Source organism: Tatumella sp. JGM94, assembly GCF_018257595.1.
Taxonomy (GTDB): domain Bacteria; phylum Pseudomonadota; class Gammaproteobacteria; order Enterobacterales; family Enterobacteriaceae; genus Tatumella; species Tatumella punctata.
Map to the genome: position 1 here is coordinate 1 of NZ_JAERJN010000011.1, position 114,270 is coordinate 114,270.

The following is a 114,270-nucleotide window of genomic DNA, read 5'->3' on the forward strand; positions in this document are numbered from 1 at the left end:
CGGACCGAATCGCTTCAGTCCCTGTCACGCCGCTGCGCATCGCGCTTTGCCGTGTCAGTGGTTGCGCATTATAGGGAATGTTTCCGGAAGCGCAACCCCAAATAATCATTTATTTTCTGTTCGCTGAAACTTCACACAAATTGAACTATTAACCAGCTACACCGCAGACTTTTTAATCAGTTCCGGCAGTTCTGCAAGGCTATTCAACACCCGGTCAGCAGCAGATTCGCTCTCAGCGGTTAAAGGCTGGCCACTGCGTACCAGAATGTTATGCCCCACCCCTGCAGCCTGACCCGCCAGCATATCTTCGCGCTTATCTCCCACCATATAGGATGCTGCCATATCTATATTCAATTGCTGCTGACCGGATAACAACATCCCTGGCAGGGGCTTACGACACTCACACACTTGCTTATACTCAGCAACAGCGCCTTCTGGATGATGAGGACAATAATAGATACCATCTAAGTCCACACCGCGATCAGCCAGTGACCAGTCCATCCATTCAGTCAGCTGCATAAACTGATTTTCTGTATATTTACCACGTGCAATACCTGACTGGTTTGTGACCACCACCAGCGCATAACCCATCGCTTTCAGTTCCTGCATCGCTTCAATGACACCATCGATAAACTGAAAATCATCGACCTGATGTACAAATCCATGATCAATATTAATTGTGCCATCACGATCCAGAAAAATTGCCGGTATTTTGTTCGCCACTCATTTACTCCTCTGTTTAACTGTACTCAGTATCGCATGTTCATCTGCCGGAGTGTATTAAAAGCCGGAAAGATGCCCTGACGACAACAGGGGCCTTTGCCTCTGTATAAATACCGGGCCATCCCTGATGCTGTTTTTCTTCATCTATATGGGGAAGCCGGTACTGGTTTACTGCTCCCCTCTCTGCGCCTGATGATTTCTTTTCATCAGTACATCACCGGCACCGTCACTTCGCACCATCCGCCAGCCCTGTGAATAGCGGCACGGAGTAAACTGCTACACAGAACAGGAGCAGGTTTGCTTATACGGCCGGGTCTATGGGATGGGATGGAACAGCCTGACAGAGTGTGATTACGGTAGCAGTCAGCTTACTGCTGTTTCCGGATAGCTATCAGTTATGCAAAATGGCACTAAGACTTTCATTGATTTAGACGTCTGGATGCCTTAACATCCTTTTCAATCACAGACATTGTCTCTGTATTCATGTCTGATAACGACGGTAAAATCTTACAAAATAACGATTACTTAGATGATTAAATTAGAAAACATCAGCAAAGTCTTCAGCCAGGGGACACAGACCATCACGGCATTGTCCGATGTCAGTCTGCATGTGCCTGCCGGCCAGATTTATGGCGTGATCGGTGCTTCAGGTGCCGGAAAAAGTACCCTTATTCGCTGCGTAAACTTACTGGAACGCCCGACCTCTGGCCGGGTTGTGGTCGATGGCCAGGAGCTGACCGCCTTTTCTGAGAAACAACTGACCCTTGCCCGCCGCCAGATAGGCATGATTTTTCAGCATTTTAATTTGCTGAATTCCCGTACAGTATTTGGCAATGTTGCTCTGCCACTGGAACTTGAAAATCGCCCACGCGCCGAAATTCACCGGAAAGTGACAGATTTACTGGAGCTGGTCGGACTGGGAGATAAACATAATTCGCGTCCGGGTAACCTGTCTGGCGGCCAGAAACAGCGCGTCGCTATTGCCCGCGCACTGGCCAGTGACCCGAAAGTGTTACTCTGTGACGAAGCAACCAGTGCCCTGGACCCTGCAACCACCCGCTCTATCCTTGAACTCCTGAAAGATATTAACCGCCGTCTGGGGCTGACCATTATGCTGATCACTCATGAGATGGATGTGGTGAAACGTATCTGTGATCAGGTTGCGATTATCAGTCAGGGAAAACTGATAGAGAAAGATCAGGTCAGTGAAGTGTTTTCACATCCTAAAACGCCTCTTGCCCAGCAGTTTATTCAGTCCACCCTGCATCTTGATATTCCGGATGATTATCAGCAACGCCTGAGTGACCGCGCATCCGAAGGTAAAATTCCGCTGCTGCGTCTTGAATTTACCGGTGAGTCAGTCGATGCCCCGCTGCTTTCCGAGGTTGCCAGACGGTTTGCGGTTGACTGCAACATTATCAGTGCCCAGATGGATTATGCCGGAGGGGTTAAATTTGGCATCATGCTGACAGAAGTCAGTGGTGATCAGCAAAACAGTCAGGCAGCCATTGACTGGCTGCGCGAGCAACATGTAAAAGCAGAGGTATTAGGCTATGTCTGAGGCCATGATTTGGTTACTGGCCGGCGGGGTCTGGGAAACGCTGATAATGACCTTTGTGTCGGGATTCTTCGGTTTCGTGATTGGACTGCCGGTCGGTGTATTACTGTACATTACCCGTCCCGGTCAGATTATCGAGAATAAAACCCTGTACCGGACCATTTCAGCTATCGTTAATATTTTCCGGTCAATCCCGTTTATTATTTTGCTGGTCTGGATGATCCCGTTCACCCGGATACTGGTCGGTACTTCTATCGGATTGCAGGCTGCTATTGTGCCTCTGACAATAGGCGCAGCGCCTTTTATTGCGCGTATGGTCGAAAATACATTACTGGAATTGCCTGCCGGGCTGATCGAAGCCTCACGGGCGATGGGAGCCACTCCGCTGCAAATTATCCGTAAAGTGCTGCTGCCGGAAGCCTTACCCGGCCTGATCAATGCGGCTACCATTACCCTGATCACTCTGGTCGGCTACTCCGCCATGGGGGGAGCTGTCGGTGCTGGCGGGCTGGGACAAATCGGTATTCAATATGGTTATATCGGTTACAACGCTCTGGTAATGAATACGGTATTAGTATTATTAGTTATTCTGGTGTATTTAATTCAGTTTGGTGGTGACCGCATCGTTCGTGCTGTCACTCATAAATAAGTCAGTCAGAAAAATGTTAATTAAGGACAACCTATGACTTTTACCTTTAAGAAAATGGCCGCACTGGGTGCGCTGATCGGTGTGATGGCACTGACAGGCTGCGACCAGAAAAGCAAAGAAGATCCCAACCATATTAAAGTCGGCGTGATTGCCGGTGCCGAACAGCAGGTTGCTGAGGTCGCACAAAAAGTGGCTAAAGAAAAATATGGCCTGGACGTAGAGCTGGTGACGTTTAATGACTATGTACTGCCAAATGAAGCTCTGAGCAAAGGCGATATTGATGTTAATGCCTTCCAGCATAAGCCTTACCTTGACCAGCAGATCAAAGATCGTGGCTATAAGCTGGTACCGGTTGGTAATACTTTTGTGTATCCGATTGCCGGTTACTCGAAAAAAATCAAATCCCTGAGCGAATTGCAGGACGGCGCACAGATTGCTATACCCAATGATCCGACGAACCTCGGACGTTCACTGCTGCTGCTGCAAAAAGTGGGGCTGATTAAACTGAAAGACAACAGTGGTCTGCTGCCTACAACACTGGATATCACCGAAAATCCAAAACACCTGAAAATTATTGAACTGGAAGCGCCGCAATTACCGCGTTCTCTGGATGACGATAAAATTACTCTGGCAATTATTAACACGACCTATGCCAGCCAGATTGGCTTTACTCCGCAAAAAGACGGTATTTTTGTCGAAGATAAAGACTCACCTTACGTTAACCTGATCGTTGCCCGTGAAGATAATAAAGACGCAGAAAACGTGAAAAATTTCGTTAAGGCTTATCAGTCTGATGAAGTGGCTGCAGCGGCTCAGAAAATTTTCAACGGCGGTGCGGTGAAAGGCTGGTAAACCAATCCGTAACCTAAAACAGGGGCGACAGTGATGTCGCCCTTTTTATTTATCCGCGCCAGTGGCTTGTTATTTTTTCCCGCTCTTGATTCAATAGCCGCAATTCTATTCTATGAGGGTAATTCCATGCGTCTGTTCCCGCTTTGCGTGTTTGCGTTAATGCTGACAGGCTGTTCTGTTCATCATGAAACACCTGCGCAACATCAGCCGCTAAATTCCGGCCGGCATGCTGAACCTGAACGTAGCAAACCGGTTCGCCGGGCCGCTCCGGTAGACGTTTATACCTCTCCGACAGATTTGCTGAGTAAACCTTTCCGTGACTTAGGCGAAGTTTCAGGCGAAGACTGCCAGTCAGGCCCGCAAAGCTCTCCGGCGAATATCAACACCGCCCGGAAACGTATGCAGATCAAGGCTTCAGAGATCAAAGCAAATGCAGTGCTACTGCACCAGTGTACGGTAGTCACTACCGTGGCAGGATGCTACCGTCAGGCCGTCTGTCAGGGTTCTGCCCTGAAAGTCACCCGTCAATGACCAGCTTTACCTTTCAGCAAATCGGGGTAATACATTCCCCGTGGAAAGAGAAGTTTGCGGTGCCCCGTCAGCCGGGGCTGGTCACCCATGGCGGCGGTGAGTTACACCTGCTGCCTCCTTATAATCAGAGCGATACCGTGCGCGGACTGGAAGCGTTCAGTCATCTGTGGGTAACTTTCGTTTTTCATCAGACAATGGAACAAGGGTGGCATCCGACCGTCCGTCCTCCCCGGCTGGGCGGGAATCAGAGGATAGGCGTATTCGCGACCCGATCGACCTTTCGTCCTAACCCGCTGGGAATGTCTCTGGTTCAGCTTAAAGGGATCCGCACCGGCCGGCAGCAGGTGGTTCTGGAACTGGGCAGTCTGGATTTAGTCGACGGTACACCCGTCATTGATATTAAACCGTATCTTCCGTTTGTTGAATCGGTTCCTGAGGCTAGTGCAGGCTATGCCGGACAGGCACCGGAAGGGAATATGCCGGTGATTTTCACACCGGATGTCTGCCACCAATTACAGCAGCTGGGCGGTGATTATCCGCACCTGCAACAGTTTCTGTCAGAGGTTCTGGCCCAGGATCCCCGCCCGGCATATCGTAAAAACAACGAAGACAACCGGGAGTATGCGGTACGGGTACTCAATTTTAATGTGCGCTGGCGAATAATCGCCGGACGTAACGAGGTTTTTGCCATTGAGCCCGGCTAAATCGCACTTTTTGGCAGCGCGACTGACTGATACACTATCAGGTAACTAAAAACAGTTTTTTTCCGATTTTCCGTTTAACTGGAATATTAATTAATGCGTACTTCTCAATACTTACTCTCCACCCTTAAGGAGACTCCGTCTGATGCTGAGGTTATCAGCCATCAGTTAATGCTGCGTGCCGGCATGATCCGTAAACTGGCCTCGGGTTTATATACCTGGTTACCGACCGGTATCCGTGTCCTCAGAAAAGTCGAGAATATCGTACGTGAGGAAATGAACAGTGCCGGGGCCATCGAAATCAGTATGCCGGTGGTTCAGCCCGCTGACCTGTGGGAGGAAAGTGGCCGCTGGGAACAATATGGCCCGGAGCTGTTACGTATTAATGATCGTAATGAGCGTCCTTTTGTTCTGGGACCGACCCATGAAGAAGTGGTGACCGATCTAATCCGTAATGAACTCAGTTCTTACAAACAGCTGCCTCTCAACCTGTATCAAATCCAGACCAAATTCCGCGATGAAGTACGCCCGCGTTTCGGAGTAATGCGTTCCCGTGAATTTATTATGAAAGATGCTTATTCTTTCCATACATCACAGGAATCGCTGCAGGAAACGTACGACACTATGTATCGTGCGTACAGTCAGTCATTCAGCCGGATGGGGCTGGATTTCCGTGCCGTACAGGCTGATACCGGCTCAATCGGTGGCAGTGCTTCGCATGAATTCCAGGTACTGGCGAAAAATGGTGAAGACGATGTGATCTTCTCCAGCGACTCTGATTACGCAGCGAATATCGAACTGGCCGAAGCTGTTGCTCCGGCCGGTGAACGTCCGGCACCGGCGGAGGCCATGGTTCAGGTTGATACTCCCGATGCAAAAACTATCGCTGAGCTGGTTGAACAGTTTAAGGTTCCGGTAGAGAAAACGGTGAAGACGCTAGTGGTCAAGGCCGCCGAAGAGAGCGGTCACCGTCTGGTGGCATTGCTGGTTCGTGGTGATCATCAGCTGAACGAAGTCAAAGCGGAGAAACTGTCGCAGGTTGCCGTCCCTCTGAGCTTCGCTACCGAAGAAGAACTCCGCAGTGAACTGGGCGCCGGAGCTGGTTCTCTGGGGCCTGTCGGTCTGACAATTCCGGTCATTGCTGATCGTACTGTCGCTAAAATGAGTGATTTCAGTGCCGGTGCCAATATCGACGGTAAACACTGGTTTGGTATTAACTGGGTGCGTGACTTACCGGAAGCACAGGTTGCTGATATCCGTAATGTTATCGAAGGTGATATCAGCCCGGATGGAAAAGGCGTACTGCAGATTAAACGTGGTATCGAAGTGGGCCATATATTCCAGCTGGGTACCAAATACTCTGAAGCGATGAAAGCCACAGTTCAGGGTGAAGATGGCCGTAACCAGACACTGGCCATGGGTTGCTACGGTATCGGGATCACCCGAATTGTTGCCGCCGCCATTGAGCAAAACCATGACGAGCGCGGTATTCTCTGGCCTGATGCGCTGGCCCCTTTCCAGGTTGCCATCCTGCCGATGAATATGCATAAATCTTTCCGCGTCCGGCAGCTGGCCGAAGAGCTGTATCAGCAGTTCCAGGCCCTTGGCATTGATGTCATTCTCGATGATCGTAAAGAACGTCCGGGTGTGATGTTTGCGGATATGGAACTGATCGGTGTTCCTCATACTGTTGTTATCGGTGATCGTAATCTGGATAACGAAGAAATTGAGTACAAAAACCGTCGTCAGGCTGAGAAGCAGATGATTAAGACCAGCGATATTGTTAATTATCTGACATCGCGTATTCGCGGGTAACCGGCCTGCGGGGCTTTTGGCCCGGCAGAAACAAAAAACACATAACGCGGGTTATGTGTTTTTTTTTACTCTTCAGTCATGCTGTAGCCGCGGAGGCAGTACGGCAGTTACCCCTGATCGCGGACTTTACCACGCAGACTTTTGGTTGCCGATTGACGAGCCTTTGACTGTAACCGTCTGACTTTTGAAGCACGCGTCGGGCGGGTTGCTTTGCGGGGGGCATCTTCATAAGTCAGTTCACGGATCACATCCACCAGCCGCTGAACCGCAGCAGCCCTGTTTTTATCCTGACTACGGAAAGACTGCGATTTTATCACTACAACCCCGTCTGCGGTTATCAGGTGATGGTTCACATTCAGGAGTTTTTGCTGAATTTCAGCAGGCAGCCGGGAAGCACGGATATCGAAACGCAGATGCACCGCCGTTGACGCTTTATTCACATGTTGCCCGCCCGCCCCCTGAGCACGGATCGCCGTGAACTGGATATCCTCCGGGTCGAGAGTTATCTGACGGGTGACGTCAATCATGTGCTCGCCTGCCAGGGTGTTAATTGCAATTCAACATGCCGTTCACCGTCAGACAGCCAAATCATCCCTTCCTGCAGGGTCACCTGGAGATTCATATTGCGACTGGCAAGGTCGCTCAGCAGCCCGAGCTGTTGATCATCCATGTACCAGATGCTGAGATTTTTTAGGGTGCTCAGTTTCTCGCGGTTTTGCTGCCACCATACCTGCACGGCCCGCTCACTATAAGCAAACAGCACGACCTGCTCTGCCAGTCCGGACGCTTTCTTCAGCCTGCGCTCTTCCGGCAGACCCAGTTCGATCCATAGTTTTACCGTACCATAATCATGATGTAACCAGAGTTCCGGCTGGTCATCTGCGGACAGCCCTTTAGTAAACTGTAATTTATCATCTGCATTCAGGATCCATGCCAGTAAACGCAGCATCATTCTTTCCTGAGTTTCTGAAGGATGCCTGGCCAGTGTCAGCTGTGTATCCGAAAAATATTGCCGGTCGAGATCGGCAATATTAACTGCCGCTTTGTAAATAGTTGCTTTTAAGGCCATGGCCCCTCCGATAACTGAATCCGGTTATTGTAACGGAAAGCGGCTAAAGACAGAAAAAACGATTATCTTTTCCGTTACGGAACAGTCCGACTGCCAGCATCTTGCTATCGCCGGACCAACGGCATAGGCTGTTAAAGACAAGGCCGGATCGATGATAACTGACTGATGTCAGATTTTGTCGATAAATATTGTGAATCAGTACAAGCGCGCTATGCTGACATTATCAGGGACCTTCGGCCGGTCCGGAAGCGTCAGGCGCCTGGCTCAGAAACGGTACGAGCGAGGATATAGCGGATTTTTCAGGGATTATGCGGCAATGACCGCTAAGAACTCACGGTGAGCGACTATGTCAATGAATGATACTTATCAACCCATTAATTGTGATGATTATGACTATCTTGAACTCGCCTGCCAGCATCAACTGATGCTGATGATTGCACTGAAAAATGGTGAAACGTTTGAGGCAACAGCCCGCGATTTACTGCTACGAAAGAAAGTTGAGTATCTGATAGTTGATCAGGCGGGATCGCAACGTGAATTGCGGCTGGACAGCATAAACAGCTTCAGTCATCCGGAAATCGGGACTGTGGTGATCAGCGAAAGCTGACCCTGTGTTCAGGGCTGCAGACACGGCCCTGAACACACGACTTAATCTTTACTTTGTTCTTCCTGCTGCCATTGCAGGAACCAGCACTGGCTGTCAGCTGACTCAGCAGGCTGAGCATGCTGACAGACGAAGACCCCCGGTGCACATACCGGCTCATCGTCATAAAACAAAACAGGGGTATTTTCCCTGAGCCAGGGAGGTACCCCGCACTCCTGCCATATTTTCTTCAGTGATCGTCCGCGGTCTCGTCCGACAATATATAAACGGCCGGCGGCACTGAACCTTACGGATACCTGTGTTGCTCTGTCCGGTAACCTTAAACGAATGCCCTGCGGGGCAGAGATCAGTTGCCCCAGATTATCCGGTAATATCAGGGGAACCTGCAGATCAGGCCAGTCCAGCCGGGTATCGCGCTGTCCCTGAAAACACCTGACCCACCAGAGATGACCGGCATAACGCCGGATTTCACCGCCGGAAATAACCAGTCTGGGATTGGCATCCTCACGACTGCAGGCAACTTCCTGCCATATACGGGCTAACTGGCTGCGTGATGGCATTAATGCTCCGCAACAGGCAAGCCAGCGCCGCAGTATGGCTGCCCGTTTCAATGGGCTGATATCCGTCAGCGGAGCTACCGGTATCGCCTGTTGCGGGGTAATCAGCCCGGCCAGTTCATCCTGTAACAGTTCATCCAGTAAGGCTTCCTGCTCACCACATAACCCGGCACTGCGGGATACTGCTGACGGGAAGTGCGGCCAGCGCCGGGTCAGTAACGGTAAAATTTCCAGCCGCAGGAAGTTACGGTCATAAGCCGGGTCGTCATTACTGTCATCCTCAATCCACCGCAGATCGTGCTGCTCTGCATAACCGGCAAGTTGTCGGCGGCTGCAGGAGAGTAACGGCCGCAGTATCGACCCGCAGGAAAATGGCATTACTGCCGGCATCGCGGCCAGTCCTGCCGGACCGCTGCCCCTTTTCAAGGCCAGCAGCAACGTTTCACACTGGTCATCCTGGTGATGCGCCGTCAGCAGGGCTTCTCCCGGATTCAGCAAACGAGAGAAAACACCATAGCGTGCCTGTCTGGCACTGGCTTCCGTCCCCAGCGCTCTGGTATCCAGCTGCACATATTCCACTCTCAGGGGAATATCCAGTGACCGGCAAAACTGCCGGCAATGGGTCACCCAGTCATCGGCGTAATGGCTTAACCCATGATGAATATGGACAGCCCGTACCCTGATATTCTGCTGATGCCGCAGCCCGGCGACCGCATGGAGCAGTACCGCAGAATCCAGCCCGCCGCTAAATGCGACCAGTAAATCTTTAAAGCCGAAAAGCGGAATATCTCCGGAAAACACAGTGCTCTGATTCATTGTTCTGCCAGTGATGGATAAGACTACAGGGCACGTTACCGGGAAAGCTTTCGTCATTCAAGCCAGACTTCTGGCAATGCCGCCCTGTCCCCAAAACAATGATGCCGCAGCAAAGCGGCATCCGGTGATCTGCTGAGGTTATCAGTGCGTTTTTTTCAGGACCTTAACCGTGTAACGCCCGTCCTCCTGCCGGTAAGCCCCGTGAATATCTGTTTCAAACCCCGGGAAACGGGCACCTATTTCACATAGCATCTGCAGGAATTCCAGTACCGGCAGACTCTGTTGTGTGATCATTTCTCCGGGCATCACCAGCGGTACTCCGGGCGGATATGGCAGGATCATATTGGCATTTACCCTGCCGGCGACCTCTTCGAGATAGACTTCTTCCGTCTCCCCTTTCAGTGCCTGATGAAAAGCCTGATAAGGAGTGATTACCATTTCCGGCAGAACATCGAAGGCGCGGTACATTAAATCAGGCAAGTTATGATGCATTACACATTGGTGAATATTTTCAGCCAGCGTCTGAATTCTCATCTCTTTATAGAACTCAGGCGCTTCACTGTACAGCGAAGGCAGCATATTTTTAACTTTCAGGTTCAGGTCAAAGGCGCGTTTAAACTCCGTCAGCGCCCGTAATAAACTCAGCGCCCGGGTTTTATCTATACCGATACTGAACAGGAATAACAGATTATAGGGACCTGTTTTTTCGACAATAATATCGTGTTCATCCAGGTATCTTGCAACAATGCTGGCCGGAATACCAAAAGGCGTCATTGCCCCCTGATGGTCCATTCCGGGGGTAAGTAAGGTGATTTTTACCGGATCAAGGTACATATGCCGGTGATCAATATCCTTAAAGCCATGCCAGGTACTGCCGGGGGTTAATTCCCAGCATTCAGTCCGGGAAATATCTTCCGGCTGCCAGACGTCAAAAAACCAGCTGTCAGATTCTTTATAGAGCCGCTTAATCTCTTTACGGAACTTAATGGCTCTCCGGATCGAACTCTCTATCAGGTGTTTCCCTGAATTACCTTTCATCATCGCGGCCGCCGTTTCAGCAGAGGCGACTATCCCATAGTGCGGAGAGGTGGTGGTATGCATCATGTAAGATTCATTGAAAGTATGCTCATCAATGTCCCCTTTCACATGGATCATTGATGCCTGAGAAAACGCAGCCAGCAGTTTATGGGTCGACTGGGTTTCATAGATGGTTTTTCCGGCTGTCCTTTCACCACTCATTCCGCATTTTCCCTGATAAATCGGATGAAAATTAGTATAGGGAACCCAGGCTGAATCAAAATGAATCGAGCTGACATCAAGGGTATCTTTAATAAAATCAGTATTATACAGCAGACCGTCATAAGTAGAGTTAGTGATCACCGCATGTACCGGCCAGCTGGCTCCGGGAGTACTGTCGACCCGATGGCTGATCGTTTCATGACTAAACTCAGCGCAGGGGATTCCGCCTAAAATGCCATAAGAGTTACGGGTTGGGCGGAAATAAACCGGAATAACATCACTCATCATCATTAAATGGGTCAGCGATTTATGGCAGTTCCGGTCAATAAGCAGAGTACTGCCTGCCGGGGCCGCGTACATCCCCACAATTTTATTCGCGGTCGAAGTACCATTGGTCACGATATAACTGCGGTCAGCATTAAATATACGTGCAATATAATCTTCTGCCTCTTTATGGGGACCGCTGTGATCCAGTAAAGATCCCAGTTCAGAAACAGAGATCGAGATATCCGACTTCATGGTGTTACCACCAAAGAAATCATAGAATAATGCCCCCGCCGGACTTTTTAAAAATGCAGTTCCGCCCATATGTCCGGGAGTACAAAAAGTATACTTACCCTCACGTGCATATTTAAATAACTCGCGGGTTAACGGGGGTAATATCTTATTCACATAATCGCGGGTATTTTGCTCGATTTTAAGAGCAATATCATCTGCCGCGCCCAGTGCATACTCAAAAAAACGGATTTGCATTCGCAGTTCATTCAGGCTGACATCGAGTGACGAATAGTTATTGGCAAAAGCATACAGGGGCAGATAATCATTAATTTTACTGATATCCTCACACAGGCTAAGATTATAAGAGTCCCAGTCAAAGATAACACCGCAAATCCTGGCATTATTTTCCAGCAGGCGTAATAAGTCATCACGGTTATTTGGATAAACCACAGAAAAACCTTTCTCCTCCAGAGCATTATGCAACTGCCGGACAGGTTCCTCTTTAAAATACACACCAAGATGATTCATAACAGCAATGATATTCATAACTCAGTCCTTTTTATATTCTGGTTAACAGTTCAGAAAAAGCGTGACACTCCCCATACCGGTGAAGAGTGTTATTTATTTAATGGCGTTACCGTCGGGTCGGCGGGATGTATTTTTTTCGCGTAGAACATCAGGATTATCAGGCTGACAATAAATGTCCCGGAGATTTCAAATGAGCTGGCACCTGAAATAGCAATAAAGCAGAAAATACATCCCAGTACAGCGCAGATAAGACTGATAATATTTTTAATATTAATCCCTTCAAACCTGATTAAATCGATACAGGAATAGAAATAGGGCAACATTGTCAGTAAAACAGCGATTCCTGTAAGCTCACCAAATAAATCTGAGGCCTTCCCTCCCTGAGAATTCATCAGGGTGATTAATATCATTAATGCCGTCATTTTACAGGAAGCCAGCAATAACCCTTTTTTAGGTACCCCGTCAGCATTCATTTCTCCGTAGATCTTCGGAAAATTACCATCATTTGCTGCCCTGACGCCGGCCTGTCCCACCAGCATCATCCAGGATCCCAGTGATGTCAGGCAGGCAAATGCTGTAAAGGCTGATACCAGCGGTGCGGCCCAGCGACCAACAATCGCTGAAGTACTTACGGCAAAAGGTGCTCCTGAGGCTGCCATCTGCGCGGCCGGGAACATACCGGAGATCACCTGAGTCGCGGCAATATAGATAAAACCGGCAATGGCCGTACCCAGCATGGTGGCTAAAGGGACCGTCCGTTTCGGATTACTGACCATTCCACTACTGACAGCCGCAGATTCAACCCCGACAAAAGCCCACAGACAGAGCAAAATACTGTTAATTACAGCATGAGAGTCACTGACAGATGAAGTATTCCAGTTGGCATGATAAGTTGCTATCGAGAACCAGTGCCAGCCGGCAACAGCGGTGATAATCACCGGAATCAGCACCAGAATTAATCCGAGGGTGGTCAGACGGCTGACCCAGGTTCCGCCCAGCATATTAATAAACGTGAAAATCCATACTGCAACAATACAGGCAATACCGGCCGGGATCGGCTGAGACAAGATGGGAAAAAAAGTTGACAGGTAGGATATCGCCGTAATACCGATGGCAAGGTTACCAATCCAGTTTGCATGGTAATACAGCACTCCGGTCTGAAAACCAAATGCCGGAGAGAGTTCACCTGCATAAGCAATCGGCCCTCCTTGCTGCGGATTTTTCGTCGCCAGCCGGGCATAGACATAAGCCAGAGACATGGCGCCAATCAGTGATATTACCCAGCCCCAGAGGGATATTCCGCCGATGGCCGCCAGATTGGCAGGGAGTAATGCAATACCACTGCCCATCATATTTCCGGCCACCACGCCGGTACAGGCAATAAGACCTATTTTACGGGTTTGAGACATAATAGTTTCTCCTGGTTTTTATTACAGAAATCAGCCGCTGAATACTGCCGGTTCCTGTCGTATGCCAGAGAGACTATGCAAACCCTAAGATAAATACATACGGTTACTATTTATTAATTATGAATTATAAAAAACTGACTTCTGAGTTATTCCGGAGAACGCCGGTACTCAATAAATAGCTCAGGATTTTATCAACACCATGAGATATAACGTTTTTTCTGAGAGTTACTCTGCCCCTCCCACGGATCTTATAATTCCCCTGTTATCTGAGGTCAGAAAACTTTTCCAGATACGGAACCACTTTCCCCAGCGGGGTCTGGAAAACACCATTTTCAATCCAGTAAAGGGTTTGTTTTGTTGGCTGAAGATTAAAAGAGGTTATATAACTGTCAGCCGCCAGCTGATTATCGCCTTTCAGTTCATAAACTTTTCCCTGCAAAATAAAATTCAGCCATGAATATTCATTTATGATGCCATTATGAATCATGGTATCCGCCTTCTGTACATCACCCTCACCTAACGCATTTATCGTCATTATCTGATAATAAATACCGCGGGTTTCCTTATCATTGATATTTTCCAGACTGTTCACTTCCTGAATAAAGGCCAGCTGCCGGGATCCGCTAAAAGGCTGTTCAGAATTATGTAAGGTATCTGCCAGTATTTTTTCAACTACAGCAACCTTAAAATCGGGCTGCTGCCGGATAACATCACTCAGTAATGCACTGGCCTGATTCAGTGAATCTATATCGCCTTTCATCAGTAACTGCCGGGCACGATAATATTGTTGCATCACACTGCTGTTACCCGGAGTATACTGGCGTAACAATGTCGCCAGTGGTACAGGCCATTGCTGTTTCAGTACCAGCGATAGATTACGGATAAGATCATTCTGGATCGCCAGCGCATTATCTCTGGTGATAAAATAACGCTGCTCCAGCATCACGGTTCGCGAGGCATGATCCGTCAGTTGTACCGACATAAAACATTGTTGTGCCCGGTAATGACGCTGATTTATAAACGCAATCGACAGCGTTTTCCCCGGATAACCGGCCAGAGTATTTTCTCCGCTACTTTTGTCTCTGATACGCCATCCTGAGTAAGTATTAAACAGCCTGCTAATGACATCACTCAGCCCTGAAACGTATACATACTGGGACTGCCACTGATTACAGGAATTGCCCGGCATCAGCCGGATATCAATATCACGGGGATTAATCATTTCCGGTGGCATATTGGCCGGGCGGGAAAAAGTACGGGCAGAGTTGTACGCCAGCACGATCAGGGCAATGCATACGGCCAGCGTAAGCAGGAAGCACAGCAAAGTCCCCCGTGACCTAAAGGCCGCAGACGGCAGCAGTACCCTGTGGTGGCGGAGACTGGCCTGTCTCTGAGGATTTTCATGGCATAATGAACTTGCGTCAGGCTGACATACTTCACCACTGACAGCGGCAACCAGTTTATATCCTCGTTTCGGGACCGTAATAATATACTCCGGGCTGCCGGCCTGATTATCTTTCAAAGACTTACGTAACTCAGAAATGGACTGGGTGACAACATGTGGTGTGACAAAGGTGCGTGTCCATATCTGTGCTATCAGTTCATCACGACTGAGCACGACCTCCGGATGACGGGAAAAAAAGACTAACAGATCAATCAGTCTTGGTTCCAGATTCACCACCCGTCCGGGGCGGGAAATCTGATTCAAGGCAGGAGAAACTAACCATTCACCGATACGAATTTCGGCGTGTTCCATAGAAAACTCATCTGACCGCACAAGGTAAGCGAGATTCTAACCAAAATTATTCCCTCTTCTTTGCGCAGGCCCTTATCTCTGGCAGATCTCCAGCGGTAAACCATCAGGATCGCAAAAAAAGGTAAAAGGCTTACCGGTCAGAGAATCAATACGTACTGGCTCACACTCCACCCCGCGCTGCCGTAATACGGCAACCGACTCATCGATATCATCAACACTGAATGCCAAATGGCGTAAGCCCGTCGCCTCAGGAAAGCTCAGTCGCGGTGGTGCATCAGGAAAGGAAAAGAGTTCAATAAGATAACTACCGTTCAGCGCCAGATCACCTTTCCAGGAATCCCTTGCTTCACGGTAGGTTTCCTGCAACAAGGTAAAACCGAGAGTATCACAATAAAAGGCACGGCTTTGCTGATAGTCAGACGCAATAATGGCAATATGATTAATACTTTTTAGTCCGGGCATACACGGGGCTCCTGTGAGTTCTGACCCTCAGCATACGCTAAAATCCTCTGCCAGCAGAGAGTGATTAGCCGATAACATGCTGTATTACGCCCATAAAAAAGGCCGCATTACGCGGCCTCAGAACATCAGAATAATCAGGCGTAGCCGTAATTCATCAGACGCTGATAACGGCGATCCAGTAACTCATCTTTACTCAGTACATCAAGTTCAGCTAAATCAGCCAGTAATTGCTTTCTCAGAGATTCGGCAATCACTTCCGGATGACGATGGGCGCCACCTAATGGTTCCGGAATCACCGTATCAATCAGATCCAGTTCCTGCAGGCGGTTAGCAGTAATCCCCATCGCCTCAGCCGCCAGTGGTGCTTTATCTGCACTTTTCCACAATATAGACGCACAGCCTTCCGGGGAGATGACAGAATAGGTACTGTATTGCAGCATATTCACTTTATCACCCACACCGATAGCCAATGCACCACCGGAACCGCCTTCACCAATCACAGTACAAATGACCGGCACTTTCAGGCCGGACATTTCACGTAAATTACGTGCAATGGCTTCAGACTGACCGCGCTCTTCCGCACCAACCCCAGGGTAAGCCCCCGGAGTATCAATAAAGGTAATCACCGGCATGTTAAAACGTTCAGCCATTTCCATCAGGCGCAGTGCTTTACGGTACCCTTCAGGCGCTGGCATACCAAAGTTACGACGAATCTTTTCTTTGGTTTCACGACCTTTCTGATGACCAATAATCATCACCGGACGGCCTTCTAACCGCGCAATACCGCCAACGATAGCTTTATCATCGGCATAAGCACGGTCGCCTGCCAGTTCATCAAAATCATCGAATGCGTGACGAATATAATCCAGGGTATAAGGACGCATAGGATGACGCGCAAGCTGCGCTACCTGCCATGCTCCAAGATCTGAGAATATTTTACGTGTCAGTTCTACGCTTTTTTCACGCAGACGCTGCACTTCCTCATCCAGATTAATATCGTGTTTTTCATCCTGACGACCAATTGACGTCAGCGAATCAATTTTCGCTTCAAGTTCTGCAATTGGTTGTTCAAAATCCAGGTAATTAAGACTCATAATGTTCCTGTTTTAGTCAAACTCCAGTTCCACCTGCTCCGATCCTATCAAAGAACGTAAATCGTTAAGCAGACGATCACTGGGCGAGATTCGCCACGATGCACCAAAGCGCAACCTTGCCCGAGCATCCTCTCTCTGATAGTAGAGATGTACCGGAATGGTCCCCGAACGATACGGCTCCAGGGACTGACGGAGACGGTTTAAAAGCTGGTCATCAATTTGCCTGTCCGTCAGCGAGATAGCAAGACCACGGGCATATTTTTCCCGGGCTTCGTCAATATCCATCACTTCTCTGGCGGTCATTTTCAGCCCGCCACTGAAGTCATCAAAGCTGACTTGTCCGCTAACGATCAGAATACGATCTTTTTCCAGCAGATGCTGGTATTTATCAAGCGCATCAGTGAAAAGCATTATCTCCAGACGACCTGAACGATCATCCAGAGTACAGATGCCAATACGATTTCCTCGTTTGGTCACCATAACACGCGCTGCCAAGACTAAACCGGCAGCAACTGTTATCTTACCACGTTCTGTCGGGTGCATATCTTTCAGACGCGCTCCGCCGACATACCGCTCAATTTCTTTCAGGTACTGGGTGATAGGGTGCCCGGTCAGATACAACCCGAGGGTCTCCCTTTCACCGTCCAGCTGAACCTGTTCCGGCCACGGCATAACACTGGCATACGACTGTTCAACCTGCTCCGGCTTTTCGGCCAGTACGCCAAACATATCTGCCTGACCGATTGCTTCCGCTTTTGCATGCTGATCTGCAGCTTTCAGCGCCGCATTCAGAGAGCTCATTAATGCTGCACGATGAGGCCCTAACCTGTCAAAGGCTCCGGACATTATCAGTTTTTCCATCACCCGGCGATTAATTTTTTTAATATCTGTTCTGGCGCACAGATCAAACAGCTCTTTAAAGTATCCGCCTTGATGACGAGCGTCGAGAATCGCTTCAATCGGGCCTTCACCCACGCCCTTGATCGCACCTATACCGTAGACAATTTCACCGTCATCATTGACATGAAAGGGGTAGAGTCCGGAGTTAATATCCGGTGGCAGTACCTTCAGACCCATACGCCAGCATTCATCAACCAGACCGACCACTTTTTCAGTGTTATCCATATCCGCAGTCATAACTGCGGCCATAAATTCTGCCGGATAGTGGGCTTTTAACCACAGTGTCTGGTAGGAGACTAAGGCATAAGCTGCTGAGTGTGATTTGTTAAATCCATAGCCGGCAAATTTTTCCACCAGGTCAAAAATTTTCATCGACAGTTCGCCGTCGATACCCATCGACTCGGCACCGTCACGGAAGACTGAGCGCTGCTTAGCCATTTCTTCCGGTTTCTTTTTACCCATGGCACGGCGCAACATATCTGCCCCGCCCAGAGTATAGCCTGCCAAAACCTGGGCTATCTGCATTACCTGTTCCTGATACAGGATAATGCCATAGGTCGGTTCCAGCACCGGTTGCAGTGATTCATGCTGCCACTGAATATCCGGATAAGAGAGCTCTTCACGGCCATGCTTACGGTCAATAAAGTTATCAACCATCCCCGACTGTAAGGGACCGGGGCGGAACAGTGCCACCAGCGCGATCATATCTTCGAAACAGTCAGGTTTCAGACGTTTAATCAGGTCTTTCATCCCCCGGGATTCAAGCTGGAAAACCGCAGTAGTTTCCGAACGCTGCAGCATATCGAAGCTTTTTTTATCATCCAGCGGGATGGCGGCAATATCAATCGGCTCCAGACCCTGCTTTTCACGACGCGGGTTGATCATCTTCAGCGCCCAGTCGATGATGGTCAGCGTACGCAGCCCCAGGAAGTCAAATTTGACCAGCCCTGCATATTCCACATCGTTTTTATCAAACTGGGTGACCGGATGCTCACCATGTTCATCACAATACAGGGGGGCAAAGTCTGTAATTCTGGTTGGCGCAATCACCACACCGCCGGCGTGCTTACCGGCATTACGGGTTACTCCTTCCAGTTTACGCGCCATATCGATCAGCGCCCTGACCTCTTCGTCAGCATCGTAGATTTCAGGCAGCTGTGGCTCTGCCTCAAAGGCTTTCGCCAGGGTCATACCGGGGTCAGGCGGCACCAGCTTGGAAATCCGGTCGACAAAACCATACGGGTGGCCCAGTACCCTGCCGACATCACGGATAACCGCTTTCGCGGCCATGGTACCGAACGTAATAATCTGTGAAACCGCATCACGCCCGTACATTTCGGCCACATGATCGATCACCTGGTCGCGTTTCTCCATACAGAAATCGACGTCGAAGTCTGGCATAGAGACACGTTCGGGGTTAAGAAAGCGTTCGAACAGCAGGTCGAATTCCAGCGGGTCCAGATCGGTAATTTTCAGGGCATAAGCCACCAGAGAACCGGCACCGGATCCCCTGCCCGGCCCGACAGGTACGCCATTGTCTTTCGACCACTGGATAAATTCCATGACGATCAGAAAGTAGCCGGGGAAGCCCATCTGGTTAATCACACCCAGTTCAATATCCAGACGCTCATCATAGGCTGGTCGTTTTTCAGCACGGACCGCAGGATCAGGAAACAGAAACTCAAGACGTTCTTCCAGCCCTTTCCGGGAACTGGCCACCAGGAAGTCCTCGGTACTCATCTCCCCGGTCGGAAATTGTGGCAGAAAATATTCGCCCAGCCGGACAGTCACATTACAGCGGCGGGCTATTTCGACACTGTTCTCCAGCGCCTCAGGAATATCTGCAAACAATTCGCACATTTCTTCTTCAGTGCGCAGATATTGCTGAGGGCTGTACAACCGCGGACGTTTAGGATCGTCGAGGGTATAGCCATCATGTATCGCGACACGGATTTCATGAGCATCAAAATCGGTGCTCTGCAGAAAACAGACGTCATTAGTAGCTACCACCGGCAGGTGATGTCTGATTGCCAGTTCAACGGCCTGATGCAGGTATTCTTCCTCATCAGGACGCCCGGTACGATGCAATTCCAGATAGAAACGATCAGCAAAATGTTGCTGATAAAAAGACAGACACTGTTCTGTCAGGTTGTCATTACCGCGTAATAAACTCCGGCCGATATCCCCTTTCCGGCCGCCGGATAGCAGGATAAGTCCTTCACTCAGTTCTGCCAGCCAGTCACGATCAATCACCGGGCCCTGAGGGCCATAGCCCCGTTGGTAAGCTTTCGATATCAGTAATGTCAGGTTCTGGTAACCGGTATTATTTGCCGCCAGTACCGTCAGTGCACTTAATTCATCCCCCGTCAGCTCACTGGCTACCAGGAAGTCGGCACCGATAATCGGTTTAATCCCGGCCCCGTGGGCTGCACCATAGAATTTCACCAGCCCGCACAGATTAGTAAAATCGGTGATCGCAATGGCCGGCATATTCAGGGAGGCGGCGGCTTTTACCAGAGCACCCGTTTTTGCCAGTCCATCGATCATGGAATAGTCGCTGTGTACATGCAGGTGTATAAAACGGGGTTCAGCCATCAGAGTATCCGGTATGCGGTTCAGGGTAGATAAAGCGTTATTTGCCGGCGGCAGCCAGTACATTTCGTACCGGAGCAAAGCTGCGTCGATGCTGCGGTGTTGCGCCGAGTAAGCTCAGTTTTTCCAGGTGATAAGGGGTCGGATACCCTTTATGTCTGGCAAAGCCATACCCCGGATAGGCCGCATCCAGTGCCGCCATTTCAAGATCCCGCGTCACCTTAGCAATAATAGAGGCTGCGCTGATTTCCGCTACCAGGCTATCACCTTTCACCACCGCCTGTGACTTCATAGGCAATGCCGGACAGCGATTACCATCAATCAGAACAAAATCCGGTACCACTGTCAGCCCGGCAACAGCCCGCTGCATTGCCAGCATAGTGGCATGCAGGATATTCAGCTGATCAATTTCTTCCGGCTCTGCACGACCGAGGCTCCAGCACAATGCTTTCTGTTTGATTTCGTCAAATAACGCCAGCCGGCGTTTTTCTGTCAATTTTTTTGAATCAGCCAGACCGTCGATCGGGTTTTCCGGGTCGAGGATCACTGCCGCGGTCACCACCGCACCGACTAACGGGCCTCGCCCGACTTCATCGACGCCGGCAATACAGGTTGCCTGCGGATAAATAAAACGACTCATGAGATTAACTCCAGCACAGCCTGTGCTGCCTGTTGATCCGCATTCCAGCGGATTTGTTGATGCAACTCGCTAAATACCTGCAACAGAGCAGTTCTTTCTGGCCCCTGATGCAGTAAAGGTTCGAGAGCCGTCGCTAAGAGCTCCGGCCGGCACGCTTCCTGGAGAAGTTCTTTGACCACTTCCCGTCCGGCGAGTAAGTTCGGTAACGAGACCCATTCGGTTTTTACCAGCTTTTTAGCCAGCCAGAAAGTGAAGGGTTTCATACGATAACCGACAACCATCGGACATTTTGCCAGCATGCATTCCAGAGCGGCGGTACCTGACGCCAGAATAGCAGCATCACTGGCAATCATCACATCGCGGGCCTGGCCATCCGTCAGATGCAGAACCAGTTCCGGTGCAACCCTGGCTTTTATTTCTTCAAACTGTTCGCGGCGTTTTGCATTCACCATTGGCACCACAATTTCCAGTGCCGGATAGCGCTGACGCAGCAGTTGTGCCGCCTTCAGAAAGTCGGCGCTCAGCATTTCGACTTCAGCACTGCGGCTGCCTGGTAGTAATGCAAGGCATAATGCATCAGGTTCTATCGATAATCTGGCGCGGGCAGCAGATTTGTCCGGCTGCAGGGGCAGACTGTCGGCCATGGTATGACCAATAAACCGGCAGGGGACATCATATTTATCATAGAACGCTTTTTCAAACGGCAGAAACGCCAGTACCAGGTCAGTATTGCGGCCTATTCTGAAAACCCGCTTCTGTCGCCATGCCCAGACCGAAGGGCTGACATAATGAATGGTGCGGATGCCGGCTCGTTTCAGCCTGCCTTCCAGAGGAATATTAAAATCTGGCGCATCAATACCGACAAAGACATCCGGTTTCAGGGCCGTCAGGCGTTTAGTCAGGTCACGACGGATATGTAATAACCGGGGAAGTCGTTCAAGCACTTCCACAATGCCCATAACGGCCAGCTCTTCCATGTCGTACCATGCTTCACAGCCTTCCGCCTGCATCAGCGGGCCGGCAACACCAACGAAACGAATATCAGGATGTTTTGCTTTTAAGGCCCGGATCAGGCCTGCACCAAGAATATCGCCGGAGGTTTCTCCGGCGATCAGTGCTACTGTCAGAGGACGCATCGCCATTCGTTACCGAATGATGCCGCGGGTTGAACGGTCAAAAAAGTCATAGAATGGCTGAACTTCACTGTGCTGTTTAGCCAGCGCTTCTATTTCCGGTTTTACTTCGTCCAGAGTTTTCCCGCTGCGGTACAGGAGTTTATAAGCATTACGAATAGCGTGTAATGCCTCTTTACTGAAGCCCCGGCGTTTCAGACCTTCAATATTAATACCATACGGTGTGGCGTGGTTACCTTGCGCAATAACATACGGCGGAACATCCTGCGCCACTCCGGAACAACCGCCAACCATGACATGAGCACCGATAGTGCACCACTGATGCACGGCAGTCATACCACCGATAATCGCATAATCATCTACCGTCACATGGCCGGCAAGTGTCGCATTATTGGCAAAAATACAGTGATTACCCACCTGGCAGTCATGAGCAATATGGGTATTGATCATTAACAGATTATCACTGCCAACGACGGTGACTCCACCGCCCTGCGTTGTTCCGCGATGAATCGAGACACTTTCGCGAATACGGTTACGATCACCGATCTCTACACGGGTTTCTTCTCTGGCGTATTTGAGATCCTGGTTTACTTCACCAATCGAAGCAAACTGATAGATTTCGTTCTCTTTACCAATTCGTGTATGGCCGTTGATAACGACATGAGACTTTACTACCGTCCCTTCGCCGATCTCAACATGTGGTCCGATAACACAAAACGGGCCAATCTGAACGCCAGGTCCGATAATGGCACCGTCTTCGATAACAGAGCTGGGATGAATGCTGGCGGTTTTATCAATCACGTTTATGCCTCCCGGCTACGTGCACACATCATTGTTGCTTCACAGACAACTTTGCCATCAACAGTAGCAACGCCACTGAAACGCGTCAGACCGCGACGGGTTTTCTCAAAAGTGACTTCCATCACCATTTGATCTCCCGGCACTACCGGACGCTTGAAACGTGCGTTATCAATACCGGCAAAGTAGTAAAGCTCGCCTGGTTCCAGTTTACCTACGCTTTTAAATGCCAGAATACCGGTTGCCTGAGCCATTGCTTCCAGAATTAACACACCAGGCAGAATAGGTTTGCCCGGGAAATGCCCCTGGAAAAATGGCTCATTGACAGTTACGTTTTTAACGGCACGCAGGTACTTATGGGGTTCGAACTCCACAACACGGTCAACCAGCAAAAACGGGTAGCGGTGAGGCAGCAGTTCCAGAATCTCTTCAATTTTCAGAGTATGTATTTCAGTAGTCAAAATACTCTTCCTGTCCTAAAAATCTGTTAGCAATAGTAACACGACCCGCATGCCCGGATGATGCACCGCAGGTCGCAAATATAAAAATATCGAATCAGCCCGCTTAACCGCGCAGATTTACTGAGAAATCCCGGTCATATCCGCGGAGCGGGCCTGTAAATTATGGTTAGTTCTCTTTACCGACTTTACGCTCAATAGCTTTGAGTCGTTTACTCATCTCATCGATATTCATCACCAGCGCAGCTGTTTTACGCCAGGCTTTATTCGCCTGAAGAGGTATACCGGAAGAATAAACCCCCGGTTCGGTGATAGGCCGCATCACCATACCCATACCAGTTACCGTCACTTTATCGCAGATTTCCATATGACCGTTGATCACACTGGCACCGCCAATCATACAGTAACGACCGATTTTCAGACTTCCGGCCATAATAACACCACCGGCTACGGCAGTATTGTCACCAATTATAACATTGTGTGCAATCTGACACTGGTTATCTATGATAACACCATTACCAATCCGGGTGTTATCCAAAGCACCACGGTCAATCGTTGTACAGGCTCCGATTTCGACACGGTCCCCGATAATCACCGACCCGAGTTGCGGTATTTTGACCCAGTTACCGCGATCATTTGCGTAACCAAAGCCATCAGCACCGATAACTGTCCCTGACTGGATCAGGCACTGTTCACCAATTTCAATCTCATGGTAAACAGAGACATTCGCCCACAAGCGTGTACCGGCACCAATACGGGTATTTTTACCGATAAAGCATCCGGCACCGATAACCACATTATCGCCCAGTTCAACCCCGGACTCGATAACCGCATTCGCCCCGATAGCCACGTTAGCACCCAGCGTTGCTTGCGGGGAGATCACCGCACCCGGCGCAATATTTTCTGCCGGTGCAGGGGTACTGTCGAGGATTTGTGCCATTCTGGCGTAAGTCAGATAAGGATCTTTCACGACCAATGCTGCGCTATGGCACCATGCCAGATCTGCTTCCGTCAGCACCACAGCATCTGCTTTGCAGTGCGCAAGTTGCTCGCGGTAGCGACTGTTTGCCAGGAACGTGATTTTCCCGCCTGTTGCGGATTGCATAGAAGCAATGCCGGAGATGGCGATATCGCCATCTCCGTGCAATTCTGCATCTAACTGCTGAGCTAAATCAGCCAGTCGAATAGATGACATCAAATTATTTAACCTGTTTCAGTACGTCAGCAGTGATATCTTTCGCGCTGGTTGCATAAGCAACAGCATTGGAATCAATAACAACATCATAGCCTTCGCTGTCCGCAACTTTCTTCACTGCGTCCTGGATACGGCTCAGCAGTTTGTTACGTTCTTCGGTCTGACGACGACGGTTATCATCTTCAAACGCCTGTGCTTTTTCTGAGAAGCTTTCACGTTTCGCCATGATATCTTTCTCTGTGCGAGTACGATCACTTGCTTTCATCGTTGAAGCATTACGCTGGAAGTTCTGCATCTGAGCCTGAAGTGCACGCTCCTGAGTCTGGAGATCAGTTGCACGACCCTTGAACTCGTTCTCCAGCTGACGGGCAACCGCAGCACGCTGTGGTAACTGCTGGAAAATACTGGACACGTTGACTACTGCAATTTTGTCAGCGGCCTGTGCTGCTACCGAAGAAGCAGCCAGAGCGAGACCAAGACCTGCGGCACATAACAACTTTTTCACTATAAACTCCTTACCATCACCGTTTGTGTCAGAGACACTATTTTTGCAAAACAAAACAGCATGAATGCTGTTTTGTTGCAATGCTCTTCAGGAAGTCGCAGCCCGGTAATTACCAGGTGTTACCGATATTAAACTGGAACTGCTCCGCTTTATCGCCATCATATTTCTTGATGGGCTGCGCGTAAGAGAACACCAGCGGACCTAACGGCGACATCCATTGTAATGCAATACCACTGGATACCCGAACGTTACCGGGTTTACTGTAATCCGGAATACCTAACGCTTCGGTTTCTGCAGTGTTCTGCCAGTTAGTATCCCATACCGTACCGGCATCAACAAATACCGACGTACGCAGTGAGCTACTGTATTTTTCACTGACAAACGGCGTCGGGGTGATCAACTCAAGGCTGGTCACTGCCATAGCATTACCACCGACCGCATCATCCGACTTACAGATGCTGCCACTGTTAGTACCACAGTTCGAATCCGTTCCGTACTTATAATAGACCGCTTTCGGCCCTACCGTATTCGACTGGAAACCACGTACCGTGCTGGAACCACCGGCGTAGAAGTTTTCATAGAACGGCATCTCTTTACCGCCCAGACCGTCACCGTATCCCAGACGGCTGCGGCTTAATAATACCCAGGTCCGGTCCTGATTCAGCGGTACATACTGCTGAGAATCCAGAGAGACTTTATAGTAACTGTTGTCTGAGCCCGGGATAGTGACCTTACCGTTCAGATTAGTACGGTTACCGGAGGTCGGGAAGAAACCACGGTCCAGCGTATTGTAGGTCCAGCCATAGTTAAAGGTGAAATCATCACTGGAATAAGAGCTGTCGTCATTATCCGTAGACAAATTTTTATCCAGAGACTTAAAGTAACGCCACATGGCGATCTGTGGTTGCATATTCGACAGATCATTATGCACATAGCCTAAGCCAACCCGTAACGAGTTATTCTCGTTCACCGGGAAGCCCAGTGTCCCGTCCAGACCATAACTGCGGTTGGTATAGTCAGACAGATCAGCATCATCGGCTTTAAAGTCATTATAGAACAGACGTCCGCCGAGGCTTACACCATCCACAGTGAAATACGGGTCTGTCATCGACAGTTCGGCGTAGGTCTGGTAATCATTTTTGGTACCACTGATACCTACCGTATTACCGGTACCCATCCAGTTTTCCTGGGTAACCCCGACCTGGAAGCTGACACCACTTTCAGTACCGTAACCGACACCAATATTAAAGGTGCCGGTATTACGCTCTTTCACTTTGTAGATGACATCAACCTGATCCGGAGACCCGGGAACCCGCTGGGTATCGACGTCAACAGTTTCGAAGTAACCGGTACGGTTCAGACGCTCTTTGCCCTGCTCGACCAGGTTGCTGCCCAGCCATGCACCTTCCATCTGACGCATTTCACGGCGTAATACAGAATCTTTGGAGGTATCGTTACCTTCAAAGATAACCTTACGCACATAATAACGGTTACCCGCATTGACACTGATGTGTAATTTTACGGTTTTGTCTTTGTCATTAATTTCCGGCTGAGTCATGACCTGCGGATAGGCATATCCGTAGTTACCCAATAACTTCTTGATGCTGTCTTCAATCCGGGTAACTTTCGTTCCGTTATACAACTCTCCTGGCGGAATCTTTGCCAGTTGTTCTATTTCGGCAGAATGCCCTGCCATATCGCCATTAACTTCAACACCGGCAATCTTATACTGAGCACCTTCGGTAATATTAACGGTGATATAGATTCCTTTTTTGTCCGGCGTCAGACTGACCTGAGTCGAATCAATATTGAATCTTGCATAACCACGCTCCAGATAGAAACTGCGCAGGTTTTCCAAATCGCCCGCCAGTTTCTGCTTCTGATACTTACGGTCAGCCACCAGGTTCCACCACGGAACATCGTCACGCAGCTGGAAACGGGAAATCAATTCATCAGAACTGAACGCTTTGTTACCGACAATATTAATCTGCTGAATTTTAGCAGAAACACCTTCGGTAAAGACCAGTTTCAGATCGACACGGTTACGTGGCAACGGAGTGACGATTGCTTTTACATTGGCTGAGTATTTACCCACGCTGTAATAGAAATCTTCCAGTCCTTTTTCGATCGAAGAAATGGTCGTACGGTCCAGAGCTTCACCGACCCGCACACCCGAAGCTTCGAGATTCTGCTTCAGTTGATCATCTTTTACCGCTTTGTTTCCGGAAAAGGTGATACTGGCAATCGTCGGACGTTCTTTGACCTGAACGATCAGGTTATTACCGTCACGCAGAACCTGAACATCTTCGAAATTACCGGTTGCGAAAAGTGAACGAATAGTGTTTCTGATGTCATCATCATTAACTGAATCACCAACACGAACAGGCATGCTGAGCAATGCCGCCCCGACGGCGACTCGCTGCAACCCTTCGAAATGAATATCTTTCACTACGAAATCGTCTGCACCGTACACGGTGGCGCTGCTGAACAGCAGCGACGCTATGAGCAACTTTTTCATCGCCATCGTTATTATGCGTGTTCCTAACACATCCCCGTTTGCAGAATTCCGATCTCTACAAACGTGAGAAATCATTGAAAAGTGCAAGCCCCATTAACAACACCAGCGCAACAGAGCCAATGCGATAACTAAAGTCCTGAACTCGCTCAGACACCGGCCCGCCTTTGATCTTTTCGACCAGCAGGAAAAGCAGATGCCCACCATCTAACACCGGTAACGGGACAAGGTTAAAAATCCCCAGATTGACACTAATCAACGCCAGAAACATCAAGTAGTATATCATTCCGTATTCAGCTGAAGCCCCTGCTCCCTGGGCGATAGATATCGGCCCGCTCAGGTTATTCAGCTTAACATCACCGGTCACTAATTTTTCCAGCATCGACGCTGTCAGCTTCACAAGTTGCCAGGTTTTTACCCCGGCCTCACCTATTGCCTCGACAGGCCCATACTGCCGCAATATTTTGTACTGTTCAGGTAACGGCTGAACCCGCGGGATAACTCCCGCGAACCCCTGGTTACCCCTGCCTGCAGACTTCACTGCAGGTGTCATCGTTAAGTCACGGATTTCACCATTACGTTCAGCCTGTAGCTGCAACGGGACTCCCGGATTATCTCTGACCTCAGTAGCAAAAGATTGCCAGTTTTCTATTACTTTACCTTCGACTTTAACGATCCTGTCTCCGGCTTGCAAACCCGCGATTGCCGCAGGTGAATTTTTTTGCACCTGATCGAGGGTCGTTTCAATCACCGGCCCCTTCGGAATAATGCCCAGCGAAGTCACAGGATCCTGTTTTTCGGGATCAAATGCCCACTGCCGGAGGTCCAGGTGTTTTGTCACCACTCCAGACTGGCCGAAAGGCGCTAAGGTGATAACGGCCTGGCTGTCACCAATTTTGCCGATCAGCGCCATTCTTACAGCATCCCAGTCAGGCGTTTCGATACCATCTATCGCTTTAAGTTCCATTCCCGGCTGAATTTGGGCTTGCTGAGCAATAGAGTTGCTGGTTATTTCGCCGGTAACCGGTCTTATTCCCGGAACACCATGCATAAAAACCAGCCAGTAGGCAAATACAGCGAAGATAAAGTTAGCCAGCGGGCCGGCCGCAATAATAGCGGCGCGCTGCCCGACCGTTTTACGGGTATAAGCCTGATGCAGACGCTCTTCAGGGACTTCGCCGGCACGTTCATCCAGCATTTTGACATAACCGCCCAGCGGGATGGCGGCTATCACATATTCGGTGCCTTGTTTGTCTGTTCTGCGCCAGAGAGCGGGCCCGAAACCGATAGAGAAGCGTTCGACCCAGACGCCACAGCGCCGGGCAACCCAGAAATGGCCGAATTCATGGACAGTAATCAGGATACCTAAGCCAACAATAAAGGCACCAATATTCCACAGTATGCTTCCCATCACGACACACCTTTAAGCTATATGGAATACCAAAAGTAACAGACAGGCAAACACCGGCACCGCAGCCGTCAGGCTATCAATACGATCCAATATCCCGCCATGGCCGGGGATCAGATTACCGCTGTCTTTAATCCCTGCTTCACGCTTAAACATACTTTCGGTGAGATCACCTAATACTGAGGCAAGGGTCGCAATGATTGCGCAGATGATCAGTGTTCCGCTGTCGACCGATAACGGCGCCAGCTGTGAAAAAGCCCAGGCAATCACCGCCGAGGTAAACAGGCCACCAAGAAAGCCTTCCAGGGTTTTTCCGGGGGAAACTTTAGGCGCAAGTTTATGTTTGCCAAACAGTTTACCAAACATATAGGCACCGGAGTCCGCCCCCCAGACCAGCAACATTACAAACAGTAACCACCATGCACCGGCAAAATGATCACTTTCATAGTGGTACTGGCGTAAGGCTATCATTCCCCAGAAGAAAGGAATCAGTGTCAGGCCACCAAAGGCCAGCCGTAAAAAGCGGGAATGTCGCCACAGAGTGGCAGACTTCGGATAAGACAATACCAGCACCAGTGCTACACACCACCAGCTAAGGGAAGTGAATAATGATAATGATACCGGCGGCTGATGAATATCATGCTGGTAAGGAGGTAATGGCAACATCATTAGTGCCAGTAACAATCCAAACAATACAGCCAGCCAGATGCGTTGCTGAGTACGCATCAGTCCGGCAAACTGCCCCCATTCCCATGCTGCAAGCATACAAATTATCAGGACAATAATATTAAATCCGATCGGCGGTAACCAAAATAATGCAATGATTACCAACGGAATCAGGATCATCGCGGTAATCAAACGAGACTTTAACAAAGGTTACCCCCGGTCCATTTATGCGCCATCCGGTGCAGCACCGCCAAAACGACGTTCCCGTAAAGAGAAAGCATCCAGTGCACCCTGAAAAACATGTTCATCGAAATCGGGCCAGAGAACATCGCTGAAATAAAACTCTGCATAGGCAACCTGCCATAACAGAAAATTACTGATTCGATGCTCTCCCCCTGTCCTTATCACTAAATCAACCGGTGACAGCGTGCACAGGCACAGCTGTTCTTCCAGCATTTGTTCCGAGATATCATCAGGCTGCAGGCTGCCAGCCTGTACCTGATGTGCAAGTCTGCGCACCCCGTCAATGATATCCCAGCGTCCGCCATAGTTCGCGGCAATATTCAGTGTCAGCCCGCTGTTCTCCGCCGTCAGCGATTCGGCCTGACGGATACGTTGCTGAATTCGCGGACTGAAGCGCGTAACATCGCCAATAACTTTCAGACGAACATTATGCTTATGTAAACTTTTGACTTCACTGTCCAGCGCCCAGATGAAAAGCTCCATCAATGCAGAGACTTCCTGCTCAGGACGATTCCAGTTTTCACTGCTAAACGCATACAGTGTCAGCGCTTCCATTTCCTGCGAAACCGCAAATCTGACAGCACGTCTGACCGCTTTTGCGCCGGCACGGTGCCCCGATATACGTAACTTTCCCTGGTTTTTCGCCCAGCGTCCATTACCATCCATAATGATAGCAACATGCCTCGGCAGAGCCCTGTATGTGTCAGGGAGGTGTTCTTGGTATAGGGACGACATAATGCGTATTAAATTCCTTTCATCAGAGAGCCAGATATCTCTGAATACTTTCTGCTCGCAAACGCTTTTCCACCGTTAATCCCGGAAAAAAGCCCCCCGCGTATATCTGAAATACCAGCACGGGACTATACCATTTCCGCCTGATTCGGACAAATGGACGCTAATCAAACCTGTTATGTCAGTTTAGCCAGTACTTCTGCGGTACGAAGACGTGTCTGCTGGTCAATATCCATTACCGCCTCCACACTCTCTGGTTCCTGTAATACTGCGCTGTCCAGCATCTGCTGGTTAATTGCCGCAATATCGGTAAACCGGATACGGTGGTTAAGAAAGGCATCAACAACCATTTCATTTGCTGCATTCAGTACGGTAGTCGCTGCCTGGCCGGCAGCACAGGCATCTATTGCCAGCTTCAGACAAGGATAACGATGATAATCAGGTTCAGTAAACGTTAATGCTCCCACCCGGGTGAAGTCCAGAGGCTTCACCCCTGCCGGGATCCTCTCCGGCCACGCCATCGAATGGGCAATCGGGGTACACATATCAGGTGATCCTAACTGGGCTATCACACTGCCATCACAGTAACGCACCATCGAATGGATCACCGACTGCGGGTGGATTACCACTTCCATCTGTGCATCCGTGGCATTGAATAGCCAGCGAGCTTCTATGTATTCAAGACCTTTATTCATCATAGTGGCAGAGTCTACAGAGATCTTTTTACCCATCGTCCAGTTGGGATGGGCACAAGCCTGCGCAGGCGTCATCAGGGGCAGTTCCGTCAGCGGAATCTCACGGAAAGGTCCGCCTGAACCGGTCAGAATAACCGAGTCAACGCCACTATCACCGAGCTGAGCATACCCTAACTGCTGCTGTATCGCCGCAGGTAAACTCTGAAAAATGGCATTATGTTCGCTATCTACCGGCATCAGACAGGCGCCGGAATGATGTACCGCGTCCATAAACAATCGCCCACAGGTCACCAGCGCTTCTTTGTTGGCCAGCAGTACCCTTTTCCCTGCGCGGATTGCAGCCAGGGTAGGCAACAATCCGGAAGCACCCACAATAGCAGCCATGACCTGGTCGACTTCCGGTAATGCCGCTAATTCACACATCGCCTGAACGCCGGAGAGCACTTCAGTATTCACCTTCAATGCTTTCAGTCGCTCACGCAAATCATTCGCCGCAGCCTCATCAGCCATCGCCGCATACGCAGGACGGAATTCACAGCACTGGTCAGTCATCAGCTGTGTATTTTTACCTGCCACTAACGCAGTTATCTGATATTTATCAGGATTTTCACGAACTACCGCAAGAGTGCTGGTACCAATCGATCCGGTAGAACCCAGCAATGTCAGACGCTTCATCAATATTTCCACTCATCATCAATCGGCAGATGACCCGCCTGCAGGCCGTGGTTATCTGCAATGTAAAACGCCGCGGCAGACAGCCATCAATATGACTTTCTGCGCGGCGTTTTCGGTCTGGCAACGCGGGATTAAAACTCCATTAACTCCGCTTCTTTCTCTGCCAGGTTTGCATCAACTTTTTTGATCGCGAGATCAGTCATTTTCTGGATATCATCCTGAGCACGACGCTCGTCATCTTCACTGATTTCTTTATCTTTCAGCAAAGCTTTAACTTTATCATTGCTGTCACGACGTACGTTACGCACAGAAACACGTCCCTGCTCTGCTTCACCACGGACAATTTTGATCAGGTCTTTACGGCGTTCTTCGGTCAGCGCTGGTAGCGGGACACGAATGTCTGAACCGGCAGAGCTCGGGTTCAGGCCCAGATCAGAAGACATGATCGCTTTTTCAATTGCCGGGCTTAACGAACGATCAAACACATTGATCTTCAGTGTACGGGAGTCTTCTACAGTCACACTCGCCAGCTGACGCAGGGGCGTTGGCGCACCGTAGTACTCGACAACAATGCCATCCAGCAGAGAAGGAGAGGCACGCCCGGTACGCACTTTAGAAATGCTATTTTTAAACGCTTCTACGCATTTTTCCATGCGTACTTCAGCATCTTTTTTAATATCGTTAATCACATTAAAACCCTTGGATTCGTTTGACCTGATGTTTCTGCCTCAGGTGTAAGCAGAACGGGGTCTGTCATCATCAGTTATTCTGCACAGCACCGATGATAAATAACCAGTGTTGTCCGGAATATACCTTATTTTAATTTATGCCGACAGGGGTTACTGCCCAATCAGGGTGCCTTCTTTTTCGCCCATAACCACCCTGCGTAATGCACCGGGCTTATTCATATTGAATACCCGGATAGGCAGATTATGGTCACGTGCTAAGGTAAATGCCGCCAGGTCCATCACCTTCAGTTCACGCTCAAGAACATCCTGATAGCTTAATTTATCATGCAGTTCAGCATCCGGGGTCGTCATAGGATCCGCGGAATAAACACCGTCGACTTTAGTGGCTTTCAGTACCACGTCGGCTTCAATTTCAATACCGCGCAGACAGGCAGCAGAATCCGTCGTAAAGAACGGATTTCCGGTTCCTGCAGCAAAAATCACTACCCGGTTATTTCTCAGCTGGCTGATAGCTTCTGCCCAGCTGTAGTTATCACACACACCATTCAACGGAATTGCCGACATCAGGCGGGCATTAACATAAGCACGGTGTAACGCATCACGCATTGCCAGGCCATTCATGACGGTCGCCAGCATCCCCATATGATCACCGACTACGCGGTTCATTCCCGCTTTTGCCAGTCCGGCGCCGCGGAACAGGTTGCCCCCGCCAATCACCACTCCGACCTGTATGCCTAATTCAACCAGCTCTTTAATTTCCTGAGCCATACGGTCAAGAATGCTGGCATCAATACCAAAACCTTCGGCGCCCTGCAGGGCCTCACCGCTCAGCTTCAGAAGGATACGTTGATATACCGGTTTTGCGTTGGTCGCCATGATCATTAATTCCTGGAACATGAGTGAATAAAGAAGAGTAAATCTGGTCTGTCATCCGCTCGTTTTTATCAAAAGACTGCAGGGATGAAACTGAAAACAGTCTGTGGCGATAACACCACAGACAAAAAAGAACCGCCCTTCTGGCGGTTCTTTCAGAGCATTAAGACTGCTTGGACATCGCTGCAACTTCAGCAGCAAAATCAGACTCAACTTTCTCGATACCTTCACCCACTTCGAAACGGATAAAGTTAACAACGTCAGCACCTTTTTCTTTCAGCAGCTGACCAACAGTTTTAGACGGATCCATAACAAAATGCTGACCGGTCAGTGAAACTTCACCGGTGAATTTGTTCATACGGCCGGAAACCATTTTTTCTGCGATTTCGCGTGGCTTACCAGACTGCATCGCGATATCCAGCTGGATCTGATGCTCACGGGCAACAACATCCGCAGGAACATCTTCAGGTTTCACGTACTCAGGCTTGCTGGCAGCAATGTGCATTGCAACGTGCTTAACCAGTTCTTCGTCAGCACCGGTCGCAGCAACCAGAACACCGATACGTGCACCGTGCAGGTAAGAACCGACAACATCACCTTCCAGACGTGCGATACGACGGATGTTGATGTTTTCACCGATTTTAGCTACCAGCGCAGTACGCTGTTCTTCGAATTTCGCTTTCAGAGCTTCGATATCAGTGATTTTGTCTGCAACCGCAGCAGCCAGAACTTCTTTACCAAATGCCAGGAAGCCTGCATCTTTAGCAACGAAGTCAGTTTCACAGTTCAGCTCGATGATTACACCAGCGTTACCTTCAACGCTAGTCAGGATCACACCTTCAGCAGCAACGCGACCAGATTTCTTCGCAGCTTTTGCCTGGCCAGACTTACGCATGTTGTCGATAGCCAGTTCGATATCGCCGTTAGCTTCAACCAGCGCTTTTTTACATTCCATCATGCCAGCGCCAGTACGCTCGCGCAGTTCTTTTACCAGAGCAGCGGTAATGTCAGCCATTCTTCAAGTCCTCGGTTAACTGTGGTCTGTTTGTACTACCCATGAATAATAACAAACAGCATCATTTCGCAGGAGATTTACTTCGTCCAGCGGAACAGATTCACGCTCAACGAATTTTAAATAATGAAAGGGGCCTGAAGCGGCCCCTTGCAGATCACATCTGACGTTAAGGGCTCTTATGCAGAGCGAACCTTATTAGACGTTTTCTAAAGTTGTTTCTTCAGCTTGCTCAACCAGGTCCTGAGAACGACCTTCACGAACAGCAGTAGCAACAGCAGTCAGGTACAGGTTTACAGCACGGATCGCATCATCGTTACCAGGGATAACGTAATCGACGCCATCCGGATCAGAGTTAGTATCAACGATAGCAAATACCGGGATACCCAGGTTGTTTGCTTCTTTGATTGCGATGTGCTCGTGGTCAGCATCGATAACGAACAGAGCATCCGGCAGGCCGCCCATGTCTTTGATACCGCCAAGGCTGTTTTCCAGCTTAGCCAGTTCACGACCACGCATCAGCGCTTCTTTCTTGGTCAGTTTCTCGAAAGTACCGTCCTGAGACTGTGCTTCCAGATCTTTCAGACGCTTGATTGACTGACGAACGGTTTTCCAGTTAGTCAGCATACCACCTAACCAGCGGTGGTTAACGAAGTACTGATCGCAGTTACGCGCAGACTCTTTAACCGCTTCGCTTGCAGCACGCTTAGTACCAACAAACAGAATTTTACCTTTACGGGCAGAAATTTTGGTCAACTCAGCCAGAGCGTCGTTGAACATTGGTACAGTCTGCTCAAGGTTAATGATGTGAACTTTGTTACGAGCGCCGAAGATGAAAGGTTTCATTTTCGGGTTCCAGTAACGGGTCTGGTGACCAAAGTGTACACCGGCCTTAAGCATATCGCGCATGGAAACAGTAGCCATGATTACCTCTAAAAATAGATATTGGGGTTGAGCCTCCATGTATCCCATACCACCGACCTGTGAAGGCACCCCGGAGTATGTGTCGATACATGTGTGTTTTGGTCAGTCTGCATCACCGGGATATAACGCCCTGAGATACCCTGCCTTTTCACATAATGAGAATTAAACGTTCCGGGCGGGCAGAAGCCTGACCACAGATTCGTCGGCGCGTTTTATACCACAAACCGCCGGTTGACGGCAATCATTGTTGCCGTTTCTGGTCAAATTATCTTCAGACTGAAAGACCTGAGACAGTGATTAACATTGGCAGCGGTTTTGCTGGCTGTTAACATACAGGGTAATAAACTCCCTCTTTTGCCGGCCGCGGGCTGGCTGCAATCGGACTATATTCCATGGCTATTTCAATTAAGACCCCTGAAGAAATCGAAAAAATGCGTGTTGCCGGCCGTCTGGCTGCTGAAGTTCTGGAAATGATTGCTGATCATGTTAAGCCGGGCATCTCGACCGGAGAGCTGGATCGTATTTGCGACGATTATATTACTCAGCACCAGAAAGCCATCTCAGCCTGCCTCGGCTATCATGGTTTTCCGAAATCAGTCTGTATTTCGATTAATGAAGTGGTATGTCACGGTATCCCCAGTGATGAGCGGCTGCTGAAAGACGGCGATATTGTCAATATCGACGTGACCGTCATCAAAGACGAGTATCATGGCGACACCTCAAAAATGTTTATTGTCGGAAATCCGACGATTCTCGGTGAGCGTCTGTGCCGCGTGACTCAGGAAAGCCTCTATCTGGCCCTCAAAATGGTAAAACCCGGCATCCGCTTACGTACCCTCGGCCGTGAAATTCAGAAATTTGTCGAAGCTCAGGATTTTTCTGTAGTACGTGAATACTGCGGTCATGGTATTGGTAAAGGGTTCCATGAAGAACCGCAGGTACTGCACTATGATGCTGATGATGGCGGTGTGGTCCTGCAACAGGGGATGACCTTCACCATCGAACCGATGGTGAATGCCGGTGATTTCCGCATCAGAAGTATGAAAGACGGCTGGACAGTGAAAACCAAAGATCGCAGCTTGTCTGCACAATATGAACATACTATTGTGGTTACTGAAAATGGCTGTGAGATTTTAACCCTCCGTAAGGAAGAAACGCTTCCTGCCATCCTGGTGAACGAAGGTTAAACCTGACAATGAATTTCTGAAAGCCGGCGATTGCCGGCTTTTTCATCTGATGAGAAGCGACAATGCCTAGCCGCCTGCCAGACGTCCCAGAAGTAATTGATAAAAATATTATTAATGCCCCGCTTCACTGGTCTGATGACATGCTGAATCGGGACAGGCTTAAACCCCGGCTGGATAACTTTCAGCGCTGGCTGGGAGAGGCCTTTGATGCCGGACAACCGGTTCACCGCTTAATTGATGCCAGAACCCGGTTTATCGACAATCTTCTGTGCCGGCTGTGGCGTTTTTTTCATTTTGATGGTGTAAACCACCTGGCACTGGTTGCCGTCGGTGGCTACGGTCGTCAGGAATTGCACCCGTTATCAGATATTGATGTACTGATCCTTAGCCGGCAGAGTCTGGATGAACAAAATGCTCACCGTGCCAGTGAACTCCTGACACTGTTATGGGATTTAAAGCTGGAGGTGGGTCACAGCGTACGTACTCTCGAAGAGTGCCTGCTGGAAGGTTTATCGGATCTGACAGTGGCGACTAATCTTATCGAATCACGGATGCTGACCGGGGATGTCACCCTGTTTCTCGAACTGCAGAAAAATATTTTCAGTGACGGTTTCTGGCCCTCTGCTGAGTTTTTTGCAGCAAAAATCGAGGAGCAGAAAGAACGTCACAAACGCTATCACGGTACCAGTTACAATCTGGAGCCGGATATTAAAAGCAGCCCGGGCGGCCTGCGGGATATCCATATGCTGCAGTGGGTTGCCCGTCGCCATTTCGGCGCAACCTCATTGCCGGAAATGGCCGGTTTCGGCTTTCTGACCCGCGATGAACGGGATGAGCTCCATCAGTGCCAGAGTTTTTTATGGCGGATCCGTTTTGCCTTACACCTTACCCTGACCCGCTACGATAACCGGTTGCTGTTTGACAGACAGCTGTCCGTCGCACAACGGCTGAATTATCAGGGCGAAGGTAACGAGCCGGTAGAACGTATGATGAAAGATTTTTATCGCGTGACCCGTGATGTCGGCGAATTAAATGAAATGCTGTTACAGTTATTTGACGAGGCGATTCTGGCCCTGCCAGCCTCAGACAAACCACAGCCTCTGGATGATGACTTTCAGCTGCGCGGTACGCTGATCGATCTGCGGGATGAACAATTGTTTATCCGTCAGCCGGAATCAATTATCCGCATGTTTAATGTTATCGTCCGAAATAAGAATATTTCCGGCATATACTCTACTACCCTGCGGTTACTACGCTACGCGATACGTACTCTCGATTACTCCCTGTGCGAAATTCCCCGCGCGCGGGTATTATTTATGGATATTCTGCGTCACCCGGGGGCTGTCAGCCGTGCTCTGGTCCCGATGCACCACCACAGTGTACTGGCGGCCTACCTGCCCCAGTGGAACAAAATTGTCGGCCAGATGCAGTTCGACCTGTTCCACGCCTACACGGTTGATGAACACACCATTCGTGTCCTGCAAAAACTGGAGAGTTTCGGCAGTGAAGACTCGCGGGCACAGCATCCGCTGTGTGTGGATATCTGGCAACGCCTGATTCAGCCGGAAATATTGCTGATTGCCGCACTGTTCCACGATATCGCCAAAGGCCGCGGCGGCGATCACTCAATACTGGGGGCTGAAGACGTTATTGAATTCGCCCGGTTACATGCACTCTCCTCCCGCGATGCACAACTGATCGCCTGGCTGGTAAGACACCATCTGCTGATGTCGGTCACCGCACAACGCCGCGATATTCAGGATCCAAATGTTATCCAGCAATTCGCCGAAATTATGCAAAATGAACGGCAGTTGCGGCTGCTGATTTGTCTGACTGTCGCTGATATCAGTGCTACCAACGAAAGTTTGTGGAATAGCTGGAAGCAAAGCTTATTGCGCGAACTTTACTTCGCCACCGAAAAACAGCTGCGACGCGGTATGGACAGCAGCCCCGACCTGCGGGAAAGAGTGCGCCACAACCGGCTTCAGGCACTGGCGTTGCTGCGAATGGATAATATTGATGAGACAAAGCTACATAAAATCTGGAACCGCTGTCGGGCAGATTATTTCCTGCGTCATACAGCCAGCCAGCTGGCATGGCATGCCCGTCATCTGTTGCAGCATCCGCTCAGTAAGCCGCTGGTATTAATCAGCCCGCAGGCGTCGCGCGGCGGTACCGAGATTTTTATCTGGAGCCCTGACCGCCCATACCTGTTTGCCACGGTTGCAGGCGAACTGGACCGCCGCAACCTCAGTGTTCACGATGCACAGATATTCACTAACCGTGATGGTATGGCAATGGATACCTTCATTGTGCTTGAACCGGACGGCAGCCCGTTAGCCCCTGACCGGCACGAGGCGATTATCCACGGGCTGACACAAGCCTTATCACAACCGGAGTGGGTTCCGCCACGGCCCCGCCGACAGTCACCACGGCTGCGCCATTTTAACGTTGATACGGAAATACGTTTTCTGCCTGCCCACACCAATCAGCGTACCTATCTGGAAATGGTCGCCCTTGATCAGCCGGGATTATTAGCACGTATCGGTACCGTTTTTGCTGAATCAGGAATATCACTGCATGGCGCAAGGATCAGTACCATCGGCGAAAGGGTCGAAGACTTGTTTATTCTGGCGGACAGTGACCGCCGAGCCCTGAGCGATAAAAAACGTGATAGTTTACAACAACGGTTGACAGAGGCACTGAATCCAAACGATAAAGTGTAATCCGGCTGGAAATCAAAACAAGTTTCCGGGACTGCAAACTTACTTTGGGGGGCTGAGTCTCAGCTCCCCGGTTGTCAGTTTTTTACCAAACCATTGATGCAGGAAATAAACAATGCAACAGTTACAAAACATCATCGAAGCCGCATTCGAACGCCGTGCCGACATTACACCAGACAATGTTGATACTGAAACCCGCGAGGCAATTACTAAAGTCGTCCTGTTAATTGACCGTGGTGAACTGCGTGTTGCGGAAAAAATTAACGGTGAATGGATCACCCATCAATGGCTGAAGAAAGCAGTATTATTATCTTTCCGTATTCATGACAACCAGGTGATAGAAGGCTCTGAAACCCGTTTCTACGACAAAGTACCGATGAAGTTTGCTGACTATGATGAAGCCCGCTTTAAAAAAGAAGGCTTCCGCGTGGTTCCTCCGGCAGCAGTACGCCAGGGGGCTTTTATTGCCCGTAATACCGTTCTGATGCCTTCCTATGTCAACATTGGTGCTTATGTCGATGAAGGGACCATGGTCGATACCTGGGCTACTGTAGGTTCCTGTGCACAGATTGGTAAGAATGTACACCTGTCAGGCGGCGTAGGTATCGGTGGTGTACTTGAGCCACTACAGGCCAACCCGACCATCATTGAAGACAACTGTTTTATCGGTGCACGTTCTGAAATCGTAGAAGGTGTTATTGTTGAAGAAGGTTCTGTTATTTCGATGGGTGTCTATATCGGCCAGAGCACTAAGATTTATGATCGTGAAACGGGTGAAGTCCATTACGGCCGTGTCCCGGCGGGTTCAGTCGTGGTTTCCGGGAATCTGCCATCTAAAGACGGCAGCTACAGCCTGTACTGCGCCGTTATCGTTAAAAAAGTGGATGCGAAAACCCTGGGTAAAGTCGGTATCAATGAACTGCTGCGTTCAATCGACTAACTGATCCGCGGTTAACCGCCTGCGTTCCCTGTCCGGGTAACTGCCTGACATATACAGGGTAGCAGGCGGATTTATTCTGCTCTGGCTCCGGCCACCCCGCAACCTGCGGTGATGACTTTACGGCTCTGGTGTATCAACCGGTGAGCACTGATTGCATCACTCATTCTGAATGTTGTTCTCTGAAAAGGTGATTGTTCATGTACGATAACTTAAAAAGTTTAGGTATTACCCACCCTGAAGAAGTTGACCGTTACAGCCTGCGTCAGGAAGCCAATAACGATATTCTGAAGATCTATTTCCGTAAGGATAAAGGGGAGTTTTTCGCGAAAAGCGTGAAGTTTAAATACCCTCGCCAGCGTAAGACCGTGGTTTCTGATCAATCCGGGCAGGGTTTTAAAGAGATTCAGGAAATAAGCCCCAACCTCAGATACCTGATCGATGAACTGGATCAGCTGTGTCAGCAGGAACAAGCTGAAGTTGACCTGAAAGTTAAGATCCTTGATGACCTTCGTCACCTTGAACTGGTCGTTTCGAATAAGATTTCGGAAATTGAGGCAGATCTGGAAAAACTCACCCGCAAATAAGCGACGTTTTTACAGACAAAAAGCCGGTCAGTGCATGATACTGACCGGCTTTTTTACTGACGACGGTTACTGTGCCAGCAGGTACAGGTTACTGTCACCACGTTTAATGTTCAGGGCCAGTACTGAAGGTTTGCTGTCGAGCACTTTACGTAACTCACCCAGATTCGCTACATTCTGCTGGTTCACCCCGAGAATAACATCCCCTTTTTTCAGACCAATGGCATCGGCACGGCTGCCGGGCTTAATGCTGTCAACTTTAACACCTTTGTCACCTTTGACATCATAATTACTCAGCTCAGCCCCTTCGATACCGGTATAAATAGTCGCTGACTGCACTTTCGCCTGAGTACTTTGTTGCAGTTCCACGGTCACTGTCAGTGGTTTACCGTCACGTAATAAGCCAAGTTCCAGTTTTGTGCCCACCGGCAATGAACCGACATCAGCACGTAATGCGGCAAAGCTGCTCAGCTGCTTGTTATTCAGAGAGACAATCACATCACCGGCTTTAATACCTGCTTTCTCGGCCGAACTTTTTGGCAGAACCTGACTGACAAAAGCACCACGCTGGGCATTCACTTTCATCGCCTGGGCGAGCTCTGAGTTCAGCTCAGTACCCATGATCCCCAGTTCACCGCGTTTAACCTGACCATATTCAATCATCTGTGCGGTCAGATTTTTCACCATATTACTCGGGATAGCAAAACCAATACCGATATTGCCGCCATCCGGCGCCAGAATCGCCGTATTAATACCAATCAGTTCACCATTCAGATTCACCAGTGCACCACCGGAGTTACCACGGTTAATTGCGGCATCCGTCTGAATAAAGTTTTCATAGTTTTCAACATTCAGCCCGCTGCGGCCCAGTGCCGAAACAATACCGGAAGTTACCGTTTCCCCTAATCCATAAGGGTTACCGATCGCTACCGTATAGTCCCCCACCTGCAGGTTGTCAGAATCTGCAATTTTTATTGCCGTCAGATTCTTCGCATCTTTCAGCTGAATCAGCGCAATATCAGAACGGGGATCTTTACCTATCACTCTGGCATCGAAACGACGGCCATCACTGAGCTGGACCTGAATGGTTGATGCATTCTCAACCACATGGTTATTGGTTACCACATAACCTTTTTCGGCATTAATCACTACCCCGGAACCTAAAGCACGGAACTTCTCCTGCTGGGTTCCGCTATTACCGCCACCACCAGGGGCCTGGCAAAGAGGTGAAGACTGGAACGGAGAACCGTCCTGACAGAAAGGCGACATATCACCAAAAAATTGCTGGAACTGCTGATTACCCCCGGCTGTTTTTACCGGTGCCGTTCCTTCCACACTAATACTGACGACTGAGGGCATCACTTTTTGTAACATAGGAGCCAGACTCGGTAATTGCTGACTTGATGAAGATGCAGATTCCGCCGCAGAAGCAGTCAAAGGCGCAAATGCCATTCCCAGGCTTAATGCGAGTGCACTCAATGCTAAAGTGGTTTTTTTCATGTGCTGGCTCTCTGTAATATTTTCTATTTGGACCGGTTGCTGTGTGCTGTGGTCAGTTGATGAGAGTTATTATTTACCTGTTAGTTCACCGCAAAACTTTTGTGAAAGGTAAAAAAATATTCCTGATCTTTACAAAGCTCACACGAACTCAACCGCCATTAAACGACGATACTCTTCCCATGCATATACATCGGTCATTCCGCTGATATAGTCCTGCACCAGACGTAAACGGTAATAACTTTCCCATAATTGCCATCTCTGATCACGGGTCGCTGGTAACTGGCGAAGGTGATTCTGATAAGCTTTACGGTGTTTATCCGACAGACGATGAAACAACCGGGTTTCAATAGGATGGCCTGCTAACTCATCGGTCTCCATCAGGCAGGTAAAATCATCGGCGCTCAGTTGCATCATGGGTTTATAGGTATCAAGCAGACCTCGGATCACGCGGTATCCCTGTAATTCGAGTTGTTCCACCTCAGAGTGGTTAAAAACATATTTTCGGGCCACCTGCTTAAAGGTTGCCAGTAGCCGCTCTTCATCCCCGCCGTTTTCCAGCAGCGCATGGTTAAAATTCCCCGTAAAAATCGCCGGCAAATTATCCAGAAAGCGCCGTACAGCAAACGCGACCAGCGCCCGCTGTACATTGACCCGTAACGACATAAAAAACTGGTCACTCTGACTGCGCCGTTTTCCTGAGCCCGCTTCCTGCCAGGCATGAGTTACCGTACGCTGGAAAAGATCATCCGGCTGAGCCTCCCCCCAGGCATCACATAAATAACGATACAGGCTGTCGACATCAAAGATAGCTTTTTCGACAGCATCATCTAAATCGGCAATACAGTAGGAAATATCATCAGCCGCTTCCATAATATAAGTCAGAGGGAAACGATGAAACTCCTGCATACCGGTTGCTGCCCGCAAGTCTGCAACGTATTCTTTTTCTGATAAATAAAACCCCGGCTTTTTCATCAGCACCGAGAAATTTGCAGGCTTATCGCCCTGCCACCAGGCAGGTGCAGTGTACTTAAGGATGCAGGCCACCTGAGAATAACTCAGATTCAGTTGCAGAATAGTATGTACCAGCCGGATAGCCTGGGCATTGCCTTCAAAATGCGAAAGATCCTGATAAATACATTGTTGTAACTGAATCACTTCTTCAGGGAGCTGCGCCGCATCAGGGGGGGTAAGTGGCAGAATGTCAGCCAGATGCTCCCTGAACCAGTCATTGATTGCTGCTTCGCCAAAATGACCAAATGGCGGATTCCCGACATCATGTAACAGGCAGGCCATTTCGGCCAGACTTTCAAACCCGCGTTCAAAGTCTTCCAGCCCGTAAGCAGCCAGACCACCGGGCTGTTTTTTCAGTCGTTGCAGTACTTCCCGCGCAATATAGCGCCCGGTTTGCTGTACTTCCAGGGAGTGGGTTAACCGTGAGCGTACTGCTGAATTTCTTTCCAGCGGGAATACCTGTGTCTTTTGCTGCAAACGCCGGATAGCCGCCGAATGGATGATCCTGCCGCGATCACTTTCAAAATAACGGGAAATCTGTTCTTCTCCCTGCGGCGGCCGGCCTGATGCATAAGGCCGGCTGACACTGATTCTGTGCTTAAAGTTAATCTCCATTTCCACTCCGGTACGATTCAATAATAAAACCCTGCCCTGCCATGATAGACTATTCCACGCCTGAAGATTAATTCTATAACATTGGTGAGATACGCTATGAAAGCAGGAATTATTGGCGCAATGGAGCAGGAAGTAACCCTGTTGCGTGACAAAATTAAAGACCGGAAAACTCTGAACATCGCTGGCTGTGAAATTTATACCGGTACTCTGAATGGCACTGAAGTCGCCTTACTGAAATCCGGCATCGGCAAAACCTCCGCCGCGCTGGGTACCACGCTGTTACTGCAACTATGTCAGCCAGATGTGGTCATTAACACCGGTTCTGCCGGCGGACTGGCACCGTCACTGAAGGTCGGCGATATCGTTGTTTCTGACGAAGTCCGCTATCATGATGCAGACGTTACCGCTTTCGGTTATGCGCCAGGCCAGATGGCCGGATGCCCGGAAAGTTTTGTGGCTGATGAAAAACTGATCGGTGCCGCAGAACAAAGTATCAGAGCATTAAATCTGCATGCTGTACGCGGATTAATTGTCAGCGGTGATGCATTTATCAATGGTGCTGAGCCTCTGGCCCGTATCCGTGATACCTTTCCGAAGGCTGTTGCGGTAGAAATGGAAGCCACCGCCATTGGCCATGTCTGCCATAGCTTTAAGGTTCCTTTTGTGGTGGTTCGTGCTATTTCTGACGTTGCGGATCAGGAATCACACCTCAGTTTCGACGAATTCCTCGGTGTTGCCGCAAAGCAGTCATCACTGATGGTGGAAGACCTGCTGAGCCGCTTGTCAGCAGACGCCTGACAAGCCACTGCCTTGCCCGGCGGCGGCCTAAGATGCTGCCGCTGTCAGACGCAGGAAAACTCATCCTGTGGCGGTATATGTAACAAAAATCCCTCTTATCACCGGCCGGCAGCCCGGTATTTTTTGTAACTTTACAAAAATAAACGCACGACTTAATCAGCCTGACAACAGCTTGTGAATATTTTCAGAGTATCGGCGTACGCCGGCAGGAGCAGTGACACAGGTCAACAGCAGACAGGGAATATTACAGAGGTTACAGCAGGAGAGCACCCTCCCTTCAGAAAGGTGCTGACAGGGTAATCAGATACTGAAAGAAGAACCACAACCACAGGTGGTTTTAGCATTCGGATTAGTCACAATAAACCGTGAACCTTCAAGCCCTTCGGTGTAGTCGACAGAACCGCCGACCAGGTACTGCAGACTCATAGGATCGACCACCAGAGACACACCCTGCTTTTCGATAGTCATATCACCATCATTAACTTTATCATCAAAGGTAAAACCATACTGGAATCCGCTGCACCCACCGCCGGTGATATAAACACGCAGTTTCAGTTCAGGGTTATCTTCGTCAGCGATCAGGAATTTTACTTTGTTGGCCGCAGCTTCGGTAAACTGTAACGGCAGTGCTGCAATATCATCGCTCATAAATTACTCCGGTAAACTCCAGGGCCGTTAACGGCCTCAATGATGGCATTATCTGTCAGCCACGGGCTGCGATCAAGCACCGCGCTGTACACTCTGTGCCGCAGCACGCTCTGCGGCCGGCGTTTGCCGGGCCAGGGTGCGCGCCAGTAAGGTTGAATACAGCGGCGTACCTCCGAGAAATTGAGCCAGCAGGGTCGCACCGAGACAGGTAATGATCATCGGCAGGATCAACTGATAATTTTCAGTCATTTCGAGGACCAGAATAATGCCGGTCAGAGGGGCTCTGACGGAAGCGGCAAATAATGCCCCCATCCCCGCCACGGCGAAAGTCCCGGCCTGCAGGTGATATTCCGGAAAGACTGCCGCAGCAGTCACCCCGAGGGCTGTACCCAGTAAAGTCCCCAGCGAAAGCATTGGCGCGAAAATGCCGCCCGGGGCCCCGGAACAAAAACAGATCAGCGTCATAACCATACGTAAAATGAACAGGCTCAATAGCATCCCGCAACTGAATTGTCCGGCAACAGATTGCGGGATTAAGGAAGACCCGCCGCCGGTGACTTCAGGAAAAATCAGGCTCAGCGCCCCGAAGCTGCCGCCAATAACCGCCGCAATCAGCAGAATAATTCCCATTTTTCCGCCATGCAGTCGCTGAAATGCATCCTGTACCCGAAACACCAGTCGGTTAAACACCACCCCGACAATCCCGAAGACCATACCCGCAATCAGATATAACCAGAGAGTATTCAGCGGGGCATCAATCAACTGACCAATATTCAGCATGGCACTGTTACCATCGAACAGACGATAAACGATGCAGGACATAATCACGCCAATAAACACAGCCTTGACAGAAATCAGGTTGTAATGGAACTGCTGTCTCATTTCTTCAATGATAAACAGGATCCCTGCCAGCGGAGCGTTAAACGCAGCCGCCAGGCCAGCCCCCGCACCAGTCGCCAGTAACGTATGCCGGTCTTCACTGTTTTTTATCCGGAACATATCGACCACCATACGTCCCAGGTTACCGCCCATCTGGACAGTGGGACCTTCGCGGCCTAACACCATCCCTGCACCAAGGGTACCGACCCCGCCAAAAAACTTAACCGGAATAACCCGCCACCAGCGGACAGGTCGCAGTTCATCTAATGCCCCCTCGATTTCCGGAATTCCCGAGCCGCCGGCTTCCGGCGCAAAACGCCGCACCAGCCAGAATCCGCAAACTGCCAGTAGCGCTGAAATGATCACCGCAGACAGCAGTCCGGACGCAGTCAGTAAACCACCGGAATAGTGCAGACGATAGTGCTGTACCAGACTGACGGCTTTATCAAACGCCACGCCGGCTAATCCCGCCAGCACCCCCACCAGACCGGCCAGCAATAAAATCGCCAGCGGCGTTTTATCTTTGCGTAATATCTGCTGCAAATAATCATACCTGCGGCGCGGCTCTGCCGGTAAAGACTCATCACTAACGGGTGTATTATGCATATCGGGGACAGAAAAAAGGGCCATAACATCAGTATACGCATGAATCCGCTATTTTTGTCGCTTAAATGTAGCAAACCAATAACCGGGTCTTTCACCCTGTAACTAAGTTCTCGTACACTAGTGTTTATATTAAGTCATCAACAGGAACCGATGCGATGAGTAAGTCTGAAAATCTCTACAATGAAGCGCAGCGTCTGATCCCGGGAGGGGTAAACTCTCCGGTCAGGGCTTTTACCGGTGTTGGCGGTGTCCCGCTTTTTATTGAGCGCGCTGAAGGTGCTTATTTATACGATGCTGACGGAAAAGCCTATATCGATTACGTCGGTTCATGGGGGCCTATGGTCCTCGGACATAACAACCCGGCTATCCGTAATGCGGTGACAGAAGCAGCAATGCGCGGGCTGAGTTTCGGTGCACCTACCGAAATGGAAGTCAAAATGGCAGAGCTGGTCTGTGAACTGGTGCCTTCCATGGAGATGGTGCGGATGGTCAACTCGGGAACGGAAGCGACCATGAGCGCTATCCGGCTGGCCAGAGGCTATACCGGCCGTGATAAAATTATTAAGTTTGAGGGTTGCTATCACGGACATGCCGACTGCCTGCTGGTAAAAGCCGGATCCGGTGCTCTGACCCTGGGCCAGCCAAACTCACCGGGAGTGCCGGCTGACTTTGCCCGTCATACGCTGACTTGTACCTATAACGATTTATCATCCGTCCGCGAAGCCTTCCGTCAGCATCCGCAACAGGTCGCCTGTATTATCGTGGAACCTGTCGCCGGGAATATGAACTGTATTCCTCCTTCAGAGGGTTTCCTGCAGGGCTTACGTGAAATCTGTGATGAAAATGGTGCACTGCTGATCATTGATGAAGTAATGACCGGTTTCCGTGTTGCACTGGGCGGTGCTCAGGAGTATTACAACGTAGTACCGGACCTGACCTGTCTGGGGAAAATTATCGGTGGCGGTATGCCGGTAGGTGCTTTTGGCGGACGTCGTGACATTATGGAAGTTCTGGCCCCGACCGGCCCGGTGTATCAGGCCGGAACACTGTCCGGAAACCCGCTGGCGATGGCAGCAGGTTTCGCCTGTCTGACACAGGTTGCCCGGCCCGGCACCCATACCACCCTGACTGACCTCACCACACGGCTGGCCGAAGGATTATTACACGCCGCACAGCAGGAAAATATCCCGCTGGTCATTAACCATGTCGGTGGTATGTTTGGTCTTTTCTTTACTGATGCGCCTTCAGTGACCTGCTATCAGGATGTCAGCAAATGTGATGTGGCGCGGTTTAAAACTTTCTTCCATCTGATGCTGGAGGAAGGGATCTATTTTGCACCGTCAGCTTTTGAAGCTGGCTTCATGTCACTGGCCCACAGTCCCGACGATATCCAGCATACTATAGATGCAGCCCGCCGCTGTTTCGCCCGTCTGTAACATCCTGGTTTTGTTGTAAAAAAAAAAGGCGCCTCCGCGCCTTTTTTATTCGTTATCTTCCCACAGGATCACTGGCCGAACATATCTTTAATCCAGCCAGCCACACCTTTACTGCTGCTATCCTGATCTACCTGCTGCTGCTGTTGCTGTTGTTGCTGCTGCACCTGCACCTGTTGCTGTTGCTGCTGGCAGAGAGTCGCAGGGTCTGTTGTCCATACCGGCAACGATCGCCAGGTACTGTCTCCGGGACCACAGATAAAATTACCCTGCGCATCAATGTTCATCATCGATACATCTTCTGGCGGTGTCAGGTCTAACGGCGTGGGGGGCTGAGAGGCCAGATACCGGCGATACAGTTGCAGCGCACCGCTGGACCCCCACAATTTGGTGGTCTGGTTATTATCCCGTCCAACCCAGGTGACTGTAACTTCTTTCCCATCAATCCCCGTAAACCAGCTATCCACCAGATTATTGGTGGTCCCGGTTTTACCGGCCAGATGCATGGTCGGATACTGAGCGCCCAGCGCATGGCCTGTACCGCGGTTAACTACCTGTTGCATGGCATATAACGTCAGGTAGGCGGCTTCCGGAGGTTCAGCCTGTTGTGCCTGAGGGTAACTCTGGTACAGCACCTTGCCGTCTTCAGAAATCACTGAGCGTACCGCCGATAAGGTAGCACGGTTACCGCCACTGGCGATGGTCTGGAAAGCCTGAGCCACCTGCAATGGTGTCAGGTTCAGCGCCCCGAGTAACATCGCCGGTACTGCCGTCAGCTGATCCTTACCAACGCCTAATCTGGTCCAGGTATCCACCACACTTTGCAGCCCCAGGGACATGCCCAGATTGACGGTAGGCACGTTCATCGAATGTGTCAGTGCATCAACTAACAACACTTTTCCGCTGAATTTATGGTCATCATTTTCCGGACTCCAGACCTGGCCATTCGGTTGTTTCAGTGCCAGCGGTTGATCCGCAATCCAGCTATTCAGACGGTAGGTTTGCGGCTGTGCCAGCGCCGTCAGATAGGTCGCAGGTTTTGCCAGGGAACCAATCGAACGGCGGGCCTGCATCGCCCGGTTGTACCCGGCAAATTGCGGATCAGAACCACCGACCATTGCTCTGACTTCACCGCTAAAGCGATCCACCACCACCATCGCGGTTTCAAGATCTTTTAATCCGTGTTGCTTCTTCAGCTGCGGAATACCTTCGGTTACCGCTTTTTCTGCCGCATCCTGGGAGAGAGGATCAAGAGTAGTGAAGATTTTTACTCCGGAGAGATCCTTCACTTTATCGCCCAGTTTATCCTGCAACTCATTGCGTACCATCTGCATAAAGGCTGGCTGCGGAGTAATAACCCCTCCTCTTGGCTGAACACCCAGAGGCCGTGCAGACAACATATTGTACAAGTCTTCGTCGATATACTTTTGTTGTTGCAGCAGACGCAGTACCACATTACGACGTTCCAGAGCTAACTTCGGATTACGCCATGGATTATATAACGAGGCACCTTTCACCATCCCGACCAGTAAGGCTTGCTGATCAACACTCAGTTCATCCACCGGCCGGCCAAAGTAATATAAGCTGGCCAGCGGGAAACCCCGGATCTGGTCATTACCGGCCTGCCCCAGATACACTTCATTCAGGTACAGTTCCAGAATACGATCTTTGCTATAACGGGAATCCATAATGATGGCCATGTAGGCTTCACGGATTTTACGCCACAGGGTACGTTTGTTGGTCAGAAACAGGTTTTTCACCAACTGCTGAGTCAGGGTACTGCCCCCCTGCACTGCGCGGCCAGCCGTCACATTGGCAATAAATGCACGACCAATCGAATATAAACTGATGCCGTCATGCTCATAAAAATGACGGTCTTCGGTTGCAACCAGGGTATCTACCAGCGTATTCGGAAAACCGGAACGCGGCACAAATAAGCGCTGTTCACCATTAGGCGACTGCAGCATAGTGATAAGACGCGGATCCAGACGGAAGTAACCAAAATCACGGCCCGTGTCCAGGTTCTTGATTTCCGTAAGTTCACCGTTGCTGAAGGTCATCTGCGCATGAATCTGCCCTTCTTTACCGTCCGGAAAATCAAAAGGTCTGCGCAGCAGATCAATGGTATTTCCTTTTACCGTAAATTCACCCGGACGGGTGATTTTGGTTACCAGCCGATACTGAGTACCTTCCAGTAAATCGACCATCCCCTTACGATCAAAGGCCATACCCGGTTCAAGACTGACGACCCGGCCATAGACCGCCGCCGGCAGTTGCCAGACCCTGCCGTCAACACGTTGCCGGATTTCAGAGTCAAGATAGACGCCCCATGCCGCAATCACAACAGCAGCGACCAGGAAGAGTTTGATAAATATACCCAGCCAGCGACGTTTCATTGCCGGGGGTTTCTTTTTTCCTTTACGTGGCAATGACTGCCCCTCCTCATTCGCATTGATGTCCTGGTCATCATAGCGGTTACTTTTTTTATTCTTCGCACGGGGGCGAACTTTTTCCGGTTGACGGGGTGACTTCCCTTTCCGCCCGATCGGTTCGCGATCATTCCCAGACATGAATTTTATTCTCCAGGCATAGCCTCAGCATGCGCGTTACTTTAGTCTCCTTCCGGCAGAATTACATGCCGGAACCCTCTGAAAGAGCGGACGGTTCACAAATGCCCGGGGGAAAATTTTTTACTCCGGCGAGTAGGCATCGCAGTCGCAGGTGAGTCCGGCCACGGGTGCTTAGGATAACGACCTTTCATTTCTTTCTGCACTTCACGATAAGCCCCCTGCCAGAATCCCGCTAAATCACGGGTTATCTGTAACGGACGCATAGCCGGCGACAATAATTCCAGCACCAGCGGGATTCTTCCCCCCGCAATCACTGGCGTATCAGCTTCACCGAACATCTCCTGCATACGAACAGCAAGCACCGGTGGCTGTTCGGTGTTATAACGGATCAGCACACGACTGCCCGTCGGCACAGTGTAATGAGTTGGCAGCGCACTATCCAGTCGCTGGCGTTGTGACCATGTGATCAAATGTAATAAAGCTGTCGAAATATTAATAGTATTAAACGACCGGGCATCGGTCACCGTCGCCATTTCCGGCAGCAGCCACTGCTCCAGGCTGTCCAGCAATGCGTCGTCCGTCACCGGCGGCCAGTCCGCATCATTCAGCCATTCTCCGGCACAAGCCAGCCTGGCACGGATTTGTTCAGCTGCCGGGGTCCAGGGCAACACCGACAACCCTTTGGCCCTGACCCAGCGCAACATCGCCTGGTGCAACTGCGCCGCTGCCGGCCGTTCGCCGGGACGTGAAGTTAATATCAGCGAACCAATCACCTGCTGACGGCGTACCCGCAGGATGCCTTTTTCTTCATCCCACTCAACATCATCCCGTTCTTCAACTTTATCCGGACACTGCCGGGCAAGTTCAGCAATATCGACCGGCAGGGCCAGACGGATCCGGGCCTCTGGCTGCTGAGAACTGAATGACAGCCGGAGGACCAGTAACCATTCATAACGGCTCAGAGGATCATCAGCGGCTGTTCCGGCGCCGACGCCTTTTGCCAGCAGGTAACGCCCGCCTCCGCCACGCTGGCGGGCCAGCTGGTCACTGAACCCCGCCATTAACAACACGGCTAACAATTGGTCATCGGCCTGACTACCACGAACGCCAGTGCGTTGCTGTAAGGCTTTGGCTCGTTTCAGCCATCCCGGCTGGGGGTGTAAAAACAGAGACAGTAAATCATTAGTGCCATTACGCGGTGGATCTTCCAGAATAGCAACCAGTAAACTCGCCGTTGCCATCGCCGCCGGATTTTCTCCGGCAGCACAGAGTATCGCCGCCAGCCGGGGTTCAGTCCCCAGCGCCGCCATTTTGCGTCCGGTCGCGGTCAGCTGATGACCCGCGTCAGTGGCGCCAAGTTGCTGCAATAGTTGCAGTGCCGCTTGCTGGCGCTTTTGTGGCGGGAGATCCAGCCATTGCAGCTGACTCATCTCCCGGCAGCCCCAGGCAAGGATATCCAGCATCACTGCACTTAACTCACTGTTAATAATTTCCGGTTCACTTACCGCAGCCGCTCTCTCTGCCTGTTCCTGACTCAGTAAATGCCAGCAAAACCCCGCCGTCAGGCGTCCGGCACGCCCGGCGCGCTGTACCATCGATGCCTGACTAATCCGCTGCGTCTGTAATACACTGACACCGCTTTTTGTATCATAGCGCACCGCACGCTCCAGCCCGCTGTCGACCACCAGCCGTATCCCATCTATCGTCAGGCTGGTTTCTGCAATATTGGTTGCCAGTACCACTTTCCGTCTGCCCTCAGGCGAGGGGGCAATCGCCTGTTGCTGAGCGGTCAGACTCATCGCTCCGTATAGCGGGAAGATATCTGTCGCGTCATGCAGCCGGCTGAGTAATTCCTGTTTCACGGCCATAATTTCCCGTTCCCCGGGTAAAAAAATCAGCATCGACCCCTGGTGTTCATTCAGCAGACAGGCGGCTTCACGTGCTACTGCGGCTGCAAAGGGCAGTCGGGTGCTCAGGGGAATAAAATGCCGTTCGACCGGAAAACTGCGTCCCTGTGAAATAATCACCGGGACTTCCGGGAGCAATACTGACAGGCGCTGATAGTCCGGGGTTGCTGACATTAACAAAAGCTTCAGGTCGTCACGCAGCCCCTGCTGTACATCAAGCAACAGAGCCAGCGCCGTATCCGCCTGCAGACTGCGTTCGTGAAATTCATCAAGAATAACCAGCGAAACACCGTTCAGTTCCGGATCCTGCTGTAACATGCGGGTCAGAATCCCCTCAGTCACCACTTCCAGCCGGGTGTCGGGCCCGCAACTACTCTCACCGCGCATCCGGTAACCGATGGTCTGTCCGGTAGATTCACCGAGATTTTCTGCCAGTCGCCTGGCAACATTTCTGGCAGCCAGCCGTCGTGGCTCCAGCAGCAGGATCTTGCCGTTATCCGGCACGCGGGATAACAACTGTAAGGGTAACCAGGTGGATTTTCCTGCCCCGGGCGGTGCGACCAGCAACGCTCCGCTGCGGGTCTCCAGCGCAGTCAATAATTTATCCAGTACTTCACTGACAGGTAACGGTGGCAAATAAAACTCCGCGCAAGCTGTGTTAATATATCCGCCATAATAACACCCAACCGATCAATCCTCACGCCTGCCCCCGTCTGAGCAAAGCTATCAGGCAGGTCAGGCACTGTAGCCGTCACCCGGAGATATTAATGACGACAGGGCAGCAATATTTTTTTGCGATTCAGCTCCCCTCGCCGCTGCAAAAGTCACTGGTCCGCTGGCGGGCTGATCATTTCCCCGCAGATAATGGCCGCCCGCTGCCTGCCGCAGACATGCTGATGACACTGGCCTGGCTGGGCCCTCTCAGGGAAATCACCCTTCAGCGATTACAACAACAGGCAGCCCGTATTCAGCAACGCGGATTTATGCTGACCCTGAACGATGCCGGATACTGGCCCGGTTCCGGACTGGTCTGGCTGGGCTGCCGGCCAGCGCCTGCCGGCTTATTAGCTCTGGGGGCGCTGTTACGTTCACAGGCGGCTCGTCAGGGTTGTCCTCAGCCATCACAGCCTTTCCGCCCCCATGTCCGTTTATTGCACCATGTTTTTTCGCCGGTCAGCCTTCCGCCGACCGGATTTCACTGGCAGTTTCCTGTGACCGGGTTTTCCTTAATGGCCTGCGCTCCGGGACGCGGGAGAGCAAAAAACCGTTGCCTGGCAACGTTCCCGCTGCAACCGTCCTCACCCCTTTAACGAGACCCCCTATGCAGTTTACTCCGCCGCTCAAATCTGCCACTTTACTTAAACGCTATAAACGTTTCCTTGCCGATGTTGTTACCCCACAGGGCGAAGTCTTTACCCTTCATTGTGCCAATACCGGCGCGATGACCGGTTGTGCCACTCCCGGGGATACCGTGTGGTATTCCGAGTCTGACAATAAACAGCGTAAATATCCCCATAGCTGGGAACTGACCGGCACGGCAGACGGTGATTTAATTTGCGTAAATACCCAGCGGGCAAATCAGTTATTCCGCGAAGCTCTCAGGGCCCGGGTGATCACTGAGCTTTCTGACTACAGCCACTGGCAAAGTGAAGTGAAATACGGTTCAGAGGGCAGCAGAATAGACTTTTTATTACAACAGCCGCAGCTGGCCGACTGCTATGTGGAAGTAAAATCCGTCACGTTACTGGAGAACGGTCAGGGATATTTTCCTGATACGGTAACACTGCGCGGGCAAAAACACCTGCGGGAACTGATGGCAATCGCTGCTGCCGGACAGCGGGCGGTATTATTTTTTGCCGTATTACACAGCGGAATAGAGCGTATCAGCGTCGCACGGCACCTGGACCCACGCTATGCCGCACTTCTCGACCAGGCAATACTCGCCGGGGTGGAAATTCTGGTCTATAAAGCTTCCCTGACTCCTGCCGATGCTAAGATAGAATTTTCTATTGATTTCATCCAATAAAAAGCTGCAACGGCGTGTATTAAAAAGATAATCCGGCTTTTTACCGTCAAATTTATTGACAAGTGGTCAACAACAGATGATATCAGTAATTGCCAACAGAGATAGCTTCTGCTATTTATAGCGGCCTGTTTTTTTCCCTCACCGGGAATCGATAGTGCGTGTTATCCAGGAGAAACAGCATGCAAGAAGGGCAAAACCGTAAAACATCGTCCCTGAGTATCCTCGCCATCGCTGGGGTGGAGCCATATCAAGGGAAACCGGGCGAAGAGTATATGAACGAAGCCCAGCTGACACACTTCAGGAAGATACTTGAAGCCTGGCGTAATCAACTCAGGGATGAAGTCGACCGTACTGTCTCACATATGCAGGACGAAGCGGCAAACTTCCCGGATCCGGTTGACCGTGCTGCTCAGGAAGAAGAGTTCAGTCTGGAACTGCGTAACCGTGACCGCGAACGTAAGCTGATCAAGAAAATCGAGAAGACGCTGAAAAAAGTCGAAGATGATGACTTCGGCTACTGCGAATCCTGCGGTGTCGAGATTGGTATTCGCCGTCTGGAAGCGCGTCCGACAGCTGATTTATGTATCGACTGTAAGACGCTGGCTGAGATCCGTGAAAAGCAAATGGCTGGCTGATATCAGCCAGCCGCAAGGCTACCGTACAGCAGAGTCCTTCAGACTCTGTTGTACGTCTCACTGCTGCCTATGACGTCAGAACATTGCTGTACCGGCCGTTTTGCGCCGTCCCCCTCCGGAGCACTGCATTTCGGCTCACTTATCGCCGCACTGGGGAGCTACCTTAATGCCCGCGCCCGGCAAGGTCGCTGGTGGGTGCGTATTGAAGACATCGATCCCCCAAGAGAAATTCCCGGCGCCGCCAGTACTATTCTCCATCAGCTTGAACACTACGGCCTGCACTGGGACGGTGATGTGCTCTGGCAATCGCAGCGCAGCCATGCCTACCGGGATATTATTCAGCAATTGATCTCCCAGCATCAGAGCTATTTTTGCGATTGCACACGCAGCCGCATCCGTGAATGTGGTGGCTATTATGATGGTCACTGCCGCCAGCGCTCACTGCCCGCCGGCGACGCAGCACTCAGAATTCGCCAGCTGCAACCGGTGTTTTCTTTCCATGACCGGTTACGCGGTGAGATTGTTGCGGATCCGGCCCTCGCTGCCGAAGACTTTATTATTCACCGCCGTGATGGCTTATTTGCCTATAACCTGGCCGTTGTGGTGGATGATCACTCTCAGGGCGTCAGCGAAATTGTCCGCGGGGCTGATTTAATTGTTCCGACAGTCCGGCAAATATCGCTGTATCAGCAATTAGGCTGGCCAGTTCCCGACTATCTGCATTTGCCTTTAGCCTTAAACAGAGATGGCCACAAACTGTCCAAACAAAATCATGCGCCGCCCCTGCCGGAGGGGGACCCGCGGCCGGTGCTGGTACAGGCACTGCGTTTCCTCGGCCAGACGGTCAGTCCCCGCTGGCAGGATCTGTCGCGTGATCAGTTGCTGAGTCAGGCAATATGCCACTGGACAACAGATAATATCCCAATAAATGACGCTTTAATCCCGGAGCAGCCACTTACAGCATTCTCAAATTGCTCACAACAGGCTATGATTAGCCGCTGATTTGAGCATCACTTAATTTATGTCACTGTCGAGGTGTACTATTTTTACCCGAGTAGCAAATTTTTGTCGGAAAGTTCTTCTTCGTGAAGAGGACGTGCCCGCTGAGACAAAAGACCAAAATCTGATGACTATCATTCCCCGTGATAAGCATAATATTTCCCGAAAAGACATTAGCGAAAATGCATTAAAGGTGTTGTATCGGCTGAATAAAGCAGGCTTTGAAGCTTATCTGGTTGGCGGCGGTGTCCGTGATCTTCTGCTGGGTAAAAAACCAAAAGATTTTGATATTACGACCAATGCCACGCCGGAACAAATGCGTAAGCTGTTCCGTAACTGTCGCCTGGTTGGCCGGCGTTTCCGTCTGGCCCACGTGATGTTCGGGCCTGAGGTAATCGAAGTCGCGACCTTCCGTGGCCATCATGCCAGCGAAGCCGCTGCAGATAACGAACATGACCGTAACCAGTCACAACGTGGCCAGAACGGTATGTTACTGCGGGATAATATTTTCGGTTCTATCGAGGATGATGCCCAGCGCCGTGACCTGACCATTAACAGCCTCTATTACAGTGTGGCCGATTTTACCGTCCGTGATTACGTCGGCGGTTTACAGGATCTTCAGCAAGGTGTTATCCGCCTGATTGGTGATCCTGAAACCCGTTACCGTGAAGACCCGGTGCGGATGCTGCGGGTTGTTCGTTTTGCCGCAAAACTGAATATGACCATCGCTGCAGAAACGGCAGAGCCTGTGACCCGGTTATCCAGCCTGCTAACGGATATCCCTTCAGCGCGCCTGTTCGAAGAATCATTAAAATTACTACAGACAGGCTACGGCGAACAGACTTACGGTTTGCTGATGCAATATCAGTTATTCCAGCCATTATTCCCGACCATCACCCAGTATCTTACGGCACAGGGTGACAGCCCGATGGAACGCATGATTATTCAGGTGCTGAAAAATACTGACCGGCGGATCCATAATGATATGCGGGTCAACCCGGCGTTCCTGTTTGCCGCGATGCTATGGTATCCGCAGTCTGAACGGGCACAGCAGATTGCTCAGGAGAGCGGTCTGCCTTGGTATGAAGCTTTTGCTCTGGCAATGAATGACACCCTCGATGAGGCCTGTCGTGCTATTGCGATCCCTAAACGGATCACCAGTCTGATTCGTGATATCTGGTCACTGCAATTACGTCTGCCACGTCGTCACGGTAAACGTGCATGGAAACTGATGGAACACCCTAAATTCCGTGCGGCGTATGACTTGCTGCTACTGCGTGCTGAAACAGAAAATAGCAGCGAACTGGAACGGCTCGGACAATGGTGGGGCGAGTTCCAGTCGGCTCCACCGGTTCGCCAGTCTGCCATGATTAACAGCCTCGGGAGTGACCCTCATCAGCGTCGCCGGCATAACCGTTCCCGTCGTCGTCAGCCATCCGCCAGGAATAACTGACGATGACTCTGGCCTATATTGCCCTGGGCAGTAATCTGACTAACCCGCTACGCCAGGTACAGGCGGCCCTGAATGCACTGGATGCTGTTCCGGATAGCCGGCGGGTTGCTACCTCGTCATTTTATCGCACCCCGCCTTACGGGCCACAGGATCAGCCGGATTATCTGAATGCGGTAATTGCTCTGGAAACGTCACTCAGTGCAGAAAGGCTGCTGGAACATACCCAGCGCATCGAACTGGAACAGGGACGCGAACGTAAAGATGAGCGCTGGGGGCCGCGTACTCTTGATTTGGATATCATGCTGTTTGGTGAACAAAGGATTCAGACGCCGCATCTGACCATCCCGCACTATGATATGCATAACCGGGCATTTATGTTAGTGCCGCTCTGTGAAATAGCGCCGGACTGCCATTATCCCGATGGGCGCAGTATCGCTGCTCTGCTGTCCGCGCTGGATACTTCCCCGATTACCGCCTGGTAACCTCCCCCTTTTCCGGCCTGCGGTCACCGCACCGCAGGTATTTCCCTGTGATTCATTTGTCCTGTAAACTCGCCACCTAAAATTATAATGACAAGAGGTTATAATGAAACCAGTTACAATTCATGATCTTCGTAAATGGAAATTATCAGGGGAAAAATTTGCAGCCCTGACCGCTTATGAATATAGCTTTGCTCATCTGTTTGCCAGCCAGGGGATTCCGGTATTACTGGTCGGCGATTCTCTGGGGATGACGGTCCAGGGACATGATTCCACCCTGCCCGTGACCACAGATGAAATCGCTTACCATACATCCATGGTGCGTAAAGGTGCCGGTGCAGCACTGTTGCTGGCTGATCTTCCGTTTATGAGTTACGCGACTCCGGTACAAGCCTGTGAAAACGCGGCCCGACTGATGCGTGCCGGTGCTAATATGGTGAAACTGGAAGGCGGAGCATGGCTGTGTGAGACCGTCAGTCGTCTGACTGAACGCGCGGTCCCCGTTTGCGGTCATCTCGGACTGACACCACAATCGGTAAATGTGTTCGGGGGCTATAAAGTTCAGGGCCGTGATGCTCAGGCAGCAGAGACCCTGTTAAATGATGCTCTGGCACTGGAAAAAGCCGGTGCCCAGTTGATGGTTCTGGAGTGTGTGCCTCAGGCTCTGGCAAAACGGGTGACGGATGCACTCACTATTCCGGTAATCGGCATTGGTGCCGGTCACCAGACCGACGGTCAAATTCTGGTTATGCATGACGCATTAGGAATTACCGCCGGACATATCCCCAAATTCAGTAAGAACTTTCTGGCGGAAACCGGAGATATCCGTGAAGCAGTACAACTGTATATTCGTCAGGTCGCAGAAGGCAGCTATCCTGCTCCGGAACACAGCTTTCAGTAAGTCAGGAGATTCATTGTGAAAATTATCGAAACACCGGCCGAATTACATGACGAAATTCGTCGCCTGCGTCAGAAAAATCAGCGCATCGCCCTGGTCCCGACCATGGGTAACCTTCACGACGGGCATATGAAATTAGTGGATACAGCACATCAGCATGCCGATATTGTGGTTGCCTCTGTGTTTGTGAATCCGATGCAGTTTGACCGGGCTGATGACCTGGCCCGTTATCCGCGTACGTTTAGCGACGATTGTGAAAAACTAACACAGCATAAGGTCGATATTCTGTTCGCACCTGCCGCCAGTACCATTTTTCCTGCAGGTACTGATGCTCAGACATTTGTCGAGGTTCCCGGACTGTCATACCTGCTGGAAGGTGCCAGCCGGCCGGGACATTTTCGCGGTGTAACGACCATTGTCAGTAAATTATTTAATATGGTACAGCCGGATATTGCCTGTTTTGGTAAGAAGGATTTCCAGCAACTGTTGCTGATCCGCAAAATGGTGGCTGATATGGGCTACAATATCCGGATCATTGGCGTTCCGACTGTCCGTGCAGCAGATAATCTGGCTCTCAGCTCCCGTAACGGCTATCTGAGCAGCGAACAGCGCCAGGCTGCACCACGCTTAAGCCAGATAATGCATGCAATGGCGCAAGGGCTGACCAGTCCGCAAGCAGATACCACCAGCCTGATTGCCAGTGCAGAACAGCAATTACGTGACAGCGGCTTTATTCCTGACGGTATTGCTGTCTGTGACAGTGAAACACTGCTTCCTCTTAATGCCGACAGTCACAGTGCCGTGATACTGATGGCTGCATGGCTGGGTAAAGCACGACTGATCGACAATCAGCAGGTTCAGTTTTACGGCAATGATGTCGTATCTCACTAAAGGAAGCCCCGTCTATGTTGCGTACCATGTTGCAGGGTAAACTGCATCGCGTCACTGTCACTCAGGCAGATTTACACTATGAAGGCTCCTGCGCCATTGATCAGGACTTTATGGAAGCAGCTGGCATACTTGAGTACGAGGCTATTGATATTTATAACGTCAATAATGGCCAGAGATTTTCTACCTATGCCATCGCCGCAGAGCGCGGCTCACGTATTATTTCGGTAAATGGTGCAGCTGCACGCTGTGCCTGCGTCGGCGACTTGCTGATTATCTGTAGTTATGTGCAGGCCACTGATGAGCAGGCCCGTCAGTGGCAGCCTAAAATGGCTTATTTCGGAGAAGGTAACCAACTGCAACGCAAGGCTAAAGCCGTTCCGGTACAGATGGCATAAGCGGAGACCCCGGGGGCTATTGGTTGCTCCCGGGGCCTGTGATTAACTGCGCAGCCCTCTGCCACGTTGGATCAGCGTCCAGACTACCGCATAAAATACCGCGATAAATACCAGTAAAATAGCAATCGTCAGCCCCACCGGGACGTCATGAATGCCCAGAAAACCATAACGGAATCCACTGATCATATAGACAATCGGGTTCAGCTTAGAGATAACCTGCCATACCGGCGGTAATAATGACAGTGAATAAAATACTCCGCCAAGGTAAGTCAGTGGTGTCAGCACAAAGGTCGGGATCAGGCTGATATCATCAAAACTCCGCGCAAACACAGCATTCAGTAACCCTGCCAGCGAAAACAGTACTGAGGTCAGTACAATAGTTAACGCGACCATCGGCCAGAAGTAAACATGGAACGGCACAAAAAATAATGAAATGGCAGTCACCAAAATACCAACACATATTCCGCGCGCCACACCGCCGCCAACATAACCGGCAATAATAATATGGGTCGGTACCGGAGCGACCAGCAGCTCTTCAATATTCCGCTGAAATTTGGCACTGAAGAAAGAAGATGCCACGTTTGCGTAAGAATTGGTGATTACCGACATCATAATCAGCCCCGGCACAATAAATTGCATATAGCTAAAGCCATGCATATCACCGATCCGCGACCCAATCAGATTACCAAAAATAATAAAATACAACGTCATGGTGATGACTGGTGGCACCAGGGTCTGCACCCAGATACGCATAAAACGGTGGACCTCTTTCGCCCAGATGCTTTTAAGCGCCACCCAATATAAATGTGCCATTAGTTGTCCTCCGTTGTGCCATTCACCAGACTCACGAACAATTCTTCCAGACGGTTCGCTTTATTGCGCATACTCAGTACCGAAATCCCCTGTGCTGTCAGCTGGCTGAAAACCGAATTCAGCCCCTGCTCACGCATCACTTCAACTTCCAGGGTGGAGGTGTCAGTCAGGGTATAGGTAAACCCCTCCAGTACCGGCAGCGGGCTGTGTGGTGCAAGATCCAGAATAAAGGTTTCCGATTTTAGTTTGCCGAGCAAGTCTTTCATTGACGTATTTTCCACCAGCTCACCACGCTGAATAATACCGATATTTCGGCACAGCATTTCAGCTTCTTCCAGGTAGTGGGTGGTCAGAATAATGGTGGTGCCGTGAATATTCAGCTCTTTAAGAAAGACCCACATTGAACGCCGTAATTCAATATCGACCCCGGCAGTAGGTTCATCAAGAATGAGCAGTTTAGGTTCATGCATTAATGCTCTGGCAATCATTAAACGGCGTTTCATCCCGCCGGACAGCATTCTTGCCCGCTGGTCCCGCTTTTCCCATAAATCCAGCTGGCGGAGGTACTTTTCGGCCCGCACCAGTGCGTCTTTACGTTCCACCCCATAATAGCCTGCCTGGCTGACCACAATCTGCAGCACCGTTTCAAAGGGGTTAAAATTAAATTCCTGCGGTACCAGCCCCAGCTGGCGTTTCGCGTTAACCTTGTCACTGTCCAGGTCATGTCCGAAGACGCTGACCTGTCCGGACGTTTTATTCACCAGTGAACTGATAATACCAATGGTGGTGGATTTTCCGGCACCGTTAGGCCCCAGCAGGGCATAAAAATCCCCTGCTTTAACTTTTAAATCAAGCCCTTTCAGGGCCCTGACATTGTCACCATAGGTCTTGGTCAGTCCGGAAATTTCCAGTGCATAAGTCATACCTGCTCCATACCCGTCGTGAGGACGTGTTTAACGAGAATAATTGTGTGGTGAATATACCGGAGCCGTCCGGCAATCAAATGCCCGATACCGGAGATATCGTTATCAGTGGCCGGGCCATAAAGTTACCTGTATGGCTGAAAGCGGGTACGCTGGCCGGGTAAGGCTGAATTCAATATCACGGGGAAATAATGCTCAGAACCACGTCAGAGTGACAAGCATCCGCCAGTGCCTCCGGTCGCTCACAGCAGCGCGTTCTTCCGGCCTATGGAAATAGCTGCCGGTCAGGCCGAAAAATCCGGCGTTTCGGTGAAATTCGTCGTTAGTATAATTCAGGCCGTATCATGCGGCCTGAAAGATTGTGCTATTTAGTTAGCCGGGTTTATGGCTCAAGAATAACAACTTTACCGACATAAGGCAGATGGCGGTAACGTTGCGCATAGTCAATACCGTAACCGACCACAAATTCATCCGGAATAGTAAAACCGACATACTCGACGTCTACCTGCACTTCACGGCGTTCTGGTTTATCCAGCAGAGTACAAATTGCCAGTGATTTCGGCTCACGCAGCCGTAAAATTTCACGCACTTTACTCAGTGTGTTACCTGAATCGATAATATCTTCAACGATCAGGACATCTTTACCGCGGATATCTTCATCCAGATCTTTGATAATTTTAACGTCGCGGCTACTCGACATACCGCTGCCATAACTTGACGCGGTAATAAAATCGACTTCGTGAGATACCTCGATAGCCCTGCACAGATCAGCCATAAACATAAATGATCCACGTAACAGCCCTACCAGCACAATATCATTGCCGCGGTCACGGTAATCTGCGGTAATTTGCTGCCCCAGCGCGGCAATGCGCTGTTTAATTTCCTGTTCGGAAATCATCACTTCTACAGTGTGTTTCATAATATATCTCACTGATTTTACTCAGCTAAACCTCATTAATGGCCGGAATTAATACAGTAATACTCCTGCGTTAGGCTGTGGATTATCGCACAGAAAAAGGCCCGCACGATAGACCGACAGCCGATTAACCCCGGAATTCGGCTGTCAGCCCGTAGTGCGGGCCTGTTTACTGACGGATTAACTGCCGCTGACGGTAAAACTCAGCATCATGCCGGTATCTTCATGTTCCAGCAAATGACAGTGCGCCATATAAGGCTGTTCTTTGCTCGCCGTTCGCGGGAAATTCACCAGTATTTCGCTAACGCCGTTTTCCACTTTAACGATATCTTTCCAGCCACGCCGGTGGGCAGCTACCGGCTTGCCGTTCTCCGATAAAATACGGAACTGGGTTCCGTGCACATGGAACGGATGCAACATGGTGTCATCTTCACCACTGATCCGCCATATTTCACTGGTTTGTAACGGCACATCAAAGGAGATCTCATGCATATCAAAAGCTTTACCGTTGATTTTATTCCCCTGACGGAAATCATAGTCCGAAGTATGCGGCTCTGCCGCCATGCCCGTCATATGCATACTGTGGCCTGCTGGCATCTGGGTTACCGACATCCCTTCTGCGGGCATCGGGGAATTATTCATGGCCATACCGGACATGGCTGAATCATGCATTCCGGGCATTGATTTTTGGCCGTAGCGTTTCATCAGTGCCGCCATTCCCAGTTCGTCCAGTTGTTTATCCATTGATAACTTCAGCGTTCTTTTATTCAGTGTATCAAGCTGAGACTGTGCAGGCAGGGCCGGCAGGGTGGCCAGCTGGTCAGGGAGCGTGCTGCTGCCAGCAACACGTAATGGCAGAATATTGACCAGCGGTAACGGCTGATCAAAAGGTGACAGCGTCATAGCCATCTGTTCAACCGGTAACGTAACAAAGTCAAACGGCTTACCATCACTGGTATCAACCATCACTTCAAAACGTTCTCCCGGAATCATCTCCAGAGACTCGACTTTCACCGGTTCCGTTAATAAACCGCCATCACTGGCAATAATATACAGCGGTCGTTTGTCACTGCTGGTTATCATCAGGCTGCGGGCATTACAGCCGTTAAGCATCCTGAAACGCAGCCAGCCATTCGGTACGGCATGCTGCGGGTAACTGACACCATTGGTCAGCATAATATCGCCAAACCAGCCAACCGCAGCCCGCATAATATCCAGCTGATAATCTATCTCTGAACCATCAGCCGTCAGCCGCTTGTCCTGGAACACCAGCGGAATATCATCGACGCCCCACTCTATCGGTAATCGGAGTTTATCAATCTCGTTATCATCGATAATCACCAGCCCTGCCAGCCCTTTCGCCACCTGATATCCGGTCTGACCATGAAGATGCGGATGAAACCAGCAGGTTGCAGCATTCTGATCCGGAGTAAAGGTCACCTGTCGCCGTCCGCCGGCGGTGATCACCCCATGGGGTCCACCGTCTACATCGCCTTCCACTTTCAGCCCATGCCAGTGCAGAGTGGTTGCCATGGGTAAGGTATTATTAATATCAACGGTAACCTCCTGACGACGCTGCAGGCGCAGGGCCGGCCCCAGTAAACTGCCATTATATCCCCAGGTTGGAACTGTTTTTCCCTGCCATTGGCTGGTACCGGCCATTGCCGTCAGCCTTATCCGCTGACGAATATCCGGTGTTAACACCGGCGGGACAGGAAGCAATGGCCGGGGAGCGGCCATCAGAGAACGGTTCCAGATCGGCAGTAATCCGGCGGCCGTCAACGCGGTAGTAAGTTTCAGAAAGTCGCGACGCTGCATACGAATGGCCCTTAGACAGAAATGTGATTTGCTAAGCTTAAACCCTACCCCAGACGGAAGGTCAAGGGCCCGATCCTTGCGAAAAAGTCAAAACTGTCGTCATCCTGAGGACAACTATGCTAACGTTCATCACATCACAGAGATCAGAGAACCCCCATGAGTAAAATTATCAGGTTCCTGCTGCTTTCCGCTTTGCTGGGAGCATCCGGTACAAGTTTCGCACTTGATGAATCACAGGCAGAAGATATGGCCGATTTAACGGCGGTATTTATCTACCTGAAAAATGATTGTGGTTATCAGGATATCCCCGATACACAGATCCGCAACGCCCTTATTTTTTTCGCCCGCCAGAATCACTGGGACTTAAGCAATTATGATCTGATGAATATGCAACAACGGGGAGAGTCCAGCTATCAGGATCTGAGTGGCATCGCCGTCCCTACCGCCAAAAAGTGTCGCTCGCTGGCCGATAAATCCTTAAGTTTACTGGCGTATGTAAACAGATAATTTCAGTTTACGGTTTCTGCCGTGCATCCCCCCCCTGACTTCGCTATGATAGCCTGCTTATTTTCTTCGTAACGCAGCACTGAGGGTAATAGCATGTCTCAGCATGAGAAGTGGCATGAAACACTGCATGATGGTTTCGGGCAATACTTCACCATTGATAAAGAATTATACCGGGAAAAAACCGAACACCAGGACCTGGTAATTTTTGAAAACAGTGCTTTTGGCCGTGTAATGGCTCTGGATGGAGTGGTACAGACCACAGAACGGGATGAGTTCATCTACCATGAAATGCTCACCCATGTTCCGCTTTTTGCCCATGGTGATGCCCGGAGTGTATTAATCATCGGTGGCGGTGACGGTGGTATGCTGCGTGAGGTGGCACGTCATCCCGGTGTGGAAAAAATTACGATGGTGGAAATTGATGCCGGCGTAGTTACTTTCTGTCGCCAGTACCTGCCGGAACACAGTGCCGGGGCTTATGATGATCCGCGTTTTACTCTGGTCATAGACGATGGTGTCAATTTCGTCAGCCAGACCGACCAGAAATTTGATGTCATTATTTCTGATTGTACCGATCCTATCGGTCCCGGCGAAAGCCTGTTTACTTCAGACTTCTATGCCGGTTGTAAACGCTGCCTGAATGATGACGGTGTCTTTGTCGCTCAGAATGGTGTCTGCTTCCTGCAACAGGATGAAGCAATTAACAGCTATCAGCGCCTGAGCCCCTACTTTTCCGATGTGACCTTTTATCAGGCAGCAGTACCGACCTATTATGGCGGAATAATGACTTTCGCGTGGGCCAGTAACAATGCCTCTCTGCGTAAAACAGATATCGACACTCTGACATCCCGGGTCTCTCATACCGAACTCGTCTGCCGTTATTATAATCCGGAAATTCATTTAGCGAGTTTCGCACTACCCCAATATTTACTGAATGCGCTGGTAACTAAATAACCCTGCATTCCCTGAAGGAGGTGAACTAAATTGCAAAAGCTGAAACTACATGGCTTCAACAACCTGACGAAAAGCCTGAGTTTTTGTATCTACGATATTTGCTATGCGAATTCAAAAGAAGAACGTGACGGCTATATTGCTTATATTGATGAACAATATAATGCCAATCGCCTGACTGAAATACTGAGCGAAACCTGTTCAATTATCGGTGCCAATATTCTGAATATTGCCCGTCAGGATTATGAACCTCAGGGTGCCAGCGTCACCATTCTGGTCAGTGAAGAACCGGTTAACCCCGAAGATATTGATACATCAGAACATCCGGGACCGCTGCCCGATGCCATTGTTGCGCACCTGGATAAAAGCCATATTTGCGTTCATACCTATCCGGAAAGCCATCCTGAAGGCGGGCTCTGTACTTTCCGTGCCGATATTGAAGTCTCGACCTGCGGGGTTATCTCCCCCCTGAAAGCACTTAATTATCTGATCCACCAACTGGAATCTGACATTGTCACTATTGATTATCGTGTCAGAGGGTTTACCCGCGATGTTAAGGGACTCAAACATTTTATCGACCATGAGATCAATTCTATTCAGAATTTTATGTCAGATGATATGAAATCAATGTACGACATGGTGGATGTAAATGTTTATCAGGAGAATATTTTTCACACTAAAATGATGCTGAAAGAATTCGATCTGAAGCACTATTTGTTTAATACCAGACCGGATGATCTGACCGCTCAGGAACATCAGCGGATCACTGACTTACTGTGGAAAGAAATGCGCGAAATTTACTACGGCCGTAATATTCCTGCTGTTAGCCAAAAATAAGTGCACGCGGACCGGTGAACAAGGCCGGTCCGGTATCTTTACACGGCAGACCTTTTCAGGAGGTGATGGCAAACTTCTGGTAGGCATCCATCAATTGAAAAAAATCTTCCAGTCCGCAGAACGCCAGTGATTCCTGATCGTAATACGCCATGCCTTCTTCTAATTCATCCGTGTCAAATGACAGGATGTTTGCCCCGATCATCACTTCTTCAGCATCCACCCACAGGCTGTATTCTTTACCTGTTTTATGCCATTGGTTCTCAGTACCTTTAAGAGACAATGCCGCTGCGCGCACTTCATCCAGTAACGCGAGATTCCCCTGAACCTCTTCATTAAACCAATGGCCTACGGCTTCATGGTCCATCGACATCCGGACGATGACGCCGCCGGTGACATCATTCACAAACTGGTATTCCACATCTGACTCCTTACTGCACCAGTCACAATATTCTGCGGTGCATATTCCCCCGTAGTGTAGCGAAATTACCGTCCGGCGGACACTCCGGCCTGACCTGTCGGGGAGATGGAAAAATATGACAGTATCCTGTCCCCGGTAAGGATAAAAAAAAGCACCGCGCAAGCGGTGCTTTTTCGTATGTCAGTGGCCGTTTTTCGTCACATCAGACTGCGCTCTGGAAAATAACGCCGTCGGCTTTTTCCGTATACTGACTCAGACGGTCAAAGTTCAGATAACGGTAGGTATCACTGGCCGTTTGATCCACCTGCGCCATATAGTGCTGGTACTCTTCCGGGGAAGGCAGTTTGCCCAGTAACGATGAGATGGCTGCCAGTTCTGCTGAGGCCAGGTAAACATTTGCACCATTCCCCAGCCGGTTAGGGAAGTTACGGGTTGAGGTAGAGACCACTGTCGCCCCATCAGCCACCCTCGCCTGGTTTCCCATACATAGTGAACATCCCGGGATTTCCACACGGGCACCACTTTTCCCAAAGATACTGTAATACCCTTCTTCGGTCAGTTGCGCAGCGTCCATTTTGGTCGGCGGAGCCACCCACAGCCGGGTGGGCATCTGGCCTTTCTGACTGTCCAGCAATTTACCTGCAGCCCTGAAGTGACCAATATTTGTCATGCAGGAACCAATAAAGACTTCATCAATTTTTGTGCCCTGCACGTCTGATAATAAGCGGGCATCATCAGGATCGTTCGGTGCGCAGAGGATCGGCTGGGTGATCTCATTCAGATCGATATCAATAACGGCAGCATATTCTGCGTCTGTATCAGCTTCCAGTAACTGCGGGTCCGCCAGCCATTTTTCCATTCCCTGAATACGGCGTTCGATAGTACGGCGGTCACCGTAACCTTCAGCAATCATCCATTTCAGCAGCACAATATTTGAATTCAGGTACTCAATAATCGGCGCTTTATCCAGTTTAATGGTGCATCCCGCAGCTGAACGTTCTGCTGATGCATCTGACAACTCAAATGCCTGCTCGGCTTTCAGATCCGGCAGACCTTCTATCTCCAGTATCCGGCCGGAGAAAATATTTTTCTTCCCTTTTTTCTCAACAGTCAGCAGTCCCTGTCTGATGGCATATAACGGGATAGCATGGACCAGATCACGCAGAGTGATGCCCGGCTGCATTTTTCCGCTAAAACGGACTAATACCGACTCAGGCATATCCAGTGGCATAACCCCTGTTGCAGCCGCAAAAGCGACCAGTCCGGAACCGGCAGGGAAAGAAATACCAATCGGGAATCGGGTATGAGAATCACCGCCAGTCCCGACAGTATCCGGCAATAACATCCGGTTTAGCCAGCTATGTATAATCCCGTCCCCCGGACGCAGTGAAACCCCGCCGCGGTTCATAATAAAGTCCGGCAATGAATGCTGCATCGCAACGTCAACCGGTTTCGGGTACGCTGCCGTATGGCAAAATGACTGCATCACCAGGTCGGCGGAGAAGCCCAGACAGGCAAGATCTTTCAGCTCATCACGGGTCATCGGGCCAGTGGTATCCTGAGACCCGACCGAGGTCATTTTAGGCTCGCAATATTCACCCGGACGGATCCCGGTAACGCCACAGGCACGACCAACCATTTTCTGGGCCAGCGAGAAACCCCGGCTGCTTTTCTCAACATCCTTCGCCTTGCGGAATACATTACTGTGTGGCAGCCCAAGAGATTCACGGGCACGCGCAGTCAGACCACGCCCGATAATCAGCGGGATCCGGCCGCCGGCACGGACTTCATCCAGCAATACTTCTGTTTTCAGTGAAAAGGTATCCAGTAATTGATCGTTGTCATGACGACGGACTTCACCCTTATACGGATAAACATCAATGACATCGCCCATATTCAGCTTACTGACATCCAGTTCGATCGGTAATGCCCCCGCATCTTCCATCGTATTAAAGAAGATCGGCGCAATTTTACCGCCCAATACCAGACCCCCGCCTTTTTTATTCGGCACATAGGGAATATCTTCCCCCATAAACCACAATACCGAGTTGGTGGCCGATTTACGCGAAGAACCGGTACCGACAACATCCCCCGTATATACCAGCGGAAAGCCTTTGTTTTGCAACGCTTCGATTTGTTTAATCGGTCCGAGAGTGCCGGCATCATCGGGTTCAATGCCTTCACGGGGGATCTTCAGCATTGCCAGCGCATGCAGCGGAATATCCGGTCGTGACCAGGCATCCGGGGCCGGGGACAGATCATCCGTATTCGTTTCACCGGTAACTTTAAACACGGTCAGGGTAATTTTTTCTGCCAGCTGCGGGCGGGAAAGATACCATTCAGCATCGGCCCAGGATTTCATGACCTGTTGTGCATAACGGTTACCCGCTTTGGCTTTTTCTTCCACATCATAGAAACTGTCAAACATCAGCAGGGTATGAGAGAGGGCTTTTGCGGCACCGGCGGCCAGCTTGTCGTCATCCAGCGCATCAATCAGCGGGTGAATGTTATATCCGCCCTGCATCGTCCCGAGCAATTCGACCGCTTTTTGCGGGGTGATCAGCGGAGAAACCGCTTCACCTTTGGTAACTGCGGCCAGAAAACCGGCTTTTACGTAAGCGGCTTCATCAACCCCTGGCGGCACCCGATTTATTAATAAGTCTGTAAGAAATTCTTCCTCGCCCTTTGGCGGAATTTTAAGCAGTTCAACCAGTGCCGCCATTTGGGTTGCGTCTAAGGGTTTTGGAACAATTCCCTGGGCAGCACGTTCGGCAACGTGCTTACGGTATTCTTCTAGCACGACGTTCTCCTCACTCACATTGTTTGACTTCCGGGCGCCGGGATCACCACTTAAAATTTTATCTGTGCAGGGTAACGGTGTCCGGTTCCGCTTCGGCAGCATATCAGTATCGCGGACAGTTGTTAATCTGTTTACAAAAAATCAACATCTATCTGCCGCAGTGATATTGCTATTTTTTTATATAATTGTCTGATAAATAAATACATTAAAACAAAGCCCTGCACCACTATTGAAACATAATCACAAAATATAACCACACGGGTCACTCTCCGTATAAGGCCCTGCGGCCCGCACAGCGGATAAAATTTACGCTGGTTGACCCGTGGTTTAAGTTACAGGTTTACCGGTAATAATAAAAACCTTATATTTTGCCCGTCTTTATTTACAGGAATATCCCTTGAACAGTTACCGAATAAACAAGGGCAGATAGTTGTTTGTCTGCCTCCCTGGCAGACAGCGAGCAATACGCCCCGCCTGTCCCACTTTTTCTCAGACGAGGTTATCCCCAATGATTACCCACACCCTTTTTCCCCCGGGTATATTCCGTATACACCAGCCAGCATAATTTTTTGTACCACAGCACTGCCTTTTAGTACCACCCATCAAGGAGCCAACAATGGATGATGACCCGACGAGGCAACGTTATACGCGTTGCAGGGGTATTCCCGCCTGATCCCCGAAAAATCTGCAACGCATCTCAACGACTGACTGCCCTCTGCCGCTGTGAAGCGTGCCCTGGCAGCAACCAAACGGACATAAAGAGATGACTCAGATTATAAATTCCGCTCTGCCAGTGCAGGGGAAAAAACAACCGGCAATACAAAATGACTGGCTGATTGCCCGCCATATTGCCACCAGTACCGAAGCAACCCTGCAATCCCTGGCTGCCACTACAGAAGGATTAGATGAACAGCAGGTCGCGGCCCGTCAGTCGCAGTTTGGCCCGAACGAAATTGCGGTAAAAAAAGCACCTCCGGCGTTACTGCAATGGCTGCTGGCGTTTAATAACCCGTTTATCTATGTGTTGCTGGCGTTAACCGCTGTCAGCTTTATCACTGACTACTGGATCCCGCGTCGTGCAGGAGAAGAAACCGATCTTACCAGTGTAACTATCATGGGCTGTATGATCCTGTTCAGTACTCTGCTGCGCTTTATCCAGGAATTCCGTACCAACAAAGCCGCTGAAGCACTGAACTCTCTTGTCGAAGTCACCGTGACCGTACGCCGTCAGGATCAACATCATCAGCCGGTACTCCTCAAAATACCGCGTCATCTGCTGGTACCCGGCGATATTGTCTTGCTCAGTGCCGGTGACATTATTCCTGCTGACTTGCGCTTACTGGAAACCAACTCTCTGCAACTGAATCAGTCATCGCTGACCGGAGAAACCTTACCGGTAGAAAAACATGCCCGGCCAGAAGCCGCAGAGATGCCGGAAGTTATCAGCGAAAATATCGTGCTGCATCAGCCCGCTATTGCACTAATGAGTACCAGTGTACTGAGTGGTTCAGCGACGGCCGTGGTTGTCGCTATCGGTGAACAGACCTGGTTTGGTTCGCTGGCGGGTAAAGTTGCCGGTGCAGCTCCCAAAACTTCTTTTGATAAAGGAGTGAACAGTGTCAGCTGGTTACTGATCCGCTTTATGGTACTGATGGTGCCGATCGTTTTCCTGATCAATGGTTTTACCAAGGGCGAATGGACCGAAGCCCTGTTCTTCTCACTGGCGGTGGCCGTCGGGCTGACTCCTGAAATGTTACCGATGATAGTCAGCACCAACCTGGCAAAAGGTGCCATGGCGCTGGCTGCCAGAAAAGTGGTGGTTAAACGCATCAATGCTATTCAGAACCTCGGGGCGATGAATATTCTGTGTACGGATAAAACCGGTACCCTTACTGACGATAATATCGTGCTGGAGCAAGCTCTGACTCCTGACGGTGAAGAAAATTTACAGGTCGCGGAAATGGCCTGGCTGAATAGTCATTTTCAGCAAGGAATTGACAACCCGATGGACCGGGCTGTCTGTCAGTTTGCCGGGCAGCAGGGAATATCCCGCCGGTTGATGCATATCAGAAAAGCAGATGAGCTGCCTTTCGACTTCACCCGCCGCTGCCTGTCAGTCTCTGTTTATGATGACCATGGTCGTCAGCAGTTGATCAGCAAAGGGGCCAGTGAAGAAATGCTGGCCCGTTGTCTGAACGTTCAGACCGGTGGGAAAGAGCAACTGCTGACCCCGGCACTGCGCCAGCAGTTCCGGGACCGGATTGCCGCCTATAACCGTCAGGGATATCGGGTATTACTCCTCGGAAGTAAAACCCTGGATGCCGAACATTCATTACGCCGCCTGAATGATAAAGACGAACAGGATTTAACCCTGTGTGGTGTACTGTTATTCCTTGATCCGGTAAAACAAGGGGCCGACCTGGCTTTACGGTCACTGAAAGACCATGGCGTTGACGTGAAAGTACTGACCGGGGATAACGCTGAGGTGACCGAAAAAATCTGCCGTGATTTAGGCCTGTCAGCCGGAACCCCGTTACAGGGCCCGGAGATTGCCGCCATGGATGACCACAGTCTGCAACAGAAACTGGCCAGCCATACGATTTTTGCCCGGCTGACACCAACCGATAAAACCCGTATCGTCACCCTGTTACAGCAATCAGGGCATACTGTCGGTTTTCTTGGTGATGGCATCAATGATGCTGCTGCCTTGCATGCGGCTGATGTCGGTATTTCGGTAGAGAATGCAACACAAATAGCCCAGAGTGCAGCGGACATCATTTTGCTGGAGAAGGATCTTCAGGTACTGGAGCAAGGGGTCAGAATTGGCCGCCAGACCTTCGGCAATATCATCAAATACCTGAATATCACTGCCAGTTCTAATTTCGGCAACGTATTTTCGGTATTAATCGCCAGTGCTTTTATCCCCTTTATGCCGATGCTGGCAATACAGTTACTGCTGCAAAACCTGATTTATGATATCTCACAAATGCTGCTACCGTGGGACCGGATGGATGAAGAGTTCGTTGCTAAACCACGCCAATGGGATGCCGGGAACATCGGCCGGTTTATGCTGTTTATGGGACCCGTCTCCTCCGTGTTCGATGTCGCAACCTTCGCTGTGATGTGGCATATATTTGCTGCCCACAGCAGCGAAACACAATCATTGTTCCAGTCTGGCTGGTTTGTCGAAGGCTTATTATCACAAACACTGGTGGTTCATATGCTCCGGACACGAAAAATTCCGTTTATTCAGAGTTGTGCCCGCTGGCCGGTATTGCTCAGTACTCTGGTCGTGGTGATTATCGGGATTGCATTACCTTATTCGCCGCTGGCCGCAAACTTCCACTTACAGGCATTACCACTGGCCTATTTCCCGTGGCTGATCCTGATCCTTGCCGGTTACTGTTTACTGAGCCAGGTGATGAAACAGCTGTATTGCCGTCGTTTCGGTCAATGGTTTTAGCCCCGGCAGAACCGGGCTCCGGAAACAAAAAAAACGGCTCCACCGGAGCCGTTTCTGACATATGTTATACAGTTACTTTTTGCCGGCTTTCGGATTAGGCAGGTCAGTGATACTGCCTTCATAAACCTCTGCCGCCAGGCCTACAGACTCGTGCAATGTAGGGTGTGCATGGATAGTTAACGCAATATCTTCAGCATCACAACCCATTTCGATCGCCAGTCCGATTTCGCCTAACAATTCACCGCCATTTGTCCCGACAATCGCTCCGCCGATAACCCTATGAGATTCTTTATCGAAAATCAGTTTAGTCATGCCGTCGGCACAGTCGGAAGCAATTGCACGTCCCGACGCTGCCCATGGGAAGACAGAAACTTCATAGCTGATGCCTTTCTCTTTGGCTTCTTTTTCAGTCAGCCCCACCCAGGCAACTTCCGGCTCCGTATAGGCAATTGACGGAATCACTTTCGGATCAAAATAGTGTTTTTTACCGGAAATAACTTCTGCGGCCACATGCCCTTCGTGTACCCCTTTATGGGCCAGCATTGGCTGTCCGACAATATCACCGATAGCAAAGATATGCGGCACATTGGTGCGCATTTGCTTATCCACCTGAATAAAGCCGCGCTCATCGACTTCAACGCCCGCCTGACCGGCATCAAGGTTTTTACCGTTAGGCACTCGGCCGATCGCTACCAGTACAGCATCATAACGCTGCGGCTCTGCCGGGGCATTTTTGCCTTCCATTGAGACGTAGATCCCGTCCTCTTTGGCTTCAACCTGAGTTACTTTGGTTTCCAGCATCAGTCTGAACTGCTTACTGATGCGTTTCGTGAAGACTCTGACCACATCTTTATCTGCTGCCGGGATAACCTGATCAAACATTTCGACAACATCAATCTGAGAACCCAGGGCATGATACACGGTTCCCATTTCCAGACCGATAATTCCTCCGCCCATCACCAGCAGGCGTTCAGGGACGGTTTTCAGTTCCAGTGCATCCGTAGAGTCCCAGACTCTTGGATCATCATGAGGAATAAATGGCAGTTTTACCGGACGTGAACCCGCAGCAATAATCGCATTATCAAAATTAACCGTGGTCGCGCCGTTTTCACCTTCGACCAGCAGGGTATTCGCACCGGTGAATTTACCGATACCATTGACCACAGTCACTTTACGGCCTTTTGCCATACCAGCTAATCCGCCGGTCAGCTGATTAATCACTTTCTCTTTCCAGGTACGGACTTTATCAATATCGGTTTTTGGCTGTCCGAAGACAATCCCGTGAGCTTCCAGTGCCTTCGCTTCTTCGATGACTTTAGCAACATGCAACAATGCTTTGGAAGGGATACAACCGACATTAAGACATACACCGCCCAGGGTGCTGTAGCGTTCAACCAGAACGGTTTCTAATCCTAAATCGGCGCAGCGGAAAGCCGCAGAGTACCCTGCAGGGCCTGCGCCAAGTACCACGACCTGGGTTTTAATCTCTGTACTCATCATGACCTCTTATTTGACTATCCGGCGGTCCGACGTCAGTTGTTATCAGTGATAACGTCCAGCTAGCCACCGGGACGCATTTAGCGCAAGAGCTTACAGAATTGTTAACAAACTGCAAACAGCTTTGTCTGAACTGACCGGCGCCTTTTCCTGCGCCGGGAAACCGCTGCCGGACAGGGCTGCCAACGCCGAAAAGGGACCTGTCACTGTCTTTATATACCAATAAGGCCGGTGTTCACCGGCCTTATCTGCCCTGCATTACATTACCAGGCGACGAATATCTGACAGTACCTGATTAATATAAGTAATGAAGCGTGCACCGTCTGCACCATCAATGACCCGGTGGTCAAAAGATAACGACAGTGGCAGCATCAGACGCGGAGTAAACTCTTTACCATTCCATACAGGTTTCATCGCGGACTTAGAAACACCAAGGATAGCCACTTCAGGCGCGTTAACTATCGGAGTGAACGAGGTAGTACCCAGTCCGCCAAGGCTGGAGATGGTAAAGCATCCGCCCTGCATATCACCGGAGGTCAGTTTTCCGCCACGGGCCTTTTGGGATATCTCCATAAGTTCACGGGATAACTCAAGAATGCCTTTTTTGTTCACATCACGGAATACCGGGACCACCAGTCCGTTAGGTGTATCAACGGCTACCCCGATATTAATATATTTCTTCAGGGTTAAACGTTGCGCATCTTCAGAAATTGAACTGTTAAACCGCGGGAAAGCTTCCAGCGCTTTAGCAACCGCTTTCATAATAAACACAACCGGAGTGATTTTGACCTCCAGTTTTTGTTTCCCGGCGTCCGCATTCTGCTGCTTGCGGAACGCTTCCAGTTCTGTGATATCTGCTTCGTCGAAGTGTGTCACATGCGGGATCATCATCCAGTTACGGCTCAGGTTAGCCCCCGAAAGCTTCTGGATGCGTCCCAGTTCAACTTCTTCGATATCACCAAATTTGCTGAAATCGACTTTTGGCCATGGCAGCATACCGCTGATCCCGCCAGCGGCAGGTGACTCGGCACGCTTCACCGCTTCTTTTACATAGGCCTGAACGTCTTCACGCAGAATACGTTGCTTACGGCCGGTCCCTTTGACTTTCGCCAGGTTAACCCCGAATTCCCGCGCAAGACGACGGATCACCGGAGTCGCATGCACATAGGCATCATTTTCTGCGAAGTCGCCCGCTGCTGCCGGCGGTGCCGTTTTCACCGGTGCCGGTGCTGGCGCGGTTGCCGGTGCAGCAGGCGAAGCTTCGGCCGCTGCCGCGGCTGGCTGCGGCGCATTGTTAGTACCGGCAACGTCAAATACCATGATTAATGACCCGGTACTGACTTTATCACCGGTGGCAATCCGGATTTCTTTAACTGTTCCGGCAAAAGGCGCAGGGACTTCCATTGACGCTTTGTCGCCTTCAACGGTTATCAGTGATTGCTCAGTTTCAACCTTGTCACCGACTTTGACCATAATTTCAGTGACTTCAACTTCGTCGCCACCAATATCAGGGACATTCACTTCTTTCGCCTGCATTGCGGCAGAAGCCGGAGCGCTTTCAGCCTGTGGTGCCGGAGCATCTGCGGGTGCAGGTGACTGTTGTGAATCTGCCGTGTCAAAGATCATGATCAGTGATCCGGTGGCAACTTTGTCACCGATATTCACTCTGATTTCTTTAATCACACCCGCCTGTGGTGACGGCACCTCCATCGATGCCTTGTCCCCTTCTACCGTGATAATGGACTGTTCTGTCTCAACCTTATCACCCACTTTCACCAGAATCTCGGTGACTTCAACTTCATCGGAACCGATATCCGGTACGTTGATTTCGATAGACATCAATAATTACCTCTTATGCCAGACGCGGGTTGACTTTATCTGCATGGATATCGAATTTGCGGATAGCTTCAGCCACCACATTTTTATCAATTTCACCACGTTTAGCCAGTTCACCCAGAGCAGCCACCACCACATAAGAAGCATCCACTTCAAAATGATGACGCAGATTTTCGCGGCTGTCGGAGCGGCCAAATCCGTCGGTCCCCAGCACTCGATAATCACTGGCAGGGATATAGTTACGTACCTGCTCTGCAAACAGTTTCATATAATCGGTGGACGCCACCGCCGGCGCATCATCCATTACCTGTGCAATATAAGGCACACGCGGTGCTTCGGTCGGATGCAGCATATTCCAGCGTTCACAATCCTGTCCGTCACGGGCCAGTTCGGTGAAGGAAGTCACACTATAGATATCAGAGCCTACACCGTAGTCTTTGGCCAGAATTTCTGCTGCTTCACGAACATGACGCAGGATGGAACCTGATCCCAGCAACTGAACTTTACCTTTACTGCCTGCAACTGTATCCAGCTTATAAATACCTTTACGGATACCCTCTTCGGCACCTGCCGGCATCGCTGGCATATGGTAGTTTTCGTTCAGGGTCGTGATGTAGTAGTAGACATTTTCCTGAGCGTCACCGTACATCCGCTCCAGACCGTCATGCATAATCACGGCCACTTCATAAGCATATGCCGGGTCATACGAAATACAGTTAGGGATAGTCAGAGACTGAATATGACTGTGGCCATCTTCATGCTGCAGACCTTCACCGTTCAGTGTTGTACGGCCTGATGTTCCGCCCACCAGGAACCCGCGGGCCTGCTGATCGCCGGCAGCCCAGCATAAATCGCCGATACGCTGGAAACCAAACATTGAGTAGTAGATGTAGAACGGGATCATTGGCAGGTTGTTGGTGCTGTACGATGTTGCAGCCGCCAGCCAGGACGCCCCGGCACCCAGTTCGTTAATCCCTTCCTGCAGGATCTGACCTTTCTCGTCTTCTTTATAGTACGCGACCTGCTCACGATCCTGAGGGGTATATTGCTGACCGTTCGGGCTATAGATACCGATCTGCCGGAACAGTCCTTCCATACCAAAGGTACGGGCTTCATCGGCAAGAATAGGTACCAGACGATCTTTGATCGAAGGATTTTTCAGCATCACATTCAGTGCACGCACGAAAGCGATGGTGGTAGAGATTTCTTTATTCTGTTCTTCCAGCAAGGATTTAAATTCGTCCAGAGCAGGAATAGCCAGCTTCTCAGAGAATTTCTCCTGACGACTCGGCAGATATCCGCCCAGTTTTTCGCGCTGACCATGCAGATAGTTATATTCTTCAGAACCTTCCTCGAAGGTAATGTACGGCAGGCTTTCGATATTCTCATCACTGACAGGGACATTAAAACGATCACGGATATAGCGTACGCCATCCATATTCATCTTTTTCACCTGGTGAGCAATATTCTTACCTTCCGCCGTTTCACCCATACCGTAGCCTTTCACAGTATGCGCCAGAATAACCACCGGTTTGCCCTGAGTGTCCTGTGCTTTTTTCAGTGCCGCATAGACTTTTTTCGGGTCATGACCACCACGGTTCAGAGACCAGATCTCATCATCGGTCATATCTTTGACTAACTCAGCCGTTTCCGGATATTTACCAAAGAAATGTTCACGGACATACGCGCCGTTCTTCGATTTAAAGGTCTGATAATCGCCATCCACGGTTTCGTTCATTAGCTGGATCAGCTTACCACTGGTATCTTTACGCAGCAGTTCATCCCAGCGATCGCCCCAGATGACTTTAATCACTTCCCAGCCGGCTCCGGCAAAAATACCGTCCAGCTCATTAATGATTTTACCGTTACCTGTCACCGGACCATCCAGTCGCTGCAGGTTACAGTTAATGATAAAGACCAGATTATCCAGTTTTTCACGGGTCGCAATGGTAATGGCCCCTTTGGATTCCGGCTCATCCATTTCACCATCACCAAGGAAGGCATACACCGTCTGCGCTGATGTCTTTTTCAGCCCGCGATGTTCCAGATATTTCAGGAATTTAGCCTGATAGATCGCAGCCAGTGGCCCCAGCCCCATAGAGACGGTCGGGAACTGCCAGAAATCCGGCATCAGTTTCGGGTGTGGATAGGAAGATAATCCCTTGCCATGTACTTCCTGACGGAAGTTATTCATCTGCTCTTCGGTCAGACGACCTTCCAGGAACGCACGGGAGTAAATTCCCGGAGAAATATGTCCCTGGAAATACACCAGGTCGCCACCATCCTGTGCCGTACGGGCACGGAAAAAGTGGTTAAAACACACTTCGTAGATAGTTGCCGAAGACTGGAAAGACGACATATGTCCGCCCAGTTCCAAATCTTTTTTGGAAGCACGTAATACGGCCATAATAGCATTCCAGCGAATGGCTGAACGAATGCGTCGCTCCAGTGACTGATTCCCCGGGTATTCCGGTTCATCTTCAACAGCAATAGTATTGACATAGTTGTGTGCCGTTACTCCGGCTGCAACATTCACACCACCTTTGCGTGCAGCATCCAGTACCTGATCAATTAAGTACTGAGCGCGTTCAACACCTTCTTCACGGATGACCGATTCGAGCGCCTGTAGCCAGTCGCGGGTTTCAATCGGATCCACGTCATTAGGTAAACGTTCTGACATGGGGTTATTCCTTATCTGTGTCTATTACGTTGATTTTTAATAAGGTTATCTGTAACGGCCGTCTTTCAGGGTACAGAACCGCGATAACCCTATCTTTATTGCACACCTCAATGTGCCTAATCCTTGCGTTGCTGGAGACGCCTTAATGAACGTTCCCGCCGGCTTTGCTCCCGGCTTCTGTCCAGCAATATTTCCTCAATAAACGCCAGGTGTGAGTGTGATTCTTCACGGGCTTTTTCCGGCTCTCGTGCAATAATCGCCTCAAATATTCTGGCGCGGTGCCCGCTCACTTTCGCCAGCATATCGCGGCGTAAGTAGAGGATTTCAAAATTTTGCCGGACATTTTGCTCAAGTAACGGCCCCATCGCACGTACCAGATGGAGTAATACCGCATTATGGGCGGCTTCAGTGACCGTTATTTGATATTTAATGACAGCATCGGCTTCAGCATCCAGATTCCCGCTATCCTGTGCCTGACGGATACGGAGATAGTATTCACGAATGCGCAGTAAGTCTTCTTCGGTCCCGCGTAATGCTGCATAATACGCAGCGATCCCTTCCAGCGCATGGCGCGTTTCCAGCAGATCAAAGCGGGATTCAGAAGAGTTTGCCAGTAAACCGACCAGCGGATCGCTTACACTGTGCCAGAGGTCACTTTGCACAAAGGTTCCTCCGCCCTGACGACGTAGCAACAGGCCTCTGGCCTCAAGACGCAGAATAGCCTCACGTACCGAGGGACGCGACACTTCAAATTGGCGGGCCAGTTCACGCTCCGGGGGGAGTTGCTCTCCCGGACACAGGGAACCTTCCATAATAAGCGATTCCAGCTGCTGTTCAATCACATCAGACAGCTTAGGTTGTCGGATTTTGTTATATGCCATCACAGATGATTTTTATCTTCCTGACCGGGTTCCGGATAATTGGTATTACCAATTGACAGAATATGGCGGTAAAGTAACAAACTATTTACCAGGTGTCTATATTCTGCAATCACGTTTCCGGAAGGATCAAATCTGGTTATTGTCAGATTTCAGGTCAGCATTCAGAGGAGTATTCGGCGGTTGTGCAGATAATCTGCATTTATTTTCCGGATAAATATGTTTGAAAACAAATGCTCTGCCACCCTGTGTTATATTCTCCACTCTGCAAGCTGATGACAATTCTCTCCTTTTGCGCACGAAACAACAAAAGCAAGGTGCAAAGCACCTGACTTATCACTATTCTGATGCGCGGACCGACAGGTACTGCTACCGGGGGTCACAGGGTAAAATAATAATCATAGTCAATAAATAGCTGCATCTGTTACTGCGGATCGCAGTGTTATTCATTATTACGAGGTTTTTATGGAAAAACAGCAAGAGGACACACTGAACAGGGGGTTGAAAAACCGCCATATTCAGTTGATCGCTCTGGGTGGCGCTATTGGTACCGGCCTGTTTCTGGGGATTGCACAAACAATTAAAATGGCCGGGCCTTCTGTTCTGCTGGGTTATGCCATTGGCGGATTTATCGCCTTTTTGATTATGCGCCAGCTGGGCGAAATGGTAGTTGAAGAACCGGTTGCCGGGTCATTCAGCCACTTTGCTTATAAATACTGGGGCAGTTTTGCCGGCTTTGCTTCCGGCTGGAATTACTGGGTACTGTACGTGCTGGTCGCCATGGCAGAACTTACGGCTGTCGGTGTTTACATCCAGTACTGGTGGCCGGAAATCCCTACCTGGGTTTCTGCAGCTATCTTCTTCGTGCTGATTAATGCCATCAATCTGACCAACGTTAAAGTCTATGGTGAAATGGAGTTCTGGTTTTCCATTATCAAAGTGGTGGCAGTGGTCGGTATGATTATATTCGGTGGCTGGCTGCTGTTTAGCGGTACTGGCGGACCCGATGCTTCAGTAACCAATATATGGCAGGCAGGCGGATTTTTCCCGCACGGGATCACCGGACTGGTGATGTCGATGGCAGTCATAATGTTCTCGTTTGGCGGGCTTGAACTGGTAGGGATTACGGCTGCTGAAGCAGACAACCCTGAAAAAAGTATTCCGAAAGCCACCAACCAGGTCCTGTACCGAATCCTGATTTTTTATATTGGCTCTCTGACAATACTGTTATCCTTATATCCGTGGACCAAAGTTGTTGAAGGTGGCAGTCCGTTTGTACTGATCTTCCATGAACTGGGCGACAGCCTGGTGGCTAACGCCCTGAACGTGGTGATCCTGACAGCCGCTTTATCTGTATATAACAGCTGTGTATACAGTAACAGCCGTATGCTGTACGGTCTGGCAAAACAGGGCAATGGTCCGCGCGCGTTACTGAAAGTTGACCGTCGTGGCGTCCCCTATATAGCTTTAGGGCTGTCGGCGTTTGCCACTGCTATCGGTGTCCTGATTAATTACCTGATGCCAGCGAAAGCCTTTGGTTTACTGATGTCACTGGTGGTATCCGCACTGGTAATCAACTGGGCAATGATCAGTCTGGCACACCTGAAGTTCCGTAAAGCGAAAGATAAGCAGGGTGTTATCACCCGTTTCAGGGCACTGTTCTACCCGGTTGGTAACTGGATCTGCCTGCTGTTCCTCGCTGCAATCCTGGTGGTTATGGCAATCACTCCCGGTATGGCTATTTCGGTCTGGCTCATCCCGGTCTGGCTGATAATTCTGGCCATCGGCTATCTGTTCACCGTTAAGCGTCGCACTCTCTGACCATTACTGCAGAAAAAGACGCGCTCTCCCGTCTGCGGGGGACCGGCAGGACACCATAAAAAACGGGCCCGGTAATACTTAGCGGGCCCGTTTTTTTTACTGGCTGACGGGGACAACACACTTATAACAATGCACCGCTAATAGTCAGCAGTGCCACCACCACCACCAGTACCAGTGTAATACGTTTCGCCAGCGCCACCGCCATACGCGGCTTTTCGACTTTATCGTTGCAGGGATCACGCTCCAGCGAAAACTGAGCAAGCTGTGTCAGTACCTGATAAGGTTTACGACGAAAATCAGTCAGAAACTTCAGCCATGCCGGTAACGCTTTTTCCCCGTGGCCCAGCAAAGCATAGGCCAGCCCCGCCAGGCGAACCGGAATCCAGTCTGCGATAAACAGCAGACGGTCGACTCCCGACTGTTCACGTTCAGCCGCCGTATGATGGGCCGCCAGCCATCCCTGCCAAGCACGTAAAAAAGCGTAACCTGCCAGAGTCACCGGTCCCCAGGGACCGCCGGCGACAAACCAGAACAAAGGGGCCAGGTAAAAACGGTAGTTAATCCACAGTAATGCATTCTGTAACTCGCGCAAATACACCCGCTGGTTCACGGTTTCCGGCAGACCATGTATCACACTTAACTCTTCTGCCATCGCCTGATGTGCGGCATTATCATCCGTACTGGCGGATTTCAGGTAAGCATGATAGTGCTGGCGGGTAATACCGGCGCCAATACACAATACGCCAACCAGCACCCACAGTACTAACGAAGCAACACCAAACAACAGCCCCTGCAAGCTGTGTACCACAACCAGTGTAATCAGCATCGCCAGAATCACCATGCCGCCGGTACGCACCAGCGAAAAATGGGTCTGGCCACGAAATACAGGTTTAAGGCGGTGTTCGAGCTGCCAGTGTTCGCCGAGCTTAAATAAACGCTCCCAGCCAAGTACCAGTAACAAAGTAAATAACGTCATGCTTTCCAGCCTTTATCTCATTGGGTTCCGGTTTACTTATTCGTCATAGCAAGCAGTTGTTGCCGGTAATATTGCCAGTCAAAAGCCTCTCCCGGGTCTGTCTTACGGCCCGGTGCAATATCACTGTGTCCGGTGATATGTTCACTTTTAATCGGATAGTACTTCATCAGTGTCCGTGTCAGCAGACAAAGGGCATGATACTGCTGTTCTGTATAAGGCAGAACATCCGTCCCTTCCAGCTCAATACCAATGGAGAAATCGTTACAATTGTCCTGCCCCTGATAAGACGATTGTCCGGCATGCCAGGCGCGTTTATCAAAAGCAACATACTGGACGATTTCCCCGTCACGGCGGATCAGACAATGGGCGGCCACCTTCAGGGCGGCAATTTCACTGAAATAAGGATCAGCCTGAGGATCAAGGCACCCCGTAAACAACTGATCAATCCACGGCCCGCCGAATTCCCCCGGCGGAAGACTGATATTATGTACCACCAACAGCCAGGGGCTGGTATCTTCCGGACGCAGGTTAAAATGTTCTGAAGGTACCTTTCTGGCCTCTGCCAGCCAGCCTGATTCTATTTTCATCTTCGCGCTGTTCTCCGCCAGGGTTCGAGAATATCATAAATACTGCCATGATATTGTTTCACGTCATTGGAGGCCAGTCATGGATGCTTATTGTGACGATTCATATGGTTACCAAATACTTAACTGGTTACGCTATTCAACTGGCAGCGCGGCAGACACCGGGCTACAGTATTTATTCCTGTGACTAAAGGAGCAAACTTCCTTATGCCGATAAGCCATTACGCTGCAGAGCACAGCCATCAGCTGTTACTCGAACGAATCAAAACCGAAATTCCCGAATACGTAAAACAGGCACTAAAAGATACCCGCCCCAGCCGTCTGATCCCAAAACACAGGCAGGGTCAGGCGATAATCAGTTGCGGGGAAGACGGTATTTTCTGTGGCAAAGCATGGGTCGATGAACTTTTTAGTCAGCTGGATCCCGGCATTAACGTACAGTGGCAGGTAAATGATGCGGACAATATCCGCACCGGTCAGACACTGGCTACAGTCAGTGGCCCTGCGGCTGTACTGCTGAGTGCTGAAAGTACCCTGTTACGTTTTTTAAAGACCTTATCCGGCGCGGCAACCCATATAGCGCACTGTATCAGCCTGTTATCGGGCGACGTGACACGCTTTATCGATACTCTCAGCAATATCAGCGGGACCGATAGCCTGAAATATGCGTTGCTGACCGGCGCCGGACAATCGAAACGGCTGGATTTTTGCGATACGATCCCACTGAAAGAGAACCATATCATTGCCTGTGGATCAGTCTCTGAGGCGATAGAAAATGCCCGCTGGATAGACCCCGATCGGCCAGTTGAGATTGAAGTCACTTCCGGTGAGCAACTGGCAGAGGCTATCCGCGCCGGGGCAAACATTATCCTGCTGCGCAATTTCACCCGGGGCGACACCCTTGATGCTATTACGGCCGTCCGGCAGAGTGCCGTACAAATACTCCTCGAAGCCGGGGGGAATATTTCACCGGATCAGCTGCAGGAACTAAGCCTGACGGGTATCGATTACATTTCTGCAGATTCACTGATCCGCCATTATCGCCCGCTGGATATCTCCCTGCAATTTATCGCCACTGCCGGCTAAACGGCGCGAATAACGGGGACTTTTTCTGAAGCTGTCCCCTATAGATTTTAAACTCAATGCAACACAAGCCGGTTAACCCTGAGCCATCCCCGGTACTGTTATTTTCGCTGCCCGGCACTGAGTATCTCTGAGTTACTCTCCTTTTCCCGTCCATAAGGAGAGCCGCATGTATAACCAGCAAGGATTTACCCTGATCGAGCTGATGATTGTTATTGCGATTATCGCCATCCTCAGTGCTATCGGTCTGCCCGCTTACCAGAATTACCTGCAGAAAGCAGCAATCACCGATATGTTGCAACTGATGATGCCCTACAAAACGGCCATTGAATTATGCAGTATGGAAAAAGGGACTGTGCAGGGGTGCAATGCCGAAAGCTACGGCATTCCGGGCGTTAAGGGGTCCCGTTATGCTGAAAAAGTACAAATCAGCGATGGGCAAATGACACTGCGGGGGCTGGAAACCCTTAGCGGGTTAACCGTCAGACTTTTCCCCCAATGGGATCCTCAGTCAGGCGATTTCCGGTGGCAAAAAAAATGCCAGAGCGAAAACAGCCTGCTACTTAATAACTGTAAGTCACAGTTCCGGTTTGATGATCAGCAGGAGGGACTATGATCTCCCTGCCACTGGAAGTTCTCTGCCGCCAGCTGCCTGCCTGCATTATCTCTTATGACACAAAATATCTGAGGCTCGCGGTCGTTACCCCTCCGCCGCCCGATATTACTGATGCCTTACGCTTTGCCAGCCAGCGCCAGATCGAATTCGAATACTGGCCGCAGGCCCGTATCGAAAGTCAGCGCAGGCAACAATCGTCACATTCATTGTCGTTAGCTGAACCTGAACCGCAGACAGTACCGCTGATCGCTGAACAGTTATTATCCCGCGCAATTCAGCAACGGGCATCAGATATACATCTGGAATCGACCCCGCTGGGGCCGGTAATAAGGTTACGGATAGACGGTTTACTGCATCCTACTCCGCTGACGGCCAGTTGCACGGCAGAGGCGCTGGTTGCACGGTTTAAAGTACTGGCCGGGCTGGATATTGCCGAAACCAGGCTCCCGCAGGATGGTCAGCTGAGCCTGACTCTGGACGGTGAAAACCACAGTTTCCGCCTTTCGACACTGGCGACCCGCTGTGGTGAAAAACTGGTTATCAGACGTCTGCGCTCAGTCAAACAAGCTCTGGCCCCGGCACAGCTTGGTTTTGATAAAGATGACTTACAACAGGTGCTTACTATTCTCCGCCAGCCTCAGGGAATGATTCTGGTGACCGGCCCGACCGGCAGCGGTAAAACCTTCACGCTATATAGTCTGCTGAGCCAGCTGAATACCCCGGATAAAAACCTCTCTACGGTTGAAGATCCCATCGAGATACCGCTGGAAGGCGTGAACCAGACACAGCTCAACAGTAAAGCCGGACTCGATTTTTCCCTTATCCTGCGGGCTTTACTCCGCCAGGATCCGGATGTGATTATGATCGGAGAAATACGGGATAACGACACGGCAGATATTGCGGTAAAGGCCGCCCAGACCGGACATCTGGTCCTTTCAACCCTGCACACAAATTCTACCGGAGAGACGCTGATACGCCTCCGGCAGATGGGTATCGCCGGTTACCTGCTGGCCGCATCACTCCGGCTGGTCATTGCACAGCGGCTGGTACGAAAACTCTGTACTCACTGCCGTCATCCGGCTGGAACGGAGATCAGGCTCCCCGCTTCTGTCCGGAAATCCCCTTTAGGGCACTGGCTGGCCGACGGATGCGACCACTGCTTTTCCGGCTATTACGGGCGTATCGCACTGTTTGAAATACTGCCGGTCTGTGGTGCATTACACCAGGCGATAGCCAGTGATGCCTCTCCGGAGACATTGCGTGAAATCGCCTGCCGTCAGGGAGGCCGATCATTATTCAGCACCGGTATCAATGCGGTCGAAAAAGGGATCACTTCATGGTCCGAAATATTACGGGTGATCGGGGGCAATCGTGAGTAACTATGCTTTGTTTTACTGGCAAGCCGTAAACAGTAAAGGGCAGCCTTGTGAGGGGTACAGGCTGGTGAGACACCGTCATCAGTTATCCCGTATACTGAACGATGATGGCCTGGTCCCCGTCAGAATCACAAAAAAAAAGTTATGTCCGCCCCGTTACTGGCGATGCGAGCAAAGAATACTGATCTTCAGCCAAATCAGTATCCTGCTACAGGCCGGCCTGCCGCTGGCCGACGGGCTGGGACTGCTGGCAGAAGGCCACCCGCAAAAAGCCTGGCAGGCGTTACTGATACAGTTACAGCAGCAGATACTGTCCGGCGTTACCTTTTCGGCCGCTTTGCGCTGCTGGCCGGAAATATTTCCCCTGTTATGTATCTCGCTGGTGTATGCCGGTGAACAAACAGGTCACCTGGAACAATGTTGTAGACAGCTGGCAGAACAGCAACAACGTGAAATGAAGTTAAAAAAAAACTGACCAAAGCCCTGCGCTATCCACTATTTATTCTGCTGCTGACATGCCTGATCAGTACCGCGATGCTGCTATGGGTTCTGCCGGAGTTTGCAGCCATTTATCGCTCATCAGATACTCCCCTGCCCGCATTTACCCGTCAGCTGATTAATCTGTCAGATTTCCTGTTATCGGTAGCTCCGGCAGTGCTGGTGCTCACTGTGATACTGACAGCGTTCTGGCGAACCGCGAGAAAACACTTTCCTGACTGGATAGTCACTGAACAGCGCCTGCTGCTGAAAGTCCCTCTCGCGGGTTGCCTGTGGCAGGCTGCGGTACTGGCCCGGATATTCAGCTTACTGGCTCTGACCCAGCGGGCAGGACTCCCGTTACGTGAAGGCCTGACAATTACGCAAAATCTTCACGGCCGGGGTTTATGGCAGCAGGCTCTCTGTGCACTGCAGCAACATATTGAGCAAGGACAACCTCTGTCATCCGGCCTTCGGCTGCGGAACGAATTTCCACAGTTATGTTACTTACTGACACGGCTCGGAGAACAGACCGGTGCATCAGATATACTGTTTGTCCGGCTGGCGGACTGGTTCGAAAATATTGTCCGACAAAAAGCGGGCAGCCTGGCAGCCTCAGTAGAGCCGGTCATGTTGATTATTACCGCAATCATTACCGGGAGCATTGTGATTGCTATGTATCTGCCAATGTTCAGCCTCGGTGATGCGCTATTTTGATACGCTCCCCGCCCTGAAGGCCAGCGGGTACGGCAGCCATGCAGTCCGGGGGCCCGGAGATAAAAGCCAGCACAGGTTCTGACTGAGAGCAGTTCTGTCGTGTCGAACACGTCGGCCAGATAAGAACACCGGTCAGTCCCGGCGTAATATCTCCGTCAATACACAGGTTCGGGTCTGCTGCTATGATCAGACACCTTGTATTCGCTGGTCAGGCCGCAGCCCGCAATAAAGCAACAACAAGACTGCGTTTTTAGTTTTTATTGCGCTACAATTTGCCCGTCAGACAGAGATAATTACGCCCAGTCAGCCAGTCAATAATCTCTGCTGATTACCGTCACTCCGCTTACTGTCAGGATATATGTGATATGCCCTATGTTGTTGCGCTCACCGGGGGGATCGGTAGCGGTAAGACCACAATTGCAGAGATGTTTGCCCGTTGCGGGGTAAAAGTTATTGATGCCGATATAGTCTCCCGTCAGGTTGTACAAGCCGGTACTCCGGCCCTCAAAAAAATTCATCAGTACTTTGGCGACAGGGTCTTATTAGCCGATGGCGGGCTGAACCGCAGCTGGCTGAGACAGCAGATATTTGCTGACGCCGAAAGTAAAAACTGGCTGAACAATCTGCTGCATCCGCTGATCCAGCAACGGACACAACAATTAATTGACCAAATTGCCGATGACTGGTGCCTGTGGGTCGTGCCATTACTGGCCGAAAACCGGCTGCATAACCGCGCCGATCGGGTTCTGGTGGTTGATGTTGATGAAGAAACTCAGGTCCGGCGTACAATGGCCAGAGATAATATTACCCGTCAGCAGGCAGCTGATATTCTGGCGGCCCAGGCCAGCCGGCAATCCCGGTTAGAGATTGCCGATGATGTGATTGATAATTCAGGCTCTCCTGCCGAACAACAGCAAAAGGTGGCCATGTTGTATCAGCGCTATCAGTCACTGGCATCCGCAAAAAAAGGATCTGTACCATGAGCAGTGTTGTTTTGTTTGAATATCCGTTAAACGAAAAAATGCGCACCTGGCTGAGAATTGAATACCTGTTACAACAGTTAACCGGCAGTATGCCGGTCAGCAGTCCGGTCTCTGCATTGAGTTTTTTTCGGGGCATCGCTGACTTACTGGATATCTTCGACCGCGGAGATATGCGGGCAGATTTGGTGAAAGAACTGGACAGGCAACAGCACAAGCTACAGAGCTGGCTGAATGTCAGCGGAGTGGATACGGCCAGAGTCACAGAATTACAGCAGAAACTGAAAAGTCAGTCAGTGCAGCTACTGACTGCACCGCGTATGGGTCAGCAACTCAGAGAAGATCGTTTTATCAGCCAGGTTCGCCAGCGTCTGAGTATCCCCGGCGGATGTTGCAGCTTTGACCTGCCGGCCCTTCATATATGGTTAAACCTGCCGGACAATGAACGTCAGGAGCAGACCGAAGAATGGTACGACACTCTGCGGCCATTACAGGAAAGTTTAACCTCAGTGTTGGAATTGATCCGTCAGTCTGGTAGTTTTCAGCCACAAATAAGCCTGAATGGTTTCTTTCAGGATACGGCCGAAGATGCCGACCTGTTACGGCTAACGCTGGATAGCGCTGTCACATTGTATCCGCAAATCTCCGGCCATAAAAATCGCTATGCCATCCGTTTTTTGCCGATGGATACCGGGGAGAGCGAGATCCCCTCGCGATTATCGTTTGAACTCGCATGTTGTTAAGAGGAATGTATGCAGGAAGAGATTACCACGGTTCAGTGCCCACAATGCCGTAAAGACGTCATCTGGGATCAACTCAGTCCGTGGCGGCCGTTTTGCTCAAAGCGCTGCCAGATGATCGATTTGGGAGAATGGGCTGCCGAAGAAAAACGGATCCCGGCAGACGATAAACTTTCTGAAGATGAAGAGTGGAGCGGCGAATAATCCGCAACAGACTGAATGCTCAGCGGCAATAGAATGACCTATTGCCGGTCCCTGTTTTACAGCTGCCCTGTTACCAGTTTTTCGACCAGCCGATGGTTTGCCGGCGGAAATTCTTCGGCACATAAATCCTGTGGCTGTACCCAGCGCTGCGGCTGACCTTCTTTACCCCACGGCTCGCCCTGCCACTGATCAACAATAAAGAAATAGAGTGTGACCCGCACATCATCGTAAGTGTGATCGGCACTGCCTGCCGGCTGAGCTGAAACGACCTCAATGCCGGTTTCTTCCATCAGCTCGCGCCTCAGTGCCTGCTCAGCCGTTTCTCCCTGCTCAAGCTTTCCACCGGGAAATTCCCATTTGTTCGCCATATGAGAAGTTGATGAGCGTTGTGCCAGAAAAATACCACGCACCGGATCACGGATAATCCCCACCGCTACCTGAAGATGTTTCATTAATTACCCTTTTTGATTCACTCTGCAGTGTTGCTATTACAAGGTTTAACTGCAACAGCCCCTTCTGACAGCCACTAAAAAGGTCCATGTTGCCATGGACCTTGTGTTTATTTCCTGAGAACCCGGCCACAAGGCCGGGTCGCTGACACTCAGGCAATACGGCCGTGACATTGCTTATACTTTTTGCCGGACCCGCACGGGCAGGGATCATTACGCCCGACTTTACGTTCACCGCCCTGCGCTGCTAACTCTTCAGCGGCTTCGGTTTCAGAATCCACATGGCTTAGCTGTTGCTGACTGGCTAAGCGTTCCGCTTCTTCGCGACGTTGCTGCTCCAGGGCTTCAATTTCTTCCGGCATACGTACCTGAACTTTGCTCAGAGTACTAATCACTTCATACTTCAGTGATTCCAGCATATTGGCAAACATAGCGAAAGATTCGCGTTTATACTCTTGCTTAGGATCTTTCTGTGCATAACCACGTAAATGGATCCCCTGACGCAGATAGTCCATGGCCGCCAGATGTTCTTTCCACAATGAGTCCAGAGTCTGAAGCATGACGCCTTTTTCGAAGTTACGCATCATCTCGGTGCCAACGACAGTTTCTTTTTCATTGTAGTTTTCCAGAGCACGCTGCATGATCCGCTCACGTAAGGTTTCTTCATGCAGTTCAGGCTCTTTATCCAGCCATTCTGCAATCGGTAAATCCAGATCGAAATCATTACGTAACCGTTCTTCCAGCCCCGGTACATCCCACATTTCTTCCAGAGACTGTGGCGGGATATAACTGTCAATGGTCGCGGCCATGACATCATCACGTATCCCACTGATAGTTTCGCTCACATCAGAGACGTCCAGCAGTTCGTTACGCTGTGTATAGATAGCACGGCGCTGATCACTTGCAACGTCATCGTACTCCAGCAACTGTTTACGGATATCAAAGTTACGGCTTTCAACTTTACGCTGTGCGTTTGCTATTGCCTTGGTTACCCACGGATGCTCAATCGCTTCGCCTGGTTTCATTCCCAGTTTACGCATCATGCCCGACACACGGTCTGATGCAAAAATACGCATCAGGGCATCTTCCATCGACAGGTAGAAACGAGAAGACCCTTTATCCCCCTGACGACCGGCACGTCCACGCAACTGGTTATCAATACGGCGTGATTCATGACGTTCAGTACCGATAATATGTAAACCACCGGATTCCAGTACTGCATCGTGACGTTTTTGCCACTCAGCTTTAATAGCACTGATTTCTTCTTCATCCGGATTCTGACGGGCTTCAACTTCCGCATGCCAGCTGCCACCCAGCATAATATCGGTACCACGACCGGCCATGTTGGTAGCAATCGTCACCGCACCAGGCTGACCGGCCTGGGCAATAATATCCGCTTCACTGGCATGGAACTTCGCATTCAGTACATTATGCCTGATACCTGCTTTCGCCAGTTCACTGGAGACCACTTCAGATTTTTCGATGGAGATTGTCCCCACCAGTACCGGCTGACCGTTCGCCGTACGCTCGCGGATATCTTCGATAATAGCATCGATTTTTTCTTTCTCGGTCATATAGACCAGGTCAGGGAGATCTTTACGCACCATCGGACGATTAGTCGGCAGAACGATCGTATCCAGTTTGTAGATTGAACTGAATTCAAAGGCTTCAGTATCCGCAGTCCCGGTCATACCGGCCAGTTTCTCGTACAAGCGGAAATAGTTCTGGAAAGTAATTGAAGCCAGAGTCTGGTTTTCGTTCTGGATGTCAACCCCTTCTTTGGCTTCTACTGCCTGATGCAGACCATCAGACCAGCGACGGCCCTGCATAGTGCGTCCCGTGTGCTCATCGACGATAACAACTTCACCGTCTTTCACAATATAATCAACGTCACGGGTAAACAGAGCGTGGGCACGCAGTGCTGCGGTCACGTGGTGCATCAGCATAATGTTAGTCGGTGAATATACAGACTCACCTTCTTCCATAATTCCCTGACTGACCAGCAGTTGTTCAATTTTTACCAGTCCGCGTTCCGTCAGATGAACCTGCCGCGATTTTTCGTCTACCGAGAAATCACCTTCTCCCTGGAACGTATCGGAGTCTTCTTTCTCCTGACGTACCAGATGCGGGATCACTTTATTGACCTTGATATACAGCTCTGAGCTGTCTTCGGCAGGACCGGAAATAATCAGCGGCGTACGGGCTTCATCGATCAGAATGGAGTCAACTTCATCCACCAGCGCATAATGCAGCTTACGCTGCACACGCTCTTCAGGGCTGAATGCCATATTGTCACGCAGATAGTCGAAGCCATATTCATTGTTAGTACCGTAAGTAATGTCGGCACCATAAGCTTCACGTTTCGCCGGGGCAGGCATACCCGGCAGGTTGATACCCACAGTCAGTCCGAGATATTCGAATAGCGGACGGTTATTTTCCGCATCACGCTGGGCCAGATAGTCATTGACCGTAACAACGTGTACACCTTTCCCTGACAGGGCATTCAGATAAGCGGGCAGGGTTGCCGTCAGGGTTTTACCCTCACCGGTACGCATCTCTGCAATACAACGCTCATTAAGGACCATACCGCCCATTAACTGCACATCGAAGTGACGCATGTTAAAAATCCGGCGGCTGGCTTCACGTACGGTGGCAAAAGCCTCCGGAATCAGGCTTTCTAAAGCTTCACCTTTTTCCAGTCGTTCACGGAACTCAACTGTTTTTGCTTTTAATTGTTCATCCGAGAGAGCGGTGAACTCAGGTTCCATTTTATTAATAATATCAACCGTCTTACGCATGCGGCGTAAAGTACGATCATTACTGCTACCGAAAATTTTTGTTAATAATTTCATGACCATTTTTATAATCTCAATTCAGCAATTTGGGCTGCAAAAAATCAGGGAATCAACGAATATCAGGGTTCAGACGCTAACAGGCCCGGCCCGGATACCCTGAACGCCCGCCAGCCAAAGGCCGCTATTAAAAACAGCAAGCTTACCGGTATAGATCAACGTCCGCCCGGGGGAAGGACTGACGGCTGGTCGCCCGTTAGTCAGTAATGCATGCAGCGATTGTAATACCGCGATTTTTTGAACTGTCAGCGGCAGTAATTGCTGCTGAGCTTCGGGCTGAAGCTGCGGTAAAGAAAAAGACAGGTGGCGTATCACCACTCTGATGGCATGCTGATGCCAGTAGTCAACACTCAGCCCCGGACGGCGCACCGTATCGCGAATACGAAGCAGGTTCTCAAACCGGGCGGCATGACCAATGAATAATGTATTGGCAGGGACATCGGTACCGTTACCAGACTCAACCACCTGAGCATTTGCTACCGGCAAGCCAAGACTCGCCGCGACCATCCCCAGAAGGAGATGCGGCCAGAAATAACGCATGCCAAGTTGTCGCCAACGTGCAAAAATTCCGATCACTGTCTGTCCATTGAAAACTGATACCTGCATTTCCGGGGGTACATTCAGCTATCCCTGCGAAAGCCGGCCGGATATGTCATCTGATAGAGAAGAGATAGTAACACTAATGGTGGTTTTCAACATCAGAGAATAAGAAACGGGGGCAGAAATCAGGTGTTTATGATGTTTTTTTCAGCGAAACAGAGAGGTAAAAAAAACAGCAGGCTTACTGACCGGAGAGAGTATCAGTAATACCTGCTGTTATCAGAGGCTATCAGGCCAGAACCAGATTCGGTGCCTGGAAGGCCTGTGGCAATTCTTTGTCATCTTCGAAGGTCGCCCATTCCCAGGCTTCCTGTTTTGCCAGTACTGCCTGCAGTAACTTATTATTCAGAGCATGGCCGGATTTATAAGCGCTGAAAGCGCCAATCACATTATGGCCACACATAAATAAGTCACCGATAGCATCCAGCATTTTGTGACGTACAAACTCGTCTTCAAAACGCAGACCTTCTTCGTTCAGGACACGAAATTCATCAAGGCCAATCGCACAGTCAAGACTTCCGCCCAGGCACAGGCCACGAGACTGCAGATACTCAATTTCATGCATAAAACCGAAGGTACGGGCACGGCTAATCTGGCGAACAAACGCATCGGCGGAAAAGTTCAGCTGATAACGTTGTGAACTTGAATCAATCGCCGGGTGTTTAAAATCGATAGTAAAGTCGAGAGAGAAACCATTATAAGGAGTCAGCTCTGCCCATTTATCACCGTCTTCAACACGAACCGCTTGTTTAATACGAACAAATTTCTTAGCACTGTTCAGTTCCTCTACCCCTGCATCCAGCAGAAGGTAAACAAACGGCGCAGCGCTGCCATCCATAATCGGGATTTCCGGCGCATCGACTTCAACAATAATGTTATCGATACCCAGTCCGGCCAGCGCTGAGTTTAAATGCTCAACGGTTGAAATACGCACCCCTTCATCGTTAACCAGGCAGGTGCTCAGCATGGTATCGCGCACGTATTTTGCATCAGCCGGGAAATCTACCGGTGGATTCAAGTCAGTGCGACGATAGATGACCCCGGTGTTGGCCGGCGCAGGGCGCAGTGTCAGGCTGACTTTCTTACCGGTATGTAAACCGATACCTGTCGCCTGAACAATACGTTTTAATGTCCTTTGTTTGATCATCGTATTAATCTCGCAATATTACTTTTGTTCGTGACTATACACTACTTAATGGCCGCCATTTTAGCACAAAGAGCGAGCAAGGCCAAATATCGGTATATTCTTAGTCAGCCTGCTTGCGTAAAAATGCCGGAATATCCAGATAGTCAGGTTCTTTATTCGCCTGGCCTGCCGGGTCATTAACCACTTTCGCCGCCGGTTTCTGCTCCTGAGGTAACGGAGTCATACCGTGCTGCTGATAACGATGATCCATCACTGGCTGGCTGGCCGTTTTATTGGTCACCAGAGTGATTTCAGGACGTTTGTCCATACCAATACCGGTTGCTACCACAGTCACGCGCAGTTCGTCGTTCATTTCCGGGTCCAGAGACGTACCGATAACCACGGTCGCATTGTCTGAAGCGAAAGCACGGATAGTATTACCCACCGTCTCAAACTCATCCAGACGCAGGTCAAAGCCGGCAGTGATGTTAACCAGTACTCCGCGGGCACCGGACAGATCGATATCTTCCAGCAGCGGGCTGGAAATTGCCATTTCAGCGGCTTCTTCCGCACGGTCTTCACCACAGGCAACACCTGAGCCCATCATGGCGTACCCCATCTCTGACATCACGGTACGTACGTCTGCAAAGTCGACGTTCATCAGACCCGGACGGGTAATCAGTTCAGCAATACCCTGAACCGCACCTTTTAATACATCATTCGCCGCGCCAAAAGCATCCAGTAATGAAATACCACGCCCCAGCACTTTCAGCAGCTTATCATTCGGGATAGTAATTAATGAATCCACATGCTTGGAAAGTTCAGCAATTCCCTGCTCGGCAAAAGCCATACGCTTTTTGCCTTCAAAGTTAAACGGTTTAGTGACCACCGCTACCGTCAGAATACCCAGGTCTTTAGCCACTTCAGCCACAACCGGGGCGGCACCGGTACCAGTACCACCACCCATACCGGCGGCGATAAATACCATATCAGCGCCATCCAGGGCCGCACGCAGTGCTTCCCTGTCTTCTTCGGCTGAATTACGGCCGACTTCAGGGTTAGCACCGGCCCCCAGACCTTTGGTAATGTTATTACCAATCTGGATAGTCTGGCCAACAGCCGTTTTACGCAACGCCTGAGCATCGGTATTTACCGCAAAGAATTCAACACCTTCGATACGCTCACGTACCATGTGTTCTACGGCATTACCGCCGCCACCGCCAACGCCGATGACTTTTATCACCGCATCGTTGGTTAATTCCATAGGTTCAAACATGATTTCTCTCCGTTATGTGCCTGTCGCCTGGAGACCATAAATGCTGTTAGCATGATCTCCTTTAGTAAAAATTAAAACTCTTTTTTCAGCCAGCTGTTGATTCGTTTAAACCAGCCGCCGACCGATGCTCTTTTTTCGTTATCGCCCTCACCCCCCATGTGCGATTCCTTACCGTAATGCAACAAGCCCACGGCTGTTGAATAGTAAGGTTCCTGCGCATAGTCAGTCAGACCGGTAATATTCAATGGCTGGCCAATACGCACCTGGGTATGGAATACCCGTTGTGCACAGGCGGCAAGACCTTCTATCTGCCCTGCCCCGCCGGTTAACACAATACCGGCCGCCAGATGATGTTTCACTCCCTGCTGACGTAACTGTTCCTGTAATTCAAGGATTTCGTCGTTCACCAGGTTTAACAATTCCGTGTAACGTGGTTCGATAACTTCTGCCAGAGTCTGACGTTGCAGACTGCGTGGCGGACGTCCGCCAACGCTCGGCACTTCGACATTTTCGTCTTTGCCAACCATCGAACCTAACGCGCAGCCATGACGGACTTTAATCGCTTCAGCATCTGTCGGCGGTGTACCGAAAGCATAGGCAATATCACTGGTGACCACGTTCCCCGCATAAGGGATAACTTTGGTATGACGCAAAGCGCCACCGGTGTATACCGCCATATCCATTGTACCACCACCAATATCAACCACACAGACACCCAGCTCGCGCTCATCTTCGGTTAATACCGCATAGCTGGATGCCAGTCCGGCAAAAATCAGCTGGTCAACTTTCAGTCCGCAGCGTTCCACGGCTTTGACAATGTTTTTCGCCATATCGTTATGACAAGTGATCAGGTGCACTTTCGCCTGCATTCTGACCCCCGATAATCCTACCGGGTTTTTAATCCCTTCCTGATAATCGATGGCGTATTCCTGAGGAATAACATGCAGAATACGATGTTCATCACGGACACGCACGGATTTCGCCGTATGCACCACATTCTCAACATCATCCTGGGTTACTTCCTCTTCTGAAATCGGAACCATCCCGATTTCGTTCTGACAGCTAATATGTTTACCGGAAAGTGCCAGGTAAACTGACGATATCTGACAGTCCGCCATCAGTTCAGCCTGGTCAATGGCCCGCTGAACACACTTCACTACCGACTCAAGGTCGTTCACTCCGCCTTTATCCATCCCGCGGGACGGGCAGCTGCCTACCCCGATAATGTTTACCATACCATCGGGCAGAATCTCCCCAACAAGGGCAGCAACCTTAGCGGTGCCGATTTCAAGTCCTACTACAAGTTTTCTGTCCGTTGCCTTGATCATTGTTGTTCAGCCTGTGCCTGCTTGTGTTGCTGATTACTGTTTTGTGGATCGACCGGGGCGGCCACCCAACCAACAGCCGCACCGGACTCATAGCGCAAGTCCACATAACCTATCCGTTTGTTCTCTGCCTGTGCCTGCCGAAGCAGTACCGGGTCGAGGTCAATAAAGCGCTGAAGGCGCTTCATTGTTTCATCACGTCCCAGTTCGATTTTCATATCGTCGCTGGTCACCAGTTGCCATGAACGCCTTGCTGTCATGGATGCGGCTTTCAGGGTAATTTTTGATGGCTTTAACATATCACTCATCTGATAGAATCCGGCCATCACTTCTTTCTCACTGCCTTCAGGCCCATACAACATCGGCATGGACTGCTGCCCGGCCTGGTTCACCGGTAAACTGAAAGAAACACCGTCCGCATCAACAACATTCTGATCATTCCAGCGGGCTACGGGAACATATTCAACCAGATGAATCTTTAATTCATCAGGCCACTGTTTACGTACACTTACCTGTTTTATCCAGGGAAGCCGCTCTATCTGTTGCTGTATCACATCAACATTTTGCGACATAAAAGTGCCGGGCGGCCCGAGGGACAAAATGGCCTGGCGAATATCATCATGGGTGGTGTAACGGGTTTCGCCGGTCACTACCAGTTTTGATAGTGGTAAGCGGGACGCATCATCCATCCATTTCAGTACCATCACTCCGCCCAGTACCATGGTACCGACAACCAGTAATAAGAAGATCATTCCGAACAGGCGCGATCCATTACTACGTCCGGATCCCATACGATCCTGTGGTTCCCGGTTCCGTGTATTTAAAGCCGCCTGAGACATATCAGTCTGTTAACTCCAGAATAGTGGTCACCAACTGCGAAAATTCGATACCTGCCTGCTTCGCCGCCATCGGCACCAGACTATGGCTGGTCATACCAGGCGATGTGTTAACCTCTAACAGCTGAAAATGACCTTCAGCATCCATCATTACATCGACACGGCCCCATCCACGACAGCCTAAAGAGTGCCATGCCGCCATCACTAATTCATTCAGTAAATTCTGTTGTTGCTCATCTAATCCTGACGGGCAAAAATATTCTGTGTCATCAGCAAGATACTTTGCATTGTAGTCGTAAAATTCTGTTTTAGCCTGAATTCGTATCGAAGGCAGAACTTTATCGCCAACAATTGCAACCGTATACTCAGCACCGCTGAGAAAAGCTTCCACCAGAACATCGTTATCGTATTGAAACGCCAGTGCTAATGCATCCATCAGCTCATCCGGATGATTCACCCGGCTAATACCGACGCTGGAGCCTTCGTTACCAGGTTTTACAAATAACGGCAGCCCGAGTGCAGCGATCTGTTCACTGACGGCGTTATCCAGACCTGCGGTCAGCTGCTGACGGGTCAGCCATACGAAACGACTGGTCGGTAATCCGGCCCCCTGCCATAACAGCTTACAACGCACTTTATCCATAGTGATGGCCGAAGCCATCACCCCGCTCCCGGTATAAGGCAGCCCTGTAAAGTCCAGTATTGCCTGCAGGGTACCATCTTCACCGCCACGGCCATGCAACGCAATAAATGCTCTGGTGAACCCCTGCTGCCTGAGTTCAAGTACCGAATGATCACGGGTATCAATGCCGGCGGCATCCAGTCCGGCAGCCCGTAATCCGGCCAGCACCGCACGTCCGGAATCCAGTGACACTTCACGTTCGGCGGAAGTACCGCCCATCAGAACAGCAATTTTCTCAGTCATGCTGCTGCTCCGCCCGGTCAGTGTGTTGCAATTTATGATCGGCAAGGGTACGGGCAATACGTCCGACTGTCCCGGCCCCCTGGGCCAGAATAAGATCATTTCCGCTCAGTACCGGAGCCAGCATCTCGGACAGCATTTCGTTATCGGCCACCAGGATAGGGTCGACCTTGCCACGGTTACGGATAGAGCGGCACAGCGCCCGGCTGTCGGCACCGGCAATCGGTGTTTCACCGGCCGGGTAAACATCCAGCATCAGCAGTGCATCGGCCTGACACAGAACATTGGCGAAATCATCAAACAGATCGCGGGTACGGGTATAGCGGTGAGGCTGGAAGATCATCACCAGCTTTTTATCCGGCCATCCGGCACGTGCCGCCTTGATGGTGGCATCCACTTCTGTCGGATGGTGACCATAATCATCGACCAGCATAGCGCTCCCCGGCAGACCATTTACCGGCTCTGTCGGGTATTCCCCCAGCAGATCAAAACGCCGTCCGGTGCCCTGAAAACTTTCTAATGCCGCCAGAATATCAGCATCATCAATACCTTCTTCGCTGGCAACACTGACTGCTGCAGCTGCATTCAGCGCATTATGCCGGCCGGGTGCATTCAGGGTGACATTCAGCACCGGTTTATCCTGGCGGATGACGCGGAAATGCCCCTGCGCTCCGTGCTGCTGATAATCTTCGATCCTGACATCAGCATCTTCACTGAATCCGTAAGTCGTAATCTGCCGCCCGATACGTGGTATCAGTTCGCGGATCACCGGATCGTCCACACAGAGCACCGCCCGGCCATAGAACGGCAGGTTATGCAGAAAATTAACGAACGTCTGTTTCAGGTTCTCAAAATCCCCCTGATAAGTGTCCATATGGTCTGCTTCAATATTGGTCACAATCGCAACCATCGGCTGCAAATGTAAAAATGAGGCATCACTTTCATCGGCTTCTGCAATCAGGTAACGGCTGCTGCCTAAACGTGCATGAGTACCGGCTGCTTTTACCAGTCCGCCATTCACGAAAGTCGGATCAAGACCACCTTCGGCATAGATACTGGAAACCATGGCCGTCGTGGTAGTTTTGCCGTGGGTACCGGCAACCGCAATACCGTGACGGAAGCGCATCAGTTCGGCCAGCATCTCTGCGCGGCGGATCACCGGAATCCGGGCTTCACGGGCCGCCACCAGTTCCGGGTTATCCTGCGAAATGGCACTGGATACCACCACTACACTGGCATCGATCACATTTTCCGGACGATGATTAAAATAGAGGGTTGCACCCAAAGCGCTCAGATGCTGAGTGACCGGATTTGGCGCCAGATCAGAACCACTGATCTGATAACCTTCATTGGCTAACACTTCAGCAATACCGCCCATGCCGGCACCACCGATACCGACAAAATGGATATGCCTGACCCGACGCATTTCAGGCACAACAGAGCGAAGTTTTGCTAATTGCTGAGTATTCATTTATTCACACTACCTGTTATCACTGTTCCCCGCCTCGCAGGGCAGCCGCTCATTAAGAGCATTATTCATCCGGCGGCTTTCGCCACTTCATTTGCTACACGTTCTGTTGCATCAGGGATCGCTATTGCGCGGGCTTTTAAGGCCATCGCCAGTAATTGCTGACGATCCCATCCAGCCAGAGTCTCTGCCACAACCTGCGCAGTAAAATCCGGCTGTTCAAAAATTTTTGCCGCACCGGCTTTTTCCAGAGGCAAGGCATTCCAGTACTGCTGCCGGTCTTTATGCTGAAAAGGCACAAAAATCGCTGGCAGGCCTGCGGCGGCTATCTCGCTGACCGTCAGAGCCCCGGAACGACAAACCACCACATCCGCCCAGGCATAGGCTTCGGCCATATCATCGATAAATTCCGCCACCCGATGCCCTGTTTGTCCGGCACTGGCATAGAGAGCATTCACCGCCTCAAGGGCACCTTTCCCGGTCTGGTGCCAGAGGGTAATACTGTCACCGGCTTTTTCGGCAACCTGCGGCATTGTCTGATTAAGGATCCTCGCCCCCTGGCTACCGCCAATCACCAGTACCCTGATCGGGCCTTCTCTGTCGGCAAAACGCCGCGCGGGGCCGGGCAGGGCCAGTACATCAGTACGCACCGGATTACCCACGACTTCCGCATCCGCAAACGCACCGGGGAAAGCCTGCATCACTTTGCTGGCTATCTTCGATAACCCTTTATTTGTCAGGCCCGCGATACCATTTTGTTCATGCAGTACCACCGGAATACCGCAACTCCAGGCTGCCAGACCGCCGGGACCGGAGACATATCCCCCCATCCCCAGCACAACATCCGGTTTCCAGGCTTTCATGATTGCCCGGGCCTGACGCCATGCGGTAAAAATCCGCCAGGGTGCCAGCAACTGTGCTTTAACGCCCTTACCACGTAACCCGCTGATACGGATGAAGTCGATATCAATACCATGTTTTGGTACCAAATCGGCTTCCATGCGATCTGCGGTTCCCAGCCAGCGTACCTGCCAGCCTTGCTCCATCAGATAATGGGCCACCGCCAGGCCGGGGAACACATGTCCGCCAGTGCCTCCGGCCATGACCATCAGTCGTTTGCCACTCATCGAGCACTCCGGGTAAACGCCTGAGCTTTGGTCAGACGTGTTTCATAATCTATTCGTAATAACAACACTATTGCTGTCGACATAATGATCAGGCTGGAACCACCATAACTGATCAACGGTAACGTCAGACCTTTGGTCGGTAACATACCGGCTGCCGCCCCGACATTGACCAGAGCCTGAAAGCTAAACCAGACACCAATGGCACATGCCAGGAATCCCGAAAAACGTTGTTCCATCTCCAGGGCCCTGCGGCCAATGGACATAGCACGAAAAGCGACGAAGAATACCATCAAAAGTGCCAGTACTACACCGAAAAAGCCGAGTTCTTCACCAATAATCGAGAAGATAAAATCCGTATGCGCTTCGGGTAAATACTCCAGTTTCTGTACCGAGTTCCCCAGCCCCTGACCCCAGAATTCACCGCGGCCAAAAGCCATCAATGACTGGGTCAGCTGATAACCACTGCCAAAAGGATCCGCCCACGGATTCCAGAACGACGTGACACGCCGCATACGGTAGGGTTCCGCAATAATCAGCAGTATTACAGCAAAGATTCCGGAGCCGATAATCGCCAGGAACTGCCATAGCTTGGCCCCGGCCAGAAACAACATGGCCAGGGTAGTTACAAACAGAACAATCACTGTCCCGAGGTCAGGCTGAGCCAGCAATAACACTGCCAGTACTACCATGACGCCCATCGGTTTTAAAAAGCCCCAGATATTACTCCGGACTTCATCGACCTTACGGACCAGGTAACTGGCGAGATAACAGAACAGTGACAGTTTGGAAAACTCTGCCGGCTGAATACGTAATGGCCCCAGGGCAATCCAGCGCGATGCCCCGTTAACCGAGCTGCCGACCACCAGTACCACCAGTAACATCACCACCGACGCCAGTAACATCACGTTGCTGTAACGCTGCCAGAACGACATCGGTAACCGTAAGGTCACCAAAGAGATGGCAAATCCCAGCCCGAGATAAAAGGCATCACGTTTGGCAAAATAGAAGGGATCATCGTTCATTCTCTGGCCCACCGGCACAGAAGCCGAAGTCACCATTACAAAACCAATAATCGCCAGGCCAAAGGTCAGCCATAACAGGGTTCGGTCATAGAGAATAATGGCAGTATCATCACTTTCTCTGGCACCCATTACCCAGTCTCTTAACCGGCTACCAATCGACATCAACAATGCGCCCGGCAGTGCCAGGCCAGGAATACGCATTAGCCTAACTCCTTCGCTAAACGGGTAAACAGATCACCACGCTGCTCAAAATTTTTAAACTGATCGAGGCTGGCGCAGGCCGGAGACAGCAACACCATATCTCCCGGACGGGTCAGGGAAGCAATCCTGACCATCGCCTGCTGCAGCGTGTCGGTACATACCGAGGCATCAGGACGCAATGCCGCTAATGCCGCAGCATCCCGGCCAAAGCAATAAATTTTCAGGTTGTCCGCCTGCAGATAAGTCTGTAACGGTGAAAAATCCGCAGATTTACCGTCACCGCCCAGCAGCAGCCATAATGTACCCTGAACTTTTAACCCTTTCAGCGCGGCTTCGGTACTGCCGACATTGGTCGCCTTTGAATCATTAATCCAGTCCACCCCGTTGTTGCGGTACGCCAGACAGAAACGGTGGCTCAGCCCCGGAAAGGTGGTCAGCGCTTTCAGGCTGGTGGCGCGGGGTAAACCGACGGCATCCGCCAGCGCCAGCGCGGCTAATGCATTGGTATAATTATGCTGTCCGGTCAGCTGCATTTCGCGGGTATCCAGTACCTTTTCGCCGTTTACCCGTAACCAGGTACTTCCCTGCTGGGTATTCAGATGATAATCACCGATATTCACCCCGAAACTGATACAACGCTCATCCACACCGCGCACCGGCATCGTCAGGCCATCGTCGGCATTTACCACACAGACGCGGGCATTTTCATAAATACGTAATTTTGCTGCGCGGTATTGCTGCATTCCCAGCGGATAACGGTCCATATGGTCTTCGGTCACATTCAGAATGGTTGCCGCCGCTGCCGCCAGGCTATGGGTGGTTTCCAGCTGAAAGCTGGACAGTTCCAGCACATAAAGCTGAGCTGGAGTATCCAGCAGGGACAGTACCGGTAAACCAATATTACCGCCGACCCCCACCTGCCAGCCCGCCGCTTTGGCCATTTCACCGACCAGGGTGGTCACCGTGCTTTTACCATTAGAACCGGTAATAGCCACTACCGGGGCACGAACTTCCCGACAGAACAACTCGACATCGCCCACAATTTCCACACCGGCGTCAGCGGCCGACGCCAGTGCCGGGTGTGACAACGCCATTCCCGGGCTGGCGACAATCAAATCTGCCTCCAGCAGCCAGTCCTCGTTGATCCCCCCGAGATGACGCTGCGGGGCTTCCGGTAATTTATCCAGCCCCGGCGGAGAGACTCGGGTATCAATCACGCGGGGTATAACCCCGCGCGCTAAAAAGAAATCAACACAGGACAGGCCGGTAAGCCCGAGTCCGATAATGACAACTTTCCTGCCCCGATAGTCAGTCATAATTAACGTACCTTAAGGGTCGCCAGCCCAATCAGAACCAGCATTAATGAAATAATCCAGAAGCGTACAATCACGCGCGGCTCAGGCCAGCCCTTCAATTCATAATGGTGATGAATAGGTGCCATCCGGAAGATACGCTGCCCGCGAAGCTTAAATGACCCGACCTGCAAGATGACCGAAAGTGTCTCTACGACAAAGACCCCTCCCATAATCACCAGCAAAAACTCTTCACGTAATAATACGGCAATCGTCCCTAATGCACCGCCCAGGGCCAGTGAGCCGACATCACCCATAAACACCTGTGCCGGATAAGTGTTAAACCAAAGAAAGCCCAGCCCTGCCCCGACAATCGCCGTACAGACAATCACCAGCTCACCCGCATGACGCAGATAGGGGATATGCAGATACTCTGCAAAATTTACGTTACCGGTTGCCCAGGCGACCAGACCAAAGCCAGCCGCGACAAATACGGTTGGCATAATCGCCAGACCGTCCAGCCCATCGGTCAGGTTAACCGCATTGCTGGTACCGACAATCACAAAGTAGGTCAGCAGCAGATAGCTGATCCCTAACTGAGGCATCACATCTTTAAAGAAAGGGACAACCAGCTGAGTGGCCGGGGTATCTTTACCGATGGCATACAGGGCAAAAGCAACCCCAAGGGCGATCACTGACTGCCAGAAATATTTCCAGCGAGCGATCAGTCCCTTGGTATCTTTACGTACCACTTTGCGGTAGTCATCGACAAAACCGACGATACCGTAACCAATCAGTACCACCAGCACACACCAGACATAAGGGTTAGACGGGTAAGCCCACATTAATACAGAAATAGTAATCGACGTCAGAATCATCAGGCCGCCCATCGTCGGCGTGCCACGTTTACTGAAATGTGACTCAGGGCCATCGTTACGGACAACCTGGCCAATCTGTAATTTTTGCAGCCAGGCGATTAAGCGTGGCCCCATCCACAGACTGATAAACAGCGATGTCAGTAAACTGACAATCGCCCGGAACGTCAGGTACGAAAAGATATTAAATCCTGAATAAAACGGCACCAGGTGTTCAGCCAGCCAGACTAACATGTAACTTTCTCCTGTAATTGCTGAACCACATCTTCCATAGCAGCACTTCTCGAACCTTTAATCAAAATGGTAACTTCCTGATGTTCAGATAATAATGTCCGTAACCGGGCAACCAGTGCCGGTTTATCGGAAAAATGCTCACCGTGGCGGCTTTCCTGAGAAATGTACTGACTCAGGAATCCGACACTCAGAACTTTATCGATACCGGCTTCACAGGCAGCCAGGCCAACAGCACGATGGCACTGTTCGGCTTCGTCTCCCAGCTCCGCCATATCCCCGACCACCATAATCCGGTAGCCCGGCATTTCGCCCAGTACCTGCGCCGCTGCGGTCATTGAACCGACATTAGCGTTATAGCTGTCATCAAGCAGACGCTGATGTTCTGACAGCCTGATCGGGAATAAACGTCCTGCAACCGGTGTCAGCTCACTCAGTCCGGCAGCAATCGCCGGAAGCGGCGCACCGACAGCCAGCGCCAGTGCCGCGGCGGCCAGTGCATTCGCAATATTGTGTCGTCCCGGCAGAGGCAGTTGTATCGCAACTGTTCCCTGAGGAGAATGTAAAGTAAATGAGGTCCCTGCACCGCTGACAACAATATCACTGGCATGAAAGTCGGCGACGGAGCCTGCCAGCGGAGAAAAACGCCAGACCGTTTTATCAGACAGCTGAGCCTGCCAGTGCGGCCAGTCGTTGCTGTCATCATTCAGTATCGCGATCCCGTGTTCTGTTAATCCGCCAAAAATTTCACCTTTGGCTTTTGCCACCCCGGCCAGAGAACCAAACCCTTCCAGATGTGCCGCAGCCAGGTTATTCACCAGCGCTGCCTCCGGACGAACCATTGCCGTGGTATAGGCGATTTCTCCCTGGTGGTTAGCCCCCAGTTCAATAACGGCAAACTGATGTTCTCCGGTCAGCCGTAACAGAGTCATCGGCACCCCGATATCATTATTCAGGTTACCGGCGGTATACAGGGTATTACCGCATTGTCTGAGGATCGAAGCCGTCATCTCCTTAACGGAGGTTTTTCCCGAAGAACCGGTCAGGGCTACAACCCGGGCCGGTACCTGCTGGCGAACAAAAGCCGCCAGTTCGCCAAACGCAATACGTGTATCTCTGACCACTACCTGCGGAATATCCACAGGCAGAGGTTTACTGACCAGCAGAGCTGAGGCTCCGGCCTTAATGGCGTCAGCAATAAAATCATGTGCGTCGAAGCGTTCCCCGATTAAAGCAACAAACAGGCAGCCTGCTGTGACTTTACGGGTATCGGTCGTTACCGCAGAAAAACTCAGTTGCGGGTCTCCGGACAGTTGTCCGCGGGCTAATGTTGCCAGTTGTTGCAGTGTTACACTGATCATGCCAATACCCCCAGCAATGCGGCAACGGTCGTTCTGTCAGAGTAATCCATCCGCCGCTGACCAATGATCTGATAGTCTTCATGGCCTTTTCCCGCCACCAGTACAATATCCTGCGGACCAGCCTGCATCAGGGTATGGGTTACCGCGCGTGCCCGGCCCGGTACGACCTGAGCCTTGCCTGCATCCAGCAGGCCATTGAGGATATCCCTGACAATAGCCTGCGGTTCCTCACTGCGAGGATTATCATCCGTAATCACGACATGATCAGCCAGCTGCTCGGCAATGGCCCCCATCAGCGGGCGTTTGCCTTTATCCCGATCACCGCCACAGCCAAACACACACCACAGTTTGCCCCGACAGTGTAAACGGGCCGCCGTCAGCGCTTTCTCCAGAGCATCCGGCGTATGAGCATAATCAACCACCGCCGTCGGACGTCCTTGTGCATGGAACACCTCCATACGGCCACAGACCGGCTGTAACTGCCCCGCCGTTTCACACAGGGCAGCTGACGGGTAGCCCAGAGCCAGTAATGTTGACATCGCCATCAGCATATTGCTGACATTGAAAGCTCCCATCAGCGGGCTGGTAAGTTCGCCACTTCCCCAGTCAGAGCGGAAAGAGACCTTCGCCCCTTTATCCAGATACTCAATACGAGTCGCTTCCAGACGGCGGCCATGGTGATCTGTCGGAATCTGCCCCTGCATAGTCACAGCCACGGCATCTGTCAGTTTCCTCAGCCAGCGCCGGCCGGTGTCGTCATCGGCATTAATAATGGCCTGCCCGGTCTGATGCTCAGAGAACAGTGACCACTTGGCAGCTTCATAGCTTTGCATATCACCATGGTAATCCAGGTGATCACGGCTGAGATTAGTAAATACCGCCGCAGCAAATGGCAATGCTGCAACCCTGTGCTGCACCAGCCCGTGAGAAGACACTTCCATGGCCGTCAGGGTTGCACCCTGTGCGGCTAATCCAGCCAGTTGCTGCTGAATATCTACCGCTGAACCAGTGGTATTGTCGCTCGGGATAAGATGACCATATAGACCATTACCCACCGTACCCATAACTGCGGATGTTTCTCCCAACAGCTGAGCCCACTGGGCAAGTAACTGGCTGGTCGTTGTTTTTCCGTTAGTACCGGTAATACCGATCAGCGTCTGTTTTTCTGCTGGCTGTCCATAAAATCGCCCGGCCAGTGCCGATAAACGCTGAGACAACTGTTTCAGGTAAATCACCGGCACGCCATGCAGTTCACGGATATCACCGTCGGTGGCCTCACCGTCAGCCTCGGCAATCACTGCCGCTACCCCCTGGGCAATGGCCTGGGGAATATAATGGCGCCCGTCGACACTATGCCCCGTCACTGCCACAAACAGATCGCCGGAAGCCGCCGTACGGCTGTCCAGTGTCATTTCTTTCAGCTGACGTTCCGGCGCACCAGGCACCCAGGGCGCCAGCAGGTCACGCAAGTTACGATCTGTCACTTGAAACCTCATTTCGGTTAATCACTAAATCATTATTTTCATTGGCCGGTAAGGCATCAGGCTCGATGTTCATGGTGCGTAACACCCCTCCCATAATCGCGCCGAATACCGGAGCTGAAACTGCCCCGCCGTAATACTTACCGGCCTGTGGATCGTTAATCACGACCACCAGAGCAAAACGCGGATGACTGGCGGGAGCTACCCCTGCCGTATAGGCGATATATTTATTAATATAACGACCATCAGGGCCGACTTTTTTGGCCGTCCCCGTTTTGATCGCTATCCGGTACCCTTTAATTGCCGCCTTCACGCCGCCGCCGCCTGGTAGTGCGACACTTTCCATCATATGTAGTACGGTTTTCACGGTCGCTTCAGGGAATACCCGTTCACCGGCGACCGGAGGATCGACTTTGGTAATCGATAACGGTCTGGCAATGCCGTAGCTGCCGATAGTCGCGTAGACACGGGCTAACTGTAATGGTGTCACCATCAGGCCATAACCAAACGAGAAAGTAGCCCTTTCGATATCAGACCAGCGTTGTTTTTTAGGGTAAATCCCCGTACTTTCACCCACCAGACCGAGGTTGGTCGGCTTGCCGAGACCAAAACGAGCATAAGTCTCAGCCAGAGCAGAAGAAGGCATGGCTAATGCCAGCCTGGAAACCCCGACATTGCTCGACTTCTGTAATACTCCGGTCAGGGTCAGCTCGTTATAGCGGGCGACATCTTTAATTTCATGACCATTAATCCGGTACGGTACCGTATTGATTACACTGCCTTCACGGACAACTCCCCGATCCAGCGCGGTCATAACCACCATCGGTTTCACGGTCGATCCCGGCTCAAAAATATCGGTGATCGCCCGGTTGCGCATCGCATCTTTGGTGGTTGTTCCGAGATTATTCGGGTTGTATGCGGGGCTGTTAGCCATTGCCAGCACTTCACCGGTATTAACATCCACCAGTACGGCAGAGCCTGACTCGGCCTTGTTAAATGCAACAGCATTGTTAAGCTCCCGGTACACCAGCGCCTGCAGACGTTCATCAATACTCAGGGTAAGATTATGGGCGGCCTGGCTGTCGACGGAAGAAATATCTTCAATTACCCGCCCCTGGCGATCCTTACGCACCGTGCGTGCACCCGGCGTTCCGGTCAGCCACTGGTCAAAACTTTTTTCGACACCTTCAATACCGATACCATCGATATTGGTAAAACCTATTAAATGGGCCGTTACCTGGCCTGCCGGATAATAACGACGGGATTCCTGCCGCAGGTAAACCCCCGGCAGTTTGAGTTTCTGAATATATTCGCCAATCGACGGGTTAATCTGTCTTGCAAGATAGATAAAACGGCCGTTAGGATTGGTTTTGACCCTCGCGTAGAGCTGGTCCTGAGTCATTGAAAGTGCATCAGCCAGTGCTTTCCAGCGACTGTCGAGCGTGATCCCCCCTTTTTCATTCAGCTCTTTCGGGTCTATCCATACGGCATTCACCGGCACACTTACCGCTAAAGGCCGGCCACCGCGATCACTTATCATGCCACGGGAAGCCGGGACAGCCTGCACCCGTAATGACCGCAGATCCCCCTCTTTAACTAAACGATCCGGGTTGACGACCTGTAAATATCCGACCCGTGATACCAGCCCCAGCAAGGCAACCAGAATACCGACACAAAGTAACGCAAAACGCCAGCTTATAAAGCTGGCCTTATTTTCTGACTTTCTGGAATTCAGCGTTTTTTTCGCGCTGCTCATGCCGTTACCGATTTCCTATGGTTGAACCACAATATTTTCCTGAGAAGGATCAACATGCTGCATATGAAGCTTTTCGATAGCCAGCCGTTCGACCCGGCTATGATCCCCCAGAGCATTCTCTTCGAGGATCAAATTTCGCCATTCAATATCCAGCGAATCTTTTTCCAGCACCAACTGCTCGCGCTGAGCAGTAAGTAACCGGGTTTTATGGGTAGTAATCACCACCATAATTGCCGAGGCCAGCACCGCAATAAGTAACAGCAACGGTAATTTGCCATGACGTAACAGATCACCACCGATAATCGCAGGAAGACTGTGACGTTCATTGCCTGTCATTCGGCAGTCCTCTGGGCGATACGTAACACCGAACTGCGGGCACGCGGGTTATCTGAAACTTCCTGCTCGCCGGGCACCAGTTTACCGAGGGTTTTTAATTCACGGCCGCCCAGCGCTTTCAATTGATCTTCGGTCAGCGGTAACCCGGCAGGCACCCGCGCTCCCCGACTTTGATCGCGCATAAAGCGTTTTACCAGCCGGTCTTCCAGTGAATGGAAACTGATCACCGAAAGACGTCCGCCCGGGGCAAGCACCGTCAGTGCACCTTTCAATGCCTGCGAGATTTCGTCCAGTTCGCTGTTTACCCAGATACGGATAGCCTGAAAACTGCGGGTCGCCGGATGCTTAAATTTGTCTTTAACCGGAGTCGCGTTATAAATAACCTCCGCCAGCTCTTTGGTGCGGGTCATCGGCTGTTCACGATTACGCTCAACAATTGCTCTGGCGATACGTTTAGCAAAACGTTCTTCACCATAAGCTTTCAGCACAAAAGCGATATCCTGTTCTTCTGCCTGTAACAGCCACTCCGCGGCGGACTGGCCACGGGTAGGATCCATTCGCATATCTAACGGCCCGTCACGCATAAAAGAGAATCCGCGTTCTGCATCATCCAGTTGCGGCGATGAAACCCCTAAGTCCAGTAATATGCCGTTAATCTTTCCGTTCAGTCCCAGCGACTCTGCATACTCCGCCAGCCCTGAAAAAGGCCCGTGAATAATAGAAAATCGCGGATCGTCTATCTCAGCAGCAGCGGCAATCGCCTGCGGATCCCGGTCGATCGCGATTAAACGCCCCTGTTCCCCGAGCTGTGAAAGGATCAGACGTGAATGGCCACCACGGCCAAAGGTGCCATCGATATAGATGCCATCATTCTGAAGGTTAAGTCCGTTGACCGCTTCGTCTAACAGCACTGTGGTATGTTTAAAATTTTCCGACATAAGCTATAGCGATAAATCCTGCAAACGCTCAGATAACACGTCCTGAGCAGTTTCTGCTTCGATATCTTCCTTGATTTGTTGATACCAGGTCTGTTCATCCCACAGTTCAAATTTATTAAACTGGCCGACCAGCATGATTTCTTTTTGTAAACCGGCATGTTGCCTGAGTGTCCCGGCCAGTAATAACCGTCCGGCACTGTCCATCTGACATTCGCTGGCATGCCCCAGCAACAAGCGTTGTACGCGACGTTCTGCCGGGTTCATGGTCGACAGACGTGACAACTTTCGTTCAATCACTTCCCACTCAGGCAGGGTATAAAGCAGCAGGCAGGGCTGATGGAGGTCAATAGTACAGACCATTTGCCCCTGAGACTCTCCGATCAGTATTTCCCGGTAGCGTGTAGGCACTGCTATCCGGCCTTTACTATCGAGATTAACCAGCGTTGCCCCGCGAAACATGACTGTTGTACCCCTCAGTAAACCTGTTTCACCACTTTACCCCACATTTTACCACTAATTGAGTGTACGGAGCGGATGAAATCCTTGTCAAGCGACAACGGTCGCTTAATAACATTATTTCCTGCGGTAAATTCACGTAATTCCAGAGGCATTACTGACAAAATGCAGAGACAGAAGAATTAACCCAATGAATAACTACAATAAATTGAAAACACGGCGGGGAAAGGTTAAAAAATATCGGCGAGAACGACGGAATTGTTAACTTCGGGCAATGTATTCACCCGCGGCATTTTAAGGAATTTCTTAACGGGATCAAAGCACCTTTCGCCGGAGAAAAGTAAACAACCCCGGCCAGAACCTACTGCAGACCGGAGGGTACACCTGCAATACGACGGCGTCAGCGGGGACGACGCCCCAGTTTACCCCGCTGATAAAGATTACGACGGATACGGGTCAATCCGGGTTTAGGCCGTTTGGGCTCATCCAGGCTGGCCAGCACCAGTTCCAGCACTCTCTCAGCAACATCCCGATGCCGCTGCCCGGCAGACAATACCGGACATTCCAGGAAATCCAGCAATTCATTATCCCCGAAGGTAGCAATTGAGACATGGCCGGGTAAATGACCATTCACCCGTAAACAGGCATCCATCATTCCCTGCAGTAGCCCGAAAGAGGTAGTAAACAAGGCTGACGGCATCGGATTATTTTCCAGGTAGCGGACAAAGGTTTCAGCGGCTGCACTGCGTTCAAAACTGTTGCTATAAATAAATCTTACGCTACGTTCATCGCCCTGCCAGGCATCCCGGAAGCCCTGTTCACGCAGAAAACTCACGGACAGTTCAGGCAGTGCGCCAAGAAACAGGACATTATCTACCGGCTGCTTACGTAACTCACTGGAAAGCGCGAAGGCATCTTCCTGATCGGCACCGACCACACTGGTGAAATGCTCACGATCCAGCGCACGGTCGAGGGCAATTATTGGCAAAGGCCCGTCAACCCAGCGCTGATAGAAAGGGTGCTCCGGGGGGAGAGAGGTCGAAACAATCAGTGCATCCACTTTACGCTGCAGCAGATGTTCAATGCAGCGGATTTCGTTATCAGGCTGATCTTCGGAGCAGGCAATCAGTAACTGATAGCCCCGTTGTCTTGCCTGTAACTCCAGATACTTAGCAATGCGGGTGTAGCTGGTATTCTCCAGATCCGGAATAACCAGCCCGATAGAGCGTGTCCGCCCGGCACGTAATCCGGCGGCAACCGCATTCGGCTGATAATTATATTCACGGACGATGGCCATCACTTTCTCTACCGTTTTTTCACTGACCCGGTATTGCCTGGCCTTGCCATTGATCACATAACTCGCTGTCGTCCTGGAAACCCCTGCCAGACGTGCAATTTCATCCAGTTTCACTTTCACCCCGCCACACAGATTATCCCGCTGTGAATGGTTAAACCCGGCGGGCAATATCTTAATTGAAGATATGATCTAAGCGCAGATAGCACACCGGAGCAACCGTTTTATCGGAGAATCAGTTTTTGAGTTGGTTTGAATATATAAGTCCGGGAGGGCTCAATGGCCGGGGGCTGTGACGTAACGTTTGCGCTGACATGCAATATATCAATCCGCCAGGGTTCTGTTCGCCATTACGTAAAGTCATTTTTTACTGCCCCGCTGCGGGCGACCAGGCAAAGGGCGCAATGGCCGCGCCCTCTGCACTCCGGGCCTGTGCGGCAGATCGTT

Annotated in this window: 99 protein-coding genes; 36 read left to right on the top strand and 63 right to left on the bottom strand. The window is 50.7% G+C overall.

Translation table 11 applies throughout. The features are described from left to right. Positions 1 to 156: 156 nt before the first annotated feature. Entirely contained in the window at positions 157 to 723 is a 567-nt protein-coding gene (gene gmhB, locus JK216_RS09255) for a D-glycero-beta-D-manno-heptose 1,7-bisphosphate 7-phosphatase (RefSeq protein WP_212708306.1), read from the bottom strand. A gap of 529 nt (positions 724 to 1,252) precedes the next feature. Here gmhB and metN point away from each other — a divergent pair. The 6 genes from metN to proS all read left to right on the top strand — a co-directional run bounded on the left by metN (position 1,253) and on the right by proS (position 6,829). After that, on the top strand, positions 1,253 to 2,284 hold the full coding sequence (gene metN / locus JK216_RS09260) for a methionine ABC transporter ATP-binding protein MetN (RefSeq protein ID WP_212708307.1): 1,032 nt from the start codon (positions 1,253 to 1,255) through the stop codon (positions 2,282 to 2,284). Continuing rightward, positions 2,277 to 2,930, top strand: a complete 654-nt coding sequence (locus JK216_RS09265) for a methionine ABC transporter permease MetI (protein WP_212708308.1) — start codon at positions 2,277 to 2,279, stop codon at positions 2,928 to 2,930. Before metN ends, JK216_RS09265 begins: the two co-directional genes overlap by 8 nt. A 33-nt stretch (positions 2,931 to 2,963) precedes the next feature. Then, on the top strand, positions 2,964 to 3,782 hold the full coding sequence (locus tag JK216_RS09270) for a MetQ/NlpA family lipoprotein (protein WP_212708309.1): 819 nt from the start codon (positions 2,964 to 2,966) through the stop codon (positions 3,780 to 3,782). 126 nt (positions 3,783 to 3,908) lie between these two features. After that, positions 3,909 to 4,313 carry an Rcs stress response system protein RcsF gene (gene rcsF / locus JK216_RS09275; RefSeq protein ID WP_212711597.1) on the top strand — a complete coding sequence of 135 codons (405 nt, stop codon included), beginning with the start codon at positions 3,909 to 3,911 and terminating at the stop codon, positions 4,311 to 4,313. Beyond that, a complete protein-coding gene (gene tsaA / locus JK216_RS09280; protein WP_212708310.1) occupies positions 4,310 to 5,017 on the top strand; it encodes a tRNA (N6-threonylcarbamoyladenosine(37)-N6)-methyltransferase TrmO in 708 nt (235 codons plus the stop codon). The genes rcsF and tsaA overlap by 4 nt, the downstream gene beginning before the upstream one ends. A gap of 93 nt (positions 5,018 to 5,110) precedes the next feature. Next, positions 5,111 to 6,829, top strand: a complete 1,719-nt coding sequence (proS, locus tag JK216_RS09285) for a proline--tRNA ligase (RefSeq protein ID WP_212708311.1) — start codon at positions 5,111 to 5,113, stop codon at positions 6,827 to 6,829. A 107-nt stretch (positions 6,830 to 6,936) separates the two neighbouring features. Here proS and arfB read toward each other — a convergent pair whose 3' ends face one another. Then, positions 6,937 to 7,356, bottom strand: a complete 420-nt coding sequence (gene arfB / locus JK216_RS09290) for an alternative ribosome rescue aminoacyl-tRNA hydrolase ArfB (RefSeq protein WP_212708312.1) — start codon at positions 7,354 to 7,356, stop codon at positions 6,937 to 6,939. After that, entirely contained in the window at positions 7,353 to 7,898 is a 546-nt protein-coding gene (locus JK216_RS09295) for a YaeQ family protein (protein WP_212711578.1), read from the bottom strand. Before JK216_RS09295 ends, arfB begins: the two co-directional genes overlap by 4 nt. 346 nt (positions 7,899 to 8,244) lie before the next feature. Between JK216_RS09295 and rof the strand changes: the two genes are divergently transcribed. Next, entirely contained in the window at positions 8,245 to 8,505 is a 261-nt protein-coding gene (gene rof / locus JK216_RS09300; protein WP_212708314.1) for a Rho-binding antiterminator, read from the top strand. Positions 8,506 to 8,546: 41 nt separating this feature from the next. Here the strand turns inward: rof and tilS are convergent, their stop codons facing one another. From tilS to rpsB, 22 genes are all read right to left on the bottom strand, one after another. After that, positions 8,547 to 9,875: a tRNA lysidine(34) synthetase TilS gene (gene tilS, locus JK216_RS09305; RefSeq protein ID WP_212708315.1), complete on the bottom strand. Its 1,329-nt coding sequence runs from the start codon at positions 9,873 to 9,875 to the stop codon at positions 8,547 to 8,549. A 141-nt stretch (positions 9,876 to 10,016) separates the two neighbouring features. Further along, positions 10,017 to 12,158, bottom strand: coding sequence for a lysine decarboxylase (gene cadA, locus JK216_RS09310; protein ID WP_212711579.1), 2,142 nt, complete (start codon positions 12,156 to 12,158; stop codon positions 10,017 to 10,019). Positions 12,159 to 12,229: 71 nt separating this feature from the next. Next, a complete protein-coding gene (gene cadB / locus JK216_RS09315) occupies positions 12,230 to 13,549 on the bottom strand; it encodes a cadaverine/lysine antiporter (RefSeq protein ID WP_212710473.1) in 1,320 nt (439 codons plus the stop codon). Positions 13,550 to 13,811: 262 nt separating this feature from the next. Then, entirely contained in the window at positions 13,812 to 15,305 is a 1,494-nt protein-coding gene (cadC, locus tag JK216_RS09320; RefSeq protein WP_212710474.1) for a lysine decarboxylation/transport transcriptional activator CadC, read from the bottom strand. A 72-nt stretch (positions 15,306 to 15,377) separates the two neighbouring features. Beyond that, positions 15,378 to 15,767 carry a VOC family protein gene (locus JK216_RS09325; protein WP_212711580.1) on the bottom strand — a complete coding sequence of 130 codons (390 nt, stop codon included), beginning with the start codon at positions 15,765 to 15,767 and terminating at the stop codon, positions 15,378 to 15,380. Positions 15,768 to 15,901: 134 nt separating this feature from the next. Beyond that, the gene (gene accA / locus JK216_RS09330) at positions 15,902 to 16,861 is read right to left on the bottom strand and encodes an acetyl-CoA carboxylase carboxyl transferase subunit alpha (RefSeq protein ID WP_212708320.1); all 960 of its coding nucleotides are present in this window, start codon (positions 16,859 to 16,861) and stop codon (positions 15,902 to 15,904) included. A 12-nt stretch (positions 16,862 to 16,873) separates the two neighbouring features. Then, complete coding sequence (gene dnaE, locus JK216_RS09335; RefSeq protein ID WP_212708321.1) at positions 16,874 to 20,356, bottom strand: DNA polymerase III subunit alpha; 3,483 nt, start codon at positions 20,354 to 20,356, stop codon at positions 16,874 to 16,876. A 37-nt stretch (positions 20,357 to 20,393) separates the two neighbouring features. Beyond that, on the bottom strand, positions 20,394 to 20,993 hold the full coding sequence (gene rnhB / locus JK216_RS09340) for a ribonuclease HII (protein ID WP_212710475.1): 600 nt from the start codon (positions 20,991 to 20,993) through the stop codon (positions 20,394 to 20,396). After that, complete coding sequence (gene lpxB, locus JK216_RS09345; protein WP_212708323.1) at positions 20,990 to 22,135, bottom strand: lipid-A-disaccharide synthase; 1,146 nt, start codon at positions 22,133 to 22,135, stop codon at positions 20,990 to 20,992. Before lpxB ends, rnhB begins: the two co-directional genes overlap by 4 nt. A 3-nt stretch (positions 22,136 to 22,138) precedes the next feature. Further along, complete coding sequence (gene lpxA / locus JK216_RS09350; protein WP_212708324.1) at positions 22,139 to 22,927, bottom strand: acyl-ACP--UDP-N-acetylglucosamine O-acyltransferase; 789 nt, start codon at positions 22,925 to 22,927, stop codon at positions 22,139 to 22,141. A gap of 2 nt (positions 22,928 to 22,929) precedes the next feature. Further along, on the bottom strand, positions 22,930 to 23,385 hold the full coding sequence (gene fabZ, locus JK216_RS09355; protein ID WP_212708325.1) for a 3-hydroxyacyl-ACP dehydratase FabZ: 456 nt from the start codon (positions 23,383 to 23,385) through the stop codon (positions 22,930 to 22,932). Between the two features lie 166 nt (positions 23,386 to 23,551). Continuing rightward, positions 23,552 to 24,577, bottom strand: coding sequence for a UDP-3-O-(3-hydroxymyristoyl)glucosamine N-acyltransferase (lpxD, locus tag JK216_RS09360; RefSeq protein WP_212708326.1), 1,026 nt, complete (start codon positions 24,575 to 24,577; stop codon positions 23,552 to 23,554). 4 nt (positions 24,578 to 24,581) lie between these two features. Next, positions 24,582 to 25,082, bottom strand: a complete 501-nt coding sequence (gene skp, locus JK216_RS09365; protein WP_212708327.1) for a molecular chaperone Skp — start codon at positions 25,080 to 25,082, stop codon at positions 24,582 to 24,584. Between the two features lie 109 nt (positions 25,083 to 25,191). Beyond that, complete coding sequence (gene bamA / locus JK216_RS09370; RefSeq protein WP_212710477.1) at positions 25,192 to 27,606, bottom strand: outer membrane protein assembly factor BamA; 2,415 nt, start codon at positions 27,604 to 27,606, stop codon at positions 25,192 to 25,194. 49 nt (positions 27,607 to 27,655) lie between these two features. Beyond that, the gene (rseP, locus tag JK216_RS09375; RefSeq protein ID WP_212708329.1) at positions 27,656 to 29,008 is read right to left on the bottom strand and encodes a sigma E protease regulator RseP; all 1,353 of its coding nucleotides are present in this window, start codon (positions 29,006 to 29,008) and stop codon (positions 27,656 to 27,658) included. 12 nt (positions 29,009 to 29,020) lie between these two features. Next, positions 29,021 to 29,878 carry a phosphatidate cytidylyltransferase gene (gene cdsA / locus JK216_RS09380; protein WP_212708330.1) on the bottom strand — a complete coding sequence of 286 codons (858 nt, stop codon included), beginning with the start codon at positions 29,876 to 29,878 and terminating at the stop codon, positions 29,021 to 29,023. 18 nt (positions 29,879 to 29,896) lie between these two features. Then, positions 29,897 to 30,649, bottom strand: a complete 753-nt coding sequence (ispU, locus tag JK216_RS09385) for a (2E,6E)-farnesyl-diphosphate-specific ditrans,polycis-undecaprenyl-diphosphate synthase (protein WP_212710478.1) — start codon at positions 30,647 to 30,649, stop codon at positions 29,897 to 29,899. A gap of 173 nt (positions 30,650 to 30,822) precedes the next feature. Further along, complete coding sequence (gene ispC / locus JK216_RS09390) at positions 30,823 to 32,016, bottom strand: 1-deoxy-D-xylulose-5-phosphate reductoisomerase (protein ID WP_212708332.1); 1,194 nt, start codon at positions 32,014 to 32,016, stop codon at positions 30,823 to 30,825. Positions 32,017 to 32,147: 131 nt separating this feature from the next. Further along, a complete protein-coding gene (gene frr, locus JK216_RS09395; protein ID WP_212708333.1) occupies positions 32,148 to 32,705 on the bottom strand; it encodes a ribosome recycling factor in 558 nt (185 codons plus the stop codon). A gap of 150 nt (positions 32,706 to 32,855) precedes the next feature. Then, positions 32,856 to 33,581 carry a UMP kinase gene (gene pyrH / locus JK216_RS09400; RefSeq protein ID WP_212708334.1) on the bottom strand — a complete coding sequence of 242 codons (726 nt, stop codon included), beginning with the start codon at positions 33,579 to 33,581 and terminating at the stop codon, positions 32,856 to 32,858. Positions 33,582 to 33,741: 160 nt separating this feature from the next. Then, positions 33,742 to 34,593, bottom strand: coding sequence for a translation elongation factor Ts (tsf, locus tag JK216_RS09405; RefSeq protein WP_212708335.1), 852 nt, complete (start codon positions 34,591 to 34,593; stop codon positions 33,742 to 33,744). Between the two features lie 195 nt (positions 34,594 to 34,788). After that, positions 34,789 to 35,514, bottom strand: coding sequence for a 30S ribosomal protein S2 (gene rpsB, locus JK216_RS09410; protein WP_212708336.1), 726 nt, complete (start codon positions 35,512 to 35,514; stop codon positions 34,789 to 34,791). Between the two features lie 392 nt (positions 35,515 to 35,906). On the opposite strand from rpsB, the gene map reads away from it, so the two are divergent. The 4 genes from map (at position 35,907) to JK216_RS09430 (ending at position 40,948) form a co-directional block, all read left to right on the top strand. After that, positions 35,907 to 36,701 carry a type I methionyl aminopeptidase gene (gene map, locus JK216_RS09415; protein WP_212708337.1) on the top strand — a complete coding sequence of 265 codons (795 nt, stop codon included), beginning with the start codon at positions 35,907 to 35,909 and terminating at the stop codon, positions 36,699 to 36,701. Positions 36,702 to 36,763: 62 nt separating this feature from the next. Beyond that, positions 36,764 to 39,427: a bifunctional uridylyltransferase/uridylyl-removing protein GlnD gene (gene glnD, locus JK216_RS09420; RefSeq protein WP_212710479.1), complete on the top strand. Its 2,664-nt coding sequence runs from the start codon at positions 36,764 to 36,766 to the stop codon at positions 39,425 to 39,427. 112 nt (positions 39,428 to 39,539) lie between these two features. After that, entirely contained in the window at positions 39,540 to 40,364 is an 825-nt protein-coding gene (gene dapD, locus JK216_RS09425; RefSeq protein ID WP_212708339.1) for a 2,3,4,5-tetrahydropyridine-2,6-dicarboxylate N-succinyltransferase, read from the top strand. 197 nt (positions 40,365 to 40,561) lie between these two features. Further along, the gene (locus JK216_RS09430) at positions 40,562 to 40,948 is read left to right on the top strand and encodes a DUF3461 family protein (protein ID WP_212708340.1); all 387 of its coding nucleotides are present in this window, start codon (positions 40,562 to 40,564) and stop codon (positions 40,946 to 40,948) included. Positions 40,949 to 41,014: 66 nt separating this feature from the next. On the opposite strand, the gene degP is transcribed toward JK216_RS09430, so the two are convergent. Both degP and dgt read right to left on the bottom strand, forming a co-directional pair. Beyond that, entirely contained in the window at positions 41,015 to 42,445 is a 1,431-nt protein-coding gene (gene degP, locus JK216_RS09435) for a serine endoprotease DegP (protein ID WP_212708341.1), read from the bottom strand. Between the two features lie 138 nt (positions 42,446 to 42,583). Next, positions 42,584 to 44,071, bottom strand: a complete 1,488-nt coding sequence (gene dgt, locus JK216_RS09440; RefSeq protein ID WP_212711581.1) for a dGTPase — start codon at positions 44,069 to 44,071, stop codon at positions 42,584 to 42,586. A gap of 96 nt (positions 44,072 to 44,167) precedes the next feature. Here dgt and mtnN point away from each other — a divergent pair, with 96 nt between their 5' ends. Further along, the gene (gene mtnN / locus JK216_RS09445; RefSeq protein ID WP_212711582.1) at positions 44,168 to 44,869 is read left to right on the top strand and encodes a 5'-methylthioadenosine/S-adenosylhomocysteine nucleosidase; all 702 of its coding nucleotides are present in this window, start codon (positions 44,168 to 44,170) and stop codon (positions 44,867 to 44,869) included. Between the two features lie 300 nt (positions 44,870 to 45,169). On the opposite strand, the gene erpA is transcribed toward mtnN, so the two are convergent. Both erpA and clcA read right to left on the bottom strand, forming a co-directional pair. Further along, the gene (gene erpA, locus JK216_RS09450; protein WP_087489465.1) at positions 45,170 to 45,517 is read right to left on the bottom strand and encodes an iron-sulfur cluster insertion protein ErpA; all 348 of its coding nucleotides are present in this window, start codon (positions 45,515 to 45,517) and stop codon (positions 45,170 to 45,172) included. A 72-nt stretch (positions 45,518 to 45,589) separates the two neighbouring features. Then, positions 45,590 to 47,002, bottom strand: a complete 1,413-nt coding sequence (gene clcA / locus JK216_RS09455) for a H(+)/Cl(-) exchange transporter ClcA (protein ID WP_212711598.1) — start codon at positions 47,000 to 47,002, stop codon at positions 45,590 to 45,592. A 155-nt stretch (positions 47,003 to 47,157) separates the two neighbouring features. On the opposite strand from clcA, the gene hemL reads away from it, so the two are divergent. Then, positions 47,158 to 48,438: a glutamate-1-semialdehyde 2,1-aminomutase gene (gene hemL / locus JK216_RS09460; RefSeq protein WP_212708344.1), complete on the top strand. Its 1,281-nt coding sequence runs from the start codon at positions 47,158 to 47,160 to the stop codon at positions 48,436 to 48,438. Positions 48,439 to 48,506: 68 nt separating this feature from the next. Here hemL and mrcB read toward each other — a convergent pair whose 3' ends face one another. Further along, a complete protein-coding gene (gene mrcB, locus JK216_RS09465) occupies positions 48,507 to 51,005 on the bottom strand; it encodes a bifunctional glycosyl transferase/transpeptidase (RefSeq protein ID WP_212708345.1) in 2,499 nt (832 codons plus the stop codon). 95 nt (positions 51,006 to 51,100) lie between these two features. Beyond that, the gene (hrpB, locus tag JK216_RS09470) at positions 51,101 to 53,548 is read right to left on the bottom strand and encodes an ATP-dependent helicase HrpB (protein WP_212711583.1); all 2,448 of its coding nucleotides are present in this window, start codon (positions 53,546 to 53,548) and stop codon (positions 51,101 to 51,103) included. A gap of 131 nt (positions 53,549 to 53,679) precedes the next feature. Here hrpB and thpR point away from each other — a divergent pair, with 131 nt between their 5' ends. The 9 genes from thpR to panD all read left to right on the top strand — a co-directional run bounded on the left by thpR (position 53,680) and on the right by panD (position 60,688). After that, complete coding sequence (gene thpR / locus JK216_RS09475; protein WP_212708347.1) at positions 53,680 to 54,222, top strand: RNA 2',3'-cyclic phosphodiesterase; 543 nt, start codon at positions 53,680 to 53,682, stop codon at positions 54,220 to 54,222. A gap of 11 nt (positions 54,223 to 54,233) precedes the next feature. Beyond that, positions 54,234 to 54,938: a DNA/RNA nuclease SfsA gene (gene sfsA / locus JK216_RS09480; RefSeq protein ID WP_212708348.1), complete on the top strand. Its 705-nt coding sequence runs from the start codon at positions 54,234 to 54,236 to the stop codon at positions 54,936 to 54,938. A gap of 179 nt (positions 54,939 to 55,117) precedes the next feature. Further along, complete coding sequence (dksA, locus tag JK216_RS09485) at positions 55,118 to 55,573, top strand: RNA polymerase-binding protein DksA (protein ID WP_038022990.1); 456 nt, start codon at positions 55,118 to 55,120, stop codon at positions 55,571 to 55,573. 69 nt (positions 55,574 to 55,642) lie between these two features. After that, on the top strand, positions 55,643 to 56,575 hold the full coding sequence (gluQRS, locus tag JK216_RS09490) for a tRNA glutamyl-Q(34) synthetase GluQRS (RefSeq protein ID WP_212708349.1): 933 nt from the start codon (positions 55,643 to 55,645) through the stop codon (positions 56,573 to 56,575). A gap of 40 nt (positions 56,576 to 56,615) precedes the next feature. Continuing rightward, a complete protein-coding gene (gene pcnB, locus JK216_RS09495; protein WP_212708374.1) occupies positions 56,616 to 58,025 on the top strand; it encodes a polynucleotide adenylyltransferase PcnB in 1,410 nt (469 codons plus the stop codon). 2 nt (positions 58,026 to 58,027) lie between these two features. Next, positions 58,028 to 58,507, top strand: coding sequence for a 2-amino-4-hydroxy-6-hydroxymethyldihydropteridine diphosphokinase (gene folK / locus JK216_RS09500; protein WP_212708350.1), 480 nt, complete (start codon positions 58,028 to 58,030; stop codon positions 58,505 to 58,507). 103 nt (positions 58,508 to 58,610) lie between these two features. Continuing rightward, complete coding sequence (gene panB / locus JK216_RS09505) at positions 58,611 to 59,405, top strand: 3-methyl-2-oxobutanoate hydroxymethyltransferase (RefSeq protein ID WP_212708351.1); 795 nt, start codon at positions 58,611 to 58,613, stop codon at positions 59,403 to 59,405. Positions 59,406 to 59,420: 15 nt separating this feature from the next. Continuing rightward, positions 59,421 to 60,293 carry a pantoate--beta-alanine ligase gene (panC, locus tag JK216_RS09510; protein WP_212711584.1) on the top strand — a complete coding sequence of 291 codons (873 nt, stop codon included), beginning with the start codon at positions 59,421 to 59,423 and terminating at the stop codon, positions 60,291 to 60,293. A 14-nt stretch (positions 60,294 to 60,307) separates the two neighbouring features. Then, a complete protein-coding gene (panD, locus tag JK216_RS09515; protein WP_212708353.1) occupies positions 60,308 to 60,688 on the top strand; it encodes an aspartate 1-decarboxylase in 381 nt (126 codons plus the stop codon). Positions 60,689 to 60,730: 42 nt separating this feature from the next. On the opposite strand, the gene JK216_RS09520 is transcribed toward panD, so the two are convergent. Both JK216_RS09520 and JK216_RS09525 read right to left on the bottom strand, forming a co-directional pair. Next, the gene (locus JK216_RS09520) at positions 60,731 to 61,501 is read right to left on the bottom strand and encodes an ABC transporter permease (RefSeq protein WP_212708354.1); all 771 of its coding nucleotides are present in this window, start codon (positions 61,499 to 61,501) and stop codon (positions 60,731 to 60,733) included. Next, positions 61,501 to 62,424 (bottom strand): ABC transporter ATP-binding protein, encoded by a 924-nt coding sequence (locus JK216_RS09525; RefSeq protein ID WP_212708355.1) that lies wholly within the window; start codon positions 62,422 to 62,424, stop codon positions 61,501 to 61,503. Before JK216_RS09525 ends, JK216_RS09520 begins: the two co-directional genes overlap by 1 nt. Here JK216_RS09525 and JK216_RS09530 point away from each other — a divergent pair. Next, entirely contained in the window at positions 62,412 to 62,588 is a 177-nt protein-coding gene (locus tag JK216_RS09530) for a hypothetical protein (RefSeq protein WP_212708356.1), read from the top strand. The two genes, JK216_RS09525 and JK216_RS09530, sit on opposite strands and share 13 nt — an antisense overlap. A gap of 218 nt (positions 62,589 to 62,806) precedes the next feature. On the opposite strand, the gene hpt is transcribed toward JK216_RS09530, so the two are convergent. Together hpt and cueO are read right to left on the bottom strand one after the other, a co-directional pair. Then, entirely contained in the window at positions 62,807 to 63,343 is a 537-nt protein-coding gene (hpt, locus tag JK216_RS09535; protein ID WP_212708357.1) for a hypoxanthine phosphoribosyltransferase, read from the bottom strand. Between the two features lie 177 nt (positions 63,344 to 63,520). Next, the gene (cueO, locus tag JK216_RS09540; RefSeq protein WP_212708358.1) at positions 63,521 to 65,158 is read right to left on the bottom strand and encodes a multicopper oxidase CueO; all 1,638 of its coding nucleotides are present in this window, start codon (positions 65,156 to 65,158) and stop codon (positions 63,521 to 63,523) included. Positions 65,159 to 65,314: 156 nt separating this feature from the next. Between cueO and JK216_RS09545 the strand changes: the two genes are divergently transcribed. The 3 genes from JK216_RS09545 (at position 65,315) to speD (ending at position 67,453) form a co-directional block, all read left to right on the top strand. Next, on the top strand, positions 65,315 to 65,665 hold the full coding sequence (locus JK216_RS09545; RefSeq protein WP_212708359.1) for a YacC family pilotin-like protein: 351 nt from the start codon (positions 65,315 to 65,317) through the stop codon (positions 65,663 to 65,665). A gap of 93 nt (positions 65,666 to 65,758) precedes the next feature. Continuing rightward, on the top strand, positions 65,759 to 66,619 hold the full coding sequence (gene speE, locus JK216_RS09550; RefSeq protein WP_212708360.1) for a polyamine aminopropyltransferase: 861 nt from the start codon (positions 65,759 to 65,761) through the stop codon (positions 66,617 to 66,619). A 30-nt stretch (positions 66,620 to 66,649) separates the two neighbouring features. Further along, positions 66,650 to 67,453: an adenosylmethionine decarboxylase gene (speD, locus tag JK216_RS09555; protein ID WP_212708361.1), complete on the top strand. Its 804-nt coding sequence runs from the start codon at positions 66,650 to 66,652 to the stop codon at positions 67,451 to 67,453. Positions 67,454 to 67,508: 55 nt separating this feature from the next. Here the strand turns inward: speD and JK216_RS09560 are convergent, their stop codons facing one another. Both JK216_RS09560 and acnB read right to left on the bottom strand, forming a co-directional pair. Then, entirely contained in the window at positions 67,509 to 67,871 is a 363-nt protein-coding gene (locus JK216_RS09560) for a YacL family protein (protein WP_212708362.1), read from the bottom strand. 202 nt (positions 67,872 to 68,073) lie between these two features. Further along, positions 68,074 to 70,671, bottom strand: coding sequence for a bifunctional aconitate hydratase 2/2-methylisocitrate dehydratase (gene acnB, locus JK216_RS09565; RefSeq protein WP_212711585.1), 2,598 nt, complete (start codon positions 70,669 to 70,671; stop codon positions 68,074 to 68,076). 763 nt (positions 70,672 to 71,434) lie between these two features. Here acnB and mgtA point away from each other — a divergent pair. Further along, on the top strand, positions 71,435 to 74,134 hold the full coding sequence (mgtA, locus tag JK216_RS09570; protein WP_212711586.1) for a magnesium-translocating P-type ATPase: 2,700 nt from the start codon (positions 71,435 to 71,437) through the stop codon (positions 74,132 to 74,134). Positions 74,135 to 74,206: 72 nt separating this feature from the next. Here mgtA and lpdA read toward each other — a convergent pair whose 3' ends face one another. From lpdA to pdhR, 4 genes are all read right to left on the bottom strand, one after another. Continuing rightward, positions 74,207 to 75,631, bottom strand: a complete 1,425-nt coding sequence (gene lpdA, locus JK216_RS09575) for a dihydrolipoyl dehydrogenase (RefSeq protein WP_212708375.1) — start codon at positions 75,629 to 75,631, stop codon at positions 74,207 to 74,209. Between the two features lie 258 nt (positions 75,632 to 75,889). Beyond that, a complete protein-coding gene (gene aceF / locus JK216_RS09580; protein ID WP_212711587.1) occupies positions 75,890 to 77,470 on the bottom strand; it encodes a pyruvate dehydrogenase complex dihydrolipoyllysine-residue acetyltransferase in 1,581 nt (526 codons plus the stop codon). A 13-nt stretch (positions 77,471 to 77,483) separates the two neighbouring features. After that, a complete protein-coding gene (aceE, locus tag JK216_RS09585; RefSeq protein WP_212711588.1) occupies positions 77,484 to 80,147 on the bottom strand; it encodes a pyruvate dehydrogenase (acetyl-transferring), homodimeric type in 2,664 nt (887 codons plus the stop codon). A gap of 116 nt (positions 80,148 to 80,263) precedes the next feature. Continuing rightward, positions 80,264 to 81,028 carry a pyruvate dehydrogenase complex transcriptional repressor PdhR gene (pdhR, locus tag JK216_RS09590; RefSeq protein ID WP_212708376.1) on the bottom strand — a complete coding sequence of 255 codons (765 nt, stop codon included), beginning with the start codon at positions 81,026 to 81,028 and terminating at the stop codon, positions 80,264 to 80,266. A gap of 462 nt (positions 81,029 to 81,490) precedes the next feature. Here pdhR and aroP point away from each other — a divergent pair, with 462 nt between their 5' ends. Beyond that, positions 81,491 to 82,846 (top strand): aromatic amino acid transporter AroP, encoded by a 1,356-nt coding sequence (gene aroP, locus JK216_RS09595; protein WP_212711589.1) that lies wholly within the window; start codon positions 81,491 to 81,493, stop codon positions 82,844 to 82,846. A 121-nt stretch (positions 82,847 to 82,967) separates the two neighbouring features. Here the strand turns inward: aroP and ampE are convergent, their stop codons facing one another. Together ampE and ampD are read right to left on the bottom strand one after the other, a co-directional pair. Then, a complete protein-coding gene (gene ampE, locus JK216_RS09600; protein ID WP_212708368.1) occupies positions 82,968 to 83,822 on the bottom strand; it encodes a beta-lactamase regulator AmpE in 855 nt (284 codons plus the stop codon). 32 nt (positions 83,823 to 83,854) lie between these two features. Next, the gene (gene ampD / locus JK216_RS09605; protein WP_212708369.1) at positions 83,855 to 84,409 is read right to left on the bottom strand and encodes a 1,6-anhydro-N-acetylmuramyl-L-alanine amidase AmpD; all 555 of its coding nucleotides are present in this window, start codon (positions 84,407 to 84,409) and stop codon (positions 83,855 to 83,857) included. A gap of 204 nt (positions 84,410 to 84,613) precedes the next feature. On the opposite strand from ampD, the gene nadC reads away from it, so the two are divergent. The 8 genes from nadC (at position 84,614) to yacG (ending at position 90,599) form a co-directional block, all read left to right on the top strand. Next, complete coding sequence (nadC, locus tag JK216_RS09610; protein ID WP_212708370.1) at positions 84,614 to 85,492, top strand: carboxylating nicotinate-nucleotide diphosphorylase; 879 nt, start codon at positions 84,614 to 84,616, stop codon at positions 85,490 to 85,492. Between the two features lie 166 nt (positions 85,493 to 85,658). Next, positions 85,659 to 86,105, top strand: coding sequence for a prepilin peptidase-dependent pilin (gene ppdD, locus JK216_RS09615; RefSeq protein ID WP_212710487.1), 447 nt, complete (start codon positions 85,659 to 85,661; stop codon positions 86,103 to 86,105). Continuing rightward, positions 86,102 to 87,484 carry a type II secretion system protein GspE gene (gene gspE / locus JK216_RS09620; RefSeq protein ID WP_212709342.1) on the top strand — a complete coding sequence of 461 codons (1,383 nt, stop codon included), beginning with the start codon at positions 86,102 to 86,104 and terminating at the stop codon, positions 87,482 to 87,484. The genes ppdD and gspE overlap by 4 nt, the downstream gene beginning before the upstream one ends. Then, on the top strand, positions 87,477 to 87,956 hold the full coding sequence (locus JK216_RS09625) for a type II secretion system F family protein (RefSeq protein ID WP_212711590.1): 480 nt from the start codon (positions 87,477 to 87,479) through the stop codon (positions 87,954 to 87,956). Before gspE ends, JK216_RS09625 begins: the two co-directional genes overlap by 8 nt. A 59-nt stretch (positions 87,957 to 88,015) precedes the next feature. Further along, positions 88,016 to 88,675, top strand: a complete 660-nt coding sequence (locus tag JK216_RS09630; protein WP_212711591.1) for a type II secretion system F family protein — start codon at positions 88,016 to 88,018, stop codon at positions 88,673 to 88,675. Positions 88,676 to 89,040: 365 nt separating this feature from the next. Next, a complete protein-coding gene (gene coaE / locus JK216_RS09635) occupies positions 89,041 to 89,658 on the top strand; it encodes a dephospho-CoA kinase (protein ID WP_212709345.1) in 618 nt (205 codons plus the stop codon). Then, positions 89,655 to 90,398, top strand: a complete 744-nt coding sequence (gene zapD / locus JK216_RS09640; RefSeq protein WP_212709346.1) for a cell division protein ZapD — start codon at positions 89,655 to 89,657, stop codon at positions 90,396 to 90,398. The genes coaE and zapD overlap by 4 nt, the downstream gene beginning before the upstream one ends. Positions 90,399 to 90,407: 9 nt before the next feature. Continuing rightward, positions 90,408 to 90,599, top strand: a complete 192-nt coding sequence (gene yacG / locus JK216_RS09645) for a DNA gyrase inhibitor YacG (RefSeq protein ID WP_212709347.1) — start codon at positions 90,408 to 90,410, stop codon at positions 90,597 to 90,599. A 56-nt stretch (positions 90,600 to 90,655) separates the two neighbouring features. Here yacG and mutT read toward each other — a convergent pair whose 3' ends face one another. The 20 genes from mutT to cra form a co-directional block, all read right to left on the bottom strand. After that, on the bottom strand, positions 90,656 to 91,051 hold the full coding sequence (gene mutT / locus JK216_RS09650) for an 8-oxo-dGTP diphosphatase MutT (RefSeq protein ID WP_212709348.1): 396 nt from the start codon (positions 91,049 to 91,051) through the stop codon (positions 90,656 to 90,658). A gap of 149 nt (positions 91,052 to 91,200) precedes the next feature. Beyond that, entirely contained in the window at positions 91,201 to 93,906 is a 2,706-nt protein-coding gene (gene secA / locus JK216_RS09655; protein ID WP_212709349.1) for a preprotein translocase subunit SecA, read from the bottom strand. Positions 93,907 to 93,969: 63 nt separating this feature from the next. Next, positions 93,970 to 94,476, bottom strand: a complete 507-nt coding sequence (gene secM / locus JK216_RS09660) for a secA translation cis-regulator SecM (RefSeq protein ID WP_212709350.1) — start codon at positions 94,474 to 94,476, stop codon at positions 93,970 to 93,972. A gap of 253 nt (positions 94,477 to 94,729) precedes the next feature. Next, positions 94,730 to 95,647 (bottom strand): UDP-3-O-acyl-N-acetylglucosamine deacetylase, encoded by a 918-nt coding sequence (lpxC, locus tag JK216_RS09665; RefSeq protein ID WP_212709351.1) that lies wholly within the window; start codon positions 95,645 to 95,647, stop codon positions 94,730 to 94,732. 100 nt (positions 95,648 to 95,747) lie between these two features. Beyond that, positions 95,748 to 96,902 carry a cell division protein FtsZ gene (gene ftsZ / locus JK216_RS09670; RefSeq protein ID WP_212709352.1) on the bottom strand — a complete coding sequence of 385 codons (1,155 nt, stop codon included), beginning with the start codon at positions 96,900 to 96,902 and terminating at the stop codon, positions 95,748 to 95,750. 71 nt (positions 96,903 to 96,973) lie between these two features. After that, a complete protein-coding gene (gene ftsA, locus JK216_RS09675; RefSeq protein WP_212709353.1) occupies positions 96,974 to 98,230 on the bottom strand; it encodes a cell division protein FtsA in 1,257 nt (418 codons plus the stop codon). After that, a complete protein-coding gene (ftsQ, locus tag JK216_RS09680; protein WP_212709354.1) occupies positions 98,227 to 99,066 on the bottom strand; it encodes a cell division protein FtsQ in 840 nt (279 codons plus the stop codon). Before ftsQ ends, ftsA begins: the two co-directional genes overlap by 4 nt. Before the next feature lies 1 nt (position 99,067). Further along, on the bottom strand, positions 99,068 to 99,988 hold the full coding sequence (locus JK216_RS09685; RefSeq protein ID WP_212711592.1) for a D-alanine--D-alanine ligase: 921 nt from the start codon (positions 99,986 to 99,988) through the stop codon (positions 99,068 to 99,070). Then, positions 99,981 to 101,456 (bottom strand): UDP-N-acetylmuramate--L-alanine ligase, encoded by a 1,476-nt coding sequence (gene murC, locus JK216_RS09690; RefSeq protein ID WP_212709356.1) that lies wholly within the window; start codon positions 101,454 to 101,456, stop codon positions 99,981 to 99,983. The genes JK216_RS09685 and murC overlap by 8 nt, the downstream gene beginning before the upstream one ends. 65 nt (positions 101,457 to 101,521) lie before the next feature. Further along, positions 101,522 to 102,580, bottom strand: a complete 1,059-nt coding sequence (murG, locus tag JK216_RS09695; RefSeq protein WP_212709357.1) for an undecaprenyldiphospho-muramoylpentapeptide beta-N-acetylglucosaminyltransferase — start codon at positions 102,578 to 102,580, stop codon at positions 101,522 to 101,524. Next, positions 102,577 to 103,803, bottom strand: coding sequence for a cell division protein FtsW (gene ftsW, locus JK216_RS09700; protein WP_212709358.1), 1,227 nt, complete (start codon positions 103,801 to 103,803; stop codon positions 102,577 to 102,579). The genes murG and ftsW overlap by 4 nt, the downstream gene beginning before the upstream one ends. Next, positions 103,803 to 105,119 (bottom strand): UDP-N-acetylmuramoyl-L-alanine--D-glutamate ligase, encoded by a 1,317-nt coding sequence (gene murD, locus JK216_RS09705; protein WP_212711593.1) that lies wholly within the window; start codon positions 105,117 to 105,119, stop codon positions 103,803 to 103,805. Before murD ends, ftsW begins: the two co-directional genes overlap by 1 nt. 2 nt (positions 105,120 to 105,121) lie before the next feature. Next, positions 105,122 to 106,204, bottom strand: coding sequence for a phospho-N-acetylmuramoyl-pentapeptide-transferase (gene mraY / locus JK216_RS09710; RefSeq protein WP_212709360.1), 1,083 nt, complete (start codon positions 106,202 to 106,204; stop codon positions 105,122 to 105,124). Further along, entirely contained in the window at positions 106,198 to 107,562 is a 1,365-nt protein-coding gene (gene murF / locus JK216_RS09715; RefSeq protein ID WP_212709361.1) for a UDP-N-acetylmuramoyl-tripeptide--D-alanyl-D-alanine ligase, read from the bottom strand. The genes mraY and murF overlap by 7 nt, the downstream gene beginning before the upstream one ends. Beyond that, on the bottom strand, positions 107,559 to 109,046 hold the full coding sequence (murE, locus tag JK216_RS09720; protein ID WP_212711594.1) for a UDP-N-acetylmuramoyl-L-alanyl-D-glutamate--2,6-diaminopimelate ligase: 1,488 nt from the start codon (positions 109,044 to 109,046) through the stop codon (positions 107,559 to 107,561). Before murE ends, murF begins: the two co-directional genes overlap by 4 nt. Next, the gene (locus tag JK216_RS09725; RefSeq protein ID WP_212709363.1) at positions 109,033 to 110,799 is read right to left on the bottom strand and encodes a peptidoglycan glycosyltransferase FtsI; all 1,767 of its coding nucleotides are present in this window, start codon (positions 110,797 to 110,799) and stop codon (positions 109,033 to 109,035) included. Before JK216_RS09725 ends, murE begins: the two co-directional genes overlap by 14 nt. 15 nt (positions 110,800 to 110,814) lie before the next feature. Beyond that, positions 110,815 to 111,135, bottom strand: a complete 321-nt coding sequence (gene ftsL / locus JK216_RS09730; protein WP_212709364.1) for a cell division protein FtsL — start codon at positions 111,133 to 111,135, stop codon at positions 110,815 to 110,817. Continuing rightward, positions 111,132 to 112,073 (bottom strand): 16S rRNA (cytosine(1402)-N(4))-methyltransferase RsmH, encoded by a 942-nt coding sequence (gene rsmH / locus JK216_RS09735; protein WP_212709365.1) that lies wholly within the window; start codon positions 112,071 to 112,073, stop codon positions 111,132 to 111,134. The genes ftsL and rsmH overlap by 4 nt, the downstream gene beginning before the upstream one ends. Positions 112,074 to 112,076: 3 nt before the next feature. Further along, on the bottom strand, positions 112,077 to 112,532 hold the full coding sequence (gene mraZ / locus JK216_RS09740; protein WP_212709366.1) for a division/cell wall cluster transcriptional repressor MraZ: 456 nt from the start codon (positions 112,530 to 112,532) through the stop codon (positions 112,077 to 112,079). Positions 112,533 to 112,929: 397 nt separating this feature from the next. Further along, positions 112,930 to 113,940: a catabolite repressor/activator gene (gene cra, locus JK216_RS09745; protein ID WP_212709367.1), complete on the bottom strand. Its 1,011-nt coding sequence runs from the start codon at positions 113,938 to 113,940 to the stop codon at positions 112,930 to 112,932. Between the last annotated feature and the right edge of the window lie 330 nt (positions 113,941 to 114,270).

Bases quoted from the DNA above. Each gene is read 5' to 3' on its own strand.
- metN (WP_212708307.1), top strand. From the start codon at position 1,253: ATGATTAAATTAGAAAACATCAGCAAAGTCTTCAGCCAGGGGACACAG.
- JK216_RS09265 (WP_212708308.1), top strand. From the start codon at position 2,277: ATGTCTGAGGCCATGATTTGGTTACTGGCCGGCGGGGTCTGGGAAACG.
- JK216_RS09270 (WP_212708309.1), top strand. From the start codon at position 2,964: ATGACTTTTACCTTTAAGAAAATGGCCGCACTGGGTGCGCTGATCGGT.
- rcsF (WP_212711597.1), top strand. From the start codon at position 3,909: ATGCGTCTGTTCCCGCTTTGCGTGTTTGCGTTAATGCTGACAGGCTGT.
- tsaA (WP_212708310.1), top strand. From the start codon at position 4,310: ATGACCAGCTTTACCTTTCAGCAAATCGGGGTAATACATTCCCCGTGG.
- proS (WP_212708311.1), top strand. From the start codon at position 5,111: ATGCGTACTTCTCAATACTTACTCTCCACCCTTAAGGAGACTCCGTCT.
- arfB (WP_212708312.1), bottom strand. From the start codon at position 7,356: ATGATTGACGTCACCCGTCAGATAACTCTCGACCCGGAGGATATCCAG.
- JK216_RS09295 (WP_212711578.1), bottom strand. From the start codon at position 7,898: ATGGCCTTAAAAGCAACTATTTACAAAGCGGCAGTTAATATTGCCGAT.
- rof (WP_212708314.1), top strand. From the start codon at position 8,245: ATGTCAATGAATGATACTTATCAACCCATTAATTGTGATGATTATGAC.
- tilS (WP_212708315.1), bottom strand. From the start codon at position 9,875: ATGAATCAGAGCACTGTGTTTTCCGGAGATATTCCGCTTTTCGGCTTT.
- cadA (WP_212711579.1), bottom strand. From the start codon at position 12,158: ATGAATATCATTGCTGTTATGAATCATCTTGGTGTGTATTTTAAAGAG.
- cadB (WP_212710473.1), bottom strand. From the start codon at position 13,549: ATGTCTCAAACCCGTAAAATAGGTCTTATTGCCTGTACCGGCGTGGTG.
- cadC (WP_212710474.1), bottom strand. From the start codon at position 15,305: ATGGAACACGCCGAAATTCGTATCGGTGAATGGTTAGTTTCTCCTGCC.
- JK216_RS09325 (WP_212711580.1), bottom strand. From the start codon at position 15,767: ATGCCCGGACTAAAAAGTATTAATCATATTGCCATTATTGCGTCTGAC.
- accA (WP_212708320.1), bottom strand. From the start codon at position 16,861: ATGAGTCTTAATTACCTGGATTTTGAACAACCAATTGCAGAACTTGAA.
- dnaE (WP_212708321.1), bottom strand. From the start codon at position 20,356: ATGGCTGAACCCCGTTTTATACACCTGCATGTACACAGCGACTATTCC.
- rnhB (WP_212710475.1), bottom strand. From the start codon at position 20,993: ATGAGTCGTTTTATTTATCCGCAGGCAACCTGTATTGCCGGCGTCGAT.
- lpxB (WP_212708323.1), bottom strand. From the start codon at position 22,135: ATGGCGATGCGTCCTCTGACAGTAGCACTGATCGCCGGAGAAACCTCC.
- lpxD (WP_212708326.1), bottom strand. From the start codon at position 24,577: ATGTCATCTATTCGACTGGCTGATTTAGCTCAGCAGTTAGATGCAGAA.
- bamA (WP_212710477.1), bottom strand. From the start codon at position 27,606: ATGGCGATGAAAAAGTTGCTCATAGCGTCGCTGCTGTTCAGCAGCGCC.
- rseP (WP_212708329.1), bottom strand. From the start codon at position 29,008: ATGGGAAGCATACTGTGGAATATTGGTGCCTTTATTGTTGGCTTAGGT.
- ispU (WP_212710478.1), bottom strand. From the start codon at position 30,649: ATGTCGTCCCTATACCAAGAACACCTCCCTGACACATACAGGGCTCTG.
- ispC (WP_212708332.1), bottom strand. From the start codon at position 32,016: ATGAAGCGTCTGACATTGCTGGGTTCTACCGGATCGATTGGTACCAGC.
- pyrH (WP_212708334.1), bottom strand. From the start codon at position 33,581: ATGGCGACCAACGCAAAACCGGTATATCAACGTATCCTTCTGAAGCTG.
- tsf (WP_212708335.1), bottom strand. From the start codon at position 34,593: ATGGCTGACATTACCGCTGCTCTGGTAAAAGAACTGCGCGAGCGTACT.
- rpsB (WP_212708336.1), bottom strand. From the start codon at position 35,514: ATGGCTACTGTTTCCATGCGCGATATGCTTAAGGCCGGTGTACACTTT.
- map (WP_212708337.1), top strand. From the start codon at position 35,907: ATGGCTATTTCAATTAAGACCCCTGAAGAAATCGAAAAAATGCGTGTT.
- glnD (WP_212710479.1), top strand. From the start codon at position 36,764: ATGCCTAGCCGCCTGCCAGACGTCCCAGAAGTAATTGATAAAAATATT.
- dapD (WP_212708339.1), top strand. From the start codon at position 39,540: ATGCAACAGTTACAAAACATCATCGAAGCCGCATTCGAACGCCGTGCC.
- JK216_RS09430 (WP_212708340.1), top strand. From the start codon at position 40,562: ATGTACGATAACTTAAAAAGTTTAGGTATTACCCACCCTGAAGAAGTT.
- degP (WP_212708341.1), bottom strand. From the start codon at position 42,445: ATGAAAAAAACCACTTTAGCATTGAGTGCACTCGCATTAAGCCTGGGA.
- dgt (WP_212711581.1), bottom strand. From the start codon at position 44,071: ATGGAGATTAACTTTAAGCACAGAATCAGTGTCAGCCGGCCTTATGCA.
- mtnN (WP_212711582.1), top strand. From the start codon at position 44,168: ATGAAAGCAGGAATTATTGGCGCAATGGAGCAGGAAGTAACCCTGTTG.
- erpA (WP_087489465.1), bottom strand. From the start codon at position 45,517: ATGAGCGATGATATTGCAGCACTGCCGTTACAGTTTACCGAAGCTGCG.
- clcA (WP_212711598.1), bottom strand. From the start codon at position 47,002: ATGCATAATACACCCGTTAGTGATGAGTCTTTACCGGCAGAGCCGCGC.
- hemL (WP_212708344.1), top strand. From the start codon at position 47,158: ATGAGTAAGTCTGAAAATCTCTACAATGAAGCGCAGCGTCTGATCCCG.
- mrcB (WP_212708345.1), bottom strand. From the start codon at position 51,005: ATGTCTGGGAATGATCGCGAACCGATCGGGCGGAAAGGGAAGTCACCC.
- thpR (WP_212708347.1), top strand. From the start codon at position 53,680: ATGACGACAGGGCAGCAATATTTTTTTGCGATTCAGCTCCCCTCGCCG.
- sfsA (WP_212708348.1), top strand. From the start codon at position 54,234: ATGCAGTTTACTCCGCCGCTCAAATCTGCCACTTTACTTAAACGCTAT.
- dksA (WP_038022990.1), top strand. From the start codon at position 55,118: ATGCAAGAAGGGCAAAACCGTAAAACATCGTCCCTGAGTATCCTCGCC.
- gluQRS (WP_212708349.1), top strand. From the start codon at position 55,643: ATGACGTCAGAACATTGCTGTACCGGCCGTTTTGCGCCGTCCCCCTCC.
- folK (WP_212708350.1), top strand. From the start codon at position 58,028: ATGACTCTGGCCTATATTGCCCTGGGCAGTAATCTGACTAACCCGCTA.
- panB (WP_212708351.1), top strand. From the start codon at position 58,611: ATGAAACCAGTTACAATTCATGATCTTCGTAAATGGAAATTATCAGGG.
- panD (WP_212708353.1), top strand. From the start codon at position 60,308: ATGTTGCGTACCATGTTGCAGGGTAAACTGCATCGCGTCACTGTCACT.
- JK216_RS09520 (WP_212708354.1), bottom strand. From the start codon at position 61,501: ATGGCACATTTATATTGGGTGGCGCTTAAAAGCATCTGGGCGAAAGAG.
- JK216_RS09525 (WP_212708355.1), bottom strand. From the start codon at position 62,424: ATGACTTATGCACTGGAAATTTCCGGACTGACCAAGACCTATGGTGAC.
- hpt (WP_212708357.1), bottom strand. From the start codon at position 63,343: ATGAAACACACTGTAGAAGTGATGATTTCCGAACAGGAAATTAAACAG.
- cueO (WP_212708358.1), bottom strand. From the start codon at position 65,158: ATGCAGCGTCGCGACTTTCTGAAACTTACTACCGCGTTGACGGCCGCC.
- JK216_RS09545 (WP_212708359.1), top strand. From the start codon at position 65,315: ATGAGTAAAATTATCAGGTTCCTGCTGCTTTCCGCTTTGCTGGGAGCA.
- speE (WP_212708360.1), top strand. From the start codon at position 65,759: ATGTCTCAGCATGAGAAGTGGCATGAAACACTGCATGATGGTTTCGGG.
- mgtA (WP_212711586.1), top strand. From the start codon at position 71,435: ATGACTCAGATTATAAATTCCGCTCTGCCAGTGCAGGGGAAAAAACAA.
- lpdA (WP_212708375.1), bottom strand. From the start codon at position 75,631: ATGAGTACAGAGATTAAAACCCAGGTCGTGGTACTTGGCGCAGGCCCT.
- aceF (WP_212711587.1), bottom strand. From the start codon at position 77,470: ATGTCTATCGAAATCAACGTACCGGATATCGGTTCCGATGAAGTTGAA.
- aceE (WP_212711588.1), bottom strand. From the start codon at position 80,147: ATGTCAGAACGTTTACCTAATGACGTGGATCCGATTGAAACCCGCGAC.
- pdhR (WP_212708376.1), bottom strand. From the start codon at position 81,028: ATGGCATATAACAAAATCCGACAACCTAAGCTGTCTGATGTGATTGAA.
- aroP (WP_212711589.1), top strand. From the start codon at position 81,491: ATGGAAAAACAGCAAGAGGACACACTGAACAGGGGGTTGAAAAACCGC.
- ampE (WP_212708368.1), bottom strand. From the start codon at position 83,822: ATGACGTTATTTACTTTGTTACTGGTACTTGGCTGGGAGCGTTTATTT.
- ampD (WP_212708369.1), bottom strand. From the start codon at position 84,409: ATGAAAATAGAATCAGGCTGGCTGGCAGAGGCCAGAAAGGTACCTTCA.
- nadC (WP_212708370.1), top strand. From the start codon at position 84,614: ATGCCGATAAGCCATTACGCTGCAGAGCACAGCCATCAGCTGTTACTC.
- ppdD (WP_212710487.1), top strand. From the start codon at position 85,659: ATGTATAACCAGCAAGGATTTACCCTGATCGAGCTGATGATTGTTATT.
- gspE (WP_212709342.1), top strand. From the start codon at position 86,102: ATGATCTCCCTGCCACTGGAAGTTCTCTGCCGCCAGCTGCCTGCCTGC.
- JK216_RS09630 (WP_212711591.1), top strand. From the start codon at position 88,016: ATGCTGCTATGGGTTCTGCCGGAGTTTGCAGCCATTTATCGCTCATCA.
- coaE (WP_212709345.1), top strand. From the start codon at position 89,041: ATGCCCTATGTTGTTGCGCTCACCGGGGGGATCGGTAGCGGTAAGACC.
- zapD (WP_212709346.1), top strand. From the start codon at position 89,655: ATGAGCAGTGTTGTTTTGTTTGAATATCCGTTAAACGAAAAAATGCGC.
- yacG (WP_212709347.1), top strand. From the start codon at position 90,408: ATGCAGGAAGAGATTACCACGGTTCAGTGCCCACAATGCCGTAAAGAC.
- mutT (WP_212709348.1), bottom strand. From the start codon at position 91,051: ATGAAACATCTTCAGGTAGCGGTGGGGATTATCCGTGATCCGGTGCGT.
- secA (WP_212709349.1), bottom strand. From the start codon at position 93,906: ATGGTCATGAAATTATTAACAAAAATTTTCGGTAGCAGTAATGATCGT.
- lpxC (WP_212709351.1), bottom strand. From the start codon at position 95,647: ATGATCAAACAAAGGACATTAAAACGTATTGTTCAGGCGACAGGTATC.
- ftsZ (WP_212709352.1), bottom strand. From the start codon at position 96,902: ATGTTTGAACCTATGGAATTAACCAACGATGCGGTGATAAAAGTCATC.
- ftsA (WP_212709353.1), bottom strand. From the start codon at position 98,230: ATGATCAAGGCAACGGACAGAAAACTTGTAGTAGGACTTGAAATCGGC.
- ftsQ (WP_212709354.1), bottom strand. From the start codon at position 99,066: ATGTCTCAGGCGGCTTTAAATACACGGAACCGGGAACCACAGGATCGT.
- JK216_RS09685 (WP_212711592.1), bottom strand. From the start codon at position 99,988: ATGACTGAGAAAATTGCTGTTCTGATGGGCGGTACTTCCGCCGAACGT.
- murC (WP_212709356.1), bottom strand. From the start codon at position 101,456: ATGAATACTCAGCAATTAGCAAAACTTCGCTCTGTTGTGCCTGAAATG.
- murG (WP_212709357.1), bottom strand. From the start codon at position 102,580: ATGAGTGGCAAACGACTGATGGTCATGGCCGGAGGCACTGGCGGACAT.
- ftsW (WP_212709358.1), bottom strand. From the start codon at position 103,803: ATGCGTATTCCTGGCCTGGCACTGCCGGGCGCATTGTTGATGTCGATT.
- murD (WP_212711593.1), bottom strand. From the start codon at position 105,119: ATGACTGACTATCGGGGCAGGAAAGTTGTCATTATCGGACTCGGGCTT.
- mraY (WP_212709360.1), bottom strand. From the start codon at position 106,204: ATGTTAGTCTGGCTGGCTGAACACCTGGTGCCGTTTTATTCAGGATTT.
- murF (WP_212709361.1), bottom strand. From the start codon at position 107,562: ATGATCAGTGTAACACTGCAACAACTGGCAACATTAGCCCGCGGACAA.
- JK216_RS09725 (WP_212709363.1), bottom strand. From the start codon at position 110,799: ATGAGCAGCGCGAAAAAAACGCTGAATTCCAGAAAGTCAGAAAATAAG.
- ftsL (WP_212709364.1), bottom strand. From the start codon at position 111,135: ATGACAGGCAATGAACGTCACAGTCTTCCTGCGATTATCGGTGGTGAT.
- rsmH (WP_212709365.1), bottom strand. From the start codon at position 112,073: ATGTCGGAAAATTTTAAACATACCACAGTGCTGTTAGACGAAGCGGTC.
- mraZ (WP_212709366.1), bottom strand. From the start codon at position 112,532: ATGTTTCGCGGGGCAACGCTGGTTAATCTCGATAGTAAAGGCCGGATA.